The 109,742-nt window shown below is 61.5% G+C and carries 113 protein-coding genes, 2 tRNA genes and 1 other RNA gene (1 of these 116 running past the window's edge); 61 read left to right on the forward strand and 55 right to left on the reverse strand.

What is annotated here, in order from left to right; all coding sequences use genetic code 11:
* Positions 1 to 38: 38 nt before the first annotated feature.
* Positions 39 to 1,174, reverse strand: a protein-coding gene (locus TRM7557_RS15715; RefSeq protein ID WP_413081165.1) for an IS3 family transposase whose coding sequence is annotated in 2 segments (ribosomal slippage) — positions 39 to 910 and positions 910 to 1,174 — 1,137 coding nt in all. Because the reading frame shifts where the segments join, the coding sequence is not laid out codon by codon here.
* Positions 1,175 to 1,379: 205 nt separating this feature from the next.
* On the opposite strand from TRM7557_RS15715, the gene TRM7557_RS15725 reads away from it, so the two are divergent.
* A complete protein-coding gene (locus TRM7557_RS15725; protein WP_058291186.1) occupies positions 1,380 to 1,571 on the forward strand; it encodes a hypothetical protein in 192 nt (63 codons plus the stop codon).
* Complete coding sequence (locus TRM7557_RS15730) at positions 1,568 to 2,599, forward strand: site-specific integrase (RefSeq protein ID WP_058291187.1); 1,032 nt, start codon at positions 1,568 to 1,570, stop codon at positions 2,597 to 2,599. Before TRM7557_RS15725 ends, TRM7557_RS15730 begins: the two co-directional genes overlap by 4 nt.
* Before the next feature lie 68 nt (positions 2,600 to 2,667).
* Here TRM7557_RS15730 and TRM7557_RS15735 read toward each other — a convergent pair.
* Positions 2,668 to 2,741, reverse strand: a tRNA-Cys gene (locus tag TRM7557_RS15735).
* Positions 2,742 to 2,851: 110 nt separating this feature from the next.
* Positions 2,852 to 3,571 (reverse strand): CbiX/SirB N-terminal domain-containing protein, encoded by a 720-nt coding sequence (locus tag TRM7557_RS15740; protein ID WP_058291188.1) that lies wholly within the window; start codon positions 3,569 to 3,571, stop codon positions 2,852 to 2,854.
* A gap of 186 nt (positions 3,572 to 3,757) precedes the next feature.
* On the opposite strand from TRM7557_RS15740, the gene TRM7557_RS15745 reads away from it, so the two are divergent.
* The 4 genes from TRM7557_RS15745 to TRM7557_RS15760 all read left to right on the forward strand — a co-directional run bounded on the left by TRM7557_RS15745 (position 3,758) and on the right by TRM7557_RS15760 (position 9,019).
* Positions 3,758 to 3,831, forward strand: a tRNA-Gly gene (locus TRM7557_RS15745).
* A 207-nt stretch (positions 3,832 to 4,038) separates the two neighbouring features.
* Positions 4,039 to 5,865: an ABC transporter transmembrane domain-containing protein gene (locus TRM7557_RS15750; RefSeq protein ID WP_058291189.1), complete on the forward strand. Its 1,827-nt coding sequence runs from the start codon at positions 4,039 to 4,041 to the stop codon at positions 5,863 to 5,865.
* 200 nt (positions 5,866 to 6,065) lie between these two features.
* Positions 6,066 to 7,949 carry an acyl-CoA synthetase gene (locus tag TRM7557_RS15755; RefSeq protein WP_058291190.1) on the forward strand — a complete coding sequence of 628 codons (1,884 nt, stop codon included), beginning with the start codon at positions 6,066 to 6,068 and terminating at the stop codon, positions 7,947 to 7,949.
* Positions 7,950 to 8,092: 143 nt separating this feature from the next.
* Positions 8,093 to 9,019 (forward strand): alpha/beta hydrolase, encoded by a 927-nt coding sequence (locus tag TRM7557_RS15760; RefSeq protein ID WP_058291191.1) that lies wholly within the window; start codon positions 8,093 to 8,095, stop codon positions 9,017 to 9,019.
* A gap of 163 nt (positions 9,020 to 9,182) precedes the next feature.
* Here the strand turns inward: TRM7557_RS15760 and TRM7557_RS15765 are convergent, their stop codons facing one another.
* The 8 genes from TRM7557_RS15765 to TRM7557_RS15800 all read right to left on the reverse strand — a co-directional run bounded on the left by TRM7557_RS15765 (position 9,183) and on the right by TRM7557_RS15800 (position 17,504).
* The gene (locus TRM7557_RS15765; protein WP_058291192.1) at positions 9,183 to 9,944 is read right to left on the reverse strand and encodes a hypothetical protein; all 762 of its coding nucleotides are present in this window, start codon (positions 9,942 to 9,944) and stop codon (positions 9,183 to 9,185) included.
* 143 nt (positions 9,945 to 10,087) lie between these two features.
* Positions 10,088 to 10,543, reverse strand: a complete 456-nt coding sequence (gene dtd / locus TRM7557_RS15770; RefSeq protein ID WP_058291193.1) for a D-aminoacyl-tRNA deacylase — start codon at positions 10,541 to 10,543, stop codon at positions 10,088 to 10,090.
* Positions 10,540 to 11,688 carry a TFIIB-type zinc finger domain-containing protein gene (locus TRM7557_RS15775; RefSeq protein WP_058291194.1) on the reverse strand — a complete coding sequence of 383 codons (1,149 nt, stop codon included), beginning with the start codon at positions 11,686 to 11,688 and terminating at the stop codon, positions 10,540 to 10,542. Before TRM7557_RS15775 ends, dtd begins: the two co-directional genes overlap by 4 nt.
* Before the next feature lie 74 nt (positions 11,689 to 11,762).
* Positions 11,763 to 12,971, reverse strand: a complete 1,209-nt coding sequence (locus tag TRM7557_RS15780) for an SPFH domain-containing protein (protein ID WP_058291195.1) — start codon at positions 12,969 to 12,971, stop codon at positions 11,763 to 11,765.
* Between the two features lie 36 nt (positions 12,972 to 13,007).
* Complete coding sequence (locus TRM7557_RS15785; protein ID WP_058291605.1) at positions 13,008 to 13,901, reverse strand: DUF2927 domain-containing protein; 894 nt, start codon at positions 13,899 to 13,901, stop codon at positions 13,008 to 13,010.
* A gap of 133 nt (positions 13,902 to 14,034) precedes the next feature.
* A complete protein-coding gene (locus TRM7557_RS15790; protein ID WP_058291196.1) occupies positions 14,035 to 15,228 on the reverse strand; it encodes a toxic anion resistance protein in 1,194 nt (397 codons plus the stop codon).
* Between the two features lie 21 nt (positions 15,229 to 15,249).
* Positions 15,250 to 16,146: a 5-bromo-4-chloroindolyl phosphate hydrolysis family protein gene (locus TRM7557_RS15795; protein ID WP_058291197.1), complete on the reverse strand. Its 897-nt coding sequence runs from the start codon at positions 16,144 to 16,146 to the stop codon at positions 15,250 to 15,252.
* Between the two features lie 164 nt (positions 16,147 to 16,310).
* Entirely contained in the window at positions 16,311 to 17,504 is a 1,194-nt protein-coding gene (locus TRM7557_RS15800; RefSeq protein WP_074941834.1) for a pseudouridine synthase, read from the reverse strand.
* Positions 17,505 to 17,566: 62 nt separating this feature from the next.
* Here TRM7557_RS15800 and TRM7557_RS15805 point away from each other — a divergent pair, with 62 nt between their 5' ends.
* Together TRM7557_RS15805 and TRM7557_RS15810 are read left to right on the forward strand one after the other, a co-directional pair.
* Positions 17,567 to 18,016 carry a nucleoside deaminase gene (locus tag TRM7557_RS15805; protein ID WP_058291198.1) on the forward strand — a complete coding sequence of 150 codons (450 nt, stop codon included), beginning with the start codon at positions 17,567 to 17,569 and terminating at the stop codon, positions 18,014 to 18,016.
* Positions 18,017 to 18,227: 211 nt separating this feature from the next.
* Positions 18,228 to 18,521, forward strand: a complete 294-nt coding sequence (locus tag TRM7557_RS15810; RefSeq protein WP_058291199.1) for a YciI family protein — start codon at positions 18,228 to 18,230, stop codon at positions 18,519 to 18,521.
* Between the two features lie 6 nt (positions 18,522 to 18,527).
* Here the strand turns inward: TRM7557_RS15810 and TRM7557_RS15815 are convergent, their stop codons facing one another.
* Positions 18,528 to 19,220 carry a metal-dependent hydrolase gene (locus tag TRM7557_RS15815; RefSeq protein WP_058291200.1) on the reverse strand — a complete coding sequence of 231 codons (693 nt, stop codon included), beginning with the start codon at positions 19,218 to 19,220 and terminating at the stop codon, positions 18,528 to 18,530.
* Between the two features lie 61 nt (positions 19,221 to 19,281).
* Between TRM7557_RS15815 and TRM7557_RS15820 the strand changes: the two genes are divergently transcribed.
* The 6 genes from TRM7557_RS15820 to rnpB all read left to right on the forward strand — a co-directional run bounded on the left by TRM7557_RS15820 (position 19,282) and on the right by rnpB (position 23,968).
* Positions 19,282 to 19,962, forward strand: a complete 681-nt coding sequence (locus TRM7557_RS15820) for a ceramidase domain-containing protein (protein WP_058291201.1) — start codon at positions 19,282 to 19,284, stop codon at positions 19,960 to 19,962.
* Between the two features lie 94 nt (positions 19,963 to 20,056).
* Entirely contained in the window at positions 20,057 to 20,344 is a 288-nt protein-coding gene (gene gatC, locus TRM7557_RS15825) for an Asp-tRNA(Asn)/Glu-tRNA(Gln) amidotransferase subunit GatC (RefSeq protein ID WP_058291202.1), read from the forward strand.
* A 3-nt stretch (positions 20,345 to 20,347) separates the two neighbouring features.
* Complete coding sequence (gene gatA, locus TRM7557_RS15830) at positions 20,348 to 21,835, forward strand: Asp-tRNA(Asn)/Glu-tRNA(Gln) amidotransferase subunit GatA (RefSeq protein WP_058291203.1); 1,488 nt, start codon at positions 20,348 to 20,350, stop codon at positions 21,833 to 21,835.
* A gap of 38 nt (positions 21,836 to 21,873) precedes the next feature.
* On the forward strand, positions 21,874 to 22,680 hold the full coding sequence (locus TRM7557_RS15835) for a hypothetical protein (RefSeq protein ID WP_058291607.1): 807 nt from the start codon (positions 21,874 to 21,876) through the stop codon (positions 22,678 to 22,680).
* Between the two features lie 4 nt (positions 22,681 to 22,684).
* Positions 22,685 to 23,368, forward strand: coding sequence for an N-acetylmuramoyl-L-alanine amidase (locus TRM7557_RS15840; protein WP_058291204.1), 684 nt, complete (start codon positions 22,685 to 22,687; stop codon positions 23,366 to 23,368).
* Positions 23,369 to 23,536: 168 nt separating this feature from the next.
* Positions 23,537 to 23,968: RNase P RNA component class A (rnpB, locus tag TRM7557_RS18115), an RNA gene on the forward strand.
* 27 nt (positions 23,969 to 23,995) lie between these two features.
* Here the strand turns inward: rnpB and TRM7557_RS15845 are convergent.
* Positions 23,996 to 24,358 (reverse strand): hypothetical protein, encoded by a 363-nt coding sequence (locus TRM7557_RS15845; protein WP_058291205.1) that lies wholly within the window; start codon positions 24,356 to 24,358, stop codon positions 23,996 to 23,998.
* Between the two features lie 226 nt (positions 24,359 to 24,584).
* Here TRM7557_RS15845 and rpmG point away from each other — a divergent pair, with 226 nt between their 5' ends.
* Both rpmG and TRM7557_RS20100 read left to right on the forward strand, forming a co-directional pair.
* The gene (rpmG, locus tag TRM7557_RS15850; RefSeq protein WP_007814563.1) at positions 24,585 to 24,752 is read left to right on the forward strand and encodes a 50S ribosomal protein L33; all 168 of its coding nucleotides are present in this window, start codon (positions 24,585 to 24,587) and stop codon (positions 24,750 to 24,752) included.
* Positions 24,753 to 24,968: 216 nt separating this feature from the next.
* Positions 24,969 to 25,109, forward strand: coding sequence for a hypothetical protein (locus TRM7557_RS20100; protein WP_165592472.1), 141 nt, complete (start codon positions 24,969 to 24,971; stop codon positions 25,107 to 25,109).
* A 50-nt stretch (positions 25,110 to 25,159) separates the two neighbouring features.
* On the opposite strand, the gene TRM7557_RS15855 is transcribed toward TRM7557_RS20100, so the two are convergent.
* From TRM7557_RS15855 to TRM7557_RS15865, 3 genes are all read right to left on the reverse strand, one after another.
* Complete coding sequence (locus tag TRM7557_RS15855; protein WP_058291206.1) at positions 25,160 to 25,648, reverse strand: GNAT family N-acetyltransferase; 489 nt, start codon at positions 25,646 to 25,648, stop codon at positions 25,160 to 25,162.
* Positions 25,649 to 25,738: 90 nt separating this feature from the next.
* The gene (locus TRM7557_RS15860; RefSeq protein ID WP_058291207.1) at positions 25,739 to 26,482 is read right to left on the reverse strand and encodes a Bax inhibitor-1/YccA family protein; all 744 of its coding nucleotides are present in this window, start codon (positions 26,480 to 26,482) and stop codon (positions 25,739 to 25,741) included.
* Positions 26,483 to 26,698: 216 nt separating this feature from the next.
* Positions 26,699 to 26,923: a DUF1127 domain-containing protein gene (locus TRM7557_RS15865; protein ID WP_058291208.1), complete on the reverse strand. Its 225-nt coding sequence runs from the start codon at positions 26,921 to 26,923 to the stop codon at positions 26,699 to 26,701.
* Positions 26,924 to 27,047: 124 nt separating this feature from the next.
* On the opposite strand from TRM7557_RS15865, the gene TRM7557_RS15870 reads away from it, so the two are divergent.
* Entirely contained in the window at positions 27,048 to 27,929 is an 882-nt protein-coding gene (locus TRM7557_RS15870) for a LysR family transcriptional regulator (protein WP_082626634.1), read from the forward strand.
* 27 nt (positions 27,930 to 27,956) lie between these two features.
* On the opposite strand, the gene TRM7557_RS15875 is transcribed toward TRM7557_RS15870, so the two are convergent.
* Positions 27,957 to 28,919 (reverse strand): NADPH:quinone oxidoreductase family protein, encoded by a 963-nt coding sequence (locus TRM7557_RS15875; RefSeq protein ID WP_058291209.1) that lies wholly within the window; start codon positions 28,917 to 28,919, stop codon positions 27,957 to 27,959.
* A 337-nt stretch (positions 28,920 to 29,256) separates the two neighbouring features.
* Between TRM7557_RS15875 and TRM7557_RS15880 the strand changes: the two genes are divergently transcribed.
* Both TRM7557_RS15880 and hisN read left to right on the forward strand, forming a co-directional pair.
* Positions 29,257 to 29,625 carry a helix-turn-helix domain-containing protein gene (locus TRM7557_RS15880; RefSeq protein WP_058291210.1) on the forward strand — a complete coding sequence of 123 codons (369 nt, stop codon included), beginning with the start codon at positions 29,257 to 29,259 and terminating at the stop codon, positions 29,623 to 29,625.
* 190 nt (positions 29,626 to 29,815) lie between these two features.
* Entirely contained in the window at positions 29,816 to 30,598 is a 783-nt protein-coding gene (hisN, locus tag TRM7557_RS15885; protein WP_058291211.1) for a histidinol-phosphatase, read from the forward strand.
* 118 nt (positions 30,599 to 30,716) lie between these two features.
* On the opposite strand, the gene guaD is transcribed toward hisN, so the two are convergent.
* Complete coding sequence (gene guaD / locus TRM7557_RS15890) at positions 30,717 to 32,006, reverse strand: guanine deaminase (RefSeq protein WP_058291212.1); 1,290 nt, start codon at positions 32,004 to 32,006, stop codon at positions 30,717 to 30,719.
* Between the two features lie 146 nt (positions 32,007 to 32,152).
* On the opposite strand from guaD, the gene mgtE reads away from it, so the two are divergent.
* The 4 genes from mgtE to TRM7557_RS15910 all read left to right on the forward strand — a co-directional run bounded on the left by mgtE (position 32,153) and on the right by TRM7557_RS15910 (position 37,248).
* A complete protein-coding gene (mgtE, locus tag TRM7557_RS15895) occupies positions 32,153 to 33,538 on the forward strand; it encodes a magnesium transporter (RefSeq protein ID WP_058291609.1) in 1,386 nt (461 codons plus the stop codon).
* Between the two features lie 23 nt (positions 33,539 to 33,561).
* The gene (locus tag TRM7557_RS15900) at positions 33,562 to 34,146 is read left to right on the forward strand and encodes a 5-formyltetrahydrofolate cyclo-ligase (protein ID WP_058291213.1); all 585 of its coding nucleotides are present in this window, start codon (positions 33,562 to 33,564) and stop codon (positions 34,144 to 34,146) included.
* Between the two features lie 133 nt (positions 34,147 to 34,279).
* Positions 34,280 to 35,098 (forward strand): TIGR00282 family metallophosphoesterase, encoded by an 819-nt coding sequence (locus TRM7557_RS15905; RefSeq protein ID WP_058291214.1) that lies wholly within the window; start codon positions 34,280 to 34,282, stop codon positions 35,096 to 35,098.
* A gap of 356 nt (positions 35,099 to 35,454) precedes the next feature.
* Positions 35,455 to 37,248, forward strand: a complete 1,794-nt coding sequence (locus TRM7557_RS15910) for an SLC13 family permease (protein ID WP_058291215.1) — start codon at positions 35,455 to 35,457, stop codon at positions 37,246 to 37,248.
* A gap of 266 nt (positions 37,249 to 37,514) precedes the next feature.
* Here TRM7557_RS15910 and TRM7557_RS15915 read toward each other — a convergent pair whose 3' ends face one another.
* Together TRM7557_RS15915 and TRM7557_RS15920 are read right to left on the reverse strand one after the other, a co-directional pair.
* The gene (locus tag TRM7557_RS15915; RefSeq protein WP_058291216.1) at positions 37,515 to 39,185 is read right to left on the reverse strand and encodes an FAD-binding dehydrogenase; all 1,671 of its coding nucleotides are present in this window, start codon (positions 39,183 to 39,185) and stop codon (positions 37,515 to 37,517) included.
* Positions 39,186 to 39,315: 130 nt separating this feature from the next.
* Positions 39,316 to 41,091: an SLC13 family permease gene (locus TRM7557_RS15920; protein ID WP_058291217.1), complete on the reverse strand. Its 1,776-nt coding sequence runs from the start codon at positions 41,089 to 41,091 to the stop codon at positions 39,316 to 39,318.
* Positions 41,092 to 41,428: 337 nt separating this feature from the next.
* Between TRM7557_RS15920 and TRM7557_RS15925 the strand changes: the two genes are divergently transcribed.
* Both TRM7557_RS15925 and TRM7557_RS15930 read left to right on the forward strand, forming a co-directional pair.
* A complete protein-coding gene (locus tag TRM7557_RS15925; RefSeq protein WP_058291218.1) occupies positions 41,429 to 42,169 on the forward strand; it encodes a YebC/PmpR family DNA-binding transcriptional regulator in 741 nt (246 codons plus the stop codon).
* 188 nt (positions 42,170 to 42,357) lie between these two features.
* Entirely contained in the window at positions 42,358 to 43,047 is a 690-nt protein-coding gene (locus TRM7557_RS15930; RefSeq protein ID WP_058291219.1) for a methyl-accepting chemotaxis protein, read from the forward strand.
* Between the two features lie 6 nt (positions 43,048 to 43,053).
* On the opposite strand, the gene TRM7557_RS15935 is transcribed toward TRM7557_RS15930, so the two are convergent.
* Together TRM7557_RS15935 and TRM7557_RS15940 are read right to left on the reverse strand one after the other, a co-directional pair.
* Entirely contained in the window at positions 43,054 to 43,746 is a 693-nt protein-coding gene (locus TRM7557_RS15935) for a nitroreductase family protein (protein WP_058291220.1), read from the reverse strand.
* A 12-nt stretch (positions 43,747 to 43,758) separates the two neighbouring features.
* Positions 43,759 to 44,643 carry a LysR family transcriptional regulator ArgP gene (locus TRM7557_RS15940; RefSeq protein ID WP_058291221.1) on the reverse strand — a complete coding sequence of 295 codons (885 nt, stop codon included), beginning with the start codon at positions 44,641 to 44,643 and terminating at the stop codon, positions 43,759 to 43,761.
* A gap of 88 nt (positions 44,644 to 44,731) precedes the next feature.
* On the opposite strand from TRM7557_RS15940, the gene TRM7557_RS15945 reads away from it, so the two are divergent.
* The 4 genes from TRM7557_RS15945 to TRM7557_RS15960 all read left to right on the forward strand — a co-directional run bounded on the left by TRM7557_RS15945 (position 44,732) and on the right by TRM7557_RS15960 (position 47,707).
* On the forward strand, positions 44,732 to 45,346 hold the full coding sequence (locus tag TRM7557_RS15945; protein ID WP_235811497.1) for a LysE/ArgO family amino acid transporter: 615 nt from the start codon (positions 44,732 to 44,734) through the stop codon (positions 45,344 to 45,346).
* 90 nt (positions 45,347 to 45,436) lie between these two features.
* Positions 45,437 to 46,384 carry a pirin family protein gene (locus TRM7557_RS15950; protein ID WP_058291222.1) on the forward strand — a complete coding sequence of 316 codons (948 nt, stop codon included), beginning with the start codon at positions 45,437 to 45,439 and terminating at the stop codon, positions 46,382 to 46,384.
* Between the two features lie 440 nt (positions 46,385 to 46,824).
* On the forward strand, positions 46,825 to 47,256 hold the full coding sequence (locus TRM7557_RS15955) for a hypothetical protein (protein ID WP_165592473.1): 432 nt from the start codon (positions 46,825 to 46,827) through the stop codon (positions 47,254 to 47,256).
* Positions 47,257 to 47,464: 208 nt separating this feature from the next.
* Positions 47,465 to 47,707 (forward strand): YdcH family protein, encoded by a 243-nt coding sequence (locus tag TRM7557_RS15960; protein ID WP_058291224.1) that lies wholly within the window; start codon positions 47,465 to 47,467, stop codon positions 47,705 to 47,707.
* A gap of 145 nt (positions 47,708 to 47,852) precedes the next feature.
* Here TRM7557_RS15960 and TRM7557_RS15965 read toward each other — a convergent pair whose 3' ends face one another.
* On the reverse strand, positions 47,853 to 49,241 hold the full coding sequence (locus TRM7557_RS15965) for a helix-turn-helix domain-containing protein (protein WP_058291225.1): 1,389 nt from the start codon (positions 49,239 to 49,241) through the stop codon (positions 47,853 to 47,855).
* Positions 49,242 to 49,480: 239 nt separating this feature from the next.
* Positions 49,481 to 50,641 carry a multidrug effflux MFS transporter gene (locus TRM7557_RS15970; protein WP_268873726.1) on the reverse strand — a complete coding sequence of 387 codons (1,161 nt, stop codon included), beginning with the start codon at positions 50,639 to 50,641 and terminating at the stop codon, positions 49,481 to 49,483.
* 570 nt (positions 50,642 to 51,211) lie between these two features.
* Between TRM7557_RS15970 and TRM7557_RS15975 the strand changes: the two genes are divergently transcribed.
* From TRM7557_RS15975 to TRM7557_RS16010, 8 genes are all read left to right on the forward strand, one after another.
* Complete coding sequence (locus TRM7557_RS15975) at positions 51,212 to 52,744, forward strand: acyl-CoA carboxylase subunit beta (protein WP_058291226.1); 1,533 nt, start codon at positions 51,212 to 51,214, stop codon at positions 52,742 to 52,744.
* 73 nt (positions 52,745 to 52,817) lie between these two features.
* Positions 52,818 to 53,207, forward strand: a complete 390-nt coding sequence (locus tag TRM7557_RS15980) for a hypothetical protein (RefSeq protein WP_058291227.1) — start codon at positions 52,818 to 52,820, stop codon at positions 53,205 to 53,207.
* A 313-nt stretch (positions 53,208 to 53,520) separates the two neighbouring features.
* Entirely contained in the window at positions 53,521 to 54,027 is a 507-nt protein-coding gene (locus TRM7557_RS15990; protein ID WP_235811498.1) for a DUF6497 family protein, read from the forward strand.
* 247 nt (positions 54,028 to 54,274) lie between these two features.
* The gene (locus tag TRM7557_RS20105; RefSeq protein ID WP_165592474.1) at positions 54,275 to 54,415 is read left to right on the forward strand and encodes a hypothetical protein; all 141 of its coding nucleotides are present in this window, start codon (positions 54,275 to 54,277) and stop codon (positions 54,413 to 54,415) included.
* 69 nt (positions 54,416 to 54,484) lie between these two features.
* Positions 54,485 to 54,871: a hypothetical protein gene (locus TRM7557_RS15995; protein ID WP_058291229.1), complete on the forward strand. Its 387-nt coding sequence runs from the start codon at positions 54,485 to 54,487 to the stop codon at positions 54,869 to 54,871.
* A gap of 461 nt (positions 54,872 to 55,332) precedes the next feature.
* Positions 55,333 to 55,545: a hypothetical protein gene (locus tag TRM7557_RS16000; protein WP_058291230.1), complete on the forward strand. Its 213-nt coding sequence runs from the start codon at positions 55,333 to 55,335 to the stop codon at positions 55,543 to 55,545.
* 161 nt (positions 55,546 to 55,706) lie between these two features.
* The gene (locus tag TRM7557_RS16005) at positions 55,707 to 57,737 is read left to right on the forward strand and encodes an acetyl-CoA carboxylase biotin carboxylase subunit (RefSeq protein ID WP_058291231.1); all 2,031 of its coding nucleotides are present in this window, start codon (positions 55,707 to 55,709) and stop codon (positions 57,735 to 57,737) included.
* Positions 57,738 to 58,039: 302 nt separating this feature from the next.
* Positions 58,040 to 58,579 carry a hypothetical protein gene (locus tag TRM7557_RS16010; RefSeq protein ID WP_235811499.1) on the forward strand — a complete coding sequence of 180 codons (540 nt, stop codon included), beginning with the start codon at positions 58,040 to 58,042 and terminating at the stop codon, positions 58,577 to 58,579.
* 31 nt (positions 58,580 to 58,610) lie between these two features.
* Here TRM7557_RS16010 and TRM7557_RS16015 read toward each other — a convergent pair whose 3' ends face one another.
* Entirely contained in the window at positions 58,611 to 59,057 is a 447-nt protein-coding gene (locus tag TRM7557_RS16015; protein ID WP_082626649.1) for a DUF4174 domain-containing protein, read from the reverse strand.
* A gap of 225 nt (positions 59,058 to 59,282) precedes the next feature.
* Here TRM7557_RS16015 and TRM7557_RS16020 point away from each other — a divergent pair, with 225 nt between their 5' ends.
* The 5 genes from TRM7557_RS16020 to TRM7557_RS16040 all read left to right on the forward strand — a co-directional run bounded on the left by TRM7557_RS16020 (position 59,283) and on the right by TRM7557_RS16040 (position 64,877).
* Positions 59,283 to 60,218 (forward strand): hypothetical protein, encoded by a 936-nt coding sequence (locus tag TRM7557_RS16020; protein ID WP_058291233.1) that lies wholly within the window; start codon positions 59,283 to 59,285, stop codon positions 60,216 to 60,218.
* A complete protein-coding gene (gene scpA, locus TRM7557_RS16025) occupies positions 60,181 to 62,310 on the forward strand; it encodes a methylmalonyl-CoA mutase (protein ID WP_058291234.1) in 2,130 nt (709 codons plus the stop codon). The genes TRM7557_RS16020 and scpA overlap by 38 nt, the downstream gene beginning before the upstream one ends.
* A gap of 130 nt (positions 62,311 to 62,440) precedes the next feature.
* Positions 62,441 to 63,046, forward strand: a complete 606-nt coding sequence (locus TRM7557_RS16030) for a VOC family protein (RefSeq protein WP_058291235.1) — start codon at positions 62,441 to 62,443, stop codon at positions 63,044 to 63,046.
* A 121-nt stretch (positions 63,047 to 63,167) separates the two neighbouring features.
* A complete protein-coding gene (locus TRM7557_RS16035; protein ID WP_058291236.1) occupies positions 63,168 to 63,860 on the forward strand; it encodes a molecular chaperone DjiA in 693 nt (230 codons plus the stop codon).
* 15 nt (positions 63,861 to 63,875) lie between these two features.
* Entirely contained in the window at positions 63,876 to 64,877 is a 1,002-nt protein-coding gene (locus TRM7557_RS16040; RefSeq protein WP_058291237.1) for an endonuclease/exonuclease/phosphatase family protein, read from the forward strand.
* A 36-nt stretch (positions 64,878 to 64,913) separates the two neighbouring features.
* On the opposite strand, the gene TRM7557_RS16045 is transcribed toward TRM7557_RS16040, so the two are convergent.
* Positions 64,914 to 65,852 carry a LysR substrate-binding domain-containing protein gene (locus TRM7557_RS16045; RefSeq protein ID WP_058291238.1) on the reverse strand — a complete coding sequence of 313 codons (939 nt, stop codon included), beginning with the start codon at positions 65,850 to 65,852 and terminating at the stop codon, positions 64,914 to 64,916.
* 103 nt (positions 65,853 to 65,955) lie between these two features.
* Here TRM7557_RS16045 and TRM7557_RS16050 point away from each other — a divergent pair, with 103 nt between their 5' ends.
* Complete coding sequence (locus TRM7557_RS16050) at positions 65,956 to 66,186, forward strand: DUF1127 domain-containing protein (protein WP_058291239.1); 231 nt, start codon at positions 65,956 to 65,958, stop codon at positions 66,184 to 66,186.
* A gap of 42 nt (positions 66,187 to 66,228) precedes the next feature.
* A complete protein-coding gene (locus TRM7557_RS16055) occupies positions 66,229 to 66,636 on the forward strand; it encodes a hypothetical protein (RefSeq protein ID WP_058291240.1) in 408 nt (135 codons plus the stop codon).
* A 20-nt stretch (positions 66,637 to 66,656) separates the two neighbouring features.
* Here TRM7557_RS16055 and TRM7557_RS16060 read toward each other — a convergent pair whose 3' ends face one another.
* From TRM7557_RS16060 to TRM7557_RS16075, 4 genes are all read right to left on the reverse strand, one after another.
* Positions 66,657 to 68,285, reverse strand: a complete 1,629-nt coding sequence (locus tag TRM7557_RS16060; protein WP_082626636.1) for a Ppx/GppA family phosphatase — start codon at positions 68,283 to 68,285, stop codon at positions 66,657 to 66,659.
* Between the two features lie 78 nt (positions 68,286 to 68,363).
* Entirely contained in the window at positions 68,364 to 69,041 is a 678-nt protein-coding gene (locus TRM7557_RS16065; RefSeq protein WP_058291241.1) for a P-loop NTPase family protein, read from the reverse strand.
* Positions 69,042 to 70,190, reverse strand: coding sequence for an AI-2E family transporter (locus TRM7557_RS16070; RefSeq protein WP_058291242.1), 1,149 nt, complete (start codon positions 70,188 to 70,190; stop codon positions 69,042 to 69,044).
* 102 nt (positions 70,191 to 70,292) lie between these two features.
* Complete coding sequence (locus TRM7557_RS16075; protein WP_074941837.1) at positions 70,293 to 71,975, reverse strand: ATP-binding protein; 1,683 nt, start codon at positions 71,973 to 71,975, stop codon at positions 70,293 to 70,295.
* Positions 71,976 to 72,306: 331 nt separating this feature from the next.
* Between TRM7557_RS16075 and proS the strand changes: the two genes are divergently transcribed.
* On the forward strand, positions 72,307 to 73,659 hold the full coding sequence (gene proS, locus TRM7557_RS16080) for a proline--tRNA ligase (protein WP_058291244.1): 1,353 nt from the start codon (positions 72,307 to 72,309) through the stop codon (positions 73,657 to 73,659).
* A gap of 282 nt (positions 73,660 to 73,941) precedes the next feature.
* Here the strand turns inward: proS and TRM7557_RS16085 are convergent, their stop codons facing one another.
* Positions 73,942 to 75,153: a spondin domain-containing protein gene (locus TRM7557_RS16085; RefSeq protein ID WP_058291245.1), complete on the reverse strand. Its 1,212-nt coding sequence runs from the start codon at positions 75,151 to 75,153 to the stop codon at positions 73,942 to 73,944.
* A gap of 373 nt (positions 75,154 to 75,526) precedes the next feature.
* On the opposite strand from TRM7557_RS16085, the gene TRM7557_RS16090 reads away from it, so the two are divergent.
* The 3 genes from TRM7557_RS16090 to TRM7557_RS16100 all read left to right on the forward strand — a co-directional run bounded on the left by TRM7557_RS16090 (position 75,527) and on the right by TRM7557_RS16100 (position 78,914).
* Entirely contained in the window at positions 75,527 to 76,813 is a 1,287-nt protein-coding gene (locus TRM7557_RS16090) for a lipoprotein-releasing ABC transporter permease subunit (protein ID WP_058291246.1), read from the forward strand.
* Between the two features lie 7 nt (positions 76,814 to 76,820).
* Positions 76,821 to 77,504 carry an ABC transporter ATP-binding protein gene (locus TRM7557_RS16095; protein ID WP_058291247.1) on the forward strand — a complete coding sequence of 228 codons (684 nt, stop codon included), beginning with the start codon at positions 76,821 to 76,823 and terminating at the stop codon, positions 77,502 to 77,504.
* Between the two features lie 93 nt (positions 77,505 to 77,597).
* Positions 77,598 to 78,914 (forward strand): serine hydrolase domain-containing protein, encoded by a 1,317-nt coding sequence (locus TRM7557_RS16100; RefSeq protein ID WP_058291248.1) that lies wholly within the window; start codon positions 77,598 to 77,600, stop codon positions 78,912 to 78,914.
* Positions 78,915 to 78,920: 6 nt separating this feature from the next.
* Here the strand turns inward: TRM7557_RS16100 and TRM7557_RS16105 are convergent, their stop codons facing one another.
* The 7 genes from TRM7557_RS16105 to parE all read right to left on the reverse strand — a co-directional run bounded on the left by TRM7557_RS16105 (position 78,921) and on the right by parE (position 86,159).
* Positions 78,921 to 80,033: a glycine cleavage T C-terminal barrel domain-containing protein gene (locus TRM7557_RS16105; protein WP_058291249.1), complete on the reverse strand. Its 1,113-nt coding sequence runs from the start codon at positions 80,031 to 80,033 to the stop codon at positions 78,921 to 78,923.
* A 15-nt stretch (positions 80,034 to 80,048) separates the two neighbouring features.
* Positions 80,049 to 80,483, reverse strand: coding sequence for a DMT family transporter (locus tag TRM7557_RS16110; RefSeq protein ID WP_058291250.1), 435 nt, complete (start codon positions 80,481 to 80,483; stop codon positions 80,049 to 80,051).
* Between the two features lie 56 nt (positions 80,484 to 80,539).
* Complete coding sequence (locus TRM7557_RS16115; RefSeq protein ID WP_058291251.1) at positions 80,540 to 81,223, reverse strand: hypothetical protein; 684 nt, start codon at positions 81,221 to 81,223, stop codon at positions 80,540 to 80,542.
* On the reverse strand, positions 81,216 to 81,872 hold the full coding sequence (locus TRM7557_RS16120; RefSeq protein WP_058291252.1) for a DNA-3-methyladenine glycosylase I: 657 nt from the start codon (positions 81,870 to 81,872) through the stop codon (positions 81,216 to 81,218). The genes TRM7557_RS16115 and TRM7557_RS16120 overlap by 8 nt, the downstream gene beginning before the upstream one ends.
* Positions 81,873 to 81,875: 3 nt before the next feature.
* The gene (locus tag TRM7557_RS16125; protein ID WP_058291253.1) at positions 81,876 to 82,613 is read right to left on the reverse strand and encodes a hypothetical protein; all 738 of its coding nucleotides are present in this window, start codon (positions 82,611 to 82,613) and stop codon (positions 81,876 to 81,878) included.
* A gap of 850 nt (positions 82,614 to 83,463) precedes the next feature.
* Positions 83,464 to 84,177 (reverse strand): hypothetical protein, encoded by a 714-nt coding sequence (locus TRM7557_RS19895; protein WP_074941804.1) that lies wholly within the window; start codon positions 84,175 to 84,177, stop codon positions 83,464 to 83,466.
* Positions 84,178 to 84,200: 23 nt separating this feature from the next.
* Positions 84,201 to 86,159, reverse strand: coding sequence for a DNA topoisomerase IV subunit B (parE, locus tag TRM7557_RS16130; protein WP_058291254.1), 1,959 nt, complete (start codon positions 86,157 to 86,159; stop codon positions 84,201 to 84,203).
* 147 nt (positions 86,160 to 86,306) lie between these two features.
* Between parE and TRM7557_RS16135 the strand changes: the two genes are divergently transcribed.
* From TRM7557_RS16135 to TRM7557_RS16155, 5 genes are all read left to right on the forward strand, one after another.
* Positions 86,307 to 87,761 carry a pyridoxal phosphate-dependent decarboxylase family protein gene (locus tag TRM7557_RS16135; protein ID WP_058291255.1) on the forward strand — a complete coding sequence of 485 codons (1,455 nt, stop codon included), beginning with the start codon at positions 86,307 to 86,309 and terminating at the stop codon, positions 87,759 to 87,761.
* A 74-nt stretch (positions 87,762 to 87,835) separates the two neighbouring features.
* Positions 87,836 to 88,774 (forward strand): polyphosphate kinase 2, encoded by a 939-nt coding sequence (gene ppk2 / locus TRM7557_RS16140; protein ID WP_082626638.1) that lies wholly within the window; start codon positions 87,836 to 87,838, stop codon positions 88,772 to 88,774.
* Positions 88,775 to 88,850: 76 nt separating this feature from the next.
* A complete protein-coding gene (locus tag TRM7557_RS16145) occupies positions 88,851 to 89,504 on the forward strand; it encodes a DUF1007 family protein (RefSeq protein WP_058291256.1) in 654 nt (217 codons plus the stop codon).
* Positions 89,505 to 89,524: 20 nt separating this feature from the next.
* On the forward strand, positions 89,525 to 90,637 hold the full coding sequence (locus TRM7557_RS16150; protein ID WP_235811501.1) for a nickel/cobalt transporter: 1,113 nt from the start codon (positions 89,525 to 89,527) through the stop codon (positions 90,635 to 90,637).
* 78 nt (positions 90,638 to 90,715) lie between these two features.
* The gene (locus TRM7557_RS16155) at positions 90,716 to 92,119 is read left to right on the forward strand and encodes an MATE family efflux transporter (protein WP_058291257.1); all 1,404 of its coding nucleotides are present in this window, start codon (positions 90,716 to 90,718) and stop codon (positions 92,117 to 92,119) included.
* An 84-nt stretch (positions 92,120 to 92,203) separates the two neighbouring features.
* Here the strand turns inward: TRM7557_RS16155 and TRM7557_RS16160 are convergent, their stop codons facing one another.
* Entirely contained in the window at positions 92,204 to 92,602 is a 399-nt protein-coding gene (locus tag TRM7557_RS16160; protein WP_058291258.1) for a hypothetical protein, read from the reverse strand.
* A gap of 374 nt (positions 92,603 to 92,976) precedes the next feature.
* On the opposite strand from TRM7557_RS16160, the gene TRM7557_RS20395 reads away from it, so the two are divergent.
* Positions 92,977 to 93,111 carry a hypothetical protein gene (locus TRM7557_RS20395; RefSeq protein ID WP_268873727.1) on the forward strand — a complete coding sequence of 45 codons (135 nt, stop codon included), beginning with the start codon at positions 92,977 to 92,979 and terminating at the stop codon, positions 93,109 to 93,111.
* Here TRM7557_RS20395 and TRM7557_RS16165 read toward each other — a convergent pair.
* Positions 93,084 to 94,286: a pyridoxal phosphate-dependent aminotransferase gene (locus TRM7557_RS16165; protein WP_058291259.1), complete on the reverse strand. Its 1,203-nt coding sequence runs from the start codon at positions 94,284 to 94,286 to the stop codon at positions 93,084 to 93,086. The genes TRM7557_RS20395 and TRM7557_RS16165 overlap by 28 nt on opposite strands.
* A gap of 145 nt (positions 94,287 to 94,431) precedes the next feature.
* On the opposite strand from TRM7557_RS16165, the gene TRM7557_RS16170 reads away from it, so the two are divergent.
* The 4 genes from TRM7557_RS16170 (at position 94,432) to TRM7557_RS16185 (ending at position 96,660) form a co-directional block, all read left to right on the forward strand.
* Positions 94,432 to 94,827 carry a helix-turn-helix domain-containing protein gene (locus tag TRM7557_RS16170; RefSeq protein WP_058291260.1) on the forward strand — a complete coding sequence of 132 codons (396 nt, stop codon included), beginning with the start codon at positions 94,432 to 94,434 and terminating at the stop codon, positions 94,825 to 94,827.
* 17 nt (positions 94,828 to 94,844) lie between these two features.
* Positions 94,845 to 95,138, forward strand: coding sequence for a succinate dehydrogenase assembly factor 2 (locus TRM7557_RS16175; RefSeq protein WP_058291617.1), 294 nt, complete (start codon positions 94,845 to 94,847; stop codon positions 95,136 to 95,138).
* A 77-nt stretch (positions 95,139 to 95,215) separates the two neighbouring features.
* Complete coding sequence (locus tag TRM7557_RS16180) at positions 95,216 to 95,713, forward strand: MarR family winged helix-turn-helix transcriptional regulator (RefSeq protein ID WP_207382670.1); 498 nt, start codon at positions 95,216 to 95,218, stop codon at positions 95,711 to 95,713.
* Positions 95,714 to 96,252: 539 nt separating this feature from the next.
* Entirely contained in the window at positions 96,253 to 96,660 is a 408-nt protein-coding gene (locus TRM7557_RS16185; protein WP_058291262.1) for a RidA family protein, read from the forward strand.
* A 317-nt stretch (positions 96,661 to 96,977) separates the two neighbouring features.
* Here TRM7557_RS16185 and TRM7557_RS16190 read toward each other — a convergent pair whose 3' ends face one another.
* Both TRM7557_RS16190 and TRM7557_RS16195 read right to left on the reverse strand, forming a co-directional pair.
* Positions 96,978 to 97,295, reverse strand: a complete 318-nt coding sequence (locus TRM7557_RS16190) for a DnaJ family domain-containing protein (RefSeq protein WP_058291263.1) — start codon at positions 97,293 to 97,295, stop codon at positions 96,978 to 96,980.
* Between the two features lie 57 nt (positions 97,296 to 97,352).
* Positions 97,353 to 97,781: a VOC family protein gene (locus tag TRM7557_RS16195; RefSeq protein ID WP_058291264.1), complete on the reverse strand. Its 429-nt coding sequence runs from the start codon at positions 97,779 to 97,781 to the stop codon at positions 97,353 to 97,355.
* 134 nt (positions 97,782 to 97,915) lie between these two features.
* Here TRM7557_RS16195 and TRM7557_RS16200 point away from each other — a divergent pair, with 134 nt between their 5' ends.
* Complete coding sequence (locus TRM7557_RS16200) at positions 97,916 to 98,695, forward strand: thymidylate synthase (RefSeq protein WP_058291265.1); 780 nt, start codon at positions 97,916 to 97,918, stop codon at positions 98,693 to 98,695.
* A 26-nt stretch (positions 98,696 to 98,721) separates the two neighbouring features.
* Here TRM7557_RS16200 and TRM7557_RS16205 read toward each other — a convergent pair whose 3' ends face one another.
* From TRM7557_RS16205 to TRM7557_RS16240, 8 genes are all read right to left on the reverse strand, one after another.
* A complete protein-coding gene (locus tag TRM7557_RS16205; protein WP_058291266.1) occupies positions 98,722 to 99,126 on the reverse strand; it encodes a response regulator in 405 nt (134 codons plus the stop codon).
* A 212-nt stretch (positions 99,127 to 99,338) separates the two neighbouring features.
* On the reverse strand, positions 99,339 to 100,151 hold the full coding sequence (locus tag TRM7557_RS16210) for a carbohydrate ABC transporter permease (RefSeq protein ID WP_058291267.1): 813 nt from the start codon (positions 100,149 to 100,151) through the stop codon (positions 99,339 to 99,341).
* On the reverse strand, positions 100,148 to 101,017 hold the full coding sequence (locus TRM7557_RS16215; RefSeq protein WP_058291268.1) for a carbohydrate ABC transporter permease: 870 nt from the start codon (positions 101,015 to 101,017) through the stop codon (positions 100,148 to 100,150). The genes TRM7557_RS16210 and TRM7557_RS16215 overlap by 4 nt, the downstream gene beginning before the upstream one ends.
* A 71-nt stretch (positions 101,018 to 101,088) precedes the next feature.
* A complete protein-coding gene (locus tag TRM7557_RS16220; RefSeq protein ID WP_058291269.1) occupies positions 101,089 to 102,351 on the reverse strand; it encodes an ABC transporter substrate-binding protein in 1,263 nt (420 codons plus the stop codon).
* Between the two features lie 82 nt (positions 102,352 to 102,433).
* Complete coding sequence (locus tag TRM7557_RS16225; RefSeq protein WP_058291270.1) at positions 102,434 to 103,513, reverse strand: ABC transporter ATP-binding protein; 1,080 nt, start codon at positions 103,511 to 103,513, stop codon at positions 102,434 to 102,436.
* Positions 103,510 to 104,319 (reverse strand): DeoR/GlpR family DNA-binding transcription regulator, encoded by an 810-nt coding sequence (locus TRM7557_RS16230; RefSeq protein WP_058291271.1) that lies wholly within the window; start codon positions 104,317 to 104,319, stop codon positions 103,510 to 103,512. The genes TRM7557_RS16225 and TRM7557_RS16230 overlap by 4 nt, the downstream gene beginning before the upstream one ends.
* 272 nt (positions 104,320 to 104,591) lie before the next feature.
* Complete coding sequence (locus TRM7557_RS16235) at positions 104,592 to 105,095, reverse strand: hypothetical protein (protein WP_058291272.1); 504 nt, start codon at positions 105,093 to 105,095, stop codon at positions 104,592 to 104,594.
* A gap of 16 nt (positions 105,096 to 105,111) precedes the next feature.
* A complete protein-coding gene (locus TRM7557_RS16240) occupies positions 105,112 to 105,666 on the reverse strand; it encodes a hypothetical protein (protein ID WP_058291273.1) in 555 nt (184 codons plus the stop codon).
* A gap of 249 nt (positions 105,667 to 105,915) precedes the next feature.
* On the opposite strand from TRM7557_RS16240, the gene TRM7557_RS16245 reads away from it, so the two are divergent.
* Positions 105,916 to 106,398: a dihydrofolate reductase gene (locus tag TRM7557_RS16245; protein WP_058291274.1), complete on the forward strand. Its 483-nt coding sequence runs from the start codon at positions 105,916 to 105,918 to the stop codon at positions 106,396 to 106,398.
* A gap of 211 nt (positions 106,399 to 106,609) precedes the next feature.
* On the opposite strand, the gene TRM7557_RS16250 is transcribed toward TRM7557_RS16245, so the two are convergent.
* Complete coding sequence (locus TRM7557_RS16250; RefSeq protein WP_058291275.1) at positions 106,610 to 106,816, reverse strand: cold-shock protein; 207 nt, start codon at positions 106,814 to 106,816, stop codon at positions 106,610 to 106,612.
* A gap of 219 nt (positions 106,817 to 107,035) precedes the next feature.
* Between TRM7557_RS16250 and TRM7557_RS16255 the strand changes: the two genes are divergently transcribed.
* Positions 107,036 to 107,347, forward strand: a complete 312-nt coding sequence (locus TRM7557_RS16255; RefSeq protein ID WP_058291276.1) for an ArsC/Spx/MgsR family protein — start codon at positions 107,036 to 107,038, stop codon at positions 107,345 to 107,347.
* Positions 107,348 to 107,430: 83 nt separating this feature from the next.
* Here TRM7557_RS16255 and TRM7557_RS16260 read toward each other — a convergent pair whose 3' ends face one another.
* From TRM7557_RS16260 to TRM7557_RS16275, 4 genes are all read right to left on the reverse strand, one after another.
* Positions 107,431 to 107,967 carry a DoxX family protein gene (locus TRM7557_RS16260; RefSeq protein WP_058291277.1) on the reverse strand — a complete coding sequence of 179 codons (537 nt, stop codon included), beginning with the start codon at positions 107,965 to 107,967 and terminating at the stop codon, positions 107,431 to 107,433.
* Positions 107,964 to 108,755 carry an HvfC/BufC N-terminal domain-containing protein gene (locus TRM7557_RS16265; RefSeq protein WP_235811502.1) on the reverse strand — a complete coding sequence of 264 codons (792 nt, stop codon included), beginning with the start codon at positions 108,753 to 108,755 and terminating at the stop codon, positions 107,964 to 107,966. The genes TRM7557_RS16260 and TRM7557_RS16265 overlap by 4 nt, the downstream gene beginning before the upstream one ends.
* Complete coding sequence (gene bufB, locus TRM7557_RS16270; RefSeq protein WP_058291278.1) at positions 108,752 to 109,615, reverse strand: MNIO family bufferin maturase; 864 nt, start codon at positions 109,613 to 109,615, stop codon at positions 108,752 to 108,754. The genes TRM7557_RS16265 and bufB overlap by 4 nt, the downstream gene beginning before the upstream one ends.
* A 94-nt stretch (positions 109,616 to 109,709) precedes the next feature.
* Positions 109,710 to 109,742 carry the final stretch of a BufA1 family periplasmic bufferin-type metallophore gene (locus TRM7557_RS16275; RefSeq protein WP_058291279.1) on the reverse strand. Its footprint extends 273 nt past the window's final position, so only the last 33 of its 306 coding nucleotides appear in the window; its start codon lies beyond the right edge, outside the window; its stop codon occupies positions 109,710 to 109,712.

Raw genomic sequence — 109,742 nt, forward strand, 5'->3', positions numbered from 1 at the left:
AGTTTGCCGCCGTGCTAAGCTATAGCATTGGTTTCATTTCAGGCGGCAAGCTTCAGGTCCGGAGATCGTCTATCATAGGCCTCGTCCGGCGTCATGATCCCATGTGATGAGTGCGGGCGTCTTTCGTTGTAGTAAGTGATCCAGTTTCCGATCCCGTCGCGGGCTTCGGAGCCGGTTTCGAAAGCGTTCAGGTAGACGCATTCGTATTTGAGGGATCGCCAGAGCCGCTCGATCATTCGGTTGTCGATCCAGCGCCCCCGACCATCCATCGAGATTTTGACCTTCGCATCGCGCAACACGTCTGTGAAATCGGTGCTGGTGAATTGCGAACCTTGGTCGGTATTGAATATCTCGGGGGGGCCGTATCGGGCCAGCGCGTCTTTCAATGCCTCGACGCAGAACCCCGCGTCCATGCTGTTCGAGAGCCGCCAGCTCAGCACCTTCCGGCTGTGCCAGTCCATGATAGCAACGAGATAGAGAAATCCCCGGCGCATGGGGATGTAGCTGATGTCAGCACACCAGACCTGGTTAGACTGGGTGATGGGTAAGTCCTTCAGAAGATATGGATATATCTTGTGCTCCGGGTGCCTTTTGCTGGTCTTCGGCTCCTGGTAGATCGGCACCAAACGCATGATTTTCATCAGCCGCCTGATCCGATGCCGCCCGCACTTGTGTCCCTCGCGAGCCAGCTGACGGGCCATCTGGCGTGAACCATACCATGGTGTCTCGAGAAACTGACGATCGATGATTTCCATGAACTTCAGGTTCTCGGCGCTTTCTCCGCGCGGCTGGTAGTAAAACGTCGAGCGTGCCAACGACAGCAGGCTGCATTGCCGCCGGACGCTGAGATCAGAATGGTCTTTCTTCACCGCTTTTTGCCTCCAGTGCCGAGGATGAGACTGGAGGCTTCCGACAAAAAATCCCGTTCCACCACCAACTGGCCGATTTTGGCATGCAGCTTTTCGACCTCTGCCGCCGATATCATCGGTTCAGCGGTCGCCGGGCCACTGAAGACCTGTGCCATGTTCTCAATCGCGGTCCGTTTCCAGCCGCTGATCATAGTGGGGTGGATGTCATACTTCTTGGCCAGCTCGGCCGTCGTGAGCTCCTCGCGGATGGCCTCCAAAGCAACCTTCGCCTTGAACTCTGTCGAATAGCGTTTTCGTTTGGTCATTTCTGTGCGTTCTTCCTCAGGCGCTACAGCTTAACACTTGGTCCGAAATCCCGCGACCATCTCTGGCAACTCCCAGAATTCTGAGGTGATCCGCGCAATTCGCGCGGCAAAGGACAGGCGCTCCACTCCCGCTTCAATCGGAAATATCAATATAGATCAGGGTGATAATGCGCGTTGTTAACGAGGTGAGAGAGGTGTCGATAAGATGACGAAAGTAAGTGCACAGACGAAAGCGAAACAAGCGGCCTCGGCTTTTATCCGCGAGGCGCGGGAGGCAGGTTGGCAACGCGCGAAGTTCGAGATCAAGCCAGATGGCAGTGTCATCGTCGATGCCAACATGGTCGCGCCAGAGGCAGCTGACGACTTTCTCAACAGTGACCTGAGAATGGGCGAATGACCCGCAAGAGCCTTCCAAAATACGTCTACAATGACAGAGGATACCTTCGGTTCATCCGGCGTTCGCGCGGCATCTCTGTCATGATGCATGAGGAAGCGGGCACTCCGGAATTTTGGGATCATTACAATCGCCTGCTTAAAGGAAAGCCAGCGCCTGCGCCGGTGAAGCGTAACTTTGAGGCCTTAATCCTGAGCTATTACGAGAGCGACGCCTACAAAAAGCTGAAGCCCCGGACGAGATCCGACTATCGGCGGTATATCAGCCACATTCGTGAGATCTGGGCCGAGAAAGACCCGGCCAGGATCGAGACCCATCATATCTACGAATTGCACCGCGCCAATGCGGATCACTGGCGGCAAGCCAATTATCTCGTCCAGGTCATGGTCGTCTTGATGAACCACGCACGATTGATTGGCTTTATTAAGAAGGAGCACGGCAATCCGGCGAAAGGCATTCCGCTCTTAAAGCAGCAGAGCGATGGCTGGGAGCCTTGGCCGGACGATGTCCGCGCAGAGTTCGAAGCGCTGGCTTCTGAGCGTGCGCGACTGGTCTACGAGCTTTGCGTTGGCACAGGCCAGCGAATTGGCGACGTCGTAAAGATGAAGTGGGCACACTTTTCCGACGAAGGATTCGATTTCACTCAGGGTAAAACCGACAAGCCGCTGTGGATCCCGCTCACTGATCGTCTCAAGGCTCACCTGGACGGGCTCGAGCGAACGGACGGCACGGTCGTGACTGACGCTAAGGGCAGGTCGGTCAGCTATCGCATCATCGCCGAGGAAATGCGCTCCATCAAAAAGAAGATGAAGCACGAGAAGGCGAGCTACTACAAAACGCACGGGCTCAGGAAAAATGCGACGATTGAGCTGTATCTGGCTGGGTGTGATGACGAGATGGTCAAAGCCGTCACCGGCCATTCAGGCGTTGAGATGCTCAAAAAGTACGGTGGGCCGATCCGGCAAAGAGAGCTCGCGAAGCGCGCTCAAGAGGCAAGAAATCAAATGGAACGAAGCAAGACCGAAACGTGAAAGTTTCAACGGTTGTTTCAAAAATGGCAGTGAAGGAGAGAAAGGATGAAGCAAGTCATTGATTTTATTGGAGGCGAGTACCGGAATCGAACCGGTGTACACGGATTTGCAATCCGCTGCGTCACCACTCCGCCAACTCGCCATCCGTGGTGTGAGGGCTGATTAATCATATGCGCGCACGGGGTGCAAGAGGTCAAATGCAACAAAGCGCACAGAAATTGCGTTTCTTTTCATGCGGCCGCGAAAACCCGCTCAGGCGTCTTCCCCGAGAAGGGCGCTGTCGGCGGCGGTCTCAATGGCCTCGGCGATCAAGGCCGCAGCGCAGGGGGCGGCCCCCAGCGACGGCAGCAGGGCGCCGGGAAATGCGCCTGCCTCCAGCGCTTCGGGAATGTCTTCGCGCACATGGTCGCCGCTTTGGGCAAAGAAGGGCAGGCACAGGCTGTGTGGCCCCAATGGCTGGGCGGCGGCCTCAATAAAAGGGTCCTGTTCTACATAACCGGTCGAAATCTGCGGGCCGGGCAGGGCCAGGCGCAGGGCACTTGCAAAGGCTTCGGCGGCCTCTGCCGCTTTGGGGCCGCGCGCGGATCCATGGGCGGCCAGAAGGATCTGTGCGGTCGCCGCGTCCCAGTTGCGTGCCACCAGCTCCCGGCGCAGCAGGTCAGCCGTGGCTTCGGGCAGATCCGGCAGCAGGCCAAAGGGCGTGGCCATTCGGTACTGCCAGCCCTTCAGCCGGTCAGGGAGGACGCGCGCTGTGAAATAGCCACGCGCCATAAAGAATGGAAAGATTACCGCACCATCTGCCATGGCAGAATCCAGCGCGCCTTTGGATGACAGCGTGGCAGATCGCACTTCCCAGCCGGACAAGTGGTCGCTGACCTGCGCCGCAATATAGGCCAGATGGATTTCCGCAGGCGGCGGGGCCGAGGGCTGGCCGTGGGAAACCAGAATGGCAATGCGAGAGGAGGTCTTCACAGGGTGTCCTTGGGCTGAGCACCGGTCGGGCGGCGCGGGCGATTGGCTTGAATACCGCAAGCTAGGGCGCTGATGTGGTGGGGAAAAGGGGGGCGCTTTAGAATATGTCAGATTTCAGGGAGTTTCCGCGCGATTAGGTGCTTGACCTCGGAATCCGCTTACCATAAATCACAACAACACCCACGAGCGGGTATGGTGAAATGGTATCATAAGAGCCTTCCAAGCTTAAGGTGCGGGTTCGATTCCCGCTACCCGCTCCAGGGTGTTCCCCCCAAACAAAAAACAACGCTGCCCGTCCTATGCCTTTTCTGGATTGCGTCAGGAATTGTCCTGAAATCCCTGCGGCTATTGCGCCTCTTGGATGGCTTGCTGCGACTGATTGCTTGACCTTTGCAAAGCGCACAGGTCAGAAAGCAGTGAAACGCCCGCTGTGAACGCCGGGCGACACGGCGAATGAAGGAACTCAGATGGCCCGCACCACCGCGCAGCGCCCGACAACGGCCCCTCAGGCCCCTGCGAACTCTGCCAATGAAGAACGCGAAACCTCGCGTAAAATTGGTGTTCTGCGCAGCCTGTGGCCCTTTATGACGCCCTACAAGACCTTGATTTTTGCGGCTTTGGCCGCGCTGACGCTCACGGCGGGCGTGTCCTTGTCGCTGCCTTTGGCCGTGCGCCGGGTGGTGGACAATTTCCGCGTCACAGATGCGGCGCTGCTGAACCAGTATTTTGTGGCCGCCCTTGCCATGGCGGCGCTGCTCGCGCTGGGCACGGGGCTGCGCTATGCGCTGGTCACCCGTCTGGGCGAACGGGTTGTGGCCGATATCCGCAAGGCGGTCTTTGACCGTGTGATCGGGATGAGCCCTGCGTTCTACGAACGCATTATGACCGGCGAAGTGCTGAGCCGGATCACCACGGATACCACGCTGATCCAGTCGGTGCTGGGCTCCAGTGCGTCGATTGCACTGCGCAACCTGTTGATTTTCCTCGGCGGTCTGACCCTGATGCTGCTGACCTCGGCCAAGCTGACAGGGTTGGTGTTGCTGATTGTTCCGGCTGTTGTGGTGCCGATCATGGTGCTGGGGCGCCGCCTGCGCGGGATCAGCCGCGAGAACCAGGACTGGATCGCGGCGTCTTCGGGCAATGCGGGCGAAGCGCTGGGCGCGGTGCAGACCGTGCAGGCCTTTACCCATGAAACCGAAAGCCGCGCAAAATTTTCGGAGCTGACCGAGACTTCTTATGCTGTCTCCAAACGCCGGATCCAGACCCGCGCTTACCTGACGGTCATTGTGATTTTCCTCGTGTTTTCCGGCATTGTCGGCGTGCTGTGGATCGGCGCAAATGACGTCCGCCAAGGCCACATGAGCGAAGGCACTTTGGTGCAGTTCGTGATTTTCTCGGTCATGGTGGCGGGATCGGTCGCGGCGCTCTCGGAAATCTGGAGCGAGCTGCAACGCGCGGCTGGCGCGACCGAACGGCTGATCGAACTTTTGAACGCTGAAGACACCGTCAATGACCCGTCCGCACCGCAACAGCTGGCAACACCGGTGCGCGGCGAGATTACCTTTGACGACGTGTCCTTCCACTATCCAACCCGCAAGGATGTCTCGGCACTGGACGCGGTCACGCTGACCATCAAGCCGGGCGAAACCGTGGCCTTTGTTGGCCCCTCGGGCGCGGGCAAAACCACCGTTATCCAGATGATCCAGCGGTTTTATGATCCGCAGTCGGGCGTCGTGCGCTTGGATGGGCATGCCCTGACCGAAGTTGCGCGCGCCGAATTCCGTAAACATATTGCCCTGGTCCCCCAAGATCCGGTGATCTTTGCCGCCTCTGCCCGCGAAAACATCCGCTTTGGCCGGTTGGACGCAACAGATGCCGAGGTCGAGGCCGCCGCACAGGCCGCCGCCGCACATGAGTTCATTTCCAAACTGCCCGAGGGGTATGACAGTTTTGTCGGAGAACGCGGCGTCATGCTTTCCGGTGGTCAAAAACAGCGTATAGCCATTGCCCGTGCCATCCTGCGCGATGCGCCGGTGCTGCTTCTGGACGAAGCGACCTCGGCGCTGGATGCGGAAAGCGAACGTCTGGTGCAGGCCGCTGTCGATCAGCTGTCGCAGGATCGGACCACCGTTGTGGTAGCGCACCGTCTGGCCACGGTCAAAAAGGCCGACCGTATTGTCGTGATGGATGCCGGGCGGATTGTTGCCACCGGCACCCATGACGAACTGGTCGCAGAAGGTGGGCTTTATGCCCGTCTGGCGCGGCTTCAATTCACCGATGGCGCCGCGCTCTGACCCGATCAGCGCCCCGGCCCACATCAAAAGAGACAAGAACCCCGCCGATTCCGGCAAATCCCCTCGAAATGGCGCAGCGTCAAACCCTGCCTTCCCTAACGTGAAGGTTAAGGCTCGCTTGCGCGATGCAACATTTGCAATCATTTTGGGGCGCGAGGAACAAGAATGTGCCAAAATCGGCCAATAGGGGAGGAGAGGACATGACTTTTGCGACACCGGCGGATGTAGCCGCGATCGAAAATCAGGCAACCTGGGAGAACCGGGTCAAGCCTGACACACTGTACCAGATGCTGTCGGAGACCACGAAGAAGTTCCCGTCTCATAAGGCGGTGAGCTATCAGATCTTTTCGGGTCCGACCGACAAGGCGGAAACCCTGACCTGGTCGCAGCTGAAAGATCAGGTCTCTCAGGCGGCGAATATGTTCCGTGCCCATGGTGTGGGCGAAAAGGACGTGATCGCCTACGTCCTGCCGAACTGTAATGAGGCGCTGGTGACCTTCCTGGGCGGTGCCGTTGCGGGCATTGTGAACCCGATCAATCCGCTGTTGGAGCCCGAACAGATCGCGTCGATCCTGCGCGAAACCGGCGCAAAGGTGGTTGTGACCCTCAAACCCTTCCCGCGCACCGACGTCAGCCAGAAGGTGGCAGAGGCCGTGCGCCATGCGCCGGGTGTCAACACCGTTCTGGAAGTCGATCTGAAGCGGTATCTGACGCCCCCGAAATCCTGGCTGATCCCGCTGGTGCGTCCCAAGGTCGACCGCAGCATTGCCCATGCGGATTACAAATGCTTCCGCAAAGAGGTCGCCAAATTCCCGACCGAGCTGCAGTTCCCCGACGCAACCGAGGACCGTGTGGCCTGCTATTTCCACACCGGCGGCACCACCGGCATGCCCAAGGTCGCGCAGCACACCTATTCCGGCCTTGTCTACAATGGCTGGCTGGGTCACGAGCTGCTGTTCTCTGAGAACGACAATGTCATGTGTCCGCTGCCGCTGTTCCACGTCTTTGCCTGCCATGTGATCATCATGTCGGCGGTCAAATCCGGCGCGCATGTGGTCTTCCCGACGCCACAGGGCTATCGCGGGGAAGGGGTGTTTGACAACTTCTGGAAGCTCTGCGAGCGCTGGAAGATCACCTTTATCATCACCGTGCCAACCGCAATCTCGGCCAAGATGCAGCGCCCTGTCGATGCGGATATCTCCACGGTGAAAACCGCCTTTTCCGGTTCTGCCCCGCTGCCCCTCGAACTGTTCCGCCGCTTTGAAGAGGCAACGGGCATTGGCATCATCGAAGGTTACGGCCTGACCGAGGCCACCTGCCTTGTGTCGGTGAACCCGGTCGATGGCGAAAAGAAAGTCGGCTCTGTCGGCCTGCCATTCCCCTATGCGGATGTGCGCATTGTCAAAGGTACGGCCGATGGCAATGTGGAATGCGGCGCTGACGAGATCGGCGAAATCTGCGTCTATACCCCCGGCGTTTTCCCCGGCAACACCTATACCGAGGCGGACAAGAACAAGGACCTCTACTACAACGAGAAGTTCTTGCGCACCGGGGATCTGGGCCGCATTGATGCTGATGGCTATCTCTGGATCACGGGCCGCGCCAAGGATCTGATCATTCGCGGTGGTCACAATATCGACCCGGCCGAAATCGAAGAGGCGCTCTTGGGGCACGAGGCTGTGGCCTTTGCCGGTGCCATCGGTCAGCCCGATGCCCATGCCGGCGAAATCCCCTGTGTCTATGTGGAACTGGTGGACGGTGCTTCCGTGAGCGAAGCCGAACTGATGGACTACTGCAAGGTCCACATCCACGAACGCGCCGCGATCCCCAAGCATCTGACCATTCTGGACGAGCTGCCGAAAACGGCTGTGGGCAAGGTCTTTAAACCGGACCTGCGCCGCGAGGCCATCACGCGCATCTACAACGAGGCCCTGTCCAAAGCTGGTCATGCCGCGCTGGTGGTGTCGGTCACTGACGACAAAAAACGCGGTCTGGTGGCACAGGTGTCGCTGAATGGCGCGGACAAGGACGCCGTGGATCACACGCTGGCGAATTTTACCCGCCCTTGGGAAGAAGCTGCCTGACACGCCGCCTAATTCGGTCTCTTGTGGCTGATAACACACTAAAAAAGCGCGCCCTCAGTGGCGCGCTTTTGCGATCTGGCGTTGCACAAGCCACGCGCTTGGCTATCGTGAAGTCGAACAGATGACCCACGAAAGCCCGCCGCATGGACAACGACACGCTTCTCGACCCTGAAATTCGCGCCTTTATCCGCCGCTCTGCCGACAGCTACCCGGGCGAGGCCGTGGATCACACGATCGAACAGCAGCGCGCATTCTACAACGACTCTGTCGCCCAGTTTCGCGAACCCCGCCCCGAAGTGGTCGAGGTCTCTGAGGCGACCGTGGGTTACGTGCAGGTGCGCATCTATTCCGCAGGCGACCCGACCCGCACGGTGCTTTACTGCCACGGCGGCGGCTGGGTGGTGGGGGATTTGAACTCCCACGACGACATCTGCGCCGAAATCTGCGCCCAGACCGGCTACCGGGTGGTGGCGGTGGACTACCGCCTCGCCCCCGACCACCAGCACCCGGCACAGTTTGACGACGCCTATGCGGTGGCCGAATGGATCGCGCAAGAATTTCCCGGCGGCATGGTTCTGGCAGGCGACAGCGCCGGTGGCGCGCTGGTGGCCTGTGTCGCCCATAAGGCGCGCGGTCAGATCGAAGGTGTGCTAGGGCAGGTGCTGATCTACCCGGTGCTGGGGCCAGAGGTTGACCGGGGTTCTTACATCGAACACGCCGAAGCGCCAATGCTGACCCGCGCCGACATGTCGATGTACAACAAAATCCGTACCGGCGGTGAGATGCCCGCTGAGGCCGACCCGACTCTTCTGCCGCTGATGGACACGGATTTCGCGGAGCTGCCGCCCACGGTGCTGTTCTCCGCCGATGTGGACCCGCTGCGCGACGATTGCCGCGACTACCGCGACGCGCTGAAAGAGGCGGGGGTGAAGGTCCATTGGACCAATGAGGAAGGTCTGGTGCACAGCTACCTGCGCGCCCGGACAACCTCGTCCAAAGCCCGCGACAGCTTTGAACGGATTTCCGTGGCCATCGAGGCGCTGGGGCAGGAGCTTTGGGGCTGGGATTGAGTGTTTGCCACAATCAATAAAGCCATTTGATGCAGAAACCTTTATCTGCTTTCTGCATCAACAATTCTTGTGTGTGGCTGATCGATTCTGTTCCGAATTGAAGGGAGCTGTCCTCTCCCCATGAATGAAGAAGGCACTGCACCAAGTGCGACACGAGGAGTACTTATTCAGTGCGGTGAACAACTGATCCGATATATGCCATTCGAAGACGGGAAGTGTTTAGGTCACTTGGGTTTTTAATGGCAGGCTTCATATCGCCCCCGGGGTGACGTTCAAATCCGCACATAAAAAACGCATTGGGTTCAGGGTGCCCAGCACTCTTTGCGCGGTCGAGAACATCTTGCCCCCAAAATTGGCTCCAAGAATAGTCTGCTATCCGATCGAACCAAGGTCTATTTTCCCCGATAAATGCGCCTTCCGTTAAATCGTGGTCGATATACAATTCACCCTGTGTTTCAGCGAAAAGGGAAATTGGCGTGTTGTCTTGTGCCAATTCTTCTTCTTCCGTCGTTGGTTCAGGGAACTCTCTTTCGCCGAACATATCCCAAAAAGCATTAGAATCTTCAGCATAGCCCACCCAGAATTGAGCCGTATGCGTTGGCCATGGTCTCGGTTCATCAATGACTATCTCGACACCCGCGGTGAACTCTTCTTCCATTTTTTGCGACGAATTCGACGCCTCAGATAAAGAGACACGCATCGTAACGCGTCCGCGTGGCTCGATTTCCAGCTCCGGCAAGTCAGAATGGGCATCATATGCCTCAAAAATGAGGCGAAACTGATAAGTCCCGGGATCAAGGACGACACTGCAATTCTGCCCCGGAGGCACGACAAGTACTTCTTTCTCACCGTCTCGCAGAATAATTTTTCCAGGAAGATCAGGTGGAGTGCGTTCAACCCGTAGGTTCGCGGCGATATCAGTCATGGGTGGGGTTATCCGTTAAAATAAGTATGAAGGCCTTGGCGTGATTAAAGTTGTTGGAGGGTCAGATGGCCGAACGAGGACCTTCAATAATATGTTGTTTTTGTTATGTTACGCGGCGGTTGAAATGTTGCCGAGCTTGTTTGTCACCCCTGACGCCACTCCTCGGTATCCATCCAGAGCGTCACCGGCCCGTCATTGACCAACCCCACCTGCATGTTGGCGCCAAATTGCCCGGTCTCTACGCTCAGGCCTTGGTCCCGCAGGGCGTCTGCAAATTGCAGATAAAGCGCCTCGCCCACATCAGGCCGTGCGGCGGAGGAAAAGCCGGGGCGGTTGCCGCTGCGGGTGTCGGCGGCCAGCGTGAACTGGCTGACCACAAGGGCAGAACCGCCCATATCCAGAACCGAGCGGTTCATCTTGCCCGCCGCATCGGTGAAGATCCGCAGCTTGGCGATTTTGCGGGCCAAAAGCTGCCCCTCGGCCTCTGTATCACCCGCCATGGCGCAGATCAGGATCAAGAGGCCCGGGCCGGTCTGGCCAACCACTGCGCCATCGACCTTGACCGAGGCCTCCGTGACCCGCTGGATCAGTGCTCTCATTGCTGGCTCGCGACATAGGCCACGCCCCCGGCGATGATCAGACCAACGAGGACCGCGGCGGCGATTTTCCACGCCGACCAGGGCCGTTCGCCCTGCACGCGGCCCGTCTGGCCATTGACCACAAAGCGGTAGGTCTTGCCGCGGTATTTATAGGCCGCCAGCCACACCGGCAGTAGCACATGTTTGAAGGTGATGTCCGACACAGCCGTGTCGATCGAGCTGATCCGCTGCCGGTCGCCGCCAATGTCAAAGCGCACGTCGCGTTCGATCACCCGGTCCATGCGCTCGCGGGCCTCGTCAAAGCCCTCGCGTAGTTCGACCGCATAGGCCTCGGCGCGAAAGCCTGCGAGGTATTTCGGCTGATAGGGCGCAAGGCGGGACATGTCCCAGGGCTCCAGCGCGTCGGTAAACCGTTTGGGCAGCGATTTTGACGCCAGCACCAGCACGTCATCAAAGAAGCGGCTGACGCGGCCACGGGCGGGTGACCAACGCACGCGGACCTCGGTGCGGACCTGCGGTTTGCCATCGACCATAACGGTGCGGTTCACGTGGTATTCGGTGCCGCGCTGGCCGGTGTAGCGGCTGTCGGTCTGGGCGTCATAGGTCCAGAAGGGGACATAGATCCCCTCCATCCGGCGGCCTTTGCGGGCGTATTTCTGCAGGCCATTGGGGGCGAACCACAGGCGGCCCAGCCAGCTCTGCATGGCCTCATGGGCGGTGCGCTCGTCCAGAGCAAAGGGAATCACCCCCTTGGGCTTGATATGCCGGTTGTCGCCGGTGTCGGCGACCACAGGTGTGGCGCAGAAGGGGCATTCGCGGGCGTGGGTGGTCGGGTCGAACTCGACCTGCGCGCCGCAGTTGGAACAGCTGGAGACGCGGGTGATCTCCATCTCGGCCTGAGGCAGCTGGTCACGGATTGCGGCGTTGAAATCCAGTTCCCGCAGGCCGCTGCCGGATTTGGCGGCTTCCCAAGGGCTTTGCAGCGCATCGCTTTCATGGCCGCAGTGGTCGCAGATCAGTTTCGAATCCTTGGGCGAAAACCGGTAATCCGCGCCGCATTGCTCGCAGGGGAAGCGGTGGCTTTCGCGCGTCTCTTTGGGCGCGGCGGGCGGGGCCGCAGTAGGGGCGGGAGGAGGAGTGTCCATCACGTGGGACCTGCTTTGTGTTGGGCGTGCTGTTGGGCGTGGTTCAGAGGTTGGAGGATCCGCCAGCGGCAAAATCAGCCAGCCGGGGGCGGCGGAGGCGGTGGGGGGGGCAGGATTGTGAACAGCTGCGCCAGTTCGGTGACGTCACCCGCGCGCAACCAGCCGTCCTGACCCGGCGTCCAGACATGGGTGTCACGGGTCAGCTGACCTTCCTGCGCCATGCGCCCCATGCGCGCCTTGGAGAAGGGGCCAGAGGTCTGTCCATCGACGGCAATGTGCCAGACATGTTCGACCGGGGGCGGGGGCGGGGCCACAGGCGCCGGGGCGGCGGGCGCCGCCGCTTGCGGGGCAGCGGGTTCGGGCCGCGCGCCCCAGGGACCCGTGGCCTGACCCGCTGCCTGCGACGGCCCGGGTGCGGCACCGAACCCTGGGTTCATCTGATGCGCCATCTGTTGGGCCATCGCCATGCCCATGCCCATGCCGAGCCCTGCGCCCATCTGCGAGCCCGGCGTGCGGGCGGCGGCGTCCATGGCCTCGGCGGCGGCAAACTGGGTATAGCGGCCCAGATCGCCGACAATGCCCATCTTGGTGCGTTTGTCCAATGTCTCTTCGACCGCGGGCGGCAGCGAGATGTTTTCAATGTAAAGCTCTGGGACGGACAGGCCGTATTCGGCGACTTTCGGTGTGATCTCGGCCGCGATCAGCTTGCCCAGATCCGCCGTATTGGCGGCCATATCCAGCACCGGGATGCCCGAGCCCGCAATCGTGCGCGAAAACTCCTGCACGATGATATTGCGGATCTGATAAGAGATCTCGTCCATGGTGAACTGGCCATCGGTGCCGACGATTTCGGTCAGGAAACGGGCCGGATCCGTCACACGCACGCTATAGGTGCCAAAGGCCCGCAGACGCACGGGGCCAAATTCGGGATCGCGGCAGATGATCGGGTTCTTGGTGCCCCATTTCAGGTCATTGAACCGTGTGGTCGCAACAAAATAGATCTCGCTTTTGAAGGGCGACTGAAAGCCGTGATCCCAATGCTGAAGCGAGGTCATCAGCGGCATATTGTTGGTCTCGAGCATATAGAGACCGGGGGTAAAGACATCCGCCAGCTGGCCTTCGTGGACAAAGACCGCCGCCTGGCCTTCGCGCACCGTCAGCTTGGCACCGTATTTGATCTCGTGACCTTCACGGTCAAACCGCATGACCATCGTGTCGCGGGTGTCATCGGTCCAATGAATGACGTCAATGAACTGACCTCTGAGAAAGTCGAAAATCGGCATCTGGCTTATCTCCCGCTGGGCGCGCGCTGGGGCGCGTTAAAAGGCTGGGGACGCAGGCGAAGCCCCGGCGTCCGGATCTGGTGTCAGCCCCATCTGCTCCGCCGCGAGGGTGGGGATCAGGGGCAGGGCTTCCTCAATACTCATGCCTGGGTTCAGGCGCGCATCATACAGCATGGCAAGAAGCTTTTCATCGTGGCTGGTCAGGCGCGCAAATTCATCGTCGTCATTAAAGATCGACGGGCGCGCACGCTGGCTGTCATTGCGCAGGCCCAATCCCTGCGCCAGCTCTTCGTGAATGCAGGCCTCGCGCATCAGGGGCGGCTGTTCGGCGCGGATCAGCGCCACCCCGCGGCTGTAACGCAGCGGGTCCGCGGCAGGGCCGCCTGCGGTCACAAGGCAGTAAAACTGACGCGGCGGGGTGGCAAACAGGGCCAGATCCGCTTCGCTCATATTCGGCAGCAGGCGCTGCACACGGGCGCGGACAAAATCCGCATCATCAAGACCCGCAAATAGCACGGTGAAATTGCCGCGCGCGCCGGTGGTGATCCGATGCCCGGTCAGCCGTGACAGGCGTGTGGCATAGGCGCTGAGCAGGGCTTTGTCCTTGATCCGTTGTTCAGCTGACACCGAAGGCCCAAAGACCGCCTGCATCACCACAGGCCCCGTCCATCGCGCCAAGCGCCCGGTTCCGCTGGCGCTGGCGTCGCCATATTCGTCATAGAAGGCCAGCGCCTGAAAGGCTTCTGACAGGTCTTCGGCGTCATAGGGCGTATCAACTGCGCCGCCATCCACACGCAGCAGTCCCCGGGTCTGCAGATCCTGTTCCAGACGGCCATAAAACAGCGCCAGCGCCTGTGATTCGGGCGAAGGCGTATAGACCTCGACCGGTTTCAGGTTGTCCGGGCGCGGTTGGGGGCGCAGCGAGGTCATCGGGGCTTCACAGCCCGCCAGTCCAAGCGCCCCCACCAAAACAGGGGCAACAAAGCGCCATCTGCCCCGGAAACCGGGGCAGGCGCGGCGGAGCCAGTCCGCCAAAGGGGTGCTTGTCGCGCCCCGCAATGGATCAGGAGGCCGGAACAGCCGTGGCGGCATTGTCCCCAACACCATCCTTGCGCGCCTTGGCCGCAGCCAACGTGTCGCGCAGGTCGGCTTCCATCTTCTTCAGATCCTCTTCGGCGGCGGCGCGTTTGGCCTTGCCTTCGTCGGCGATCTGCAGGGATTCCTGAATGGTGCCGATCAGATCCGCATTGGCCTGTTTCACCGCGTCAATGTCAAAGACGCCGCGCTCCATTTCTTCGCGGATCATCTTATTGCTCTCGCGAAGATTGGCGGCATTGGCGGTCAGAAGCTCATTGGTCAGGTCATTGGCATCGCGCACCGCGCGCGCGGCCTCGGCCGAGCGCTGAATGGTCACCGCCTGCGCCAGCTGGGTTTCCCAGAGCGGCACAGTGTTCACCAGCGTCGAGTTGATCTTGGTCACCAGTGATTTGTCGTTTTCCTGCACCAAACGGATCGAGGGCAGGGATTGCATGGTCACCTGACGGGTGAGCTTCAGGTCATGCACCCGGCGTTCCAGATCGTCTCGGGCGGCGCGCAGATCGCGCAGTTCCTGGGCTTTCATCACTTGATCGGCCTCGGGCGCGGCGGCGACGGCCGCTTCCATCGCGGGGATCTCGGTTGAGTCGAGAACAGCCAGCTTGGCTTCGCCGGCAGCGATATAAAGCGCCAGTTCATCGTAGAAATTCAGCGTCTTGTCATACAGCAGATCAAGCGATTTGATGTCTTTCAGCAGCGTGTGTTCGTGCGACAGCAGATTGTCGGTGATCTTGTCGATCTGTCCCTGCACGGTTTCAAACCGGGCGGTGAACTTGGCAAAAGGCGCAGCGCGGCCCAAGAGGCGTTCCCAGAAGGTCGGCTTGCGGCGCACATCCAGTTCCGACACCGAAAAGCCGCGGATCGTGGTGACAATATCGCGCAGACTATCGCCCGCCGGGCCCACGTCCTTGTTGCGCACGTCTTGCAGCATCGCCTGCGAAATCGTCTGCAATTCGGCCTGCGCGCTCGATCCGAAATTGATGATCGACCCGGTGTTGGCCATGTCCAGCTCATCCATGCGGATCCGGATGGCCTCGGATGTGGGGGCATCGGCAGCCTCCAAAGAGGCAACTTCTTGAGCGGGCTCGGCCAGAACCACGTCCGTGACTTCTTTCACCAGCACTTCGGCCTCGGCGGCCTTTTGTTTAACGATCTCGGACATGGGTGGTCTCTCCTGTCGGGATTATAAATTGCGGTCCAGATGGACCCCTTCGCGTTCCAGCCGCTCGCGCAGCACGTCAATTTCGATGCCCAGATCGCTGCGGTCTTCGATCAGCAGCGTCTCGGTCTTGGTGGCAAAGTTGCTTTGCAGATCATCCAGCAGCGCCAGATAGTCGGCGCGCGCCTGTGCGTCCTGGCTGCGGGCATAAATATCGGCGAATTTCACCGTCGCATCGCGCGCGCCCAGCAGATAAACGGTCAGATATTTGCGCGCCGCCGTCAGGTCACGCGGGTCTTCCTCGACCGTGCGAGCCATGGTGCGGACGGTGGCCTGAAATTGTTCAACGCGGGCCTCAACCTGACGATCGCGGGCGCGTTTCACCGCATCGGCCATCGACGCCAGATGCGCCTCTGCCTCATCGACAATGCGGGCCACGCGCGAAGACTGGAATGCGTCCAGGCCTTCGGTGCCTTTGTTTTTCAGGGGATCCATACCAAACGCAGCCAGATGCAGCCCGCCGACGGCCAGCGCATAAAGCGGCGTCAGCAGGGGCTCGGATCCCGCGCTGAGCGCGGCAAGGGCCGCGCCAACAGCGGCCAGAACTGCAGCCAGAATTTTACGGGGCAAAGCCGGGCGCCGCGCCACTTTGCGGTCATTATAGGCGGCTTCGGCCTTCAGCCCTTCGCGCAGCATCACCGCGCCGCCGGTCCAGACGCCAGCGCCAATCAGGCCCAGCGCCATCGCACCGGCACCGGAAAAGACCGAAGAAAGCAAAAGCACGCCCGCAGGCACAAACATCAGGTTCGCGCGCAGCCCCACAGGGGTCACGCGCGCCGTGTTCATCGGGCCGGCGGAAGGGGTGCCTTTTTCCGGCTTTTGACCAGAGGGGCTGTATTTGCCACCAAAACGCTGCGCCATGACCTAAGCCCCCGCAATCAGCCCGGTGGCCAATCCCAGCATCAGGATCAGCAATGCGACAAAGCTAAGGTTTTTCACCCCGAACGTCTCCCCAAGTGTAACTCCCAAGAGAAATCTAGGGGATCCAAGGGCTTCTCGCTAGGGGGAACTCCGGGATTGCGGGATCAATCCCGCTGTTTTTTGCCCATGGGACGGCCTTTTGGACCAGAACGCGGCCCGGATTTGCCCGTCGGTTTACCGGTTGGCCGACCCGTTGGCTTGCCAGAGGGGCGCTCGGATGATTTTCCAAAGCTCTTGCCCGCCGGTCTGCCACCGCCCGCAGTCCCGCGCGCAGTCCCGCGCGCACCACCCGCGCTGGGCTTACCACCCTTATAAGGCGCTGTTTTTTCACCAAACTTTGTTCCCGGCTTGCCGCCCGGTTTGCTACCAGGTTTCTGCGGACGTCCCGGTCGACCGGGGCGGGTTGGGCGGTGCGGCTTGCCGCCAGCATCACCCTCGGGCTGCTCCAGACCCAGTTGGTCGCGCACCACACGTGACCGCAGCTCTTCGACCTGACCTTCTTTCAGGTCGCCCAGCTGGAACGGGCCATATGAAATCCGCAACAGGCGGTTCACCTGAAACCCAATATCTTCCATCGCGCGGCGAATTTCGCGGTTTTTGCCTTCGCGCAGACCAATGGTGACCCAGGCGTTGGCGCCCTGCTGGCGGTCAAGAGAAACCTGCATGGGCTGGAAGCGCTCGCCCTCGATCACCAGACCCTTGCGCAGGGGTTCGAAATCTTCGTCTTTCGGGCGGCCATTGATGCGCACCCGGTAGCGGCGCAGCCAGCCGGTGGAGGGCAGCTCGAGCTGGCGTTTGATGCCGCCGTCGTTGGTCAACAGCAAAAGACCCTCGGAGTTGAGGTCAAGACGCCCCACGGTCATGACGCGCGGCAGATCCTCTGGCAGCTCATCAAAGATGGTGGTGCGGCCCTTTTCGTCTGAGTTGGTGGTGACCAGACCTGTGGGTTTATAATAAAGCCACAGGCGCGGGGCTTCGGCCTCGGGCAGGGGGGCATTGTCCACCTCGATCCGGTCGCGGTCGGTCACATTCAGCGCTGGGCTGTCGATCACCTTGCCGTTCACAACCACACGGCCCGCCTCGATCATCCGTTCGGCTTCGCGGCGCGAGGCAACCCCTGCGCGCGACAGCACCTTGGCAATGCGCTCGCCCCCCGATTTTTCTGCCGGGGCGTCCGAGGGCCGCGCGCCAGCCGTGGTTTGGCCCGGCACAGGTTTCTGTGCGCGCGGCTTTGCACCCGGCTTGCGGTTGGGCTGCGGTTTGCGGGGATCGCGGGAGGAGGGGTCACGTGTGCTCATGAGGCCTGCCATAGACCAATTCGCCCCATTGCGAAAGCGCCCTTTCGGTGGCAGGAGGGGGTATGGTTTTCAAATCCTACATGTCCGAGGCACTGGAAGAGGCCCGCAACGCAGGGGCCCGGGGCGAGGTTCCGGTGGGCGCTGTGCTTGTGTCCCCCGAAGGCGAGATCGTGGCGCGCGCCGGAAACCGCACGCGAGAGCTGTCGGATCCCTCGGCCCATGCCGAAATGCTGGTGGTGCGGGCCGCCTGCGCTGCCTTAGGCAGTGAACGGCTGCCGGGCCATGACCTCTATGTCACGCTTGAACCCTGCGCCATGTGCGCCGCAGTGATTGCAGCCGCGCGCATCCGGCGCGTGTATTATGGGGCCTCAGACCCGAAATCCGGCGGCGTGGATCACGGCGCCTGCGTGTTTGATCACCCGCAGGCCCATCACAGCCCTGAGGTCTATGAAGGGCTGGCGGCCCAAGAGGCAGAGGCCTTGCTGCGGGATTTCTTTGCTTCGCGTCGGTGAGGTTTGAGGACAGGGGCTTTGCCCCTCTGCGCGCCGCATTGCATGCGCCGCCCATTCACCCCAGAGTATTTGGGGCCAAAAGAAAGCCAGGCGCAGGGACTTCTTTTGGCCGGAAATACTCCGGAGCGCGAGGCAGCGCCTCGCATCTGTGCTTTCGTCTTTCGGGCAGGTAGGATAGGGCACAGCGTCACAAGATTTCAGGAGCTTTGCCATGTTCTTCATTCTGTTGCGGTTTTCCATTCATGCGGACCGCGTCGCCGAGTTTCTGGAGGCCCACACCGCCTGGCTGGCGCAGGGGTTCGAGGAGGGGGTGTTTCTGTCTGCAGGCGCGATGAGTGATGGCGATGGAGAGGCGATCCTGGCCGTCGCCGAGGATCTTGCGGCGGTCGAGGCGCGTGTCGCCAGAGATCCCTTTGTGATTGAAGGGGTTATGGAAGTTGAAATCACCGGCATGGCGCCGACCATGCTGGATGATCGGCTGAGCTTCCTGCTGGGCGAAGGCTGAACGCGGTCAGAGGGTGATTGGCCGCATCACCTGCGGCTCAATGACTTTAACGTCAGGCAGGCCGGTCACCAGCGCATCTGCGGATTGTTCCAGCAAGGGGAACGTCCGGTAGTGGCAGGGGATCACGGTTTTGAAATTGAAATACCGCCGCGCCGCATAGGCTGCGCCTGCCATCCCCATGGTGAAATGCCCGCCCGCCGACAGGATGCCTATGTCGGGTTTGTAGAAATCCCCCATCCAGTCCATATCTGCCATGATGTCCGTGTCGCCTGAAAAATAGATCATGTGGCCTTCGGCTGCGATCATAAAGCCGACCTCGGAACCCGCAGCGCGCAGCCCGTCTTTTGCGGAAAAACTGGAGCTGTGCGAGGCTGCCACCATGGAGACCTTGGTGTCGCCCAGACGCACGGTGCCGCCTTTGTTGAACCCAATGGTTTCCACCCCTTCGGCTTCGCCCCAATAGCCCATCAGGTCGTATTGGCCGACAATCGGGATCTCCAGATGGCGTGCAAGGCCCAGCACGTCTGCCACATGGTCGAAATGGGCGTGGCTGAGCAGGATATGTGTGGCGCCTTCGGTGGCGGCATCATGCTCTGCCTCTGGCAGCATCGGATTGCCCGACAGCCAGGGATCAATCAGCAGCGTTGCCTTGCCGGTTTCCAGACGAAAGGCGCTGTGGCCAAGCCATGTAAGTTTCATAACAATTCTCCTCTTTGCCCAATCCTCGGAGCAGTTTAACCATGGAGTATGGACGGGGAATATGGACTGGACACGACAATTAGATGGATATTGTGAAAGGCTTGCACCGGGGATCTGGGCCGAGCCTTTGAACGCGGTGACCAATCTGGCCTTTCTTGGTGCGGCGCTCCTTATGTGGCGGCGCGGGGTCGGGCTGGGGCCTGCGCGCCTGCTGTGCGGGTGGGTGTTTGCCATTGGGGTCGGCAGTTTTCTGTTTCACACCTTTGCCACGCCCTGGGCGGCGCTGGCGGATGTCGTGCCGATCTTTGCCTTTGTGGTGACCTATATCGTGCTGGTGAACCGCGATCTGTTTGGGATGCCCACGCTCTGGTCTTCGGTTCTGACGGCGGTTGCTCTGCCCGCTGCGGCGTTGATCATTCCTGTAATCCAATGGGTGCCGATCCTGCATGTATCGGCAGGCTATATGCCTGTGCTGTTTCTGATCGTCGTCTATGCAGGCATTTTTGCGCGCCAGGGCAGGGGGGATGTCGCATGGGGCTTTGCCATTGGGGCAGGGATCCTGTTTGTATCGCTCTGGGCGCGCAGTCTGGACATGCCGCTGTGCGAGGTCCTGCCAACGGGCAGCCATCTGCTCTGGCATTGCCTCAATGGGCTGATGCTGGGCTGGATGATCGAGGTCTATATCCGGGCCATGCGCGCAAAAAAGGCGGCTCAGCGAAGCTCGGGCGCGCTTTGGTCCTAAATTTGCCGGGGAATTGCACCTGAATCCCCACCGCCCCGCTTGCGGCTGCGCCCTGCGGGCGGTAAACGCGATGCAAGACGAGATGAGGAATTCCATGTCGATTGACCAAAGCACCGCCGCCAAAGTGGCCAAACTGGCCCGGATCAAGGTCGAGGAGGACGCCCTGCCTGCCCTGGCAGAGGAGTTCAACAATATCCTTGGTTTCATCGAACAGCTGAACGAAGTGGATGTCGACGGCGTAGAGCCGATGACCTCTGTCACCCCGCAGCGCCTGAAGCGCCGCGTCGATGAGGTGACGGATGGCAACCAGCAAGAGAAGGTTCTTGCCAATGCCCCCGACGCCCGCGAAGGGTTTTTCGCTGTTCCCAAAGTGGTGGAGTAAGACATGTCCGACCTGAACAAACTGGGCCTTGCAGAGGCCCGCGATCTGCTGCGCAAGGGCGAGACCACCTCTGTTGAACTGACCGAGAGCTGCCTGAAGGCCATCGACGCCGCAGGCGCGCTGAACGCTTTTGTCACCAAAACGCCCGAGATCGCGCTGGACCGCGCCAAGGCCGCAGATGCGCGCATTGCCGCGGGGGATGCACCTGCCATGTGTGGTCTGCCCATCGGTGTGAAGGATGTGTTCTGTACCAAAGGCGTCACCAGCCAGGCGGCCTCTGGTATTCTGGAAGGCTTCAAGCCGGAATATGAATCCACCGTGACGCAGCAACTGCAGGACGCAGGCGCCGTGATGCTGGGTAAGCTGAACATGGATGAATTTGCCATGGGGTCCTCGAACGAGAACTCCACCTATGGCGCCGCGATCAGCCCGTGGAAACGCGCAGGCGACGACACCAACCTGACACCCGGTGGCTCTTCCGGTGGCTCTGCCGCCGCTGTGGCGGCTGATCTGTGTCTGGCGGCCACCGGCACCGACACCGGCGGCTCCATCCGTCAGCCTGCCGCCTTCACCGGCACCGTTGGCATCAAACCCACCTATGGCCGCTGCTCGCGCTGGGGTGTGGTCTCTTATGCCTCCTCGCTGGATCAGGCCGGTCCCATGACCAAATCCGTGCGCGACGCCGCGATCATGCTCGAGGCCATGTGTGGCCACGACGCCAAGGATTCGACCTCCGCCGATCTGGCCGTGCCGAATTTTGAGGCGATGCTGACCGGCGATATCAAAGGCAAAAAGATCGGTATCCCAAAAGAATACCGTCTGGATGGCATGCCTGAAGACATTGCGAAGCTGTGGGACGACGGCACCGCCATGCTCAAAGCGGCCGGCGCAGAGATCGTCGATATCTCGCTGCCGCATACAAAATACGCATTGCCTGCCTATTATGTGATCGCCCCTGCCGAGGCTTCTTCGAACCTCGCCCGCTATGACGGTGTCCGCTACGGCCAGCGCGCCACGCTGAGCGCAGGCGACGGCATCACCGAGATGTACGAGAAAACCCGCGCCGCCGGTTTCGGGGCCGAGGTGCAGCGCCGCATTATGGTCGGCACCTATGTGCTGTCCGCAGGCTTCTATGACGCCTACTACAACCGCGCGCGCCGCGTCCGCAGCCTGATCAAAAAGGACTTCGAGGACGCTTTTGCCGCCGGTATTGACGCCATCCTTGCCCCGACCACCCCGTCTGCGGCCTTTGGCCTGGGCGAGATGAAGGATGCAGATCCAGTAAAAATGTACCTCAACGACGTCTTTACCGTGACGCTGAACCTTGCCGGTCTGCCCGGCGTGGCCGTGCCGACGGGTGTTGACGCCCAAGGTCTGCCGCTGGGTCTGCAGCTGATTGGTAAGCCCTGGGAAGAGGGTGACCTCCTGAACACCGCCTATGCGCTGGAACAGGCTGCAGGATTTGTAGCCAAGCCGCAAAAGTGGTGGTAACTCTGGTCTCAACCGAGAGCAGATAACAGGTGAAAACCATGCGAGCAGGCGCGTCACTTCTGACAAGACCTCTCTTGCTGGCAGCTGGCGTCCTTGCGCTGGCTGCCTGCCAACCCACCATTCCCGACAGCGCCGCAGGTGTTGGCGATGACACCAGCCCTTTCAACCCGCCGCCGCGTGTTGAAACCGGGCAGACGATCAATGGCGACCCGTTGATCCCGAACGATTCTTTCGCGACCGAGACAACCGGTGCCAATGCCAACTGGCAAAGCACCCAGCCGCTGCGCGCACGCGCAACGCCCAATTCTGCGGTCGCAGGGGCAGAGGCAGGGGCAGGGGATATCGCCGATCAGACCGCCGCAGCGCTGGCCGCTGCCGGCAATTCCGGCGTTACCCCGATCGAGGCAAGCCCTTCAAACCCGGCGCCTGCGCTGGTCGGAAATCCCGGCATTTCGGATGAAAACGACTTTGCCGCCGTGTCGTCGCGCCAGACCATTGAAAGCGATGCAGAGCGGCTGGCCCGCCTGCGCGCCCAACGTCAGGAGGTCGCGCCCACAGCGCTGCCGCAACGCGAAGGCGCTGCTGCTGGCACCAATATTGTGCAATACGCGCTGACCACCTCGAACCCCAAAGGCAACCGCATCTACACCCGCGCAGGTATCAATCTGCGGGCGCGCGCGCAGCGCAACTGCGCGCAGTACCCGTCGTCCGATCTGGCGCAGGTGGCCTTCCTCGAAGCAGGCGGCCCGCGTCGGGACAAGCTGGTTCTGGACCCCGATGGGGACGGGTACGCCTGTGGCTGGGATCCGCGCCCGCTGCGTGCGGCGGTGCGCGCCGGAAACTAAGCCTGTGACCACAGATCTTTCGCCCATCTGGCACCCGAGCCCGAATTTCGGGGCTCGGCGCGACGGGCTGACCCCGTCGCTGGTGGTCCTGCACTATACCGCAATGGACAGTGCCGCGGCCGCGCTTGCGCGACTCTGTGATCCCGCGTTCGAGGTCTCGGCGCATTACCTGATCGGCGCAGATGGCACGCTCTGGCAGATGGTGGCGGAAGATCAGCGCGCCTGGCACGCAGGCGCTGGCGCATGGGCAGGCGCGGGCGATGTAAACTCGCGCTCGATTGGCATCGAGCTTGACAATCGCGGCGACCACCCGTTCTCCAACCCCCAGATGGCTACACTGGAACAGCTGCTGCCGCAGATCCTGCAGCGCTGGGATATTGCACCAGAGGGGGTCATTGGTCACTCCGACATGGCGCCGGGGCGCAAGATCGATCCCGGCCCGCGCTTTGACTGGGCGCGGCTGGCGGCGCAGGGCTTGGCGGCCAGTCCCCGCAAGGGGGTCAACAATCCGCCGCCCGCCGCAGATTGGCCCACGTTTCGCGCTCTGGCCACCCGCGCAGGCTACACGGCTGCGGCGGATGACGCCTCGCTGCTGACTGCGGTCCGTCTGCGCCACCGCCCTTGGGCGCAGGGCCCCCTCAGCCCCGCTGACTTTGCGCCGCTCTGCCCCGACCACCACCTGTCCTAGCCACGCGCGCGCGACGCTGTGCGGCTTTCATCTTTTTCCAAATATCCTGGGGTGAATGTGCGTCAGCACAGAGGGGCAAAGCCCCTTTCTTCACCGCCCCATTCTCCAGTGGCCCTGACAACACATCACCTTGACGCGCCGCTGACTTGCGCATAGGGACATCCCCGCGCAGAGGGCCGGATGGCCGCGTTGGAGGGGCAACCCTCCCGCGAGGAAAGTCCGGACTCCCTAAAGCAACGGTGCCGGGTAACGCCCGGGCAGGGAAACCTGACGGAAAGCGCCACAGAAAACAGACCGCCCTGTCGAACCAGAGGTTCGCCGAAAGTTCATTTGACAGGGTAAGGGTGAAACGGTGGAGTAAGAGCCCACCGCGCCCCTGGCAACAGGGGCGGCACGGCAAGCCCCACCGGGAGCAATGCCAAATAGGACCCCCGCGCGGGCCGGTCGGGCAACCGATACCGCCGCTAGGTATGCTTTAACCGAGAGGGGTCGGGTTGGCAGCTAGAGGCGCCTGGCAACAGGCGCCCCAGATGAATGGTCATCGAACCTTGGCCTTCGGGGCAGGGGGAACAAGATCCGGCTTATAGGCCCTCTGCGCAAATTTCTCAGGGCCGCTCAGACAATCGGCTATTTGAAGCTGTAGATCTGCACCTTGCCCTTGCCCCGTTGCCGGGTGAGGCGCATTTTGCCGCCGCCGACCTCGATCATCTGACAATCGGTATTCTCTTGTGGGGCGGTCAAGGTGCGGCACCAATACCCGTCGCGCCATTGCCAGACCCCTTTGTATTTGGTGCCGCCAAAGACGCCTGAGAACTTGCCGTTCTTGCGGATCGTGACGGTGTTCTCTCCTTGCAAAAGTTGGCGATTGGCGACCTGTTTTTTGAACGCGGCGTCGGTCTCTATTCGGGTGAAACTCTCGGCCAGGGCGGGGGCTGCAGGCGCCAGCACAGCGGTGGCAAAGGCAAGGGGGAAAAGATGTTTGAAAATCATCTCAGGAACTCTCTTACTTAGGACAGAAAACGGTGGGCAAAGCCCGTCTTTCAGCGTATGTGACGGCAGCACCTGCGCCTAGATAGGAAAATTCAGATATTCCGTGGACCCAACTCGTGGATTGTTTGTTGAAACCTATTGACACCCGGCCGCATCCGGTTAAAAGCGCACGCTCATATAGAATTTACCGAGAGGCCCCTGCCTTTTCGGACGCAGGAGAAGCAAAATGGCGAAGCCGACCACCATCAAGATCCGCCTGAACTCGACCGCGGGCACGGGCCACTTCTACGTGACCAAGAAAAACGCTCGCACCATGACCGAAAAAATGGTTGTGCGTAAGTACGACCCGGTTGTGCGCAAGCACGTCGAGTACAAAGAAGGCAAAATCAAATAAGCCTTCTGATCCCCGGATCAACGACAACAAAAGGCCGCTTCCGAACTGGAAGCGGTCTTTTGCTTTTGGGGCTATGCCTTTGAGGTAAACCCTTCAATTTTGCAGATAATCTTAATTTTATGACCTGCTCTGACCTTGCCCTTTGACGCATTTGTGCCACATTTCAGGCCCAGACACATGTCGTGGTGAGGGCTTTAAAAGGTGAAGGTGAATGACATGATGAAGTCTCTGTTTCTGACGTCTTTGATATCCGGCGTGCTGATGTGCCTGCCTGCGGCCTCTGAAATTGATCACGACGCGGACACCAAGCCCCATTTCTGCGCTCCTTCGGTGGTGGAAGTTCGCGCACTGGACTGATCTGCTTGCGCAGCGCTGATGTTGATGCGCTGCACCTGAGCCCCAAGCTCTCAGCCTGCGGGATTGCTCAGATAGCACTCTGCCTGAATGCTGACAGGCGCCAGTCCCATCGACGCCATCAGCGCGGCTGAGGCCGTGTTAAACGGCGCATAGGCCGCACCAATCCGAACAGCCCCCTGTGCATGCGCCTGATCGCGCGCCGCCTTCAAAAGCGCCTTGCCGACCCCCAGACGGCGAAACGGCGCTGCGACCATCACATGATGCACCATCGCTTTCGTGCCCCCGTGACTAAGCGGTGAGGCACCGCGCGCCTGCAACTCCCAAATCACATAGCCCATAATCGCCCCCGCCGGGCTTTTTGCAACCAGGGCCTGAACGCAGTCGTCTGCCAGCCAGTCCGACAGCCATGCCGCCAGCGCGGTGGGGCAGGGGTTGGCCGGGTATCGGCCCGGCTGATGGCTCACATGAAGGGCGTGAAGTTCCTGAAGCAGCGGCAAAAGGACGTCCGCTTCATGCGCGGGGAGGGGGCGGAGGTGCATTGTTGTCTCGCAAATTGTTTTACACGTGGAAAAGAAAAAGGGCGGATCCTTTCAGATCCGCCCCGGCTTTTGGTTTTGGTGGAAGGTCGCTTATTCGCGGTTCCCCAGAAGCTGCAGCAGCATCATGAACAGGTTGATGAAGTCCAGATAAAGGCTCAGCGCGCCCATGATGGCGGCTTTGCCCAGCCACTCCTGGTCGCCAGAGTGTGCCATCTGCAGGTAGGTGTTTTTGATGTTCTGGGTGTCATAAGCGGTCAGACCCGCGAAGATCAGAACGCCGATCACAGAGATGGCAAACGCCATGGCGGAAGAGGCCAGGAAAATGTTGACGATGGAGGCCACTACCAGACCAATCACACCCATGATCAGGAAAGCGCCGATCGGGCCCAGATCACGTTTGGTGGTGTAGCCATAAAGGGACAGGCCCGCAAAGGCGATGGCGGTGATCAGGAAGACCTGCGCGATGCTTTCGCCGGTGAACACCAGGAAGATCGAGGAGATGGACACACCCATCACCAGCGCAAAGAGGTAGAACACGACCTGTGCGGTTGCGGCGGACAGGCGGTTGATGCCTGCGCTAAAGCCAAACACAAAGGCCAGCGGTGCAAACATGACAACCCACTTCAGCGGGGACGCATAAAGCGCATAGCCCAGCGAGGTCAGTTGACCGTCTGCGGTGACGGCGAGGCCGGCAAGCGCCCAAGCAGCGGCAAAAGTGATCAGCAGGCCTACGGACATGGTGCCGTAGACTTTGTTCATGTGCGCGCGCAGGCCCTCATCGATCTCCGCGGCGCGGGCGCCTGCGGCGGAACGGATGGTGTCGAACTGTGCCATTAAACATGGTCTCCGTATGTTGAACTCTTGTTATGCCGGGCTCGCGATGAACCCGGGTCAGGGCAGCCCCCGAAGGTGCCGCCCTTTTCCCGCTAAATATTGGCCTTTGTGCGGCAAGGTTCAAGAGTTTCCGGCCTTTTGGCCGTCGGAAATCCATCAATAATGTATCTGTTTTGCACGTTTGCGGCACATCAAGACGGGGGGATGCCGCTGCACTCAGCGCATCCAGTGGCTCGGCGCATCCCAAGACGGGCGACGGGCCTCGTCCTGAGCCGCTTCACGGGTGACACCAATGTCTTTCAGGGTGCGCGCATCCAGTTGGGACAGATCCTGACGCTGGCGGCGCAGGGCGATCATATCCGCCAACATCCCAAAGACTGAGCGACGGCGCGCAGCGAGGGGGCGAGAACGGCGGGAGAAGGAAGTGCTAAGATCAGACATGGTGGGCTCCTATATGCTACTTGCTGATGCCTTTCGTCCTTTGCATCATTTCTGTTGATGTATATGGGGGAATGTGGTTCATTTGTGAAACGAATGATTTTGAACTGTCCCATCAAGAGGTGTGATGATGCGGAATTTGGACATAACCACGCTGCGGTCTTTTGTGGCGGTGGCCGACACCGGCGGGGTGACCCGCGCGGCGTCTTTCCTGAATCTGACGCAATCAGCGGTCTCCATGCAGCTGAAGCGGTTGGAGGAATTGCTCGACACCAATCTCCTTGACCGGACCGGGCGCGGCATTGCCCTGACCCCCGCAGGCGAACAGCTCCTCAGCTATGCGCGCAAGATGGTCACGCTGAACGATGAACTGGTGGGGCGGCTCACCGATCAGGCGTTCGAGGGCGAGGTGGCGCTGGGCGTGCCCCATGACATTGTGACCCCGGTGATCCCGCAGGTGCTCAAACGCTTCAATGCCATGTATCCGCGTGTGCGGGTCAATCTGGTGTCCTCGAACACGATCGAGCTCAAGGACGCTTTTGATAAGGGCGAGTTTGACCTGATCCTGACGACCGAAACCAAACCCACAGATATGGGAGAGGCGATCCATAGGATGCCGCTGACCTGGGTGGGGGCCGCCGGGGGGACAATCTGGCGTCAACGCCCCCTGCGCACGGCCTTTGGGCGCATCTGTATTTTCCGGGGGCTCGCCACCGAAGCTCTGGAAGGGGCTGAAATCCCGTGGGAAGCTGCCGTCATCACGCAATCGGATCGCGCGATCGAGGCCACCGTCAGCGCGGACCTTGCGGTCTGCGTGATGATGGAAGGCACAGTGCCTTTGGGTCAGGAAGTTGTGCCGCACAACGGAGAGCTGCCACCGCTGCCCGATCAGCACATCAATATGTATGGCGGCGACCGCATTCGGAAGAAATATGTCGAAGATCTGGCCGCGTTGATCCGTCAGTCTTATGCGGCGACGCAGCAGCCAGCCCTTCGGGTGGCGGGGTAATCCCCGCCATCGCTTTTTGCACGGGGCTTAATCCCAGAGGTCGATCACCACTTTGCCGGTGGATTTCCGATCCCGCAGCAGCTCCAGCGCCTCATTGGTCTGCGCCAGAGGCAGCTGGTGGCTGATATGCGGCTTGATCTTGCCCTCGGCACACCAGCCCAGCAGTTTCCTCAGCACCGCTTGCACCTGTTCGGGCGCGAATTTCATGTAGCCGCCAAAGTAAAAGCCAATCACGGTCAGGTTCTTGACCAGCATGTGGTTGGCCGGGATTTGCGGCACGGTGCCCCCGGCAAAGCCAATGGGCAACAGCCGCCCGCCGGGGTTGGTGGCGCGAAACGCTGCCTCCCAGACATCGCCGCCAATGGCGTCATAGACCACATCCGCCCCGCCCAGCGCTTTGACGCGGGCACGCAGGTCTTCGCTGGCGTCGATCAGCACATCCGCCCCTGCGGCTTCTGCCACCGCCAGCTTGTCGGCGCTGCGGGCATGGGCAATCACCCGTGCGCCCAGAAGCTTGCCAATCTCAACGGCCGTCAGCCCAACGCCGCCGGCTGCGCCCGTGACCAGCAGGGTCTCTCCGGGCTGCAGACGGGCGAGGGTATCCAGCGCCATCAGGCTGGTGCCATAGGCAATCTGCACCGCCGCAGCCTGGGCATAGGTGACCCCATCAGGGATCAAAGTGACCTGTTCCGGTTTAAAGGCCGCATATTGGCTGAGGCCATCGCGCCCGCCAAAAACGGCCACCCGGTCTGCAATTTTAATTCCTGAAATATTCCGGCCCACGTCCACAACTTTACCGGCACATTCCAATCCGGGGGTAAAAGGCAGGGCAGGCGTGTCCTGATATGTGCCTTTCATCATCAAAAGATCCGCGAAATTTAATCCGCAGGACTTGACTTCCACAATCAGCTGGTCATCGCCGCAACCGGGGCGGTCAATTTCTTTTACGCTCCCCGGTTGCTCATGGCTTACTATACTAAAGGTTAGCACCGCGCGAATCTCCTCCCAGTTGCTGTTCTTTTTGATTCTGACGACATTGCGCCACCACCATGGCGCGATATTAGATTAAAGTTTTAATCAAATGGTCATTTTTGTTTTGTTCCACCTAGGTCACAAAAGATTTTGGTTTTTGTTTTCATGCGGTTGCACTAACTCGCGCTTTGGGTGAGTTAATGACGGGTTGCCTTCAACCCCGGGGATCGTACTATTTAGGCAATGTTTAATCTCTGATCACTGTGGGGAGAAGCCCCGAAACCGCGCTCGGCGCTGTGACGCCGCGAAAACGACGGGCAGGAAACAGGGAACCAGTCGTGGAGAAAGGTATAATATGGCACATCCTGTCGATGTTCATGTGGGCAAGCGTATACGTCACCGTCGTTGGTTGATTGGTATGACGCAGCAGCAGCTGGCAGAAAAGGTTGGGATCAAGTTCCAACAGATCCAAAAGTATGAGACCGGCGCAAACCGCGTCAGCGCGTCTCGTCTTTGGGACATCTCCGACGCCCTTGGCGTTGACGTCAGCTTCTTCTTTGAAGGTCTGCATGAAGACGGCAAAGCGGTCGAAAAGACCCGTGTGCCGGACGATCTGATGGGCGACAAGGAAGCACTGGATCTGGTGCGTTCTTATTACGCCATCCCGGAAAACCAGCGTCGCCGCCTGTTCGAACTGGCGCGCGTGCTGTCCGACGTGGCCTGATCGCACCTACACCACTCGTTTTTCAAAAGGGCAGCGCTTTGGCGCTGCCTTTTTCCGTCTGAGTTGCAGTTTTTTGGCTTTTGCCGCCGGGCAGGGAGCAAAACCGGGAATGTAACCTTGATTGCTGCGCCCGCACATGGCACGCACATGGCACCCGCAAGGGGACTTTGGCCAGAGGCGAGGAAGACAGATGGAACTCACCGATCTCGAGGTGGCCCGCAGATTGGCGGATGCGGCACGCGAAGTGATCCTGCCGCATTTCCGCAATACCGCGATGGCGGCTGAAAACAAGCTCGACGGTGGTTTTGATCCCGTGACCATTGCCGACCGCGATGCCGAAACCGCCATGCGCATGCTGCTGGAAGAGCTGCGCCCGCAGGATGCGATTTTGGGGGAAGAACACGGCCACAAAAAGGGCACATCGGGGCGCACCTGGGTGCTGGATCCGATTGATGGCACCCGCGGGTTTATTTCCGGCACGCCTACCTGGGGGGTGCTGATTGCGCTGTCGGATGCCAAGGGTCCCATTCTGGGCGTGATCGACCAGCCCTATACCGGCGAACGCTTTGAAGGCACCGGCGCCCATGCGCAGCTGGTCAGCCCACATGGCACCCGCCCGCTGTCGACCCGCAAAGACACGCTGCTTGCGGATGCGATCCTGTTCACCACTTTCCCCGAAGTGGGCACGTCTGGCGACCGGGCCGGGTTTGAAAAAGTGCGCGATCAGGTCAAGCTGACGCGCTATGGTATGGATTGCTATGCCTATGGTCTGGTGGCGGTTGGCACGGTCGATCTGGTGATCGAGGCGGGTTTGAATTCTTATGATATTCAGGCGCCTATCGCGGTTATTGAAGCCGCCGGCGGGATTGTGACCGATTGGGACGGCGGGCCCGCGCATGAGGGGGGGCGCGCTTTGGCGGCGGCCAATCCCGAACTCCACGCTGCTGCGCTGGAATTGCTGCGCGGCGCCTGAACTGCGCGGGGAGCGAGGCGCTGTCTCGCGCGACCCATTTTGGGGAGGCTCTGCCTCGCGCGACCCAGTTTTGCGAGGCTCTGCCTCGCGCTCCGGAGTATTTTGGGCCAAAAGAAACTTAGAGCGCTTTGCGGCCCGCGATCCGGACCTCGGCAATGGCGCGGTCATCCCCCATCATCAGGGTGGGGAAAATCGCCTCCCACAGGTCCCCGGCGCGGCTGCTGCGCTGGGCAATGGCCGGGGTGGAGGCCAGGTCCAGCACGACCAGATCAGCCTCCATGCCCACCGCAATATTGCCAACCTTGTCATCAATATGCAGCGCGCGGGCAGAGCCTTGGGTGGCGAGCCAGAGAAGCTCGGCCGCGTGTAAGGGGGATCCGCGCAACTGCGCGACCTCGTAAGCTGCGGCCATTGTGCGCAGCATGGAGAAACTGGATCCGCCGCCGGTGTCGGTGGCCAGACCAATGCGGTGGCCTGCGTTCATGAGGGCGCGCATTTCAAACAGGCCCGAGCCGATGAAGCTATTGGATGTGGGGCAGTGCACAAGGCTCGCATCTACTTCGCGCAGGCGGGCCTCTTCGCGGGGCTCCAGGTGGATGGCATGACCAAAGACCGCGCCTTTGCCCAGGAGGCCATGTTCCTCGTAGGTATCCAGGTAGTCGCTTGCCTTTGGAAACAGGGCGCGCACCCATTCGATCTCGTCCGTCTGTTCGCTCAGATGGGTTTGCATCAGGCAGCCGGGGTGTTTGGCCCAAAGCGCGCCCAGGGCGTCCAGCTGTTCGGGGGTTGAGGTTGGCGAAAACCGCGGTGTGATCACGTAAGTGAGGCGGTCCACCCCGTGCCAGCGCGCGATCAGATCCGCACTTTGATCATAGGCTGATTGCGGCGTGTCGCGCAGGCCTTCGGGGGCATTGCGGTCCATGCAGGTCTTGCCCGCCAGCACCCGCTGACCGCGCGCCTTTGCTGCCGCAAACAGCGCATCCACGCTTTCGGGGTGGATGGTGCAGTAGCTTGCCACTGTGGTGGTGCCATGGGCCGTGGTCAGATCCAGATAGCGGTTTGCCACCTCATCCGCATAGGCCGGGTCCCCAAAGCGCATCTCTTCGGGGAAGGTGTAGGTGTTGAGCCAGTCAATCAGCCGCTTTCCCCAACTGGCAATAATCCCCGTCTGCGGATAATGCACATGGGCATCGACAAATCCCGGCAGGATGACGCGGTCCCCGTGATCCACCAGATCGGCGGCAGGGTAGATGGCGCGCAGGCGGTCGCGGTCGCCCAGGGCTGCGATCTGGCCGTTGTGCACCGCCACGGCCCCATATTCGCGCACCGCGCCCTCGGGTGTCTCTGTCTCAAAGGGGGTGTGCGCAAAGCTCAGCACCCGGCCGCACAAAACGGTTACCTGATCCATGAAACTCTTGCTCCTGTTGGAAAATTCCGCGTCCAGCATAGCTTCTCTTGAAAACAGGGTAAATCAACGACGGAATTCATGCACGGGCATTGTTTTTGCGCGCCGCTTTCCCCTATGAAGGGGGCAAGAAACGGGAAGGGCAGCGCATGAAAGAAAGCGACATCACGCAAGCGGAAGAGCGTCAGGACGACGCCTATGATCTGGACCGCAAACGTGTTGCTGCTATTCTTTTTGCCGTAGAGCGCCGCGACCGGGCAACGCTGCTCGACCTGATGGAGCCGCTGCATGCGGCCGACATTGCCGACCTTCTGGAACAGATCAACGCCTATGACCGCGGGCGGCTGATCCGTCTGTATGACCGCGAATTTGACGGTGAAATCCTCTCGGAGCTGGATGAATCGATCCGCGAAGAGGTGATGCAGATCCTGAACCCAGCGGTTCTGGCCGAAGCGGTGCGCGACCTCGACAGCGACGACGTGGTTGATCTGGTCGAGGATCTCACGGCCTCTGATCAGGCCGCCATTCTGGAGGTGCTGGAAGACGCCGACCGGGTCGCGGTGGAACAATCGCTGAGCTACCCTGAAAACTCGGCTGGCCGATTGATGCAGCGCGAAGTGGTCATGGCCCCCGAACACTGGACGGTGGGGGCGGCCATTGACCATATGCGATCCGCGGATGAGCTGCCGGAACAGTTCTATCACGTCGTGCTGGTGGATCCGCGAATGAAACCCGTGGGCAATGTCACGCTGGGGCGGATCATGGCGGCAAAACGCGATGTGGCGCTGGCCGATATTACCGAAGAAACCTTTCAGGCCATTCCTGCCGATCAGGACGAAGAAGACGTGGCCTATGCCTTCAATCAGTATCACTTGATTTCCGCGCCCGTGGTGGATGAGGACGGCCGTCTGGTCGGGGTCATTACGATTGATGACGCCATGGTGGTTCTGGACGAAGAACACGAAGAAGACATTCTGCGGCTGGCGGGCGTGGGCGAAGGCAGCCTGTCGGACCGTGTGACGGAAACCACCAAACAGCGGTTTCCCTGGCTGGCGGTGAACCTTGTCACCGCGATCCTGGCTGCGCTGGTGATCTCCCTGTTCGAGGACACCATTGCCGCCTTTGTGGCGCTTGCGGCCCTGATGCCAATTGTCGCCTCCATGGGCGGCAATGCGGGCACCCAGTCGCTGACCGTGGCGGTGCGCGCGCTGGCCACCCGCGACCTCACCGGCGCCAACCTCTGGCGGGTGATCCGGCGCGAGGTTCTTGTGGGGCTGGTCAACGGTCTGATCTTTGCCGTCATTATGGGCGCGGTGGGCGTGTTCTGGTTTGGCAGCCTGTCGCTTGGGCTGGTGATCGCTGCCGCAATGGTGATCAACCTGGTCGTTGCCGGGCTCGCCGGAATTGCCATTCCGGTTATTCTCGATCGCACCGGCGTCGACCCGGCGCTGGCCTCTGGCGCTTTTGTGACCACCGTGACCGATGTGGTTGGTTTCTTTGCCTTCCTCGGCCTTGCCGCCGCATTCCTGATCTAACGCCTGCGCAAAGGAGACCTGCCATGGCAACCGTTGAAACCCAATTGGGCCATGACGCATTGACCGAACTCAAAGCCGCCGCGCGCAAGGCCGCCTTTGCCCGCCGCAAACAGGCCTTCGACAGCCAGCGCCCCGGTGCCTCGGGCCATCTGGCCGAGGTGCTCGCAGGCTACCGCGGCGTGCCGCTGGCGGGCTATATGCCGATCCGCACCGAAATCGACCCGCTGCCCGTAATGTCTGAAGCCGCCGCTCATGGCCCCGTTGGTGTGCCGGTGATCCAGGGCGCAGGCCAGCCGCTGAAGTTCAGCCGCTGGACCCCGGATGGCCTGCTGCGCGATGGCCCTTTTGGGGCCAAAGTGCCCGAGGTGGACGATTATTTCGAACCCGAAATCCTGATCGTGCCGCTGGTAAGCTTTGATCGGCAGGGCAATCGTCTCGGCTATGGCGGTGGATTTTATGACCGCACGCTCGAACTTCTGCGCAGCAAACGCTCCACCATGGCCATTGGCTTTGCCTTTGGCGCGCAAGAGGCCGGGGTCCTGCCGCTCGAACCCACTGACCAGCCGCTTGATATGATAGTCACAGAAACAGCTATCCTCGAATTCTGAGGCCGCGCTTTCTTTTGGCCAAAAATACTCTGGGGGTGAGGGGCCTTGCGCCCCGAGGGGGCAAAGCCCCCTAATCCACATCCCCGCAACGTCCCACCTTGCTTTTCAGGCTTCACCCCCCTAGGACAGCGCCATGCGAATTCTATTCTTGGGCGATGTGATGGGGCGCGCGGGGCGTGCGGCTGTCACCGAACATCTGCCGCGTCTGCGTGACGAATGGCGGCTCGATTTTGTTGTGATCAATGGCGAAAATGCCTCCAATGGCATGGGGCTGTCGGGCGATCACGCAAAAGTTCTGTTTGACGCGGGCGCGGATTGCGTCACGCTGGGCGACCATGCTTTCGATCAGAAAGACATGCTGCAGCATATCGAAAGCGACAGCCGCATTATCCGCCCGCTGAACTTTGCCAAAAACGCCCCGGGCAAAGGCTACCGCCTGTTCAACACACGCGGCGGCAAAAAGGTTCTGGTGGTGCAGGCGCTGGGGCAGGTGTTCATGAAACGCGCGTTTGACGACCCCTTTGGCGCGGTCGAAGCCGTGCTGCAGAAACATCCCCGTGGCGGTCTGGCACAGGCCATCATCGTGGACATGCACTGCGAAGCCACCTCCGAGAAGATGGCCATGGGCCATTTCTGCAATGGCAAGGCGTCCTTGGTGGTGGGCACCCACACCCATATTCCCACAGGCGATGCGCAGATCCTCGAAGGCGGCACAGCCTATCTGACCGATGCAGGCATGTGTGGCGACTATGATTCCGTCATTGGCATGGACAAGGCCGAACCCATGCGCCGCTTCCTGACCGGCATGCCCAAAGGGCGCTTCACGCCTGCCAATGGTCCCGCAACCCTCTCGGGCGTCTATGTGGAAACCGACGACCGCACGGGTGCTGCAACCCGTGTGGAAATGGTGCGCCAAGGCGGCCGCCTGCAGCAGGCAGGTCCTGCAGACTAATCCACGGTCCAATCCAGGGGTCAAATCTACGGCCCAATCTGCGGCGGCGCCCAGCAAGAGCGGGGCGCTCCCGCCTGTCCCGTTGGCCGGGCGCCGAACCTGCGGTTCGGCGCGGCTTCGGGCAATCCCTCCAGTAAGCCTGCACTGCAGCCTAGACTGAAGCCCGCGCTCCATCCGCAATACAATCCGCATCGGCGGGAAACTATGCTGCCGCAAACGCCAAGAGGCGAACAAGCTTGCCTTTTCCGTAGTTGCAAAGACCTCAGCGCTTGCCCCGCCTGCAGGGATCAGCGAAACTGTGCGGCGGGCCGGGCTGTACTTGGTCCGTCATTCCTAGCGGGCAAAGACCACTTCTGATGCAAATCTTTGATTTTGGCGCACAAGCCTACGGCTCGACCGGCAGTGCCTTTGTGGCGATTGCCATTGTGCTGGCCATGTTCCTTGCGTTTCTGCGCGAAGCCTACCCAACCGAGGTGGTGGCGCTCTGTGGGGTCTGTGCCATGTTGGTGACGGGCGTTCTGCCTTATGAGGCCGCGCTTGCGGTGCTCTCGAACCCCGCGCCCTGGACCATTGCGGCCATGTTCCTGATCATGGGGGCCTTGGTGCGCACCGGCGCGCTCGAGGCCTTTACCGCCACGGCCAAAACCCAGGCCGAAGTGCGCCCGAAATTGGCCGTGGCCCTGCTGATGGGCTTTGTGGTGCTGGCCTCGGCTGTGGTGTCGAACACGCCTGTTGTGGTGGTGATGATCCCGGTCTTTGTCCAAATCGCGCGGACGCTTGGGGTGTCGGCCTCCAAGCTGTTGATCCCGCTGTCTTATGCCGCAATCCTTGGCGGTACGCTGACGTTGATTGGGACCTCAACCAACCTGCTTGTGGATGGTGTGGCCCGCGCCGAAGGTCTGGCGCCGTTTTCGATTTTCGAGGTCACGCCGCTGGGTCTGATCCTTGTGGCCTGGGGCATGGTCTACCTGAGGTTCATTGCGCCGCGCCTGCTGCCGGATCGCGATAGCATGGCATCGCTGCTGTCGGATCGCTCCAGCATGAAATTTTTCACCGAAGCGGTGATCCCGCCGGACAGCAACCTGATTGGCCGCGAAGTCACCGGCGTGCAGTTGTTCAAGCGCCCCGGCGTGCGGCTGATCGACGTGATCCGCGGGGATGTCTCCCTGCGCCGCAATCTGAAAGGGGTCGAGCTGCAGGTGGGTGACCGCGTGGTTCTGCGCACCAAAATGACAGAGCTTCTGGGCCTGCAGCGCAATAAGGAACTGAAGCGCGTAGATCAGGTCTCGGCGGTGGAGACCAAAACCGTTGAGGTGCTGATCACCCCCGGCTGCCGTCTGGTGGGCCGGGCGCTGGGCGGTATGCGCCTGCGGCGGCGCTATGGTGTCTATGTGCTGGCGGTGCATCGCCGCAATCAGAACATTGGCGTACAGCTCGAGGATCTGGTGGTGCGCGTCGGCGATACGCTGCTCTTGGAAGGGGCGCCGGGTGATATTCAGCGGTTGGCAGCGGATATGGATATGGCCGAGGTGTCGCAGACCACCCAGCGCGCGTTCCGTCGCAGCCATGCGCCGTTGGCAATTATTGCGCTGATCGGGCTGGTGATTGGGGCGGCTTTTGGGCTGGCCCCGATCCTGATGCTGTCGGTTCTGGCGGTGGGTTTTGTGCTGGCGACCCGCTGCATTGATGCGGATGAGGCGTTTTCCTTTGTGGATGGGCGCTTGCTGGCGCTGATCTTTTCGATGCTGGCCATTGGGGCTGCGCTGGACAGTGCCGGCGCGGTAGAGCTGATCGTGGACGCCGTGGCGCCGGGTCTGTCAATGTTGCCGCCGTTCCTTTTGGTCTGGGCGGTCTATCTGCTGACCTCGGTCCTGACCGAGCTGGTTTCCAACAATGCGGTGGCGGTGGTGGTCACCCCCATTGCGGTGGGGCTGGCGCAGGCGATGGGCGTGGATCCGCGGCCCCTGGTGGTGGCGGTGATGGTGGCGGCTTCGGCGTCTTTTGCAACGCCTATTGGCTATCAGACCAATATGTTGGTCTATGGTCCGGGCGGGTATAAGTTCTCGGATTTCCTGCGCGTTGGCATCCCGCTCAACCTGTCGGTTGGCCTGCTTGCATCCATACTGATCCCGTTTTTCTGGCCGCTGTGATTGACCGCGCTGTCGCGCAGAGCATATGGCTCAGATCCTGCCGGATCTGAGCCTGCCACGCAGCAAAAGCTGCGCGGCCGCAGGGCGCAGCCGGTCAAACGTCGGAACTGCTCTGAGAGGGCGCAACCGCACGGGCCCGCAGGGGCCGTGCCTGGCCCAACAGGTGGACATCATCTTTGATGAGGGATCACTTGGCGGGAGCCTCCCCGCCCGCCGCAGGCGCAGGCGTGATCCGCCGCGGGCGCAAGGCAACGGCCTGTTTCGGGTCAGGCGAGCAATGCGGACCGGCCCGCCATCAGCCCCGTAAACAGGCAACCGCCAAGGAAGGTGCCCTCCAGCGCCGCTTTGCCGTGGTGACCGCCGCCGCCAAATCCTGCGGCTTCTCCGATGGCAAAGAGCCCCGGCACTGGCGCGCCATCAGCGCCCAGCATCTGCCCTTCGGGACCTGCCACCAGCCCGCCCAGAGATTTGCGGGTCATTGCGCTGAGGCGCACCGCCACCAGCGGGCCGTTCTGCCGGTCAAACATGCGATGCGGTTTGGCCACGCGCAGCAGCCGGTCGCCAAGATATCCGCGCGCAGCCCAGATCGCCTGGATCTGCGCATCCTTGCCAAAGCCATTGTCACATTGGGCGTCGCGGGCTTCGATCTGGCGGCGCATGCGGGCTTCGTCCACGGGCACAGCGCCCACACGGTTCATCCCCTCCACCAGCGCGGCGAGGGTCTCTGCCTCAATGAAATCGGGGCTTTTCTTGCGCAGCGCGGCCAGCCGCGTGGCGCCGCTGTCGCCGCCCGCAAAGCGCCCCTTCAGTACCGCGCCCCATGTGCCTGTTGTCAGGTCGGGGTTCTGCACGGCGCCTGAAAGGGCGATTTCCTTGTCAAAGATCTTTCGGCTCATCACCAGCCAGCTGTAAGCTTGACCGCTGGCCAGCACCGCCTCGAGCGCGGCAGAGGTGTCAAAGCCCGGCCAGCAGGGCGCGGGCAGGCGGTCCCCATAGGCGTCAAACCACATGGGTGACGGCCCGGAAATCAGCTTCAGCCCTTCGTTTGGCCAGACGCCGTCGGGGTTTTTGATGCCATCCGGGTAGTGCCACATCCGGTCTGCCCCGACGAGCTGCCCCCCCGCCGCCTGCGCCACCTTCAGCATCCGCCCGTCCACATGGAAGGGCACGCCGGTCAGCAGCGCGTCGGGGCAGGGGCCAAGTCGGCCTTCGGGCCAATGCTGGCGCACCATGTCGGGGCTGCTGCCAAACCCGCCCGAGGCCACAACGACCGAAGGCGCATAAAGCTCAAATTCACCGACCTCGTGACGGCTGGTCTTGGCACCGCGCGGGGCGGGGTCTTCGGCCAGCACTTCGCCCGAGACACCTTTGACCGCGCCGCCCTGAACAATAATATGGCTGACCTGATGGCGGCAGTGCAGCTGGATCTGGCCTACCGCGCGGGCGGCCTGAAGACGGGTCAGGAACGGGGCCAGAACGCCGGGGCCGGTGCCCCAGGTCAGATGCATGCGCGGCACCGAATTGCCATGGCCCGCAGCCCGGCCATCGCCGCGTTCAGCCCAGCCCACAGCCGGGAACCAGCGCAGCCCCAGCCCGTGCAGCCAGGGGCGCATCTCTCCGGCGGCAAAGTCAAGATAGGCGCGGGCGGCGGCGCGTTGCGGTTCGTCCCGAGGGCCGTCAAACTGGGCGGTGTCCATCCAGTCATGGGTTGCCAGATCCAGACTGTCACGAATGCCAAGGCGGCGCTGTTCGGGGGTGTCGACCATGAACAGCCCACCCAGGGACCAATGGGCCTGACCGCCCAGGAAGGCCTCGCTTTCCTGATCCAGCAGAAGCACACGTTTGCCGCGCGCGGCCAGTTCGGTGGCGCAGACAAGGCCCGCAAGGCCTGCCCCCACCACAATCACGTCGCCGCTGTTGTCCTGAGCCGCTGTCATGTCCCGATGTCCCTTGTCGTCGCTCTCTGACCCTAGGGACGGGGCATCAGCCTTGCAATCTAAACGCGGGGTCGCTGCGGCAAAACTGCAGAAATCACCACCCGAATGACGGGCCAAGTCACAGGCATACTCAAAGGGGCCAGAAGGTCAGGATCGCAGGGATCGACACGGCCACCACAAGGATCTCCAGCGGCAGCCCCATGCGCCAGTAATCGCCAAACCGGTACCCGCCGGGGCCCAGCACAAGCGTATTGTTCTTATGGCCAATGGGCGTCAGGAACGCAGCCGAAGCTGCAACCGCCACCGCCATCAGAAACGGGTCTGCCGACACGCCCAGGGCTTCGGCCATGGCAATGCCCACAGGCGCGGCAACAATGGCTGTGGCGGTGTTGTTCAGCACATCCGACAGCGTCATGGTCACCACCATCAGCACGGTCAGGATCGCCCAGGCTGGCATGCCATCTGTCAATGTGATCAACCCACTTGCCAGAATTTCGGTCCCGCCCGAGGTCTCCAGCGCCGCGCCCAGCGGGATCATCGACCCCAAAAGCACCACCACCGGCCATTCCACATGGTCATAGATTTCCGCCACCGGCAGGATCTTCAACAGCACATATCCCACGGCCACCAGACCCAGCGCCACGGGTAGGTAGACAACCCCAAGCGAGGCCGCCAGGACGGCCGCCGCAAACAGGCCAATGGCCCACCAGGTTTTATCATTGGCCGTGACGCTCAACCCGCGTTCCGCCAGCGGCAGACAGCCCAGCCATTCGGACACCTCCGCGCCACGCTCACGCGGGGCCAGCAGCAGCAGAATATCACCGGGGCGGACCTCGGTCTGGCGGATATGTTTGGTGATCCGCTCGCCTTGGCGGGCAACGCCCAGCAGGACAGTGGACTGCCGCCAGGCAAGGCCCACGCTTTGCGCCGTGCGACCTGCGATCCGGGCGTGATCGGTGACCACAACCTCCACGAGCTCCAGCCCGTCGCCAGCCGCGGTCAGCTTCTCCTGCCGCGCCGCATCCGAAAAATCCAGAGACAGCGCAGTGCGAAACTCGTCCAGCGCTTCGGGGCGGGCCTCAATCACCAGCGTATCCCCCGCCTGCAGGATCGCCCCGCGCGCACGGCCCCAGCGCCGCTGACCGTTGCGGATCAGGCCCAGGATCGCCACATCGGCCTTTTCGGCCTCAGGTTCCAGCGTGCCAAGACGTTTGTCGATCAGCGCGCTGCCTTCGGGCACGGTCAGCTCTGCGATATAGGGGGACAGCTGCCCCTCGCTATTGCCCGCCGCGCCGGACCGGTCCGGGATCAGCCGCCAGCCAAAGAAGGCGACAAACAAAAGCCCCGCCGCCGCCGCCGTCAGCCCCACCGGGGCAAAGTCAAACATCTGAAAGCTCTCGCCAAAGCTGTCTTCGCGAATGGCGGCAATAATGATGTTTGGCGGCGTCCCAATCAGCGTCACCATGCCGCCCAGAATGGTCGCAAAGGACAAGGGCATCAGCGACAGCCCCGGCGCACGCCCCGCTTTGCGCGCGGTCTGAATATCCACCGGCATCAGCAACGCCAGGGCCGCGACATTGTTCATAAAGGCCGACAGCACCGCGCCCACACCGCCCATCAGGGCAATATGGCCACCAAGGGGGCGACCGGCATTGACCAGCGTGCGCGTGATCAGAAACACCGCGCCCGACCGCACCAGCCCTGCCGACACAATCAGCACCAGGGCCACCACCAGCGTCGCCGGGTGACCAAAACCCGCAAAGGCCTCTTTTGTCGGCACCACGCCCAGCACCACGCCCCCCATCAACGCGCCAAAGGCCACAAGATCATAGCGCCACCGCCCCCACAGCAGCAGGACAAAGACAACGGCGAAAAGCGCAAACAGCAGGATCTGATCATAGGTCATCCCCCCATGTTTAGGGGGCAATCGCACGATCACAAGAGGCAGTTAGGGGGAGTTTCGGGATTGCTTCCCCTCAGCCCCCACATAACCCAATCTATACGGCCCGCCCCGCAGCCCCCCGCAGCCCCCCCGGGGCGGCCCCGCAGCCTCCCCGGGCCCGTTTCATCTTTTTCCAAATATCCCCGCCGGAGGCTCCCAAGCCCCGAGAAAAGCGCTGTCGCTGCGGTTCAGGCGGGGCCGTTGATGCAGGCCGCTTGAAAGGGCGGCTTGAAAGCCCGCCCCGCCACAGGCTATATGAGCGCCAGAATTAGACGCAAACACCCAAACCCAAGGATGAACCATGGCAGGCCATTCCAAATGGGCCAACATCCAGCACCGCAAAGGTCGCCAGGATGCTGCTCGCTCCAAACTTTTCTCTAAACTGGCCAAGGAAATCACCGTGGCCGCCAAAATGGGCGACCCAGACCCCGAGAAAAACCCGCGCCTGCGTCTGGCAGTCAAAGAAGCCAAATCCCAGTCCTGCCCGAAGGACGTGATTGAACGCGCGATCAAAAAGGCTATCGGTGGCGACGCCGAAAGCTATGACGAGATCCGCTACGAAGGCTACGGCCCAAATGGCGTCGCGGTCATCGTGGAAACCATGACTGACAACAAAAACCGCACCGCCTCCACCGTGCGCTCCACCTTCTCCAAGAACGGCGGCAACCTCGGTGAAACCGGCTCGGTTGGCTTCATGTTCGAACGCAAGGGCGAGGTCACTTACCCCGCGTCCGTGGGCGATGCCGACACCGTGATGATGGCGGCAATCGAGGCCGGCGCTGAAGATGTGGAAAGCTCTGAAGAGGGTCACATCATCTACTGCGCAGACACCGATCTGAACGATGTCTCCACCGCGCTCGAAGCCGAATTGGGCGAGACAGAGTCCACCAAGCTGATCTGGAAGCCGACCACCACCACCGAGCTGGGTCTTGAGGACATGCAGAAGCTGATGAAGCTGGTGGATGCGCTGGAAGACGACGACGACGTACAGCGTGTGACCACCAACTTTGAAGCCTCTGACGAGGTCATGGCGCAGCTCTAAGCGCGCTGTGCTTTTGGGAAATTGATTTGGGCTGCCCCACGGGGTGGCCCATTTTTTATGCGGGATTTCAACCCGGTTGCCTGAATTTTGACAGGCACGGGTTTTGCGGATGTGGGGTTTTGAAATTTAAACGCTTTGTTGACGCCCCCTTGCCGCAATGAGGGCGGCAAACAATCAGAGGCACCCTCATGCAACGCGCGGATACATTGACTCCCAAATGCACCGCCAGCGATCACCCCTCCGAAGCAGAGCTAAGCCTCCTGATCAATCAATGCGGCAAGATGCGGATGCTGTCGCACCGCGCGGTGATGGTGGCGCTCTTGAACAGCACCCAAGGCGCGGCGGCAACCGCGCTGGACTGGTCGGCTTTCCACGCCGCCCTGCAGGAATTTGAAACCGTCGCCCAAAGCCTGCATCGCTTTGGCCGGTCCGGTAAAATGCCGGAACTGGGGCGTCTGATTGACGCGCAGGGCCCGCAATTGGACAAATTTCTCGCCGCTGCCCGCACGGTGGAGGGCCAAGCGGCAGAGGTGCGCTACACCCAGCTGGGCAGCCTTGCAGATTTTGTGGCCGGCCCTTTGCTAGCCACCCTCAACCAGATGGTTGACGGCATCTCCAAGGATCTGGAGCAGCTCTTGGAAGACGACCGTGCCCGCATGGGGCAGTCCCGGCAGGTCATTCAGGAAACCGTGGCCGAGATTGCGCAGATTTCGCAGGCGGTCTTCATGATTTCGGTCAATGCCTCGATCGAGGCCAGCCGGGCCGGGGATCAGGGCCGTGGCTTTGCCATCCTTGCCAATGAAATCCGCTCGCTGAGCCAGACGTCTGCCAAATCGGTGCAGGCGCTTCAGGAAGAGCTCAAGGGCTTTGTCGCCTAGGGCGCCTTAGTCAAAAAACGCCGAAATCCCCTCCAGCGGCTTTTTCATCTTGGCCACTGCAGGCACCGTTGCGTCCTTTGCCGGATGGCCCACCGCAATAATCATTGACGGTTTTTCACTGTCCGGGCGGCCCAGTGCTGCATTCAGGAACTTCATCGGGTTTGGCGTATGGGTCAGCGTCGACAGCCCCGCCATATGCAGGCTGGCCAGCAGGAAACCCGTGGCGATATTGACGCTTTCCGGCACATAGTAGTTCTTGTACCGCGTGCCATCCTCGAACGTGCCCCAGCGCTGGGCAAAGACCACGATCAGCCAGGGCGCAACGGTCAGATGCGGCTTGTCGGCATCTGTGCCAATGGGTTCCAGCGCTTTGATCCACGCATCCGGCGCGCCGCCGCTGTAGAATTTCTTTTCCTCTTCCTCGGCCTCCGTGCGGATCTGTGCCTTGAGGGCTGGATTGGAAATCGCGGCAAAGAACCACGGCTGGTGATTGGCCCCCGACGGCGCGCTGCCTGCGGTGCGAATGGCGGCCTCAATCACCGCTTTGGGCACAGGCCGGTCGGAAAACGCACGGATCGAGTGGCGCTTTTGCATATGCGCCAGAAACGCCTCTGCGCGGGCGCACATCTCTGGGTCGTCATAGTCAAACCGGTCGGGCAGGGGCAGCGCATCATAGGTCATTTTATCCCGCGAAAACATATGTCTTTCCCCTTAGGTCTGAATGAGGTTCCGTCGACCAGACTTGACCACAGCGCGCGTCACCGGCGCAAGGGCCGCGCCAAGAAGCCGGCTCACCTGCCAGCTCAGCGGTGTCCGAAACCCCGCATCGGGCAGCAGTTCAACCAGCCGCCCCTCTGCCACCGCTTGCGCGACCAAATGCGCCGGGTTCAACCCCCAGCCAACCCCCAGTTCCGCCGCCTCCACAAAGGCGGTGGTCGACGGCAGGAAATGCTGGGGTGGTTCGGGGCAGGGCCCCAGTTGGCTGCGGATCCAGCGCCGTTGCAGCTGGTCCTTGGCGTTATAGGTCAGGCAAGGTGCGCGCGCGATCGCCTCTGCGGTGACCCCATCCGGAAACCACTGCGCCACAAAGGCCGGGCTGGCGGTGGCACGGTACTCCAGTGCGCCCAGCACATGCATATCGCAGCCGCGGACAGGGGCGGTAAGTGCCGTCACCGCAGCCGACACCTCGCCCCGTTTCAACCAGTCGGCGCTGTGGTCCTGATCGTCGACCACCAGATCAAACAGCACGCCGTCCGCGCGGGCCATGGCCGACACAAACCAAGTGGCCAGACTGTCGGCATTGACCGCGACCCGCAAGCGAGGCGGCGGGTCGGCGCGGGCCATGCCAATGTCTTGCAGCAGGGCAGCTTCCAACAGGCCCAGATCTTCGGCATGTTTGGCCATGCGCAGCCCCATATCCGTGCCGGTACAGGGCTGGCCGCGCTGCACCAGCGCCGCGCCAACTTGTTCCTCTAACGCTTTGATCCGCTGCGATATTGCCGAAGGCGTCACAAACAGCGCCTGCGCCGCCGCATCAAAGGATCCAAGCCGCAGGACGGCAGATAGCGCGGCCAGATGATTGGGGTCCAGTTGCATTAGCTGCCCTTAATCGAGGTTAGGTTTCTTAATTTGAGTAATCCGCGCGGGCACTTTAGTCAAAAGGCAACCACAAAGGACGCCCCTCATGACCTCGCTGATATCGCCAAGCCTGTTTGCCGGTTTTACCCTTGGCTTCACCCTGATCCTCGCCATTGGGGCGCAAAACGCTTTTGTCCTGCGGCAGGGGATCAAGGGCGAACATGTTCTGGCGGTGGTGCTGACCTGCGCGGTGTCAGAGGCGCTTCTGGTCACGGGGGGTGTCCTTGGCATGGGCACCATTGCGGCGGCCTTGCCGTGGTTCGAACCGGCCATGCGGATTGGCGGATCGCTGTTTCTGATCTGGTACGGGCTGCGGTCGCTGCGAGCGGCGTGGACGGGCGGCGCCGCGATGGAAGCGGCCCCCGATACCGGTCCATCCCGCCTGTTGCCGGTTCTGTTGACCTGTCTGGCCTTCACCTGGCTCAACCCGCATGTCTACCTCGACACAGTGGTGCTGTTGGGGACGCTGTCGTCGCAATACCCCAACCCTCATGCCTTTGGGGTCGGCGCAGTCAGTGCGGCCTTTGTGTTTTTCTTCAGCCTTGGCTTTGGCGCACGGCTCTTGGCGCCGGTCTTTGCCCGCCCGCGCGCGTGGCAGGTGCTGGACGCGCTGATTGGCGTGGTGATGCTGGCCCTGGCGGTAAAGCTGCTCTTGTGGTGATGCGCAGGGGCAATGTGCACAAACACAGAGCTGTCACCCGGCGGGTCGCCCCCTAGTTTGAAGGGCAACAGCACGCAAAGGAGGCCGAAGATGAGCTGGAACCCAACGCTTGACCCACAATGCCCCGCCGCCGGGGATCTGGACGCTATTGAAACCGTGATCATCCCGCGCGCCCGCGACCTCGGCGGGTTCGAGGTCCGCCGCGCCCTGCCAGCGCCCCGTCGTCAGATGGTGGGGCCTTTCATCTTCTTTGATCAGATGGGCCCGGCAGAATTCATCACCGGCGGCGGCATTGACGTGCGCCCGCATCCGCATATTGGTCTTGGCACCGTGACCTATCTGTACAAGGGCGAATTCGAGCACCGCGACAGTTTGGGCACCCATCAGATGATCTACCCCGGTGAGGTCAACTGGATGGTCGCAGGCAAGGGCGTCACCCATTCCGAGCGCACCAGCGAAGACACCCGCAACTCCGGCAAAAACAGCCTCTTTGGTATTCAGACCTGGATTGCCCTGCCGGAGAACAAAGAAGACATGGATCCCATCTTTGAACATCACGGCCGCGAGGCCCTGCCGTTTCTGGAAGGCGAAGGCAAAGAGGTCCGCCTGATCCTTGGCAACGCCTGGGGCGAACGCGCGCCCGTGTCGATGCTGTCTGAAACCTTTTATGCGGATGTCATTCTGAAGGCGGGGGCGAAACTGCCGATGCCGGACAACCACGAGGACCGGGGGCTTTATGTGACTCAGGGCGCCATTGAAATTGCAGGTCAGACCTTCGAGGCAGGCCAGATGATGGTGTTCCGCCCCGGCGATGCGATCACGGTGACGGCAGGCCCGCAGGGCGCGCGGCTGATGGCGCTGGGCGGGGAAACCATGGGCGGACCACGCCACATCTGGTGGAACTTTGTTGCCTCCTCAAAAGAGAAAATCGAAGAGGCAAAACAGGCCTGGGCCGCGGGCGATTTCGCCACCAATCCCCGCTTTCACCTGCCGCCCGGTGATGACGAAGAGTTCATTCCCCTGCCAGATCAAAAATGACCATAAATTCCGTAGGGATACGCTTGAGTTCGCCCTTTGCCTCTTTCTTCCGCAAAGAGGCAAAGGGCCGGAAGCTGGCGCGTATTTTCTATGGCCGTAGTCTGTCTGTTACAATTAAACTCTAGAGTTCCAGCTGATTAACCCATTGAAAGGGCGAAGTTATGACGTGCGAGACCGGAGATCTTCCACGGCCTCCGTGCCGGGAAGCGGCCCCGCGCGCCTGCGCTGCCGTGGCTTTGGTCTTGTGCAGCGTCCTGAGCCTCTTTCTTGGGCTCTTGCCCGTATCAGCGCGTGCGGCAGAGGCGTCTGCCTTGCTGGGGCATCCGGCTGTGTTTCAAGGCTGCCGCACCACACGTCCGGGGCGGCCCGGCTTTTGCAGTTTTGTCGACCGCGGCAGCCGTCTGTTTGTTTATGGCACAGGGTCCACGCCGCAATGGCTGATGGCAGAGCTTACCCATCTGGAAATCGGGCGCCGGGTTGGGCTGACCGGCACGCGCCGCGATCTCTACGAAGGCACCGCCGAAGTGGAACTGGCCGGGATCAGTCTGTTGCCGGTGAACCGCTATGACCGCATCTTGAAGCGCCTGCAGGGGCAGTGGCGATCTGACAGCGATCCGCTGGATGCGTTTCAGGTCACCGGCGCAGAGCGGGTGAACGCCTATGCGGGGGCAAAGACCTCGGTGGACTATATTTCGGTGCAGCCCGAATGTGGCGTGCTGACCACCCACGGGCCCTATCTTTATGCTTGGGATGAATCCGGCACCGGGGGGCTGTGTTACGAGATTTCAAAGGTGTCGGACAATACGCTGGTGCTGATCTACCAGCCGCGCGGCAGGGTGCTGAAATACAGTCGCGAAGGCACCGCGCAATAGCTTGCCCCTTGTCCGGAGCTGTGCCGCACCTGTGCCGCACTTGTGTCTGCGTGGCGCTGACCTCTGGCACATTCCTCGCCCTGCGCGGTCCGGGGTGAAAAATATCCGCCGTGCTCAAAAAAAAAAATCGGGTTTGATCCCTGTCAAAGTTGCGTCTTCGCGCCTGCTCTAGGGTGATGTCACGCAGAGCAAACAGGAGCGCGAAACCATGTCCCACACCCCGCATGAGCTGGCCGAAGAATTCCCCGCACAGGCCGAGCTGATCAGCCGGTTGAAGCAAGAGGACGCCCATTTTGCCAAACTGGCCGAGGAGTACCACGATCTGAACCGCGCCGTGCACCGGGCGGAAACCAATGTGGAGCCTGTCTCGGATCAGGTGGAAACCGACCTGCGCAAAGCCCGCGCCGGTCTGAAAGATCAGATCTGGGGGGTCCTGAGCAAAGCAGCCTAACCGCTGCCCTGACGGGAACCCCGAGACACCGGGAGGGAGGGCCCCGGTGTTTGAGAGGACCGCACGTGTGATGCCGTGCGGTCCTTTTTTGTCTTCAACCCGCAGTTTTGTCTTCACCCCGATTTGTCTTCAATCCACAGGCGCGTTAGCTCACATCATACGGCAGGACGCTGCGGCGGCTGCTGTCCACGCTCAGGCGGCGTTCCAGCGGCGGCACGGACCGCTGATGGCAGCTCTGGCGTTCACAAATGCGGCAGCTGATGCCAATGGGCTCGTAGGCCTCGGTTTTGCCCAACTCCAGCCCATCGGCATAGACCAGCGCATCCGCATGGCGGGTTTCGCACCCCAGCGCAATGGCATAGCGGCGCACGGGCGATCCAAACGCGCCCCCGGATTTCGACACATCCCGCGCGATCGATATATAGCGCACCCCATCGGGGGTTTCCGCCAGCTGGCGCAGAAACTGCCCCGGTGTCTCAAAGGCGCGGTGCACATTCCACAAGGGGCAGGCACCGCCAAAGCGGGCAAATTGCAGCCGCGTGGCCGAATGGCGCTTGGTGATCGTGCCCGCCTGATCGACGCGGACAAAGAAGAAGGGCACGCCCTTGGCGCCGGGGCGTTGCAGCGTGGACAGGCGGTGGGCCACCTGTTCGATCGAGGCGCCAAAATGGGTCGACAGCAGCTCCAGATCGTGGCGCATGTCCTGCGCGGTGGCCAGAAACCGGCCATAGGGCATCAGGGCGGCGCCCGCGAAATAATTGGCAAGACCCATCTTTGCGATGGCGCGGGCTTCCTCGGTCTGGAACTTTGCAAAATCCAGCGTCGCTTCCAAAAGATCGTTCTGTTCCAACAGTGCCACCTGCAACAGCATTTGAAACAGCTGGGTCTGCGGCGGCATGCGGCTGGAAATCCACAGCTCTCCGCTCTCGGCGTCAAAGCGGCGCAGCTCTGCCATGTCTTTCATATGCAGGCTGACGCCTGCTTTTGACAGCGCGCGGGTCACCGTCAGGCGCATGTCATCCTTGCCGGCAAAGCGTTCGGCGGCGCGGTCCACCGCATCAATATAGTTGTCGCAATAGTGGAAGAAATCGCGCACCTCTTCCCAGGGGCTGGCCTGCGCCCGGGAATCCTCGCGCCCCAGAGCTTCGTCCAGACTGGCAAGCCGTTCATGGGTCTGCCGATAGGCCTGATGCAGCGCCAGAAAGGCCCGCGCCAGGGCAGGGGCATTGGAGGCCGTCAGGCGCAAATCGGCCAGTGGCGGCACATCATCGGCAAAGACCGGATCAGCCATGGCTTCGCGCATGTCCGAGATCAGCCGTTCACTATCGCCCGAGGACAGTTCGGTGACATCCATGCCAAATTCCTGCGCCAGGGCCAGCACCACGGTGGTGGAGACGGGGCGGTTGTTGTTCTCCATCTGGTTCAGATAGGGCAGCGACACGCCCAGCTTGCCGGCAAATTCCTTCTGGGTGAGGCTCAGGCGATTGCGCATCTCGCGCAGTTTGGCACCGGCATAGAGTTTTTGTGGGGCCATGGAATGCGCCTTCTTTGCAAAATATCTCTCCGTGATTGTAGAATTGCAAACTGCGGCGCGCAATGACCGCGATTGGCCCGATTGTCGCAGGCCGGGGGGGGGCGGCTCCCGCCCGTCGGGCATGCATTTAAAATGCACGCCCTCCCGTTGGGGGTAGCGCCGCGCGCGCCCCGCAGGGGCGCGCGCGGCGCCGGTCGCTTCGGGCGCAGCCCGAAGCGAAACCGCATGTTGGCCCCGGTTCAGATTTGACGCGCCAGCTGTGCTTCGCGGCGCATGACCGTGGCTATGGCCAAAAGGCCGCCCAGGCCGCTGGCGGCCATAATCCCCAACAGGGGCGCCGCAGTAGAGCCTTCGCCCAGCAGGGCCGCTGCCATCGCCGACAGTGCCGCGCCAGAGCCGATCATAATGGCCGAGCTGAGCCCCGCCGCCGTGCCTGCCAGATGCGGGCGCACCCCAATCGCGCCAGTGGTGCCATTGGGAATAGCAAGCCCATTGCCGAGCCCAACAAAACACATCAGCCCAAAGAAGCTCCAGACCGTGCCCAGCCCGGCCAGAGAAATGCCAAGCGACAGCGCCACCCCAAAGAGGTTGATGCAGGTCCCCCACAGAACCATCGAATTGATCCCGACCTGTTCTGAGAACCGGCCCGACAGGTAGTTGCCTAGGAAATACCCCACCGCAGGCGCTGAAAAGAACAGCCCCAATTCGCCGGAACTCAGCCCATAGATATGAGTGCCAACAAAGGGCGCGCCGCCAAGGTAGGCAAAGAAACTGCCCGCACTCCAGCCCGAGGCCAGCGAATAGCCCCAGAACCGCGGGCTGCGCAGCAGCTCGGGGTATTCGCCAAATTGCTCGCCCAGCGTCTTGCCACTGGCATGGGCGGTTTCACCAAAATCCACCCAGAACAGCCACAGTGTCACCAGCGCGCAGGCAAACAGCAGCCAGAAGTTCGCCTGCCAGCCATAGGCCTGATCCAATATCCCGCCAAGCGCCGGGCCCAGCATTGGCACCAAGGTCATCCCCATGGTGACATATCCGATCATGCTCGCCGCTTTGGGCCCTTCATACATGTCCCGCACGGCCGCACGGCTCAGCACCATGCAGGTGGTGCCAATCGCCTGTCCCATGCGACACATCAGGAACAGCCCTGCGGTGGGGGCAAAAATGCAGCCGACGGTAAAGAGCAGGAAAATCAGCAGCGACCAGAACAGCACCGGCCGCCGTCCCAGCTTGTCTGAGATCGGCCCGCACAGGATCTGCACCACCGCGCTGGTGGCCAGATAGGCCGGCACCGACAGGGCCATCAGGTGGTAGTCGACGTCAAAATACTTCGCCATGCCCGGCAGGGAGGGCTGGAAAATATTCATCCCCAGCGCCGAAATGCCCGACAGCAGGATCAAGGTCAGCAGCCCCGGCGGGGTGCGCGGGGCGGGCTTTGGGGCGGAGGTGTCAGAAACTTGGGTCAGCGGAATTCTCGATCTGGATGGGCCAAGATGGCGCGGTCGCAAGGACAGGTAGGGTCCGGGACAGGAAAAGCCCGGGCGACCTTGGGGCCGGGCAGGCGGGGCCTGCTTTGGATCCAAAGTTTTAACGGCAACCTTTGCGTGTCTTATGTATCTGTCAAGCTCTTGTCGCCTGTATGGTACAATCTGGACAGCAGATGGCCTGCGCGCCGTTGGCATTGATTTCGCCGCAAAAGCTGGAAAAAGACGGAAAAAGACGGCGGCTGTCGCGCTGCCGAATTAGCTGTTTTGCAACTATTCAGTTACCGTATGCAAAAAATTTGCAAATATGCGAAAATTGCCTTCCGAATGCTGCATGCGCAAGATAGTGTCGCGACAACCGGATCCGCTACCCAACGGTGGCCCCGCTCCGGGGCGCTTATCCTGCGCCTCAGGTGATCACGGCTCTGCCCGTCTGGCGGGGCGCGCACATCAGGCGGGCTGAACGACAACGAAAGGGCACAGGCCATGAAGGACATTCTTTCCGAACTTCAGGACCGCCGCGAAAATGCGCGGCTTGGGGGCGGGCAACGCCGCATTGATGCGCAGCACGCCCGTGGCAAACTGACCGCACGCGAGCGGATCGAGCTGTTGATGGATGAAGACAGCTTTGAAGAGTTCGACATGTTTGTGTCCCATCGCTGCACCGACTTTGGCATGGAAGACAACAAGCCCGCAGGCGACGGTGTGATCACCGGCTGGGGCACCATCAATGGCCGCCAGGTCTATGTGTTCTCTCAGGATTTCACCGTTCTGGGCGGCTCTGTGTCGGCAACTCATGCGATGAAGATCTGTAAGATCATGGATATGGCAATCCAGAATGGTGCGCCGGTCATTGGTCTGAACGATTCAGGCGGCGCACGTATTCAGGAAGGCGTCGATGCGCTTGCGGGCTACGCGGAGATCTTCCAGCGTAACATTATGGCCTCGGGTGTGATCCCGCAGATCTCTGTCATTATGGGGCCCTGTGCCGGTGGTGCGGTCTATTCGCCTGCGATGACCGACTTCATCTTTATGGTCAAAGACAGCTCTTACATGTTTGTGACCGGCCCCGATGTGGTGAAAACCGTCACCAACGAGGTGGTGACGGCCGAAGAACTGGGTGGGGCGAGCACCCACACCAAGAAATCTTCGGTCGCCGATGGCGCGTTTGAAAACGATGTTGAGGCCCTGGCCGAGGTCCGCCGTCTGGTTGACTTCCTGCCCTTGAACAACCGCGAAAAGCCGCCCGTGCGCCCCTTCTTTGATGCGCCTGACCGGGTCGAGACCAGCCTTGATACGCTGATCCCCGACAACCCGAACACGCCGTATGACATGAAGGAACTGATCCTGAAGACGGCGGATGAGGGCGATTTCTACGAAATCCAGGAAGATTTCGCCAAGAATATGATCACCGGCTTTATCCGGCTCGAGGGGCAGACCGTCGGTGTTGTCGCCAACCAGCCGATGGTGCTGGCGGGCTGTCTGGACATCGACAGCTCCCGCAAGGCGGCGCGGTTTGTGCGTTTCTGCGACTGTTTTGAAATCCCGATCCTGACCTTTGTGGATGTGCCGGGCTTCCTGCCGGGCACGGCGCAGGAATATGGCGGCGTCATCAAACACGGCGCAAAGCTGCTTTTCGCCTACGGTGAAGCCACCGTGCCCAAGGTCACGGTCATCACCCGCAAGGCCTATGGTGGGGCTTATGATGTGATGGCCTCCAAACACCTGCGTGGTGATTTCAACTATGCCTGGCCCACGGCGGAAATCGCGGTGATGGGCGCCAAAGGCGCGACCGAGATCATCCACCGCGCCGATCTGGGCGATGCCGACAAGATCGCGGCGCACACGGCGGACTATGAGGACCGCTTTGCCAACCCCTTCGTGGCAGCCGAGCGCGGCTTTATCGACGAGGTGATCCAGCCCCGCTCCACCCGCCGCCGCGTCGCCCGGGCTTTTGCGTCCCTGCGCAATAAGAAGCTCGAGAACCCGTGGAAAAAGCACGACAATATCCCGCTTTAATAGCGGGGCGAGGGCATGGGCCCTCGCGCCTCTAACGGCTTGAGCCCGGCAAAAGAACACGCACGAGACAAAAATGGCGAACTCCAATTGGCATATCCAACGGACGCCGGGGCAGGTGATCTTGTCGCGGCAGTTGCCCGCGCGCTTTGATGTGCAGGCGGCGACCACGCTGCGCCTTCAGGCGGGGCAGGGGCTCAGCCTGTCGCGTCTGGCGCATCAGGTGCGGCAGGATATGTGGCGTGCAGTGCAGCGGGTGCGGGGGTTCTCTCCGGTGGTGCAGGTCACCCTGTCCGAAGCGGGCGCAGAGATCATTGCAGGGGGCCGCGCGCCTTCTCCGATCGCGCCGGGGCTGGCTGGACGCATTCAATCGGTCCTGGAGGATCCCCAGAAACAGATGCGCTGGATGCGACATTCTTTCCGTAAGGACAGCCTGGAAGCGCCCGCGCATGGGGTGGAAAAATGAAGATTTTTTCGCAAGCACAAGGTGAAACACCCATGGGTTGTGCCGATTTTTGGCCGTTTGCTCAATTTGGGATCGACTGGCGCGAGCTCGCGGGGGCGCTTCTCTCTAAGGTGGTGAATCCTAACAATTTCACAACAAGGTTTGACAGGGAGGCCGAATCGGGGTTTTGTTCGGTTTACGCCAGATGAGTTTAGCGCGCGCACACCATAGCGCTGCGCCCGCAGCCCCGGCAGGAGGAGCTCGTTTCTGGATCCCCAGTGCTTTCCCGGAAGGGAATGTTCTGGAATCCGAACGAGGCTGGGGCTGCGGCACTTTGGCCGCCCAATCCATTTCCGAACCATCCCCCGAACCTTCCCCCGAACCTTCCGACGTCGATTTTGCCGCATTGCGTATGATGCGTCGGGTCAATCTGGCCGTTGGGGCGGTGGCATTGATCTGGTGTGCAGCGGGCGTGGCCCGGGCCGAGGCGCCGCTGATCGCTTTGCCCTCGGGCAACGCGGTCACCCTGCACGAGGTGCTGCTAGATCCAACCCCGACTTTGGGCACGGAAACGGCCCCCTGGGCGCGCTTCCGCTTTGTTGCGCCAGACCTGCGCCGCGATGGTCACGGCCAGACCCACGCCGAGGCGGCGGCGGATATGGACCACCTGTGCCGCGCGCTGGTGCGCCCCTATCTGGACCTCCACCAGCTGAGCCCCAGCCGCGTGGTGATCTCGCTTGCGGACCAGCCCGTGCCCTTTGGGCAGGCGGCGCCGGAGGTCAGCCAGTTCTTTGAAAGTTACCGCCTGGTCGATGGCGCCTGCGTCTGGGAGGGCTACTGATGGGCTTTTCCTGGCTCTGGAGCCGTAAATCCTCCGCCAAGAGCGCAGAATTCTGCCAACCACCCATGTGCTTGGGCGGTTTTGAATATTCACCGGCGCCAAAGGGCGTTATGGTTGCTGCGGGTCCCCTCGATGGGGCTCCGTGGGTCCGGTCCGGTTCCGCCTGCAAAACTCAGCCTCGGCTGGGTGCGCAGCCGTGTCTGAATCAGCCCTGCGCAGGTTTCATTAATGGATACAGGAGACAGTCATGTCCAAGAGCCTCAAGCTCCTCACCCTCGCCGGTCTCGTTGCCGCGGCCGCTGCATGTGCGCCCAAGCAAGAAGAAGTCATCATCGTCGAGCCCGAGCCGATTTCGACCGAGCCGACCTACACCGGCAAATACAAGTAAGAACACAAGGGGTTCGGCCCTGCGGCCGGCCCCCGCCGTCCTGCGGGGTTCCGAACCGAGGATCCCCCCATGCTGAAACACCGTGGTTTCCCCGGCCGTCTTTCCGGCACCGATTTCCAATTCGTCATCCGTCGCGCCAATCCCAAAGGTGCAACCCCGCTGACCCGCCGCGAACGCTACCGCGATCGCCGCGCGCCTGATAAGCGCGCCGATGCCGCCTTTATGAAGGCGCTGTGGGATCATTTCGGCGAAGACCCCTTTGAGCGCGGCAATCTTGATGCCGGTCGCCTCAGCTGGCTCTTTGGTCGCGAGGTCGTGGCCGTTGACGATCCCTTTGACCCCAAAAGCTACGACTCCCTCCTGCGCATTGACGCAGAGGTCGCCGAACGCTCCTTCCCCGAGGTCTTCAATGGCCCCGAGGCAGAGGCCGACGATGACTGGGATGATTGGGACTGAATGAACAGGGCGCCGGCATATCACGTCCCCCGTTTCGGCGCGGTTGGTCCTTGTTCCGCCGTTGCTAAAGCCGGGATTGAGCCAGATTTGGCCGGTTTTCGCTTTCGTAAAACAACCGTGTTTTGCACGAAAGCAGCTTTTGCTACCCTGAGTAGGCCAGCACGGTGTGGGGGTTTCCCCCCACTGTTGTTCCGGCCCCTTCGCCTGAATGGGCAGGTTTGCGGTGTCCTTTGTGACGCAACTTGCAACCTGCCCCTTTTTTCACGTGCTCCTTCAATCCATTGTGAAGGGCAGGGGCCTTTGCGCCGGTCCTCGAAATGCGCGGCTTCCCGCTTGGGTCGACGCGCATTCCGGCGACCTGTCGCTCAGCCGCAGCCTTCCGTGCAGTGGCAATTGCAGACGTGCCAAAAGGATGCTGTCCATGGCGCGAGTTTTGCAATCGCTTCAGAAGGAACGCAAAAATGGGCACATTCCCAATCAAATCCGCAGCTCTCATCCTTGCAGCCTGTGCGGGCCTTTCGGCCTGCGGCGACAATCCGGGTGAACAGGCGCTTTATGGCGCCGGTGCGGGTGCAGCAGGGGCAGCCGTTCTGGACGGCAACCTCATCACAGGTGCCGCCGTCGGCGCCGCTGCAAACCTCCTTTACTGTCAGGAAAACCCACGCCAGTGCTAAGGCACGGCTGACCGCCCATCGCGGCGGGTCTGTTTCCTGTCAGTCCGGTTCCGCCGCGCGCGCGCAGCGGGCCACCCGAGATCATGAAAACACCGCCGTGGGGACGCCCCCCGCGCGCGGTGTTTTTGTTGCCAGAACGACTTACAGACAAGGGACGAGACATGTTTGACAAGATCCTGATCGCCAACCGCGGAGAGATCGCCTGCCGGGTTATGAAAACGGCAAAGAAGATGGGCATCCAGACGGTTGCCATCTATTCCGACGCCGACCGTCAGGCGCTGCATGTGCAGATGGCAGACGAGGCCGTCCACATTGGCCCGCCGCCGGCCAACCAGTCCTATATTGTCATCGACAAGGTGATGGAGGCGATCAAGTCGTCCGGCGCACAGGCGGTGCATCCGGGCTATGGGTTCCTGTCGGAAAACGCCAAATTCGCCGAGGCGCTCGAGGCCGAGGGCGTTGCTTTTGTTGGCCCCCCGAAAGGCGCGATCGAGGCGATGGGGGATAAAATCACCTCCAAGAAAATCGCGCAGGAAGCAGGTGTCAGCACCGTTCCCGGCTATATGGGCCTGATTGAGGACGCCGAAGAGGCGGTGAAGATCTCCAATAAGGTCGGCTACCCGGTGATGATCAAAGCCTCCGCCGGTGGCGGCGGCAAGGGCATGCGGATCGCCTGGAACGATGACGAAGCCCGCGAAGGCTTCCAGTCGTCGAAAAACGAGGCTGCGAATTCGTTCGGTGATGACCGGATCTTTATTGAAAAGTTCGTCACCCAACCGCGCCACATCGAAATTCAGGTGCTGTGTGATGCCCATGGCAATGGCGTCTACTTGGGCGAACGCGAATGTTCGATCCAGCGCCGCAACCAGAAGGTCGTGGAAGAAGCGCCGTCGCCGTTCTTGGATGAAGAAACCCGCAAGGCCATGGGCGAACAATCCGTCGCACTCGCCAAGGCGGTGGGCTATGCCTCCGCGGGTACGGTGGAATTCATCGTGGACGGCGACAAGAATTTCTACTTCCTTGAAATGAACACCCGCCTGCAGGTGGAGCACCCGGTGACGGAACTCATCACCGGCGTCGACCTTGTGGAGCAGATGATCCGCGTCGCCGCTGGCAAGGAACTGTCGATCACCCAAGACGATGTGACCCTCACCGGCTGGGCGATTGAAAACCGCCTCTATGCCGAAGACCCCTACCGCAACTTCCTGCCGTCGATTGGCCGTCTGACCCGCTACCGTCCGCCCGCAGAGACCGCTGCCTACACCCCCGGCACCGCCGCAGGGGACGCGGGCGATGTGGTCGTGCGCAATGACACCGGCGTCTATGAAGGCGGTGAGATTTCAATGTATTACGACCCGATGATCGCCAAGCTCTGCACCTGGGCGCCGACCCGCGAGAAGGCGATCGAGGCGATGCGCGTGGCGCTTGATAGTTTTGAGGTCGAAGGCATTGGTCACAACCTGCCGTTCCTGTCGGCGGTGATGGATCACCCGAAATTTGTCTCGGGCGACATGACCACCGCCTTTATTGCCGAAGAATACCCCGAAGGGTTTGAGGGCGTCTCCCTGCCGGAACCAGAGCTGCGCCGGATCGCCGCCTCCTGTGCCGCGATGCACCGCGTTGCGGAAATCCGCCGCACGCAGGTCTCGGGCCGGATGGACAACCACGAACGCCGCGTCGGCAACAACTGGGTGGTGACATTGGGCGGCGAAACCTATGCCCTGCGCATTGCCGCCGACCCCGAAGGCGCCACCGTGCGCTTTGAAGACGGGGCCGAGATCCGCGTGGCCTCGGGCTGGACGCCGGGCGATATGCTGGCCGAGATCGACACCGATGGCGCGCCCTTGGTGCTGAAAGTCGACAAAATCACCCAAGGCTTCCGCATCCGTAACCGCGGTGCAGATCTGAAAGTGAACGTCCGTCGCCCGCGTCAGGCCGAGCTTGCGCAGCTGATGCCGGAAAAACTGCCGCCGGATACCTCCAAAATGCTGCTCTGCCCGATGCCGGGTCTGGTGGTGAAGATCGATGTGGAGGTCGGCCAGGAGGTCCAGGAGGGCCAGGCGCTCTGCACGATCGAGGCGATGAAAATGGAAAACATCCTGCGCGCCGAGAAGAAGGCCGTGGTCTCCAAAGTCAATGCGGGCGCAGGCGACAGCCTTGCCGTTGATGATGTGATCATCGAGTTCGAGTGATCCGAGAGGTCGAGTGATCTGACATGCGCGTCGCGTCCCATATCGCACCCCACCCAGGGTGCCCCCCGCACCGCCCTCTCGGCCGCGCCGCGTGCGCTGTCGGGACTGGGCGCGCGGGCGGTGGACGCGGCGCATTGCAACCCTCTGCTCCGGCCGCAGGCCGGGGCAGGGCGCCAAGCCGCCCGCCTGCGGTGTTAAACCTTTCTGAAACCTCCCCGTCTAACGTGATGCAAACCCGCATTTTGACCCGGTCGCCGCGCCCGCAGACTTGTGTCTGGCGACCCCGGACGGAGAGATTGAACGTGCCGTTTTCCTTCCCCCTGCCGCGCCTGCGCCGCTCTTTGCGCGCAAGCGCTCTTCTGCTGCTTGCAACATCCCTGCTGGCCGCATGCCAATTGGACAAGGAAGAAGACGTCCGCGCCACCCTTGGCGACTGGATGAAGCTGGGGGAAACCTACTACTTCTACGCCGAACTCCACTGTGCTGCGGCGCTGTTTGACGTCAAAGCCAGCCGCATTTCTTCCTCTGTCAGCAAGGTTCGCACCCTCGACAAAGCGCTGCGCGCGCTGGAACGGGAAGATCCCATTGCCTTCCAGATCGCAGGCCTGTCGCCGACCCAGATCACCGAAGGCGTGATGAACGCCGATCTGCCCAAAGGTCTGCGGGTTCTGACCTCGGGCGTCTCGGGCCGCAACTGCATGGCCGAGGAGATGGAGATCGCCTATTACAATGCGCTTCTCGATCCGACCTCGGTGCTGATGATGCATCCGGTCGACAAATTTGTCGCCGTCTATGATCGTCGCAATACGCGCCTGTTTTATCTGCGGGGGCGGGACGGATGATGACCGACCAGCGCCCGCGTCCGTTCGGCCGTTACCCCTCGCGCCGCTCTTCCACTTCGCGCAGCCGCATGGGCATTTTGTCGATGGTGCGGGAAATTTCGCGCACGGACCACGGCAGCGGCTTGCGCAGCTTGACGCCGCCGTCCTTGCCAATCAGCACCATCATAAACCCGCGCGGGCGCAGTTTCTTGCGCAAAGGTGATGTGCGGGCCGGGTCGCTGTCAATCAGCACCACCACATCGCGATCCAGTAGCGCGGCCGGGTCTTCGCGCAGCTTGTCGATCTGTTCCTGGAAGCGCGGATCATTGGGGCTGTCGGCAAAGACAACCACCGGTCGGTGGGTCCATTGGAAGCTTTCCAGCTGCACATCATACCCCGGCAGCACCTCCAGCCGTGGCGCGGCCGGCTCTGCTGCCGTATCTGCGGTCTCTGGCGGCGTGCTGTCCTGTGCCACGGCGGGCAACACCGGTGCCAGCATCAGGCCAAAGGCTACTGCCGCAAAAGGCGCGGCCTGTCTGATTAAAAATCGGGTCATGAACACTCCTCTGCCTGCAAATATATGCGCCAGCCGCGGAAATGCGACACCCGAAGTGACCGGGATGCGGAAAAGACCGGCGAAAATATACGGGAAAGTTAACAGCTTCCTCATGGCTCCTGCGGCAGAATGCGGCTTTCAGATCGTATCCTGCGGGGGGTATCCGCAATGAAAGTCATTCTGCATATTGGCGCACATCGCTGCGCCACAACGTCGTTTCAGGGCTACCTTGGCCGCAAGGAAAGGGAACTGTCGGCCCGTGGCATTGTCTGTGTCGGCCCCAAGCGGATTCGCTCGGGCCTGTTTCATGGCATCCAGCCGGGGCCGATGCCGGTGATTGGCCGCGACCCGCAGAAACGCGCGCGCGGGCGCCTGGCGCTGCATATGCGGTCGCTCAGCGATGTGGGCATGCAGTCGGTGCTGTTCACGGATGCCAGCATGATGGGGCGGCTCGAGGAGAACATCGCCGCAGGCAGCCTCTATGCGGGTATTGGCGAACGTCTGGCGCGCTATGACTGGGCTTTTGACGGGGCGATTTCGGATGTGGTGCTGAACATCCGCAGCCTGGACACCTGGTGGGCCTCTGCGCTGAGCCACAGCCTCACCGTGACCGAACGCTGGCCGGGACACGACCAGCTGGCCAAGATCGCCGAGGCACGCCGCACCTGGCGCGATGTGATCACCGATATCTATTGCGCCATGCCCGGTGCACGGCTGCTGGTCTGCCCGCATGAAGATTTTGCAACCCGCCCCGCCGCACAGCTGAGCGCGGTCACCGGCCAGCCCAGCCCCGCGACCTCGGGCATGTTCCGCCTCAACCCCTCGCTGCGCCTGCCGCATCTGCGCGCCAGCCTGCCTGCGCGCATTGCCTGCCGTCTGCCCGCAGGCAATGGCCGCTGGGGTCCCTTTACTGAAATGCAGGCGGCCAGCCTCCGCGAGGCCTATGCCGACGACATGATGTGGCTGATCGGCGGCGCCGATGGCTATGCCGAACTGCTTGAATCTCCGAATAAAAATAAGGGCCGCGAAACTGCGCCCACACGACATCTGACAAGAGGAACGACCCATGACCCAACCGAAGGACACATGGCGGGCGCTGGCTGAGAAAGAGCTGCGCGGACGCCCGCTTGAGGATCTGACCTGGAAGACGCTGGAAGGCATCGACGTCAAACCTCTGTACACCGCAGAGGACACCGAGGGCCTGCCGCATGTGAACACAACCCCCGGCGTGGCCCCCTTTACCCGTGGTGTGAAAGCGACCATGTACGCAGGCCGCCCCTGGACCATCCGCCAATATGCGGGGTTTTCCACGGCCGAAGAATCCAACGCCTTTTACCGCCGCAATCTGGCCGCGGGTCAGCAGGGGGTCTCGGTCGCCTTCGATCTGGCCACCCACCGCGGCTATGACAGCGACCACGAACGCGTGGTTGGCGATGTCGGCAAGGCGGGCGTGGCCATCGACAGTGTCGAGGATATGAAAATCCTCTTTGACGGCATTCCGCTGGATAAAGTGTCCGTCTCCATGACCATGAACGGCGCGGTGATCCCGATCCTTGCGAATTTCATCGTCGCAGGTGAAGAACAGGGCCATGACCGTGCGCTGCTGTCGGGCACCATTCAGAACGATGTTCTGAAGGAATTTATGGTGCGCAACACCTATATCTACCCGCCCGAACCCTCGATGCGGATCATCTCGGATATTATTGAGTTCACCTCGAACGAGATGCCAAAATTCAACTCCATCTCGATCTCCGGCTACCACATGCAGGAAGCGGGCGCGAACTTGGTGCAGGAGCTTGCCTATACCATCGCGGATGGGCGCGAATACGTGCAGGCCGCAATCGATGCGGGCATGGACGTCGATAAATTCGCAGGCCGGCTGTCTTTCTTCTTTGCCATTGGCATGAATTTCTTCATGGAAATCGCCAAACTGCGCGCCGCACGGACCCTGTGGTTCCGGGTGATGACCGAATTTGGCGCCAAGAACGACCGCTCCAAAATGCTGCGCACCCATTGCCAGACCTCGGGCGTGAGCTTGCAGGAACAGGACCCCTATAACAACGTCATCCGCACCGCTTACGAGGCGATGTCGGCGGTGCTGGGCGGCACCCAGTCCCTGCACACCAATGCGCTGGATGAAGCCATTGCGCTGCCCACCGATTTCTCCGCCCGGATTGCCCGCAACACCCAGCTGGTCTTGCAGGAAGAAACCGGCGTGACCAAGGTCGTCGACCCGCTGGCGGGCTCCTACTATGTCGAAAGCCTCACTGAGGAGCTGATCGAGAAAGCCTGGGCCATCATCCAGGAGGTCGAGCAGATGGGCGGCATGACCAAGGCCGTGGCCTCTGGCATGCCGAAACTGCGGATCGAGGAAACCGCCGCCCGTCGGCAGGCGATGATCGACCGCGGTGAAGAGGTGATTGTTGGCGTCAACAAATACCGCAAGGAAAAAGAAGACCCGATCGACATTCTGGACGTGGACAATGTGGCCGTGCGCGAAAGCCAGATTGCCCGTCTGAAACAGATCCGCGAGACCCGCGATGAGGCCGCCTGTCAGGCTGCACTGGACGAGGTCACCCGCCGCGCCAAAGAAGGCGGCAATCTGCTCGAAGCCGCCGTCGAAGCCGCCCGTGCCCGGGCCTCTGTAGGGGAAATCAGCATGGCAATGGAAAAAGAATTTGGACGTCACCGCGCCGAAGTAAAAACCCTCGCCGGGGTTTATGGCGCTGCCTATGAAGGCGACGAAGGCTTTGCCGCCATTCAGAAATCCATCGAGGACTTCGCCGAAGAAGAGGGGCGCCGCCCGCGTCTTCTGGTGGTGAAAATGGGTCAGGACGGCCATGACCGCGGGGCCAAGGTGATCGCCACGGCCTTTGCTGACATCGGCTTTGATGTCGATGTGGGCCCGCTGTTCCAGACGCCCGCCGAGGCCGCACAGGACGCCATCGACAATGACGTGCATGTGGTGGGGATCTCCTCTCAGGCGGCGGGCCACAAGACCCTCGCGCCGCAGCTGGTGCAGGAGCTGAAAGCCCAAGGGGCCGAGGATATTATTGTCATCTGTGGCGGGGTGATCCCGCAGCAGGATTATGACTTCCTGTATGAAAACGGTGTGAAGGCGATCTTTGGCCCCGGCACCAATATTCCCGAGGCGGCACAGGATATCCTCAAAATCATCCGCGACGCCCGCAGCTAAGGGCGGCAGGATATCGCGGGTTCGGGCGTCGCACTGGCGGCGCCCGTTGCTCTGCCCGCGGCCACGGGCCTTGGCGCTTGCGGCGACGGGGCCTGTGCCGCACGGTTTGAGCCCAAAGGAGAGGGGAAATATGCTTGCACTCGATCACATCGCCGTGGCGGGCACCACGCTGGCGGCGGCGGTCGACCACGTCGAAGCCGCGCTTGGGGTGCCCTTGCAGCCGGGCGGGAAACACGCCCACTTTGCCACCCATAACAGCCTCTTGGGGCTGGCGGAGGGGCTGTACCTGGAGGCGATTGCCACCAACCCGGCGGCCCAGCCGCAACAGCGCCCGCGCTGGTTTGATCTGGACCGTTTCTCCGGGCCTGCGCGGCTGGCCTGCTGGATCTGCCGATCCGAGGATCTGGACACAACACTGGCGCAGATCTCCGCGGATGCGGGCCAGCCGGTGGCGCTGGCACGGGGTGATCTGCGCTGGCAAATGGCGGTGCCTTTGAGCGGCGTTCTGCCGTTTGACAACCGCTTTCCGGCGCTGATGCAGTGGCACGGCGCCCATCCCGCGGCGCGTCTGACCAACCGGGGCTGCGCGTTGCGGCGGCTGATCGTCAGCCACCCAGAGGCCCGCGCCCTGCGGGATCTTCTGCCGCTTCGCGATCCGCGCGTGGCGTTCGAGACCGGTGAAAGCGGTCTGCTGGCCGAAATCGACACGCCGCACGGGCTGCGCATCCTGCGCTGATTTCTGCCGACAGCCGGTCAGACTGCACATGTTTGCCGCAGCCTGCGGGGGGCGGAATTTTATTGTCTCGAAACAAGTTTCTGGCCCTGACACTTGGGGGCAGGGCGGTTAGTCTGAGCCCATGTCACTCTGGACCCGTATTTCCGAGGCGCTTGCCGCCCTGGCCAATGGCCAATCTCTGGCCGAGGTTTTCGACCGCCTGCGCGCGCCGCCGCAGCGCACGGTGGGTTTTGCCATTGCTGTGATTGCGCTGGGGGCCAAAATGGCCAAAGCCGACGGGCAGGTGACCCGCGATGAGGTCACAGCCTTCCGCGAGGTGTTTCAGATCGCCGCTGAGGACGAGGCCGGGGCCGCACGGGTCTTTAACCTCGCCCGCCAAGACGTTGCAGGCTATCAGGACTATGCCCGCCGCATCCAGGCCATGTTCTCGGATGACCCTTCGACCCTTTGCGATCTGATGGAGGGGCTCTTTCACATTGCGCTGGCGGATGGGTTTTATCACCCGGATGAGAACGCCTTTCTTGAGAATGTCGCCCGGATCTTTGGTCAGACCGACCAGCAATTCCGCGCCCTGCGCGCCCGCTTTGTGGCCGATGCGCCCAAGGATCCATACGATATTCTGGGCGTGGACCCCGCCATGCCCATGGACGACATCCGCGCCGCCTTCCGCCAATTGGTGCGCAACAACCACCCCGACGCCATGATCGCCCGTGGTGTGCCGTCTGAGGCGGTGCAGCTGGCCGAAAAACGCATGGCCGACATCAACCGCGCCTGGGAGGAAATCTCCACGGCGCGCACGGTTGAAACAGCTTAAGGGCCGCGAACGTCCATGCGAATTGCCACTTATAATGTGGAGTGGTTTGTCCATCTCTTTGATGACCATGACCGGTTGCTGGACGATGATCAGCCCTCGGGCCGGTACGGGATCAGCCGCGCCGCCCAGCTTGCGGCGGTGACCGACGTGTTCCGCCGTCTGGATGCGGATGCCGTGGTGGTGGTCGAGGCGCCGAATTCCGGTCGCCGCCGTCGCACCGTGCGGGCGCTGGAACATTTTGCCGCCCATGCGGGGATCCGGGCGCGCAATGCCATCATGGGCTTTGCCAATGACACCCAGCAGGAAATTGCCCTGCTCTATGATCCGGCTGTGCTAGGGGCCCGCCATGTCGCCCACAGCAGCTATGACGCGCCACAGTTCGACCAGAGCTTTGCCATTGATCTGGACATTGATGGGCAAACCGATGAGGTGCGGTTTTCCAAACCTCCGATGGAGCTGGCGCTGAAGATCCTCAGGGGGCCGAAGGCAGGTCAGCAGATTGATCTGATCGGCGTGCATCTGAAATCCAAAGCGCCCCATGGGGCCCGCACCCCCGAAGAGGTACAGGTGCGCGCCTTGGCCAATCGCCGCAAGCAGCTGGCACAGGCGATCTGGCTGCGGCGCCGGATCTCCAACCGGCTGGCCGAGGACACATCGCTGATTGTGGCGGGCGACCTCAATGACGGGCCCGGGCTTGATGCCTATGAGGCGCTGTTTGGGCGCTCTTCGGTGGAAATTGTCATGGGCGAGGACCTGTTTGATCCGCATGCACGGGGACGCAGGCGCGCCGGTGGTGCGGATCACGTCACGGCGCGTTTTTACAATTCAGAGACGGATGATTTCTTTGGTGCCTTGCTGGACTACATCCTTGTGTCGCCCGCACTGCGCGGCGCGGCGCAGGGGTGGCAGATCTGGCATCCCTTTGACAACGCAGCCATTTCCACAGAGCCACGCCTGCAGGCCGCACTCCTTGCGGCGTCTGATCATTTCCCAGTGACCCTCGATCTGGATCTTTAGGCACAAAGGGTCATGCAGGCCTGCCCCAAGAGGGGATCAGGCAGGGTCGGGCAGGCTGTTCAAACCGGTCAAACTGGGCACGGGCGGGCGGGGCAGGTTGGCCTGATCCCTGAGCCAGTTCAACAGCGCCTGAACGGGTGGTTTGCTGAGTGAATCTGGCATCACCCCGGCCTGAAACCCGTCTTTCATCGGGAAAAAACCTAAGGGGGCGATCAGCCGGCCCTGAATCAGATCGGTTTCTGCGACCCGGAATTCCGAAATGCTGACGCCCATGCCGGCAGCGGCGGCCTCCAGCGCCAGAATATGGTGCGGATGTTCCTGCTGGTGGTCGGCCGAAACAGGCTGCCCGGTGAGCTTCTCCCAAGCCTGCCACAGGTTCGGCGCGCCTGCATGGGTCAGGCGCAGCGCCACCTTCAGCCCATTGTCCATCCGTTCAAACGGGTAATCGGGCGCGCAGACCGGGGCATAGGTTGCTTCTGCAAGCGCGATCCGCTCCATCATCACGCCGGGGCCCGCGCCAATAAAGGGGCCGCGCAGCCGGTCATAGCTGAGCATCATATCAAAGGGCTCGTTCATGTCCCGATGTGGGCCGCTCATCATCAGGTCGACCTGAATTTCGGGATGACGCGCATAGAAATCGGCCAGTCGGGGCGTCAGCCAACGCGTGGCCAGGGTGGCGCTGATGGCCAGTTTGACCCTGGGGCGGCTCACGTCCAGCCGCAGCGCCTGCCGCAGATTGGCAAGATCCTGCAACATCGGCTCCAGCAGGGTCTGCAGACGGATCCCCCGCGCGGTCAGCTGCAATCCGGTGCCCTTGCGTTGGAACAGATCGCCGCCCAGATCCGCGCTCAGGGACTTCAGCTGCTTGCTGATCGCACTATGGGTGCGCCCCAGCTCCTCCGCCGCAGCGGACACGGACCCAAGCCGGGCGGTGGCTTCAAATGCTGGCAGCGCAGAGAGAGGGGGCAGACGCATCACTTTGTTCCTTTTGCTCACATATAAGCAGAGAAGTTCTCAATTTTTGTGACGCTCTGGCGGCTCTATACACAGGGTGTTCCAGCCCGATAAGGAGCTTATTATGCCCCGTTCCAACAGCCTGCGTGCCCATGCGCGCAGGGGTCGACCCTCTTTGTCTTTTTCGCGTGCATACCGTTCGGTAATTTCCCTATGGGACCAATGCCGCAACCGACGCCACCTGCGCCGCGCCCTGCGCCAGCTGCGATTTGCCCCGGATGAAGCCCTGCGCGATGCCGGCTGGAGCCGCGAGGATCTTCTGCAAGAAATCGCCAAACCCTGCTGGCGCGCCTGAGCAAAGGGTTCCCCCCAAAAGATCCCTTGTTATAGTGGCGCCATGTTGATCCTCAGCCCCCAGCGCGCCCGCCGCGCCCTCTGCCTTAGCGCGGCGTGCCTTGCCCTTGCGACCCCTGTGCAGGCGCAGGACACGCCCCCCGCAGAAGAGGGGCCATCGCTGATGCAGCGCGGGCTGGAGCTGTTCTTTGAAGGCATCGAAGAAGAGCTGTCCCCCGGTTTGCAGCAACTACAAGAGATGGCCGAGACCTTCGGCCCGGCGCTCCAGGAGTTTCTGCTTCAGATGGGGCCGGCGCTTGCCGATATTGCCAGCGAGGTGCAGGACTGGAGCCGCTACGAGCTGCCCGAGATCCTGCCCAATGGCGATATTATCATCCGCCGCAAACCGGATGTGCCCACCCCCGAGGAAGACGAAAAAGAAGACGGGGGCGAGGGCACAATTGACATCTGACCAACCGGTCAGATGTGCTGTCAGTCCTTAACCAGTTTGCCGTCGATTTTCAGCCGCACCTCTGCGGCCTCCAGCGCCCCAGCCAGCGACTTCAGCCGCGCGGCGGCCACTTCGCTGTAGAGGATCGCGCCGGGGCCGGTCAGCTCCACATGCAGAACCCGCTTGCGCGGCTGCCATTGCAACGCCCCAATGCCCTTTTCGGTCGACCCCATCAGCATGGCGCCAAAGCGCATGGCCTTGCCGAGAATTTCCGCCTCCTGCTGCTGCGGTTCGGACAGCAGGTCATAGACATCCTGATACCGTGTGCCTTTGCGTTTGTTACGATAGCGGTGCATCAGCGCCAGACCCAGATAGACCCGCTCCGAATGTTTCAGCCCGCCCAGATTCGCCCGCGTCGCGGTGTCAAAACACAGATCCGCACGGTAATCAGGATGGGCGCGCCAGTTCACATCATGCAGCAGACAGGCGGCTTTGATCAGGCGCGATTTGGCCAGGGGCGGCTTGCCAAACAACGGCTTCACAAAGTCATAGAGCACCTTGCCAAAGCCCGGCACGCGCGCGTCTTTGGCCTCTGCAAAACGGCTGGCCTCGACCAGCGGGTCGCGCTCGCGCAGGCGGTCTGGCATCTGTTCGTAGAGCAGACCTTCGCGGATGCCATAAGACGAAATGGCAATGTCGCGCGGCTGGAATTCCTTGACCACACGGGCCAGCACATCCATCGCATAAGGGACCAGCGCCATGCGTCCCGACGACACGCCACAGTCGCTGCGAAGCTTGTCCAGATTGTTGGTTTCAATGTATTTTACTGTTGCGCGCACATCCGAAGACGTCATCCGGTATTCGTGCATCACATGCATGGGATAGCCCCGGCGGTGCATATCGATGCGCGCAATGGCGCGCCAGCTGCCCCCCACCAGAAACAGCCGTTCGCCTTTGTTGCCCATCTGCGCGCAAAGGGTCTCTACGGTGTCGGCAATGGCCTTTTTCCGGCCCCGGCGCCCGCCTTTGATGTCGCGCAGCTTCAGCGGCCCAAGGTCCGAGGTCACGCAGCGGCCAATGGTGCCATCGCGCAGCTCGGCAAGCTCCATCGACGAACCACCAATATCGCAGATCAACCCCTGCGCGCCGGGCCAGCCCAACAGCACCCCTTGGGCGGACAGGCGGGCCTCTTCATGGCCGTCGATCACATTGACCTTCTGGCCCGTCTCGCGCAGCACCTCATCGCAGAAATCCTGCCCGTCGGTGGCATCGCGCACAGCGGCGGTTGCAACAATGGTCAGGGGTTCGGGCAGCAGCCCATCGGCCAGCACCTTGAACCGCTTCAGCGCCGCCAGCGCCCGCACGCGCCCCTCGGGGTTCAGCTTGCCGGTCTCCGACAGGCCTGCGCCCAGACCACACATGATCTTCTCATTGTAGAAATAGGCGGGGCTGCGCGCCGCGCCGTCAAAGATCACCAAGCGGACAGAGTTCGACCCCACATCCACCACGCCAACCCGTTCCAGCGCGCGCGCATCGGGACTGTCAAACAGCGGGTGGCCAAAGGGGCCCCAGTCGTCGGTCTCTCCATGGGGGATATGTTGAACAGGCGCGGATTTTTCGCCGGTCACGGCAACAATCGGGCGGGAGTCGGTTTGCGTCTCAGCAGACATGGAAGCTCCGAGGGTCGTGAGTGTAAAAATAATGTGACATTGGAAGGGGGGCGGGTCAACTTATGCTGGCATGACGGATCACATTTCGCGATCCGCGCTCATCAGTTTAATGGCCAGCGCGCGGTTGAGCATGCGCTGCTCTGCCATTGCCATCTTGTCGAGCCGTTCGACAATCGCTTGGGCGGCGGCAAAAGACCGGTCCATCCGGCTGACCAGATAGGGAATCACATCCGCTTTTGGGGTGATTTGCCGGTCCGCAAAGAGTTTGGCCAGAACCACCGACAGCAGCGCATCATCGGGTGGCGCAAGAGCCGCATGGGTGGCGGCCTGCACGCGGCTTTGCAGATCGGCCAGCCCCAGATCCCATTGCGCAGGTGCGGGGCGGCCGGTCAGCATCAGCTGGTGGCCTTCGGTCAGCACCATATTATGGAGGTGAAACAGGGCGTTCTGCGCGGGGCCGTCCTCGGCAATGTCGGGCACATCTTCGACCGCAACCGGCCCACGCGCCAGCATGGGCACATCGCGTTCATGCAGGTCACGCGCCCGCAGAATACGCGCGCCACTTTCGGCCGCCCACACATGCACCAGATGGGTTTTGCCTGCGCCCTTGGGGCCGCTCAGCACCAGTTTGCCCGAAGGCCAGGTGAAGTTCCGGTCCAGCAAAGCCACCGCCATCGCATTGGAGGGGGCGACAAAGAAATCCTCCCGCTCCAGCGCCGGTTTGGCAGGCAGGTCAAAGCTCAGCTGTTTTGACATTTAGGCGTCGCTGTCCTCAAGACTATCCTCACGCACATGTCGCGTGACGGTCGGGTGGGTTAGCCCCTGATAGAGGCGGCTGTCCAGATACTGGGTGGTGGCAAAACGTGCAAGCACCCCCAGCGCTGCCGCGACAGGAACCGCAACCAGCATACCGACAAAGCCAAACAGCGCGCCAAAGACAGACAGGGCCAGCAGCAGCCACACCGGGTGCAGACCAACAGAGCTGCCGACCAGTTTCGGCGTCAGGAAATTGCCTTCAACGATCTGACCCAGAAAGAAGATCGCCGCCACCAGACCAATGCGGACCCAATCGGTGGCGATGGTTACGGTCTGGCCGTCCACGACCTCGGTGCCGCCCCAGTATTGAAACAGCGCCAGACCAATCGCCAGCACGCCGCCAATGATCGACCCGAGGTAGGGGATGAACGTCACCAGCCCGGCGACAAAGCCAACCGCCAGACCAAAGTTCAGCCCAACCGCCATCAGCGCAATGGCGTAATAGGTGCCAAGGATCAGGCAGACGGTGCCCATGCCGCGGATGAAACTGGCCAGAACCGCGTCAATCTCGCCCGCCAGACGGCGGATCACCGGCGCGTGGTCGCGCGGCAGCAGGGCGTCAATGCGGGCAATCATCCGGTCCCAATCGAGCAGCAGATAGACCGCAACCACCGGCACGATCACCACCAGCACGATCACATTGATCAGCGACATGGCCGATCCGATGAAGGCCTCGACAAACTGGCCGCTGCGCCCCTGCAGCGCCGACCAGATCTGGGTCAGCAGCGCGCGCAGGCGGCTGCCTTCGTCAAAGATCTGCGGAAATTGTTTGTGGGCAAAGGCGCGCAGGTCAGACAGCGCCTGCGGCAACGTATGGATCAGATCGACCATCTGCCCGATCAGCATCTGCACCACCACCAGAACCAGCGGGAAAATGATCACCACGGCGCTGACGGTGATAATCGCGGTTGCCGCTTCGCGCGAAAACCCCGACCGCTCCAGCCGGTCGGCCACCGGATCCATCAGATAGGCAATCGCCGCGCCAAGGATAAAGGGCAGAAGAACATGCCCCAAGGCCCAGAGAACAAGGGAAAAAACAACAGCAGCAATGCCCCAATAGGTCAGCTGTTTGCGGGCGGGCAGGGCCATGGGCGACATCCTTTAACGGTTAAACCGCTGCGAAGGTCACCCAAGTTCTGTCCTCTTGCAAGGCGAAACATGCACGGGAAAAATCGCATTGGCCAAACCGCCTTATGCGTTGGCAAACTGCCGTCTCTCCAGCGGTGCGCCAAGCGCTTTGAGATCGTCCAGACGCAGGGGTTTGGCAAGGCAGGCATCAAAGCCCTCGGCCAGATATCCTTCGACCTGTTCGGCAAAGACATTGGCCGTCACCGCCACCGCATAACCCAAGGTCAGACCTTCGGCAGCCAGATCGGCAGCGCGCAGGGTCTGGATCACCTCCACGCCGGTCAGGCCGGGCATCTGAATGTCCAGAAGCAGCATGTCAAACCCCCCGTCCGAGGCCAGAATAACCGCTTCTTCGCCGTCGGCGGCCAGCACCACAGTTGCGCCCAGCTGTTCCAGCATGCGCGAAATCAGCATCCGGTTGGCGCTGCTGTCATCCGCCACCAGAACCCGCGCGCCGCGAAAGCCCGTGGCCCCAGAGCGCACCTTGCGCGGCGGCGCAACCGGGGCCAGACGGGGCAGGGGCAGATCAAAGCTGAACTCTGCACCTTTGCCAAGGGTGCTGCGCGCCGAAATCTCGCCGCCCATCAGGGCGACAATGCTTTTGACAATCGCCAGCCCCAGACCCGTGCCACCTTTTTTGCGGGCAACTGACGCCTCGGCCTGGCTGTAGGGTTCAAACAGTTTGGGCAGCTGCTCGGGCGGGATGCCACAGCCCGAATCGCGCACCCGGACGCCAATGCCCGCCTCATCCGCGTTCAGGGTCAGAACCACCCGGCCGTGATCGGTGAATTTCACCGCATTGCTGACCAGATTGGCCAGCACCTGCTGCAGCCGGAAAGCATCGCCGCGGCGCATTTCGCGGGCTTCAAACCCGTTCAGGCGCATCTCCAACACAATGCCTTTGGCCTCAGCATTGGGTTTAAACAGCTGATGCACCTCGCGGGCGACAGCGCAGGGATCAAAGGGCGCCTCTTCCAGCTCCATCCGTCCGGCATCGACCTTCGACAGATCCAGCGCATCGTTCAGCAGCCGCAAGAGGTTCTGCGCCGAACGATCAATGGTTTCGACCAGCGTGTCGCGTTCCGCCGGATCGGTGCTCAGCCGCAGCAGATCCACCCCGCCAATGATCCCATTCAGCGGCGTGCGGATCTCGTGGCTCATATGGGCCAGAAAACTTTCGCGCGCGGCGGCGGCTTCACGGGCGGCTTCTTCTGCCACTTCGGTTTCCTTCAGCGCCTGCTTTAGGGAAATCTGCTCGTCCACACATTGGGAAATCTGCGTCAGCAGGCGAATGTCCTCGTCGCTCCAGACGCGGGGGTCGGGTGCGGTGACACATAAGACCCCGACACAGCTGCCATCCGGCAGGCTCAGCGGCACGCCCAGAAAGGCACAGCATTCCTGACAGTTGTCGACCTTGCGCCGCAAAACCCGCGGGTCGGTGGCCCCGTCGACCACCGCAACCGGCGCTTTTGCCAGGATCACCTCGCGGCTGAAACTGCGGCTTAGCCGGTAACGCGCGCCAATGCAGTCCTGGTCGGAATAGGCCCCTATGCAGGCGGCACTTTTGACATAGAGCGTGTCCTGACTGGTCAGGCTGAACAGGATCATGGCGCGCTCAACCCCCAAAAGTCGCGCCGCAAGATCGGTCAGATTGTCAAAGGCGCGTTCCGGCGGCGCGTCCACAAGCTCCAGATCATAGAGGGCAAATTCCTCCTGAATGGCGAAGGGCTCTTGCGGAAAGATCATATCGTTCACAGACAGTCCTGTGAGCCCCTTTGGCACAGCCGGGCCCATTGGGTTCGTTAAAGTCAAAATCCGCCGCATCTTGTCGCGCGGTAGGGGTGTAACAGCGCAACGCTATCGAAAAATTATTACCAGAATCTTCTTGTGACGCGGTTCTGCGACAGGTTTCGCAAGGTCAAGCAGCGGGCAGGGAAAACCGACCGCTGGCGACACCCGCCGCCGCCGCGGTGAGGGGCCGCCCCAAAAGGCGTTGTGCAAAGCATGATTGCTTGCGGCGCGGCGATGGCTTAGACGCTTTTGGGACAAAGATTTCACAGATAAGACGAGAGCGACCATGCGCCTGTCCCGCTATTTCCTGCCGGTTCTGAAAGAGAACCCCTCCGAGGCCCAGATCGTCAGCCACCGCTACATGCTGCGGGCCGGCATGATCAAACAATCCGCCGCTGGCATCTACTCCTGGCTGCCCTTGGGCTTTAAGGTGCTGAAAAAGATCGAAGGCATTGTTCACGAAGAACAAATCCGCGCCGGTCACGTGCCGATGCTGATGTCGACCATGCAGCCTGCGGATCTGTGGAAGGAATCCGGGCGCTATGATGACTATGGTCAGGAAATGCTGCGCATCAAGGACCGCCACGACCGCGACATGCTGTTTGGCCCCACCAATGAGGAGATGATCACCGACATCTTCCGTGCGCATGTGTCCTCCTACAAAGACCTGCCGCTGACACTGTACCAAGTGCAGTGGAAGTTCCGCGACGAAATCCGCCCCCGGTTCGGCGTCATGCGCGGCCGCGAATTCTACATGAAAGACGGCTATAACTTCGACCTCACCAAAGAGGACGCGCTGCACGCCTATAACCGTCACCTCGTCAGCTACCTGCGCACCTACGAACGTATGGGCCTGCAGGCGATCCCGATGCGCGCCGATGGTGGCCCGATTGGCGGCGACTACACCCATGAATTCCTGGTGCTGGCCGAAACCGGCGAGTCCGAGGTCTTCTATGACAGCGCCGTGACCGATCTGACCTTTGGCGACCGCGAGATCGACTATGACAGCGTCGAACAGTGCCAGGGCGTGCTGGAAGAGTTCACCACCAAATATGCGCGCACCGATGAGACCCACGACGAGGCGCTGTTCAACGAGATCCCCGAAGACCGCCGCCGCACCGCGCGCGGCATTGAGGTCGGCCAGATCTTCTACTTCGGCACCAAATACTCCGAGAGCATGGGCGCCAAGGTCCAGACCGCCGATGGCGAGGTTCCGGTGCATATGGGCTCGCACGGGATCGGTGTGTCCCGTCTTCTGGGCGCGATCATTGAGGCCAACCACGACGACAACGGCATCATCTGGCCCGAAGGCGTGACCCCGTTCCACTGTGGTATTGTCAACCTGAAGCAGGGTGATGAGGCAGCAGATGCCGCCTGCGAAAGCCTTGAGAAAGCGCTGGCCGCTGTGGGTCTTGAGGCGCTTTATGACGACCGCAAAGAACGCGCAGGCGGCAAGTTCGCCACCATGGATCTGATCGGTCTGCCCTGGCGCATCACCGTCGGCCCGCGTGGGCTGAAGAACGGCGTTGTGGAACTGACCTCGCGCCGCAGCGGCGAAAGTGAAGAGCTGACGCCCGAAGCCGCCGTGGCGAAACTGGTCGAGATCTACGCCGACCACCGCACCCCGCAAGGGTTCTAAGCACGGTCCTCGCTGATTACGACAAGACCCCGCCAGACCGCTCTGGCGGGGTTTCGTTTTGGCGGGGTCTCCCGCCCGTTGTGCGGGCATGAAACATGCCCTTCAACGGTTGGGCCGGGTAGGTTGGGGGTGGCGCCGGGCCAAAGGCCCGGCGCCACCCCCAACGCTTTTTCGGTTTTTTGCCGCAGGCAAAACACCAAAAAGCGGCGGGAGCCCATCGGGCGTTGGCGGCTCAAAGCCGATGCAGGCACGCGTCGCGCCTTCGGCCCATCTGGGTCCGGATCAGATAAAGTCGATATTCTCGGCTTCCAGCGCGTCCAGACTGGTGTGTTTCAACACCAGCACATCGCCGTCGCCGAAGTTGAACCGCACCTCGTTGCCTCGCTCGCGGCCGAACTCCAGCAGGGTGTCAAAATCATCGACCCCGTCGATGGACAGCGCCAAATAGTCTTCGCCGGCCTGAAACCCCAGCACCGTGTCGCGGCCGTATCCCTCTTGGAACACAAACACATCCGCGTCGCGCCCGCCTTTCAGAATATCCCGCCCGGTGCCACCATCCAGCACGTCCTGGCCCTGACCACCCTTCAGAGTGTCATTGCCCGCACCGCCCAAGAGCAGGTCATTGTCCCGCCCGCCTTTCAGCAGATCGCGCCCATCGCCGCCGTCGAGCCGGTCATTGCCGCGCCCGCCCAGCAGATAGTCGCGCCCGTCGCCGCCATAAAGGTCGTCATAGCCCGACCGCCCGATCAGCACATCGCGGCCGGCTTCGCCGTGGATAATGTCATCGGCGCTGCTGCCGCGCAGGAAATCGCTGCGGTTGCTGCCGGTGGTGGTCTCGACCCGGTTGATATGGATGTCGGCGATGCCTGCGCCGGGCTGGGTAAAGTCGGCCACCTCTGGGTCAATGACCGCGCCAAAGGCATTGGTGCCGCCCAGAATATTGCCTTCGCCTTCCGGCAGGAAACCGGGGTGCAGGGTGACCACGCCGTTTTCATCGACACCGGTGTTGGGCGCGGTCTGGTTGAGGAAGGCTGCGTCTTCTTCGGTGTTGACCTCGGTGCCCGCATCCAGCACATCCGTGCCTTCGAAATTCACCGTCTGCGCGCCAAGAAACCGGCCCTGATCGTCAAACAGGCGCAGCGCCTCTCCGGTGCCGACAAAGGCATCGTTCGAGGGCAGGATCATCGCCGCCAGCGACAGATAGGCGGCGCTGCTGCCATCGACGCTGAGGGTGGCGGTGGTGGTTTCCTCGGTGGCAATTGGCCCGGCCGCGCCAAAGACGGCGCCGGTCACCGCATCGGCATCCGTGGCCGTGACCTCGGCGTTAATGGGGGCAAAATTGCCATCTTCGGCCAAGGCCTCCAGCCCGGCCGAAGCCGCGTCGCCCCGGTCATAGAGATCAAAGCTGCCGTCATGGGCGGCAAACCAGAAAGGTGTCAGAAAGGTGCCGCCCGTGGCGGATGTATTGGTGACGGTGATACGAATGTCGGTCATTTGTTACTCTCCCATTGGACCGCGTCAGGGCGATGTGCGCCCCGGATCTAAAGCGGACCTGTCAGTCAACGCCGCGACCATGGCGCGGCAGCACAGCCTGCGGCCAGAGGGGCAGGGCTCACGGCGGCTCACGCTTCTGCGCCTCACCTGTGAAGCACGCGGACGTGATGGCAGCCCGGGTGGTCAGACAGAAAAGTGATTGGACCTTGAGGCGGCTTTGTGGGTGCGGACCTGTCTGACGCGGGGGCAGAAGTTTTACTGCCCCTGACCCGAGGAAGACCGCCGACGGGCACCTCTGCCCTTGACCCCGGCGCGCGCACGGCTCAGGTTGCAGGCAAAATTCTAAGGCACTTTTCGGGCAGGACTTTATTGCATGGCCAAAACACCTCCGCCGTTTTCACGGTTTGAATGGATGATCGCCTGGCGGTACTTGCGGGCCAAACGCTCGGAAGGGGGCGTGAGCGTGATGACGTGGATCTCGCTGATCGGGATCACGCTGGCCGTCTTTGCGCTGATTGCCACATTGGCGGTGCGGTCGGGGTTCCGGTCGGAATTTGTTGGCACCATCTTGGGCGCCAATGCGCATGCCTCGCTCTATTCTCACGGAGAGGTCAATCTGGCCGGTCGTCTGGACCGGCGGATCGAAGATTTTGATGCGCTGGCCGCAGCCGCACGCGAGGTCGAGGGCGTGATCACCGCCGCGCCTCTGGTCAAGGGGCAGGTCATGGCCAGCCGCGGCGATCGCAATGCCGGTGCGCAGGTCTATGGCATGCGGGCCGAGGATCTGATGCAGGTGCCGGGCGTTGCAGGCAGCAGCGAAGCGCAGGGCGATCTGAGCCGTTACGGCGACGGCATTGCCATGGGCTCTGGCATGGCGCGGACGCTGGGCGTGCGGGTCGGGGACCGGATCAAGCTGATTTCCCCAAACGGGGTGCGCACGGCCATGGGCACCAGCCCACGGGTGAATGTCTATGAGGTGGTCTATATCTTTAGCGTCGGCCGCTATGACATTGATAGCACACGGGTTTACATGCCCTTTGCCGAGGCGCAGAGCTATTTCAACCGCGAAGGCTATGCCGATGAGGTCGAGGTCATGGTGCAGGATCCCGAACATGTGGAACGGCTGGTTTTGCCGCTGTTGCAGGCGGCGGGCGGCGACTATGGTGTCTGGACCTGGCGCGATGCCTCGGGCAGTTTCCTGCGCGCGCTGGAGGTCGAGGACAATGTGATGTTCATTATCCTGTCGATCCTTGTGCTGGTGGCGACGATGAACATTGTCTCGGGGCTTGTGATGCTGGTCAAAAACAAGGGCCGCGACATTGGCATCCTGCGCACGCTGGGCCTGAGCGAGGGATCGGTGATGCGGGTGTTTTTCCTCTGCGGGTCGCTGACCGGCGTGGTGGGCACGATCTGCGGTGTGATCCTGGGCTGCCTGTTTGCGATCTATATCGACCCGATTTTTTCCTTCGTGAACTTTGCCATGGGGGGCGGGGTTTGGGATCCGTCGATCCGTGGCATCTATGCCCTGCCGGCCGAGTTGCGGGCGGGCGATGTGATCACGGCTGTGGGCCTGTCGCTGGGGCTGTCGTTTCTTGTCACCATTATCCCGGCCCGCCGTGCGGCGCGGATGAACCCGGTTGAGGCGCTGCGTTATGAATAATCCCGCTATGACAGAGTTCGCACTGGAGCTTTCGGGCATTGAGAAAGCCTACCTCAAAGGGGAGCCGGGCGAGGTCGCGGTTCTGCGGGGGGCAGAGCTTGCGTTGAAACCGGGCGAGGTTGTGGCGCTGGTCGCGCCTTCGGGTGCAGGCAAGTCGACGCTTCTGCATATTGCGGGTCTTCTGGATGGCGCGGATGCGGGCGAAATCCGGCTGTCTGGGCAGGATCTGACCCGGGCAAATGATGCCAAACGCACCGAGATGCGGCGTCGTGAGATTGGCTTTGTCTATCAGTTCCACCATCTCCTGCCAGAGTTCACGGCGCTGGAAAACATTGTGCTGCCGCAGCTTGCCAATGGCACGTCCGAGCGCCACGCTCGCAAGCGCGGCACCGATCTGCTGGCGCGCGTGGGCCTGTCGCACCGCGCCGCGCATCGACCTGCGGCGCTCTCTGGCGGCGAACAACAGCGTGTGGCGTTCTGTCGGGCGATGGCGAACCAGCCCTCGGTCCTGCTGGCGGATGAGCCTACGGGCAACCTTGATCCTGCGACCTCTGATACGGTGTTTGCAGCGTTGATGGAGCTGGTGGCGGAAACCGGTCTGTCGGCGCTGATTGCCACCCATAACCCGGATCTGGCCGCGCGGATGGACCGTGTGCTGCGGCTGGAAGAGGGCAAGCTGATCGCAGGCTGAGCTTTGCCCTGACCAAACGGTCTTTTTTACTGGAAAAGCCGCAATTCTACCCTAGGCTGTGACGCGACATGCAGATCAGTCGAGGGTGAGATTATGCGTAAAATCCTGAGCTTGGCAGCGGTATTGACCAGCGCACTGGCGCTGAGCGCCGGCGCAGAGGGGACGTTGACGGCGGCCCAGTCCGACCCCAAAGCCTTGGGCTGGATGCAGGGGTTTCCGCCCCCCGCCGACAAGATCATCACCCAGCCGGACAGCGTCTATTTTTCCTTTCCGAAACTGCGCTGGTCGGTCTGCCACTTGCGCGAATTCCTTCCGACCGAAGACATCAGCCGGGGCCTTGGCGCGCCGGTGCCGCTGCCGCGTCTGAGCGCAGAGGATCTGGCGGTCGAACGGCGGATCATCGACATCCTGTCCTTCCGTCCCCTCGGCGGTGGGCGGGTGATGACCGTGGGCGAGGCCTTTGATCTGAATTACACCGACGGGCTGCTGATCCTGCACCGCGGCGAGGTGGTCTATGAACGCTATGCGGGCTGTCTGGACGAAGGCGGCAAACACGCAGCCATGTCGATGACCAAATCGCTGACCGGGCTGCTGGCCGAAATTCTGGTGGTCGAAGGCGCGCTGGATGATCGCGCGCTTGTGTCGTCGATCATCCCCGAGGTCGCAGACAGCGCCTTTGGATCGGCCACCGTGCGCGAGGTCATGGATATGACCACCGGCATTCAATATTCCGAGGACTACAGCGACCCGAATGCCGATATCTGGATCTATTCGCAGGCCGCAAGCCCCTTGCCGAAACCGGCGGGCTATGTGGGGCCAGAGGGCTATTGGGAGTACCTCACACAGGTCCAGCCTGAGGGCGACCATGGGGCGCAGTTTCACTATAAAACCGTGAACTCTGACATGCTGGGCTGGATCATCTCGCGGGTTTCGGGGCAGCCGGTGACCGATCTGGCCGCAGACCGGATCTGGTCCAAAATGGGCGCGGAGCAGGCGGCCTATATGACCGTGGATGGCACTGGCGTGCCCTTTGCGGGCGGCGGGCTGACGGCGGGCTTGCGCGACCTTGGGCGGCTGGGGCTGTTGATGCTGAACAATGGCGAAATCAATGGCGCACAGCTGTTTCCCGCCGAGGTCGTCCAGAACATCCGCGCCGGGGGCGACCCTGAAAAATTCGCGGGATTTCCGACCCTTCCGGGCGCAAGCTACAAAAGCCAGTGGTGGGTGATGCACAATGAAAACGGCGCTTATGCGGCGCGGGGCGTGCATGGGCAGACGATCTATGTGGATCCTGCCGCCGAAATGGTCTTGGTGCGGTTTGCGTCCCATCCGCAGGCAAAGAACGGGGTGATCGACCCGACCTCTTTGCCTGCGTATCAGGCGATCGCGGATTACCTGATCGACCGGTAAGGGGCGTCAGAGAAACGGCACCGGGTGCAGGGATGCCGGGTAGGCGGTGTCGTTAATAAGCAGGGAGAGCTCCTCTGCGCTGTCGGCCAGATCGCTTTGGATCATGCCCACCGCAATCGTGGCGCCAACCCGGCTGGAGTAGGCCATGCCGGTCACAACGCCGACCTTTTGGCCGTCGCGCCAGATCGGCAGCGGATGACCGGGCAGGGTGGGGGTGCCTTTGACCAGAATACCAACGCGGGTGCGCTCGGGCGGCTGGGCGGCGGCGGCCAGCAGCGCGTTGCGGCCAATAAAATCATGGCCTGCGTCTAGATCCACCAGCATGCCCAGACCCAGTTCAAACGGGGTGGCAGGCAGGGTCTGGCGGCGCATGTCAGAGCCATAGGACACCAGCCCGCTTTCCAGCCGCTCGACCCCATTGGGCGCGCCGGGACCGATGTCAAAAGGCGCTCCAGCGGCTTTCACGCGGTCCCAAAGTTCACCGCCGAGGCTGCTATCGGTCAGGTAAAGCTCGAACCCGCCCTGTTTCGACCAGCCAGAGCGCGCAACCAGCATGGGGATGCCGTCCAGCGTGAATTCCTGAAAGCCGAAATACCGCAGGCCGCGCACCCAGTCGCCCAGTAGGGATGCGGTGACGTCTTCGGCCTTGGGGCCCTGGATCGCCAGGGGCGAGACATCGGGTTCACAGACCTGAACCTCCCAACCTCTTTCGCGGCCAACCGCCTGTGCCCAAAGGTGAATGTCGCTGTCGGCTACCGACAGCCAGTATTTTTCATCCGAGAGTTTCAGCAGCACCGGGTCATTGATCAGAAAGCCGTCGTGATCGCAGATCGGCACATAGCGGCCCTGACCAATGGCGGTGTTTTCAAGGTTGCGGGGCGTCAGATACTGCACCAGCAGGGCTGCGTCGGGGCCGGTGATCTCAACCTGCCGTTCGGCGGCCACATCCCACATGGCAACCCCATTCAACAGCCGGTCATATTCGGCCTCCGGGTCACCAAAGCCGGTGGGCAAATACATGTGGTTGTAGACCTGAAAACTGCGCACCCCGTCGCGGACAGTCTGGTCGAAGTAGCAGGATTTGCGGGTGTCACCGCTGATTGTGATTTCGAATGTCATCGTTTGCCTTTCAATTTAGGCCATTTGAGTAATCCAGACGCCGACCGCCATGACTGAAATGCCCGCAGCCCGCATCAGCGTCAGTGGCGAGACCTGCGCCCCAAAGAGGCCAAAGTGGTCAATGGCCGCGGCGGCAATCAGTTGCCCAATCAGCACAAAGAACACGGAATTTCCGACGCCAAAGTGCGGCGCAATATGGGTCACGGTCAGCACGTAAAAGGCGATGAAGCAGCCCGCCAGAAACAGATGTTTTGGCGCTTTGGCCAGCGCGCTCAGGTCGCGCGGACCAACTGTCAGGTAAAACACCAGCGCGATGCTCAGCGCCACCAGAAACAGCACAATCGATGCCAGCGCCGGGCTGCCGGTGACCGATCCCAGCCGCGCGTTCAGGGCGGCGAGAATGGGAATGCCAATGCCAGCGGCCAGCATTGTCAGCGCGTAATGGGTCATGGGCTCCTCCTGCCTCTCGGAGATCTGAGCCTGCTGCTCAGATTCGGGCAAGGCGGTTAATTGCAAATTCCCGCAAGCTCTGCGCCTTTCCACGGCAACAGAACCGTATGTTCGCGCGCCTGTGGCAGGGGCGCGACAGGCATGGCGTCTGCCAGCATGGCATGCAGCCGTTTGGTGCGCGCGCCTTTTGGGTCCAAGGCGCGGCAGCAGACATATTCCTCCATGATCGCGCCCTGCTGTTCAAACCCATAGTCGAGGAAGTCGGAATGTGTTTCCAGATCGAACAGATAGGGGTCAGCGGTGCTCACATGTTCGCGCGCAGCACGCAGCGGGCTGTAGCCAGTTGTGCGCCGGTTCTGCCATTGCCAGACATGGGTGGCCTCATGCGCGTAGAGCATCGCCGCCATCAGGTGCAGCCGGTCGGGAAAGCCTTTCAGGTAATCCTCGGCGTACCAATCCTGGGTCATGAACACATGGTTGCCAAGCGCCACGGCAATGGGGGTTGTTTTCACCGTCTCGGTGGACTTGACGGGCGGTAAGATCCGTTCGCGACAGGCGGTGCGCGGGCGTGGTTTGCGGGTGAAGGTCACCGGCAGCACCGGCGCACCATCGTGAATGCGCAGCCGCGTGGTGTCGAGGCTGTCTCCGTGAAGGCTGTGCAGAAAGGCGCGCTCTGCCTCGGAGGGGGCGCGGCCGCAGGCGGCCAGCAAAAGCAGCAGAAAGAGGAGCGGCCTAAACACTGCGCGCCAGCACCTGAGAGATTTCGGTGAGCGAGCGACCCGACTGATCCGCCCAAGTGTTGAACGCGGCCTGCACCGCCGTCATGGCGGTTTTGGATGTGGCGGGCTTGTCGATGACGCCTTCGGCGATCAGCCGCGCGGTGACGTCCTGAGACAGGATAAAGGCATCGCACCCGGCGGCGCGCAGGGAGTATTGCGCCGTCATACCGCCCAGCCGGCTGCCGCGTTTTTTGATCATCTCCAGCAGGCCAATGAAATCCTCGGAGGGCCAGCCGCCCAGTACTTTGTCCGCGCCGCCTTCTTCGCGCAGCTCCATCAGAAACACCGCATTGTCGCGGATGCTGCGGATCTTGGTGGCGTTGCGGACAATATCGGTGTTGCGCATATGGGCGTCGAAATCATCGTCGTTCATGAAGGCGTTGCGCCCAACGTCAAAGCCATGAAAGGCGGCCTCAAACCCGTCCCATTTGGTTTCAATCACTTTCCAGTTGAACCCCGCCTGAAACACGCCTTTGGACAGGATCGACAGCCAGCGGTCCTCGGGCAGGGGGCTGGCCGTGGGATCCGGGCGCGAAAGCTGCGCTTCCAACGCCTCGGACCCGCCTTTGCGGGCGGCGGCGATGTCATAAATTTCATCAAAGGACCGCATGGTTTATCCTCTTAAATCGACAATGGATTTGCCCAGCCGGAACGGCGCGGCAAAGCTGACCAGGCAGAGCGCCAGCACCTGTAGAACCAGTATATAGGCATTGGACTGGAGATAGCGCCATTCGTCGCGCAGGCGGCGGGTCTGTTCGATCAGATCGTCATAGGCGCGCGCCAGGATCAGGAAATCACCCGCGATGGTGGGCACCTTGCGGCGCATATTGTCCACGGCGGCGCGGGTCGGATCATCGAGCGAGGCGAACACCAGAAAGGCGTCGGGGTCGAAGGCGGCGACCTCTTCCATGCCCTCCATATCCGTGCTGCGAAAGAAATCGAGCTTGCGCAGGGGCGACACCCGGTCGGTGACGGCAATGAACAGGGGCAGGTCGGCGTTTTCGGCGGTGGAGGCCGAAAGAAATTCGATCTTCTCGCACAGGGTCGCGGTGTCGCTGTCATAGGCGGGGTCGCAGAAGCGCAGGCGGAAGCGGGCGGCGTCGGTGTCGAACGCGCGGGTGGCGGCATAGGCGATGTCGATCTGCCGTTCCAGCCGCGAGGTGTCGGCGCTGTAGATGCCCGCGACCACGGCGACAATGGCGCCAATGCCGCCCAGCACCACCCAGACCAGATCGGCGATTTTCCACGCCCGATGCCCTGCGGGTTTGGCAAACAGCCGCCAAGTGCCGGTGCAGCCCGCGAGGAAGAAGGCGATCAGCAAGATCAACTGGTTGTCGGCAATAAAGGTCATGCGAATGCGGCCCGGCCCCGGTGTGTCGGGGTCGAGTGTAGGGGCTGGGGCCCGGGGTTATCAATATCAGAGCGTGGGCGCTCACGGCTTTGTTGGTCAGTCTTGTGGTTCAGATTTGTTGTTCAGGCAAAGATCGGCGGCCGCCGATAAGGGCGGAGGGTCGGGCGGGGATAAATACCCCGCGTCCGGTGAAGCGTCTCCTTACGGACCCATCCTGCACCCTGCCTCTGCGCGAGTTGCGCGCTGGGGGTGGTCTCGGGGCGTCCGGTGTCTCCTGATCGTCATGTCGCGACGATTGGGAGGATAGGGGATGGGGGTTAAGGCGCGGCGAGGAGGGCGTACGGTGAGTGTGCAACAGTTCACGCCGGCTCCCGCAGGGACAAACAGTCCGGGGGACTGTTTGAGGCGTGGACGGGCGGAGCCCAGAACCGGCTATCCCCACGCGCCAACGCTGGCCGTATCGCGCGCGGATTCTGGGGGAGCCTCCGGCGGGGAGTTTGAACCGGTTCGCGTAGCGATAAACTGTCCGGGGGACAGTTTAAGGTGAAAACGGGCGGAGCCCAGAACCGGTTCGCTTCGCGGGAGCCGGTGTCGTCATCGTGGGTTGCTAGGGGGGAGCCTCCGGCGGGGATATTTATAAAAAGATGAACACGCCGGGCCCTGCGCTGGGGGCTTTGAACCAATGCGAAACGTTTGCGAGTGTGCCCCTTTGGGACGTGGCGCGCAGTGGCACGGCCCGCGCCTTGGGCTCCGCCCGTTTCGACCTGAAACTGTTCCAGGGACAGTTTCCAAGACGGTCTCAACTCCCCCCGATAAGGCGCTTCGCACCGCCCCAAGGTCAGGCGCGGGCCTAGTGTTGGAGCTTGCTAGCTTCTTCTTGGAGAGGGATAGTTTGTTCCTTTAGCCGACTAGCTGTTGCATGGAGTTTGTAAACTCGGGGTACTATTGAGTAGGGAATTGGTCTGGTAGGTGAGTGCTCGGGAAGAGAAACTTCCCCAATGTCGCTCAGGGCTTTCTCAGATTCTTCAAGAATTTTGGAAACTCTTTCTGAAAAAGATCTTAAGGTTACGAGCTTGCTTCGAAGGTGATCTTTGCCTCGATGGTTGTTCACTTGAAAAGTGTAACCAGAAATAGTTGGCATTACCATGGATTTGGCGGTGTTACACGATTTACGTATGTTTTCTAAATCGGCACGTGTGACTTCTAAGGTGTGAACAAGTTCCTGCCAGAGCTTATAATTTTCAATGGCCTTTTGGGTCTCAATCAATTTTTGGTTGGAGCTTACCAGTTTGCTCTGCTCGCTTGCGGATTGTTTCAGCTGTATTGCTTTTTGGTTTAGCGCATCGACGCTATTCTGTAATTCCTTTCCTTGCTGAAAGAATCCCAGAACAAGCCAATAGAAGGCTAAAGGGGCAAATGCCCCCGCGAGATAATCTCCAAGCTCATTTAGTGAAAGCGATGCGCCAGCAGATGTGTATTTGAAAAACACACCTGCCAGCAGCCCTAAATATCCAGACGTCACCCAAATGGGGTGTTGCTTGATCACAAATTCAATAACTTTCAATCCGACCTCAATTTAGTTCGGTTTTAAACATCCAACTCCTCCACGAACTTCGCGTTTTCCTGAATGTATTGGAAACGAAGCTCGGGTTTCTTGCCCATCAGACGCTCGACCAGATCACCGGTTTCGCCGGGTTCGTCCTCGTCGATGGTGACCCGGATCAATTTCCGGGTGGTGGGGTCCATTGTGGTCTCTTTCAGGTCTTTGGCGTCCATTTCGCCGAGACCCTTAAAGCGGCTCACGTCGATTTTGCCTTTGCCGCCGAGGCCCTTTTCCAGCCAGGCGTCACGCTCGGCCTCGTCCAGGCAATAGACGCGTTTTGCGCCCTGGGTCAGGCGGAACAGGGGCGGGCAGGCCAGATAGAGGTGGCCGCCGTCGATCAGCGGGCGCATCTGGGTGAAGAAGAAGGTCATCAGGAGCGACGCGATATGGGCGCCGTCGACGTCCGCATCGGTCATGATGATGATCTTGTCATAGCGCAGGTCATCGAGGTTGAATTTGGTGCCCAGACCAACCCCCAGCGCCTCGCAGAGGTCGCGGATTTCGGCGTTGGAGCCGAGCTTGGAGGAGGCCGCGCCCAGAACGTTCAGGATTTTCCCCTTCAACGGCAAAAGCGCCTGATTGGTCCGGTTGCGCGCGCCTTTGCCGGAGCCGCCGGCCGAGTCGCCCTCCACGATGAACAGCTCGGTGCCTTCGCGGTTTTTGGCGGTGCAGTCCGTCAGCTTGCCCGGCAGGCGCAGTTTCTTGGTGGCGGATTTGCGCTGGGTTTCTTTTTCCTGTTTGCGGCGCAGGCGTTCTTCGGCGCGCAGGATCAGGAAGTCGAGGATGGCGCCGGCGGATTTATTGTCGGCAGCCAGCCAGTTGTCAAAGTGGTCGCGGACCGAGTTTTCCACCATCTTGGCGGCGGCTTCGGTGGACAGGCGGTCTTTGGTCTGGCCGACAAAGGCGGGGTCGGCGATGAAGCAGGACACCAGCGCACAGCCGCCGGCCATCAGATCGTCGCGGGTGATCTGCCCGGCTTTTTTGTTGCCGACCAATTCGCCGTAGGCCTTGATCCCCTTGAGGATCGCGGCCCAGAAGCCTGCGACATGGGTGCCGCCTTCGGGGGTGGGGACGGTGTTACAGTAGGACTGGGTGAACCCATCGCGGGAGGGGGTCCAGTTGATCGCCCATTCCACATAGCCCGGTTCGCCGAATTTTTCGCGGAACTCCACTTTGCCGGCAAAGGGCACGTCGGCGTAGACGGAGGATTTTCCCAGCACCTCGGTCAGGTAGTCTTTGAGGCCGCCGGGGAAGTGGAAGGTGGCTTCCGTGGGGGTTTCCTTGTCGTCGATGGCGGATTTCCAGCGGATTTCCACGCCCGAGAACAGGTAAGCCTTTGACCGCACCAGTTTGAACAGGCGCGCAGGCTTGAACCGGTGCGAGCCAAAGATCTGCTCGTCCGCGTGGAAGGTCACAGAGGTGCCGCGCCGGTTGGGGGCGGCGCCGACTTTTTCAACCCCGCCCTGGGGGATCCCGCGCGAGAAGCTTTGTTCGAACAGTTCTTTGTTCTTGGCAACCTGCACGACCATAAGATCCGACAGCGCGTTCACCACGGAGGAGCCCACCCCGTGCAGACCGCCCGAGGTCTGATAGGCCTTGCCCGAAAACTTGCCGCCCGCGTGGAGCGTGCAGAGGATCACCTCGAGCGCGGATTTGTCCGGGAACTTGGGGTGCGGGTCGATCGGGATGCCGCGGCCATTGTCGCGGATGGTGACGGAATAATCCTCGTGCAGTTCGACCTCGATCCGGTTGGCGTGGCCAGCGACGGCCTCGTCCATGGAGTTGTCGAGGATCTCGGCCACCATATGGTGCAGCGCGCGTTCGTCCGTGCCGCCGATGTACATGCCCGGGCGTTGTCGGACCGGTTCCAGTCCTTCAAGCACCTCGATCGAGGAGGCGTCATAAGTTTCACCGGCTGCGGAGTTCAGGAGATCATCTGCCATGGGCGTCGGGCTGCTCTTTTGGTTGGATCGTTTGGTTGAAGGCCATTATGGCAGGTGTTGTGACCGAGCGGAAGAGGGCGCATGGGCTGTGGAAAACCCCAGCATCTTGTGGCAGGACAGCGCAGCATCTCAAGGGGAGGGGGCGTTATGAGCAAGTTCGAGGCAAAATCTGGTGCAAAAACAGGTGTAAATCCCGAAGGTTTGGACCCGCAGGACTGGGACGCCTTCCGCGCAGAGGCGCATAAGATGCTGGATCTGGCCATCGATCAGATGATTGAGGCCCGCGACCGCCCCTGGCAGGTGGTGCCGGATGACCTTGCGGAACGCTTTGAAATTGGGCAGGGCGGCGATGTGGTTGCGCGGATCAACGCCGATGTGCTGCCCAACCATGGCGGCAATATTCATCCGCGGTACTGGGGCTGGGTGCAGGGCACCGGGCTGGCCTCGGATCTGATTGCCTCGATGGCGGCGGTGGCGGTGAACGCCAACTGCGGTGGTCGGCATCACGGTGCCAATGAGATGGAGCGCGTGGTCATTGACTGGACGCGCCAGAAGATGGGGATGCCTGCGGGCGCCTCGGGCGTGTTTACCACCGGCACCTCGCAGGCAACCGTGATTGCCTTTCAGGCCGCGCGGGTGCGGGCCGATACGACCGTGCGCGCCAAAGGGCAGCAGGCGCGGCTGACGGCCTATGCCGGTGCGGGCGTCCATAATGCCACCAAGAAGGGGCTCGAGGTTCTGGGCGTTGGGCACGAGAACTTGCGTCTGGTGCCGCTGGTCGAGGGGCAGATGGATGCGGCCGCGCTGCGGGCGATGATTGCCGAGGACCGTGCGGCCGGGGCCACGCCATTCCTTGTAGTGGGCACGGCGGGGTCGGTGGATCTGGGTCTGTTTGACGATCTGGAGGCGCTGGCCGATGTGGCAGCGGAAGAAGACCTTTGGCTGCATGTGGACGGGGCGTTTGGGGCCTGGACCCGCATTGCCGAGGCCCCCTGGCGGGGGCTGACGGATGGCATTGGTCGGGCTGACAGTATCGCGCTGGATTTCCACAAATGGATGTATGTGTCCTACGACTGTGGTCTGTGTCTGATTGCCGATGAGGGCGCGCACCGCGCCGCCTTTGCGGCGCGCCCGGCCTATCTGGAGGGCGCAGCGCGGGGTCTTGCGGGGGGCGAGCCGTGGTTCTGCGACTATGGCATTGACCTGAGCCGGGGCAATCGCGCGATCAAGGTCTGGACGGCGCTGGAGATGTTTGGCGAAGCGGCGTTTTCGCAGGCGATCAGCGACAATTGCCGTCTGGCCGCGCAGATGGGGGCGCTGGTGACGGCCACGCCCAAGATGGCGCTGGCCCGTCCCGTGGTCAGCAATGTCTGTGTCTTTACCGCGCGCGCCGATCTTGCGCCCGCAGCACAGTCGGACCTGAACGCGCAGATCGCGCAGGACATGCAGGAAGACGGCACAGCGGTGTTCTCCACCACCCGTGTTGACGGGATATTGATGTTGCGCGCCGCCATTGCCAATCACCGCACGCGGGCAGGCGATGTCGAGGCCGCGATTGCCGCAGTGGCGGTGCGGGCAGAGGCGTTTGGTGCTGGTTCTTGATCTAGGTCAGGGCAGCGCGGGGCGCTGAGGTCTAGGCTCCTGTCGGATTTTTAAGGAACCGATAGGAGAGGCAGATGGACCAGATTGTTGCAGCACCCCCGACAGAAGCAGAGGCGGTGAAACCGGCCCCCAAACCCACAGCCCTGCGCCGTCCCCATGTGCCCACGCCCGAGGAAATCCGCCGGGCCTTTGAAAGCGGGCGTTACCCCTATCGCGGCAAGCTGCGCCGCCCGGCCTATGAGCGCGAAAAGGCCCAGTTGCAGGCGGAGCTTTTGAAGGTGCAGCTTTGGGCGCAGGAGACGGGGCAGAAGTTTGTGCTGCTGTTTGAGGGCCGCGATGCAGCTGGCAAGGGTGGCACCATCAAGCGGTTTACCGAACATCTGAACCCGCGTCTGGCGCGGGTGGTGGCGCTGAACAAACCTTCGGACGAAGAACGCGGTCAGTGGTATTTCCAGCGCTATATCAATCATTTGCCGACCGAAGGTGAAATGGTTCTCTATGACCGGTCCTGGTACAACCGCGCGGGTGTGGAACGGGTTATGGGGTTTTGCCAGCCCAATGAGTATCTGGAGTTCATGCGCCAGACCCCCGAGCTGGAGCGGATGCTGGTGCGCTCGGGCATTCGGCTTTACAAATACTGGTTCTCGGTCACGCAGAATGAACAGAAGCTGCGCTTTAGCGCCCGCGAAACCGACCCGCTGAAACAGTGGAAACTGTCGCCGATCGACAAGGCGAGCCTTGGCAAATGGGATGATTACACCGAGGCCAAGGAAGCGATGTTCTTTTACACCGACACGGCTGATGCGCCCTGGACGGTGATCAAATCGGACGACAAGAAACGCGCCCGGCTGAACTGCATGCGCCACTTTCTGTCGACGCTGGACTATCCCGGCAAAGACCCGGAGATCGCCAAGGCCCCCGATCCGCTGATCGTCGGCCAGGCGCATCATGTGATCCATCGCTCAGACCATATTCTGGGCAAAGCGTTGCATCCGGACACCCGCGCGGGCTAGGGCGTCTTCAGCAACGCATCGCTTGGGCGGGGCGGGGGCACTTGTCCTGCCGGGGCGGGGTGGGTACAGCTTGGGTATGCATAGGATCTATCCCCTCCTGATCGCCGCTTTGGGGTGTCTGTCGGCCGCCCCGCTGGCGGCGCATCCGCATGTGTTTGTGGACACGCGCCTTGCGCTGGAGGTCGACGCGGCCGGTCTGGTGCAGGCGGTTGAGGTCAGTTGGACCTATGACGAATTCGAAACCCTGCTGGTGCTGGACGAATGGCAGTTGGACCCGGATTATGACGGGATTCTGACCGCGGAAGAACGGGCCACGCTGACCGGGTTTGACCTGAACTGGGGCGACTTGCCTGGGGGGGATCTGTTTCTGAGCCTTGGCCCGCAGGACGGCAGCCCCACTGTGGCCCTTGGCGCGCCGGAGGCGGTGGCGGTCACACTGGCGGAGGGGCGCATTACATCGGTTCACCGCCGGGCCCTGACCGTGCCAGTTGCGGCGGATGGTCTGGTGCTGCGCGCCTATGATCCGACCTTTTTCAAAGCCTACACCCTGATCGGGTTTGCCGAGGTGCCGGGCTGTGCCGGCGCGGTGACCCCGCCGGATCTGAACGCTGCCTATTCGCTGGTCGAAGAGCTGCTGTTTGCCATGCCTGAAAGCGAGGCCGAGGCGCGCTATCCGAAAGTGGGCCGGGCCTTTGCCGATACAGTGCAGCTGCGCTGCGGGGGCAGCTGATGCGGCAGGAGCGCGGGATTTTGTCAGATCACGCTGTGCAGTTTGACCCTGCGCACAGGCGACGCGGGGTGGTGCTGGCGCTTGTGGGCGCGGCGGGCGTGGTGCTGGCGGCCTGTGGGCTGTGGCTCTGGGCGTTTGGCGGTCTGGCGGATCTGCGGATCTGGGCCGCCGACGGGCAACGCGCGGCACAAAACGCCATGGCGGGCGCGCTGCGGGGGCTGCGGGCCGGGCATCCGGGGGCGATCTGGTCGCTCTGCGCGGTGACCTTTGCCTATGGGCTGTTTCATGCGGTGGGGCCGGGCCATGGCAAAGTGGTTCTGGGCGGCTATGGGTTGTCGCGGCGGGTGGCGCTGCGGCGGCTGGCGCTGTTGTCGCTGCTGGCGTCTTTGGCGCAGGCGACCACGGCAGTGGTTCTGGTGCTGGCGGGCGCATGGGTGCTTGGCTGGGGGCGGGCGGATATGACCGATACGGCCGAAGGCCTGCTGGCGCCGGTGTCTTATGGAGCCATGGCGCTGTTGGGGATCTACCTTGCCCTGCGGGGGCTGCGTCGGGGCTGGCGATTGCTGACGCCGGGCCGCGCTGTGTCTGCTGCGCCCGTGCCGGATAGGCCGCGCCCTCAGGCCGGTATGGCGGGGCTGGCGCGGCAGCAGATGCAGGCGGCGACTGGCGCTGACATGTCCAGCGCCGACACCTCCAGCCCCGGTTTTCTGGCCGTCGGACGCGGCGCGGGCTGCGTGGACCACAGCAGCGAGATCTGCCCCGATTGCGGCCACCGCCATGCCCCAAGCCTCGAGGAAGTTGCGCGTCTGACCTCATGGCGCGAGGCGCTGGTGCTGATTGCGGCCATTGCGGTGCGCCCCTGCACGGGGGCGGTGTTTGTGTTGCTGCTGACCTGGCGCATGGGGGTGCTGTATGCCGGGGTGCTGGGGGCGTTTTCCATGGGGCTGGGCACGGCCCTGGTGACCATGGCGGTGGCCATGGGGGCAGCGGGGGTGCAGCGCGGCGTTGCGGGCCTGCCGGGGGCGATGCAACAAGGGCGTTGGATCGCGGCGGGGCTTGAACTCTTTGCTGGTGCGCTGGTGGCGGTGATCTGCCTGGGTCTTCTGTGGTCGCAACTTGCGGTTTTGTTCTGATCTGCTTTGTCTCCTTACATTTTTGACGCTTGCCGTGTCTTCCTCACAGGCATAAGGCTGGCGCAGGGAGGCCGATACATGTCCGAAGTTTCAGCACGCAAACCACCCAACCCACCGACCATGGGTGTCGGCGGCCATCTGCGCGCGCTGACCCTGCTGGGCCTGCCGCTGATGGGCGGCCATCTGGCGCAATATGCCATTGGGCTGACCGACACTGCCATGCTGGGCTGGTACAGCGTCGAAGCCCTTGCGGCGGTCACATTGGCGAGTTCCTATTTCATTGTGCTGTTGCTGTTTGGGGCGGGCTTTGCCTTTGCGGTGATGCCTATGGTGGCAGAGGCTGCGGCCCGCGAGGATGAGCGCCGCATTCGCCGCGCCACCCGGATGAGCCTGTGGCTCTCCGCGCTTTATGGTGTTTTGGTCATGCCGCTGCTGTGGTTTTCCGAGCCGATCTTTGTGGCGCTGGGCCAGGAGGCGGGCGTGGCGGCGGATGCCGGCGTGTATCTGCGGGTTGCGGGCTGGGGGATTTTTCCGGGCCTGCTGGTGATGGTGCTGAAAAGCTATCTTGGCGGTCTGGAGCGGGCGCAGGCGGTGCTGTGGATCACGGTGCTGGCGGCGGGGGCCAATGCCTTTGTGAACTATCTGCTGATCTTTGGGAATTTTGGCTTTCCGGAACTGGGTCTGATGGGGGCGGCGATTGCCTCGTTGCTGACACAGGCACTGTCGGCGGCTGTGGCGCTGGCGGTCTGTTTGAGGCGCCTGCCGGAGCACGCGCTGATGCAGAACCTGCATCTTCCCGATTGGGAGATGATGGGCGAGGTGTTCCGTCTGGGCGTGCCGATCGGCTTTACCACCCTGACCGAGGTGTCGCTATTTACGGCCTCCGCCCTGATGATGGGCTGGTTGGGCGCGGAGGCGCTGGCCGCCCATGGCATTGCGATTTCGTTGTCGGGGCTGTGTTTTATGCTGCATCTGGGGCTGTCGAATGCGGCCACCATTCGGGTGGGCAATGCGGTCGGGCGCAAGGACATGGACCACCTGCGCCGGGGCAGCGTGGTGGTCACCTGGCTGTCGCTGGGGCTGGCCTGTTCGACTGCGGCGCTGTTTGTGCTGATGCCTGAAACGCTGGTCGGGCTGTTCCTGTCCGAGGATGAACCCCAACGCGAGGCGATCCTGACGATGGGGGTTCAGCTACTGGCGATTGCGGCGCTGTTCCAGCTGGCCGATGGCATGCAGGTGATTGCGCTGGGTCTGCTGCGCGGGCTTTTGGACACCGGCATTCCGATGCTGATTGCCGGCTTTGGCTACTGGGTTGTCGGCATTCCTGTCGCTTATGGGCTGGGCCTGATGGCGGGTTTTGGCGGGCAGGGGATCTGGATGGGGCTTGTCTTTGGCCTGACCACTGCCGGGGCGCTATTGATGTGGCGGTTCTGGAAACTGGTGCTGCCGCGCGAAGCGGCCAAGGCGGCAGAGGCAGGCTGAGAGGTCAAATCCTGACGGGTCAAATCCAGTCAGGCAAAATCCTGGCTGGTTAAATCCGGACGGGCCAAAGCACGGGGGGCCGGCTTATTTGCTCAGACGCTCGGCCTTTTTGCGCACCAGAATATTGCGCAGGTCATGCATCGACAGCAGCAGCGCATCGGACACCGCATCCAGCTGGTCGTCGGTGGCGCGGCTCTGCACCCATTGGGTGGTCAGGTTCAGGTGATCCACGGTGCGCAGGATATCGTCCACTTCGCGCGCGGCCAGAAGGGAGCTGCGTTCCTCCATCCAGGTGTGAATGGCGGCAAGATCCGCGTCTGACAGAACCCGGTCCCCATGGGGTTTGATGTCGCCGCGCTTCAGGTTGACCACTGCAATCTGGTCCATTTCCAGCCGTCGGGTGCGGCTTTCGTGATCCATGCGAAAGACCAGCGCGCCATTTTCGCGGATGCGGAAGTAATAGTCGGGCAGGCTTGTGGTCATGGGGGCGGGTCTTCTTTCAATGCGGGCTTTGTCTGCACAAACCTTATTGTCTGCGCGGGGTTAGGCTGAGGCTAACAGGCTTTGCCCGGCGTGCAAGGGCTGCGCGTGGGGCAAAGGGGGGAATTTGGGGGCTGCATTCTACCCGATGAACGCCCGGAGCCTCCTGAGCAGGGTTGTGCATCTCCCGCTTTCCGAAGGGCCAGAGCTGACGCTGACTGGCCTTCGGTCACCGTCAAGTGAGCGCCAAACCGGACGCCGCAGGGACATCGGAGGGTCCGGACAGGACAGGGCAGGGACGGGGCAGGGACGGGGCAGGCCGCGCCGAAGGCGCGGCCTGCCCCCGGCGCCTTGCAGTGCAAGGCGCAATCCCTGAAATGAGCCTCGCGTCCCGCGAGGCGCTTGCGGTGGCATGGCGCCTGCTGCGCAGGCGCCATGCGGTCGCCCTGCGGAGGCAGGGCGAACCCTCTCTGGGCCGCAAAGGTCAGGTCAAAGAGGCGCAGAAGGTCTGAATGCGGCGACAGGCCTCTTCCAGCAGCGCATCCGAGGTTGCGTAGCTCACCCGGAAGTTCGGCGACAGGCCAAAAGCCGCGCCAAAGACAACCGCCACTTCGGCCTCTTCCAGCAGTGCGGTGGCAAAGGCCTCGTCATTTTCAATCCGGGTCCCTTTGGGTGTGCTTTTGCCAATCAGCCCGGCAATCGACGGATAGACATAAAACGCCCCCTCCGGCACCGGGCAGGTGACGCCGTCGATCTCGGACAGCATTTTGACCACCAGATTGCGGCGGCGGACAAAGACCTCGTTATGCGCCGCCAGATAATCCTGCGGGCCGTTCAGCGCCTCAAGCGCGGCATATTGGCTGACGGAACAGGGGTTTGACGTGGACTGCGACTGCACCTTGCGCATGGCGGCAATCAGCGCCTTGGGACCTGCGGCATAGCCAATGCGCCAACCGGTCATCGCATAGGCTTTGGACACGCCATTACAGGTCAGCGTGCGGTCATAGAGCGCGGGCTCTACTTCGGCGGGCGTGGCGAATTTGAAATCATCATAGGCGAGGTGCTCGTACATATCATCGGTCATCACCCAGACATGGGGGTGGCGCATCAGCACATCGGTCAGCGCTTTCAGCTCTGCCGCCGAATAGCCCGCACCGGTGGGGTTGGAGGGCGAATTGAAGATGAACCATTTGGTTTTCTCGGTGATCGCCGCCTCCAGCGCTTCGGGCGTCAGTTTGAAGGCATCCTCCAGACGGGTTTCCACCAGAACCGGTTCGCCACCTGCAAGGCGCACCATATCGGGGTAGGACACCCAATAGGGGGCCGGGATGACCACCTCATCGCCGGGGTTCAGCGTCGCCATAAAGGCATTATAGAGCGTGTGCTTGCCGCCTGCATTCACGGTGACCTGTGCGGGCTCATACTCCAACCCATTGTCGCGCTTGAATTTTTTGCAGATCGCCGCTTTCAGTTCCGGAATGCCATCCACCGCCGTGTAGCGGGTCTTGCCGCTGTCGATCGCGGCGGCCGCCGCCTTGCGGATGTTCTCTGGCGTGTCGAAATCGGGCTCGCCTGCGCTGAGGCCAATGACGTCGCGGCCGGCTGCGCGCAGTTCCTGCGCCTTGGCGGTCATGGCCATTGTCGGCGAAGGTTTTACACGGGCAAGGGTCTGGGAAAGGAAGGTCATCGCACGGCCTCGGTTTGAATAATGCTGGCAAACGTCATAGGGTGGCCACGAATGGCGATCAAGGGCAGCATTGTACCCTTATATTGTCCCGCAAAGGGGGCGTGGATCGCGCGCAAGTCGAGCACCAGAAGGAGGCCTTTGAGGCATGAGCGAAACGGAAATGGATTGGTATGGCCCGGACGCGGCAACTTTTGGCGACCGTGTGGCGGCCGCGCGGGAAGCGGCGGATATGACCCAGGCCCAGCTGGCGCGCCGTCTGGGGATCAAGAAAACCACCGTTATGGCCTGGGAGCAGGATCTGTCAGAGCCGCGCGCCAACAAGCTGTCGATGATGTCGGGCGTTCTGAACGTGTCGATGTCCTGGCTGCTGACGGGGGAAGGCGATGATTTGACCGAACCGGCAACGGCGGACCAACAGAGCGCGGATTTTCAGGCGCTGCTGCGCGAGCTGCGCGGTCTGCGCGAAGACCTGCGTCGCCAGACCGAACGGGCAGGTCGCATTGAAAAGACGCTGCGCCGCCTGACGGAGTCCCAGGCATGAGTGAGCCCGCCGAAATTATGCTCACCGAGATCGTACCCAACGAAATCGTACCCGAAGCGGAGACCCGTGAAAACCGCATCAAGCGTCTGCAGATGCGGTCCATGCGCCGGGGCATCAAGGAAATGGACATTTTGCTGATGGCCTATGCCAAGGCAAATCTGGAGGCGATGTCAAACGCGCAGCTTGATCTATTTGACGGGCTTTTGATGAACAATGATCAGGATTTGTACCAGTGGGTGACCGGTCAGGTGGCCCCTCCGCCTGTGTTTGCTGAGCTTGTTGCCGAGATATCGCAAACCTTCCAAAAATAAAGGCAAATTCAGTTTAACTCATTCTTGGGGATTCTCGTTCAAATTGGCCTTGAGCAATTTCGATTCGGAGATGCTGAATGAGTATGGAACGACCCTTCAGCCAGACAGAAGCCAAAGGCTTTATGACTGGGTATCTTGACGCACTGGCGCTGGTGGAGCGACTGCACCGCCTGTTGCTGGACGTAGTCAAGGATGAGTTTGAGCGCGTTGGTGTTCTCGACATCAATGCCGTGCAGGCTCTTTTGCTGTTCAACATTGGAGACAATGAGGTGACAGCAGGCGAACTAAAGACCCGCGGGTACTATCAGGGTAGCAATGTCAGCTACAACCTGAAGAAGCTGGTGGAAATGGGCTATATGCACCATCAGCGCTGTGAGATTGACCGCCGCTCTGTGCGTGTCCGTCTGACCCCACGTGGTCGCGAGATCCGCGATATTGTGGCCTCGCTGTTCGCCCGCCACGCAGAGGGACTTGAAGCCAAAAGCGTCATTACCGCTGAAGGCATCGAGGACATTACGAACTCCCTCAAACGGATGGAGCGTTACTGGTCTGACCAGATTCGCTACATCTACTAAGTCAACGCAGATAGGCCGCACCTTTAGGGAGAAAACGCTCCCTCATCCAAGACAGGCTGACCGAGAGAGGCATGCAGACCCAAGGTGGACACTCACTTCCCCCAAGGCGCATTGCCGGACAGACTGTTAACCCGAAGGCCCTGCCGCAGTTTGCGGTCTGGGGCATCCATCGGGGAGGTTGCAGAATGCAACCGCGGCGCTGCAGCTCTTTTTGACAAGAGCCTTTAGAGAGTTTCTTGCCCAGCTGTCAGGGCAAACGAAGGCGCGGTCTGGTTTCCAGGCCGCGCTTCGTTTTTTGCAGGATGTGGATTTCAAAACCTGAAAGACTGTGACGCAGCGTCATCTTTATCTGCGCGAAAACGCGCAACCCATGCGGGAAAAGGGCCAGCTGCGCCTTTCAAAAGGATAATTTTCCAAACCGGTGCCAATCGCCCAAGACCGTGGCACGATATGTTTGTGTTTTGGCCTTTGTAGCCAGAGAGACTTTGTGGTTCAGGAAGGCCTTCACGTAACTTGTGATTCTTTTACTGGAGTACCCCATGCCCGTCGGCATCCAACGTCTGAACCCTGCCAGCCTGTTTAACACCGAAGACTACGGCTATTCGCAAATCTCGATTGTCGATCCCGGACGCATTGCGCATGTGTCGGGGCAGGCCGGGATCTGCCCGGATGGGTCCATTCCGTCTGATGATCTGGCCGAGCAGACCGTGATTGCGCTGGAAAACGTTCAGGTTGTTCTGCGAGAACTGGGCGCGCGGCGCTGTGATATTGTGACGCTGACCTGCTATGGCACCGATCTGGACGTGGATGCGGCAGCGGTTGTCCTGCCGCTGGTGCAGGAATTTCTGGGCCATGATAAACCCTGTCTGGCGATGATTGGGGTCGAAAGCCTTGCGCTTCCAGAGCTGAAAGTGGCCTTTACCCTGACGGTACGGGTGCCGGACTGACAGTGGAGGCGCACCAACGACGCCCCTTTTTTCAGATGGCGATAAGAGGGGAGCGCAAGTCGCTCTACTCGGTGACAGGGCGACCGAGAAGGGCCGCGATGTCACCAAGATTTCACTGACCAGAAGATTTCACTGTCCAGAAATCGCAGGGCGGTCGTGGTACGCGGGCTCATGTTCTTTCGGCAAACTTGACATCTGTTCGCAGCACAAATTTCGCGCCTCTGACAATTGGGTCGCCGCGATGCGACATTGGATGAAGAAAAAAGCTTCGTCGCAAGAAAAATGCACAGGCCGTCCCAGCGCATCCGCGCAGGATCTTAGCCGCCAAAGAACTTGCGGCGGGCCTCGACTTCGATGTTGAGGCGCAATTGCAGATCGGCAAGTTTCTGCATTTCCTGTTTGCGCGCGACGTCATCGGTGATGCCGGACAGATGTTTGATCTGCGCCTCGACCGCTTTGCGCAGTTCGACCTCGCGGGGGAGGGCACCCGCATCCGCCATAATGCGCAGCCCCACTGCGTCGCTGTCGGTCCGGGCGTTGCGGTCGAGCGGTTTGCCTTCGCCGACGAGCCCCTCGAGCTGGCCTTCGGACTTCGCTTTGAGGATCTGACGTTCGGCAAGGGAGGCGGGTTTCATTGTCGGTGCCTTTCTAGAAAAAGCCTCCCCACCGGTGTTGGTGGAGAGGCGACTGCTTTACCAGTGGCCGGTGTTTTCCATGCTGGCCCAGGGTTCAGCCGGGTCTTTGGAGGGGCCTGCCTGCAGCAGTTCGACCGAGATATTGTCGGGCGAGCGCACAAAGGCCATGTGGCCGTCGCGCGGTGGGCGGTTGATCACAACGCCATTGTCCATCAGGTGCTGGCAGGTGGCATAGATGTCATCGACCTCATAGGCCAGATGGCCAAAGTGGCGGCTGTCGGAGGGCAGCGCGTCATCGCCGTCCCAGTTGTAGGTCAGTTCCACCGGGGCCTCTTCCTGACCGGGAGGGGCCATGAAGATCAGGCTGAAGCGGCCTGCTTCGCTGTCGTAACGCTTGGTCTCTTGCAGGCCCAGAAGTTCGAAGAAGGCCATGGATTTCTCCAGATCCTTCACGCGGACCATGGTGTGCAGATATTTGAGCGGCATGTGTGGCATTCCCTGTGAAAATGGATTTTTGTAAGCGCTGCTTCCTACCTAATATCGCTGCGCAAAATGTCGAGGGTCGACGCGCAGATCGTGGCGGGCTATCACCGCAGGAACGAGGTTCAGGAGGCCAGCACATGCAGCAGTATCACGACGCCCTGCAACATATTCTTGACCATGGGGTCCGGTCCAGTGACCGCACCGGCACGGGCACGATGTCCTGCTTTGGGATGCAGCAGCGTTATGATCTGGCCGAGGGCTTTCCGCTGGTGACCACCAAAAAGCTGTACCTGCGCGGGATCATCCACGAGCTTTTGTGGTTCCTCGCAGGCGACACCAATATCAAATACCTGCAGGACAACCGTGTCAGCATCTGGGACGAATGGGCCGATGAGACCGGCGATCTGGGCCCGGTCTATGGCAAACAGTGGCGTGATTTTGGCGGTGTGGATCAGATCGAGACGCTGGTCGAGATGATCAAAACCAGCCCCGACAGCCGCCGTCTGATTGTGTCGGCCTGGAACCCGGTGGATGTGCCTGAAATGGCGCTGCCGCCGTGCCATACCATGTGGCAGGTGCGCATTCTGGGCGGCAAGCTGCATCTGCAGCTGTATCAACGCTCGGCGGATATGTTCCTTGGGGTGCCGTTCAATATCGCCTCTTATGCGCTGTTGGCCCATATGCTGGCGCATGTGACGGGCTATGAGGTGGGGTCTTTTGTGCACACGCTGGGCGATGCGCATATCTATTCCAACCACATGGATCAGGTGCAGCTGCAGCTGTCCCGCGACCCGCGGGCGCTGCCGCAGCTGAAGATCACCCGCGATGTCGCGTCGATCTTTGATTTCAAATTCGAGGATTTCGAGATCACCGGCTATGATCCCCATCCGCATATCAAGGGTGAGGTGGCCGTCTGACCGGCCAGATCCTGATCGGTCCTGCGTCAGCGCGGCTGTGACGGGTCGGGTTGGCAAAACCTGTCGACCATATGCAGCAACAGGCCGGGGGTGAGGGGTTTGGGCGTAAACCCGTTCATCCCCAGTTTCGAGATCACCACATCATTGTGATAGGCCACATCTGCGGTCACCGCGATGATTGGCACGTCGGATGGGGGCGCAGGCCGCGTGGCGCGAATGATCCGGGTTGCATCAATGCCAGACATCACCGGCATATGCAGGGCCATTAACACAAGGCCAAAGTCGGCCGGATCGGCCATCAGCCGGTCCACACCTTCCTGACCGTTTGCAGCAATTTCCGCCTGAATATCGAGCGTGGCAATAATTTCGCGCATCATATAGCGGGTAAAGTCGTCGTCTTCCACCAATAGGATTTTTCGAAGTGCGCGCATCGCGTCCTCCTTTCATCCGGCCTATTGAACTGTGAGATTCAAATAAAACAACTTATACGTGTTAAATAATATTGCGCTTATGATGGCCTATTGGTCAAGCCATTGCGTCGAGTTCTTCGCAGAACCGGGGTGTTTTTGTGGGGGCTGCGCACGAATTTACGCAAGCGACTGAAATCGTGGCAGGTTTGCTGTTGCCAGCGGGCGCGGTCCCCTTATTTAATTCCGGCGCGCATAAAGCTTTGGACGAATTGGCGCTGAAACAGCAAAAAGGCAATCAGCAGCGGGCCCGAGGTCATTAGGGTTGCGGCGTTAATCACGCTCCATTCCACACCACTGTCGATTGAGGCAAAAATCGACAGGCCTACGGTGACCGGGCGTGTTTCCACGGAATTGGTGACAATCAACGGCCAGAGGAAATTGTTCCAGTGGTGGCTGACCGACACCAGCCCATAGGCCAGATAGGTGGGCACGGCGAGGGGGACATAGACCTTGAGCAGGATACCAAGGGTGGACATGCCTTCGATCTGCGCGGCCTCGACCAGTTCTTTGGGGACAGACATAAAGGTCTGGCGCAGCAGGAAAATGCCGAACCCGCTGGCAATATAGGGAATGGCAATGGCGCCAATGGTGTCGATCAGCCCAAGGGCGCGGATGGTGCGGTAATTTTCCACGATCAGAATGTCGGGCATCACCAGCAGCTGCACCAGCACCAGCGCAAAGAGGATATTGCGGCCGGGGAATTCAAACCGGGCAAAGGCATAGGCCGCCAGCGTGCCGAGGATGAACTGCCCGATCAGGATCGCGGTGACCAGCACAAAGGTATTGAGGAAATACCGCGCAAAAGGCGCGGCCTCCCAAGCTTTGGCAAAGTTTTCCAGCGTCAGCGGCGCAAAGAGGTCAAAGCGCGCCTCGTATGCGGCGGGGTGAAAGGCGGTCCAGACGGCATAGGCCAGCGGCAGGATCCACAAGAGCGCCAGCGCCCATGCGCCGATCAGGTTCAGAGCCCGTGTCAAACTAAGGGTCATCGGTAGTGTACCTTGCGATCAAAGAGGAAGAACTGGCCAATGGCGAGCAGGCCAAGGATCGCCAGCAGGATCACGGTGAGCGTCGCCGCATAGGCCGTGTCCCAGAACCGGAAGGCGACCTCGTAAATGTAGAACAACAGCAGCGAAGAGGCATTGTCCGGCCCGCCGCCGGTGAGGATGAAGATATGGTCCACCATGCGGAAGGAATTCACCACCGCATTGATCGACACAAACAGCGTTGTGGGCATCAACAGCGGGAAGGTCACGCGGCGAAAGATGGTCCAGGGGCCTGCGCCTTCAATCCGGGCGGCCTCGATCAGGCTTGGGGGGATGGTCTGCAGCGCGGCGAGGTAGAAGATCATGAAGAACCCGGCCTCTTTCCAGATGGTCACGGCCATCACCCCCCAAAGCGCGGTGTCGGGCTGGCCAAGGATATTGGACTGCGGCAGGCCAAACCGCCCGGTGATCTGGTCAATCAGGCCAAAGCCCGGCGTGTAGAAGAACATCCAGATATTGGCGACCGCGATCATCGGCAGCACGGTCGGAGTGAAATAGGCCATGCGCAGAAAACCACGCCCGGCGAGCTTTTCGTTCACCCAAAGGGCCATCGCCAGCGCAATGGCGATCGAGGTCGGAATGGTGCCAAGGGCAAACCAGATATTGTTGCTCAGGACTTTCCAGAAAATCGGATCTGCGATCAGGGTCTCGTAGTTTTCAAGACCCGCCCAACGGCTGGGCCTGCGCCCGCGCGGGGTGGTGAACAGGCTGTTCCACAGGGTTGTCACCGCCGGGATATGGGTGAAGGCCAGCAGAAAGACAAAAGCCGGGCTCAGAAGCAGCCAGGCGTGGATCCAGTTCCGTTGCATTGACGTGGTCCTTTAAGGCGCGAGGGGTGCGCACGGCCCCGAGGGGCCGCACGCGTCTCGTCTTGGGGGTCTTAACGGTAGGCTTTGAGCACCGCGTCAGCTTTGGCCTGTGCCTCGGCCAGCGCGTCAGCTGCGGATTTGTCACCGGTGATGGCGGCGTGCAGGGCATCGTTGAAGATGCGGGTCACGCGCTGGTTTTCATAGGTCGACAGCTCTGCCACGGCGTGCTCCAGCTGGTCGCGGGCCACAAGCGCGGGCGGGAAGTCCGCCGCATAGTCCTGCATTTCCTTGCTGTCCCAGGTGGCGGGCGACGGTGCGACATAGCCGGTTGCGATGGACCATTTGGCGGCCTGTGTCGGCTGCGAGATCCACTTGATAAAGTCAAACGCCGCTTTGGTTTCTTCGTCAGAACCCCCTTTGAACAGGTAGAAGTTGCCGCCACCGGTGGGCGCGCCGCGGCGTTTGTTGGCAGGCAGCATGGCCACACCAAAGTCAAAGGGCGCGTTCTTGCGCACGTTGGTCAGGTTGCCGGTCGAGGTCCACATCATTGCGGTCTGGCCTTCGAAGAAGGCTTTGGGCGTTGCGCCCCATTCGATGATGCCCGGTGCCATCACGCCGTCTTTGGACAGCGACACAAGGTATTCCAGTGCTTCGACCACTTTGGGATCGTCAAAGTTGGTCTTGGTGCCATTGTCGGTCACAAGGGTCGCACCGTTCGAGGTGGTCAAACCCTGAAACAGCCAGTAGGGGAAGCCAGAGGACGGGATACGCACGCCCCATTGGGTGACATTGCCGGCATCGTCTTTTTTGGTCAGCTTGCCAGCGTAATCTTTCATTTCTTCCCAGGTGGCAGGCGCGTCGGTCAGGCCCGCCTCAGCGAAGGCTTCTTTGTTGTAATACAGAACCGGCGTGGAGCGCTGGAACGGGATGCCATAGGTTTTGCCGTCGATCATGGAGTTCTCCATGAACGAAGGGTAGAAGGACTTGAGCCAGGCTTTGTCTTCGTCGGTGGTGGCAAAGTCGTCAAAGGCGTGGATCAGGTCTTCGTCGAACAGGGTGTACATGTCGACCGACAGGATCACCGACAGCTGCGGCGCATTGCCACCGCGTGCCGCCGTCAGGGCCTTGGCGACGGTATCCTGATAAGAGCCCGCATAGATCGCGTCGATGTTCACGCCGGGGTTGGCGGCAATGTATTCGTTTGTCAGCTCTTCAATGGTGTTTGCTGCAGCACCACCAACCGCGACCGGGAAGTAAAATTCGAGGTCGACGGCCAGCGCAGGCGAGGCCATGAGGGCCAGACCGGCAACAGCGGCTTTGAGTTTCGAGATCATTGTTCTTCTCCCATGGGACAGGCGCCGGTTTGGTCCGGCGAGGCAGCACCCGAGGCGTTCGGGGCATCTGTGTGGCGGGCGCTCATGTGGCGCTCTGCGCGAAAAGGCTGGCCAGCGCGGGGTCTTCGACCCGGGCGGCAGTATTGGTGTCAAACAGGTGGATGTCTTCGGGCCGGGCGCTGAGGCGCAGCGCATCCCCGGGGGCAAAGCGGCGCGCGCCGGGCAGTTTGGCAAGAAACGCATGGGCGCCGGTGCTGAGTTCCAGCAGCGTATCGGCGCCCAGGAATTCAACGGCTTTGACCACGGCCGCCAGCGGGCCGGTGTCGCAGAGGCTCAGGACCTCGGGGCGGATGCCGATCAGAAGGCTGTCGGGGATCCCGTCTGGGCGACCCACAAAAGCACGTGCGGGCAACAGGTTCATCGGCGGCGTGCCAATAAAACGCGCGGCAAAGGGGGTGGCGGGCCGACGGTAGATGTCCTGCGGGGCGGCGACCTGTTCAATGCGGCCTTCGTTCATCAGCACCACCTGATCGGCCATGGTGATGGCCTCGGTCTGATCATGCGTGACATAGACCATGGTGAACCCCAAGGCCTGCTGCAGACGGCGGATTTCGCGGCGCATCTCGTCCCGCAGGCGGGCATCGAGGTTCGACAGCGGTTCGTCCATCAGGCAGACCGGGCGTCGCGAAATCACCGCGCGGCCCAGGGCCACCCGCTGCTGCTGGCCACCGGAGAGGGCGGCAGGCTTGCGGTCGAGGTAGGGCGTCAGCTCCAAGAGTTCCGCCACTTCGCCAAGGCGTTTTTTGCGTTCCGCGCTGGGCAGGCGTTCCACCTTGAGGCCAAAGATGATGTTTTCCGCCACGCTCAGATGGGGAAACAGCGCATAGTTCTGAAACACCATCGACAGGTTGCGTTTGGCGGGGGGCAGGGCGGTGACCTCGCGGTCGCCAATCCAGACCGCGCCGTCAGTCACGGTCTCGAGCCCGGCAATCGCGCGCAGCGTGGTGGATTTGCCGCAGCCCGAGGGGCCGAGGATGGCGGTGAATTTGCCTGCCGGTATGGACAGATCAATGCCACGCAGCGACTGGGTGTCGCCCCAGAATTTGGTGACGCCGGTCAGGGTGACGGATTGGCCGGTGGCCTGCGCAAGGTCGTGTTTCATTGCGGGGCCTCGTTACAGATCACCAGATTGACGCCAGCCGCGTCCAGCATCGCACAGAGCGCTTCGGGCGGGCGGCTGTTGCAGACCACATGTTCGACGTCGGTAATATGGCCACTGCAGGCGTGGGCCTTGCGGGTGAATTTGGAGCTGTCGAGCACAAGAATGCGGGTTTCGGCATTGCGCGAGATGGCCTCGCGCGAGTGCACGTCTTCTTCGGACAGATCCAGCAACGCGCCATCCGGGCTGACGGCGGCCACGCCAAAAAGGCCAATGTCAAACCGGTAGCTGTCAAAGAAAGCCACCGCCGAGGGGCCGACAATATCGGCTTCGGCCTGCCGCAGGCGCCCGCCGGGGATGGTGATTTCCGCACCTTCAAAGCGATGCGCGGTCATGGCGACCTGCAGGTTGTTGGTGAACAGATGCAGCCCGTGATGCTGCCCAAGGCTGGCCACAACCAGTTCCGGCGTGGTGCCGATCGACACCGCTACGGTGGCCTCATTGGGAATAAGCGCCGCGGCGGCCTGCCCAATTTCGCGTTTGACCGAGAAATTCAGCACCCGGCGCAGGTCATAGTGATCCGCTGTGGTCGGCGACAGCTCTACCCCGCCGTGGACGCGGCGCAGCAGACCTTTTTCGCACATCGCATTGATATCTTTGCGAATGGTCTGGGTCGAGACGCTGAACTGGGTGGCCAGATCGTCCACTTTGGCATGGCCCTGATCGCGGACGATTTCCGCGATCTGAGCCTGGCGCGCGGTGGCGGGGGCCTGAGAAATGGGTTTGGGCTGAGTCGATGTCTGCTTCATGCGCCTAGAGGTAGGGCGCTCATATGAAGCCTATATGACGTTCACTTGAAACTAATACTGCAACCTAGCTGTTGGAGACAGGCGGTTTTGGCTGAGAGGCCGACGGTCGTGGACGTTCTGCCCAGTCTATGAGCCATTCCAGTTCAAATGCGCCGGTGCTGCCGAAATCCAGTTCTGTCAGCGCATCCGACTGCCTGCGTCGGGGGCGTGGGGTGGGGGCGGGTTTTGTCCAGTCAACGGGCATATATGGTCCCTTCGAAATGAATTGGCGTCTATCCAACCAGTTGCAGGCGGGGGACGGCGGTGTTTTTGCGCGCAGGTCCGCTGCCTGCAGGGAAGCGGGCTGCAAAGGTGAGCCCGGCGCGGATCACATGCGGGTCCATGGTGCCGCCCGACAGGTGCAACACGGTTTCGCGTGCGTTCGGGGTCTGGTCGCGGCGCATCTGGTGGATCAGGGTCAACAGCAGCGCCTCGTCTGCGGTGACACGTGCACGGGCGTCCAGCGCAAAGGGATCCTGGACCAGAAAACCTGCGCCGCGGCAGTCGAGCACGGCAGCCAGAAGGTTTGTCATATAATGTGCCGCTGGCAGGCCAATTGGCTCTCCCCAGCGTTCGGCCGCGATTTTCTGCGCCCGATATGGGGCGCGGGAACAGCCGCCGCGCAGCCCTGCCATCAGATGGCGGACAACGGGCAGCAGCCCTTCTTCGAACGGATCACATCCCAGTGTGCTGACCGGTTGGTCGGTGGGCGCGGGCCTTGGCTCTGTGCGGGTCATTTGCTGTCCTTCCGGGTCAATGCAGTCGGGCCGCGACCGGCGCGGTCAGGGGCGGCAGGGCCAGCGCCAGTTCGCGCATCCAAAGGGTGACCTCGCCGGTGTCGCCGCCATCGCACAGCTGGATCAGCGCGGCTTCGGCCAGACCGATCTGGCGCTGACGCAGGGCGCGCAAAGCGCCGAGGGTCAGGGCCTCTTCTTCGGTCAGATGTTTGGCGCAGCTGGCGCAGCAGGGGGTGTTAAAGCGAAACCCACCGCGGCGGTTGCGGCGGATGGCGCGGACGGTTTTCCCAGCCAGCGTGGCCACTTGCGGGCCATTGCGCGCGTCGAACAGGTCTTCGGCCACGTCAAATGCAGCGATCCAGCCGTGGGGGTCGCCTTCGGTGATGCCGGCGAAGATAATGCGGATGACGTTCAACGCGGCGGCGTCTGCCCAATCCGCGCCTGCCTCATGCAAGGTGCGGGGGCGCAGAGCTGAGGTCGCCAGATCGCCATCACATCCGTTAAAGACGGGGCGACGCGGCGCCACCGGGGAGGCGCTATCGAGCGATTTCTTTTTCAGTGCACGTGTCATTGTGATCTGCCCTTTTTGCCTGCACAGCGCCCCGAGGTTGGGCGCGGATAAAACGCGGGGCCGGGCTGATCCTGTGGATGTGACTGGGCCTGATTTTTGCAATAACTGACAAAAAGAATCGGAAATAGCAAGGCGGAAGTTTCGCACCTGCGTAAATTCGGTGTGATCCCGTTTTGCGGCGCGATGCTTGCCCCGCATTGCGCCTGCCGTTAGGTACGGCGCAGCAGGCAGCACAGAAGGGCAGAGGCCATGATTTCACTGGTGGTGGCGCGGGCGCGCAATGGGGCGATTGGCAAAGACAATGACATTCCCTGGCATGCGCCCGAAGATCTGAAGGCGTTCCAGCGCGAAACGCTGGGCGGTGCCATTATTATGGGCCGCAACACTTGGGACAGCTTGCCGTTTAAGCCGTTGAAAAATCGCTTGAATATCGTGGTGTCTTCCAATTCGGATGCGGCCGAGACGGTTGTGGCGTCGGTGGAAGAGGCCATCGCGCTGGCGCGTGCAGAGGGCTATGCGCGGATCTATGGCATTGGTGGCGCCGGGATCTATCGGGCGATGTTGCCCTTGGCGGACCGTCTGGTGATCACCGAAGTGGATCTGGACATCGCAGAGGCGGATGCGTTCTTCCCGGAGTTCGACCCGGACAACTGGGAGGTGCTTGCAAAACAGCACCTGCGCAGCCAGGACCCGGCCTGTCTGATGGTCGAATACCTGCGCCGACACGCCTAAACGGGGCCTAAACCTGTCCTGAACCCGGCTGAAACGGGGGGGGCTTGGGGCGAGGCGGAAAAAACTCCTCTCCGCGCAGCGCTGAGGCTTTGCGCGGGCTGACCGCTGGTCCGGTCATAAGAGGAGCAGCTGCGTCTGCGCCCACGGCCTGAAAACGGTCGGATGGGGCGCAGCGAAATTTCTAATCAACTGATGAAATCAGCGATGTAAATCAGAGCGGGCGAATATCCCCGGCCATTTGGCGACCATCGCGACCTTCGGTCAGCTCGTAGCCGACTTTCATATTGTCGCTCAGGCCGGTCAGACCGGAACGTTCAACCTGGCTGATGTGGACAAACACATCTTTGCCGCCTTCGTCCGGTTCAATGAAACCATACCCCTTGGTGGTGTTGAACCATTTCACGGTGCCGCTTGGCATGTCCCGTGTCTCCTTCTTACTTGCACTTCACTTCATGGATGCTCAATGTATCCCAGCCCAAGGTTCGCCAATGCCGCGATGCAGCGAGAAATTGTTGCACCTGCTGCGGCGTTGCCCTTGGACCATTAATACTGTGGCACGGGGTCTGAAAAAATCAAAGATTTTCCGCAGAGTTCCACCGTAAATTGTGTGAAACTTCTCTTAAGGACAGGGAAAGACATGAAGCTTTATGGGTTGAAAACTTGTGATACCTGCCGCAAGGCGCTGAAAGTATTGAGTAATGCAGAGTTCGTGGATGTGCGCGCAGAGGGGGTGCCGGGGCCTGTTTTGGAGGCAGCGCATACCGCTTTTGGCGAGCGAATTTTGAACACGCGTTCAACCACATGGCGAAACCTTGACGAGGAAGACCGCGCCAAGGCACCGCTGGAGTTGCTGCAGCTGCATCCGACATTAATGAAGCGCCCGCTGATTGATGTGGATGGCACGCTCTATCTGGGATGGGGCAAGGATGTTCAGGCGGCGCTCGGCTAAGGGGCGGGGCGCAGAAGACAAGAAAACGGCCGCGTCCCGAAAAGGGCGCGGCCGTTTTGTGTGCGGGGGAAAGCCCGGGGGGCTTAGGCCGTTGCGCGCGGCGCCACACGGGCCGCAAGTGCATCCAGCGACAGCGCGCCTGCGCCTTTGAAGACCAGCACCAGCAGCAGGAAGCTCCACATCACGCGCTGGTCGATCAAGGCAATGCTGTTGTCAAACAGCCCGCCCAGTTTGACGCCGTGGCCGGTGACGTCGACCAGAGTCTGGACCCAGATAAAGCCAATGGTGCCAAGCGCGGCAAGGCGGGTGAACAGGCCAATCAGGATCAGGAAGGGCAGCACATATTCGGCAACTGTGCCGCCAAAGATCACCAGACGCTGGAAGATGTTCAGCTGGGTGACATCATACAGTACGGCCTCAGCCGCAGCGGGGAAGATCTGGGCAAAGGCACCGGAAGAGGGCGAGAAGATCGAGCCATCGATTTTGGTGCCCGCCGAGTTCCAGTAATAGACCAGAAGCACCGCGGCAAAAACCAGCCGGGCCAGGGTGGGGACAGCAAGATCCGCGTGTTTGTTCAGCGTGTTAATCAGATCGGTGTAGCGGGACAGCAGGGCGTTCATGTCAGGTCCTGTTCGTTTGGGGCGTGGGTCAGGTGGCAAAGGGCGTGGCCGCCAAGCAGCAGCGCAAGGGTTTGGCCAAGGTCGAAATCGGGCACTTCGGTTGCGGCCTGTTCTGCAGCCGCGCCCAGCGGGGCGTGGTGCAGGCTGTCGACAAAGGTGGCCGCGCCGGGATCCAGCGGGGCGGGCTGCGGGTCAAACTCCGGGCGCAGAACAACCACGTCCTGCCCCTGTGCCTGCGGCTGCGGCGCGTCGTCATCTGTGTTGAAGCGCCAGATGTCAAAGATCGGCCAGGGGGAGCGGACCACCTGTACGGCCGGAGCTGGGATCAGCCGCGCCATCATCAGGGTTTCCGGCGCCTGCGCACCCAGCCAGTCGGGATCGATCGCTGTGGCATCCGCAGCATGGTAGCTGCGGCGAATGGCAAGCTCCAGACGCGCCACATCGGCCAGATACCCAAGGTGGGCCAGTTGCTCCATCCCGGCCAGAAAGTCGGGGAAGTCTTCGCCATAGTGCATCATCAGCGGCGATTTCGGCGGGTGGGCGCGCAGGTAGATGCCCGCGAGCCCGTCCATATTGGCCTTGCCCAGAAGCTTGGCGATGACCGGGAATCCTTCGTGCAGGGCCTCGGTCAGCGATACGGCGACATTGTTGCGATAGACGCTGAAACGGCGCCCGGCGGGGTGGCCCTGACCGTCCAACAGCCCCTCGGGGACCGGTTGGCGGGCGTCCAGCATGGCCTGCGTAAACGCGGCCTGAGTGATCGGCGCGGCTGTCATCTGTTCGCTCATTGCGCGGCCATGGGCAGACGTGCAAGCGCGGTGGCGGCGCGGGCGGCCTCGGATTCCAGCACGGGCCAGTCGGGCACATCGGTGTCCCATTCGACCAGCACGGGCTTGGGGCCAGCGCGGTCCAACGTATAGTCGAGAAGCGCCCAGACCGGGTCCACGACCTCGGCCCCGTGGCTGTCGATCAGCAGGGGCTTGCCGTGGTCATCGGTGTCCTCATCATGGCCGCCGAGGTGGATTTCGCCCACCTGTTCGAGCGCGAAGGCGTCGATATAGCCCTGCGGCGAAAAGCCAAGATTGGTGGCAGAGACAAAGACATTATTGACGTCCAGCAGCAGGCCGCAGCCGGTGCGGCGGGCAACCTCGGCCAGGAAATCGGGTTCGGCCCAGGTGCTTTCCGCAAAGGCGAGGTAGCTGGAGGGGTTTTCCAAGAGCATCTGCGTCCCCGTCACCGCTTGCAGCTGGTCGATGTGATCGCAGATGCGCTGCAGCGTTGCGCCTGTGTAGGGCAGGGGCAGAAGGTCGTTGAAGAAATGGCTGTCGTGGGTGGACCAGGCGAGGTGTTCCGAAAACGACGCCGGTTTCAACCAGCCCAGCAAATGTTTCAGCCGGGCGAGGTGATCTGGGTCCAGGGGCGCTTCGCCGCCAATAGAGAGGCCAACACCATGGACCGAGATCGGGAATTTTTCAGACAGATGGCGCAGCTGTGCCAAGGGGCGGCCGCCGTCGCCCATGTAGTTTTCGGCATGGATTTCCAGCCAGTCTACAGACCCTGCGTCTTCCATGATCGCCGCATAATGCTGCGGCTTGTAGCCGACACCCGGTCTGGCGGGCAAATGCGAAGCTGCCTGCTGCGTGGTCATTGTGACCTCCTTCAAATCAGATCCGGGGGGAGACGGAAGGGGTGGGGCGCGCCGGATGTGGCGCGGCCCCGAATTCATGTCCTTGGGCCGGGGCTTATGCCGGCAGGTCGCGCTCCAGCGGGGCGAG

Origin of the sequence: Tritonibacter multivorans (assembly GCF_001458415.1) — a bacterium.
GTDB lineage: Bacteria > Pseudomonadota > Alphaproteobacteria > Rhodobacterales > Rhodobacteraceae > Epibacterium > Epibacterium multivorans.

Excerpts from the sequence above, each read along its gene's own strand:
- TRM7557_RS16050 (WP_058291239.1), top strand. The coding sequence starts at position 65,956 with ATGCCCCGTTCCAACAGCCTGCGTGCCCATGCGCGCAGGGGTCGACCC.
- TRM7557_RS16065 (WP_058291241.1), bottom strand. The coding sequence starts at position 69,041 with ATGTCAAAACAGCTGAGCTTTGACCTGCCTGCCAAACCGGCGCTGGAG.
- TRM7557_RS15805 (WP_058291198.1), top strand. The coding sequence starts at position 17,567 with ATGGTTTTCAAATCCTACATGTCCGAGGCACTGGAAGAGGCCCGCAAC.
- TRM7557_RS15965 (WP_058291225.1), bottom strand. The coding sequence starts at position 49,241 with ATGGCCCCACAAAAACTCTATGCCGGTGCCAAACTGCGCGAGATGCGC.
- TRM7557_RS16015 (WP_082626649.1), bottom strand. The coding sequence starts at position 59,057 with ATGCTGGCACCGGTGTTGCCCGCCGTGGCACAGGACAGCACGCCGCCA.
- TRM7557_RS15945 (WP_235811497.1), top strand. The coding sequence starts at position 44,732 with ATGACCTCGCTGATATCGCCAAGCCTGTTTGCCGGTTTTACCCTTGGC.
- TRM7557_RS16105 (WP_058291249.1), bottom strand. The coding sequence starts at position 80,033 with ATGACATTCGAAATCACAATCAGCGGTGACACCCGCAAATCCTGCTAC.
- TRM7557_RS15855 (WP_058291206.1), bottom strand. The coding sequence starts at position 25,648 with ATGCACCTCCGCCCCCTCCCCGCGCATGAAGCGGACGTCCTTTTGCCG.
- TRM7557_RS16090 (WP_058291246.1), top strand. The coding sequence starts at position 75,527 with ATGGCCAAAACACCTCCGCCGTTTTCACGGTTTGAATGGATGATCGCC.
- TRM7557_RS16100 (WP_058291248.1), top strand. The coding sequence starts at position 77,598 with ATGCGTAAAATCCTGAGCTTGGCAGCGGTATTGACCAGCGCACTGGCG.
- TRM7557_RS16230 (WP_058291271.1), bottom strand. The coding sequence starts at position 104,319 with ATGAAGCAGACATCGACTCAGCCCAAACCCATTTCTCAGGCCCCCGCC.
- TRM7557_RS16125 (WP_058291253.1), bottom strand. The coding sequence starts at position 82,613 with ATGACCTTTATTGCCGACAACCAGTTGATCTTGCTGATCGCCTTCTTC.
- TRM7557_RS15765 (WP_058291192.1), bottom strand. The coding sequence starts at position 9,944 with ATGACTGATATCGCCGCGAACCTACGGGTTGAACGCACTCCACCTGAT.
- proS (WP_058291244.1), top strand. The coding sequence starts at position 72,307 with ATGCGCCTGTCCCGCTATTTCCTGCCGGTTCTGAAAGAGAACCCCTCC.
- TRM7557_RS16245 (WP_058291274.1), top strand. The coding sequence starts at position 105,916 with ATGATTTCACTGGTGGTGGCGCGGGCGCGCAATGGGGCGATTGGCAAA.
- TRM7557_RS15775 (WP_058291194.1), bottom strand. The coding sequence starts at position 11,688 with ATGGACACTCCTCCTCCCGCCCCTACTGCGGCCCCGCCCGCCGCGCCC.
- TRM7557_RS16160 (WP_058291258.1), bottom strand. The coding sequence starts at position 92,602 with ATGACCACAAGCCTGCCCGACTATTACTTCCGCATCCGCGAAAATGGC.
- TRM7557_RS16075 (WP_074941837.1), bottom strand. The coding sequence starts at position 71,975 with ATGATCTTTCCGCAAGAGCCCTTCGCCATTCAGGAGGAATTTGCCCTC.
- TRM7557_RS20105 (WP_165592474.1), top strand. The coding sequence starts at position 54,275 with ATGTCCAAGAGCCTCAAGCTCCTCACCCTCGCCGGTCTCGTTGCCGCG.
- TRM7557_RS15930 (WP_058291219.1), top strand. The coding sequence starts at position 42,358 with ATGCAACGCGCGGATACATTGACTCCCAAATGCACCGCCAGCGATCAC.
- TRM7557_RS16250 (WP_058291275.1), bottom strand. The coding sequence starts at position 106,816 with ATGCCAAGCGGCACCGTGAAATGGTTCAACACCACCAAGGGGTATGGT.
- TRM7557_RS16240 (WP_058291273.1), bottom strand. The coding sequence starts at position 105,666 with ATGACACGTGCACTGAAAAAGAAATCGCTCGATAGCGCCTCCCCGGTG.
- TRM7557_RS16020 (WP_058291233.1), top strand. The coding sequence starts at position 59,283 with ATGAAAGTCATTCTGCATATTGGCGCACATCGCTGCGCCACAACGTCG.
- TRM7557_RS16235 (WP_058291272.1), bottom strand. The coding sequence starts at position 105,095 with ATGACCCGCACAGAGCCAAGGCCCGCGCCCACCGACCAACCGGTCAGC.
- TRM7557_RS15845 (WP_058291205.1), bottom strand. The coding sequence starts at position 24,358 with ATGATTTTCAAACATCTTTTCCCCCTTGCCTTTGCCACCGCTGTGCTG.
- TRM7557_RS15860 (WP_058291207.1), bottom strand. The coding sequence starts at position 26,482 with ATGGCACAGTTCGACACCATCCGTTCCGCCGCAGGCGCCCGCGCCGCG.
- TRM7557_RS15795 (WP_058291197.1), bottom strand. The coding sequence starts at position 16,146 with ATGGCGCAGCGTTTTGGTGGCAAATACAGCCCCTCTGGTCAAAAGCCG.
- gatA (WP_058291203.1), top strand. The coding sequence starts at position 20,348 with ATGTCCGACCTGAACAAACTGGGCCTTGCAGAGGCCCGCGATCTGCTG.
- TRM7557_RS15960 (WP_058291224.1), top strand. The coding sequence starts at position 47,465 with ATGTCCCACACCCCGCATGAGCTGGCCGAAGAATTCCCCGCACAGGCC.
- TRM7557_RS16200 (WP_058291265.1), top strand. The coding sequence starts at position 97,916 with ATGCAGCAGTATCACGACGCCCTGCAACATATTCTTGACCATGGGGTC.
- TRM7557_RS16000 (WP_058291230.1), top strand. The coding sequence starts at position 55,333 with ATGGGCACATTCCCAATCAAATCCGCAGCTCTCATCCTTGCAGCCTGT.
- TRM7557_RS16210 (WP_058291267.1), bottom strand. The coding sequence starts at position 100,151 with ATGACCCTTAGTTTGACACGGGCTCTGAACCTGATCGGCGCATGGGCG.
- TRM7557_RS16195 (WP_058291264.1), bottom strand. The coding sequence starts at position 97,781 with ATGCCGCTCAAATATCTGCACACCATGGTCCGCGTGAAGGATCTGGAG.
- TRM7557_RS16220 (WP_058291269.1), bottom strand. The coding sequence starts at position 102,351 with ATGATCTCGAAACTCAAAGCCGCTGTTGCCGGTCTGGCCCTCATGGCC.
- TRM7557_RS16225 (WP_058291270.1), bottom strand. The coding sequence starts at position 103,513 with ATGAAACACGACCTTGCGCAGGCCACCGGCCAATCCGTCACCCTGACC.
- TRM7557_RS15865 (WP_058291208.1), bottom strand. The coding sequence starts at position 26,923 with ATGTCTGATCTTAGCACTTCCTTCTCCCGCCGTTCTCGCCCCCTCGCT.
- TRM7557_RS15975 (WP_058291226.1), top strand. The coding sequence starts at position 51,212 with ATGAAGGACATTCTTTCCGAACTTCAGGACCGCCGCGAAAATGCGCGG.
- TRM7557_RS16215 (WP_058291268.1), bottom strand. The coding sequence starts at position 101,017 with ATGCAACGGAACTGGATCCACGCCTGGCTGCTTCTGAGCCCGGCTTTT.
- TRM7557_RS15780 (WP_058291195.1), bottom strand. The coding sequence starts at position 12,971 with ATGCCGATTTTCGACTTTCTCAGAGGTCAGTTCATTGACGTCATTCAT.
- parE (WP_058291254.1), bottom strand. The coding sequence starts at position 86,159 with ATGGCAGATGATCTCCTGAACTCCGCAGCCGGTGAAACTTATGACGCC.
- TRM7557_RS15730 (WP_058291187.1), top strand. The coding sequence starts at position 1,568 with ATGACCCGCAAGAGCCTTCCAAAATACGTCTACAATGACAGAGGATAC.
- TRM7557_RS20395 (WP_268873727.1), top strand. The coding sequence starts at position 92,977 with ATGAGCCTCGCGTCCCGCGAGGCGCTTGCGGTGGCATGGCGCCTGCTG.
- TRM7557_RS15980 (WP_058291227.1), top strand. The coding sequence starts at position 52,818 with ATGGCGAACTCCAATTGGCATATCCAACGGACGCCGGGGCAGGTGATC.
- TRM7557_RS16165 (WP_058291259.1), bottom strand. The coding sequence starts at position 94,286 with ATGACCTTCCTTTCCCAGACCCTTGCCCGTGTAAAACCTTCGCCGACA.
- TRM7557_RS15955 (WP_165592473.1), top strand. The coding sequence starts at position 46,825 with ATGGCAGAGCTTACCCATCTGGAAATCGGGCGCCGGGTTGGGCTGACC.
- TRM7557_RS15835 (WP_058291607.1), top strand. The coding sequence starts at position 21,874 with ATGCGAGCAGGCGCGTCACTTCTGACAAGACCTCTCTTGCTGGCAGCT.
- TRM7557_RS15815 (WP_058291200.1), bottom strand. The coding sequence starts at position 19,220 with ATGAAACTTACATGGCTTGGCCACAGCGCCTTTCGTCTGGAAACCGGC.
- TRM7557_RS15760 (WP_058291191.1), top strand. The coding sequence starts at position 8,093 with ATGGACAACGACACGCTTCTCGACCCTGAAATTCGCGCCTTTATCCGC.
- TRM7557_RS15870 (WP_082626634.1), top strand. The coding sequence starts at position 27,048 with ATGATGCGGAATTTGGACATAACCACGCTGCGGTCTTTTGTGGCGGTG.
- TRM7557_RS20100 (WP_165592472.1), top strand. The coding sequence starts at position 24,969 with ATGATGAAGTCTCTGTTTCTGACGTCTTTGATATCCGGCGTGCTGATG.
- TRM7557_RS16085 (WP_058291245.1), bottom strand. The coding sequence starts at position 75,153 with ATGACCGACATTCGTATCACCGTCACCAATACATCCGCCACGGGCGGC.
- TRM7557_RS15880 (WP_058291210.1), top strand. The coding sequence starts at position 29,257 with ATGGCACATCCTGTCGATGTTCATGTGGGCAAGCGTATACGTCACCGT.
- TRM7557_RS15920 (WP_058291217.1), bottom strand. The coding sequence starts at position 41,091 with ATGACCTATGATCAGATCCTGCTGTTTGCGCTTTTCGCCGTTGTCTTT.
- TRM7557_RS15940 (WP_058291221.1), bottom strand. The coding sequence starts at position 44,643 with ATGCAACTGGACCCCAATCATCTGGCCGCGCTATCTGCCGTCCTGCGG.
- TRM7557_RS16040 (WP_058291237.1), top strand. The coding sequence starts at position 63,876 with ATGCGAATTGCCACTTATAATGTGGAGTGGTTTGTCCATCTCTTTGAT.
- hisN (WP_058291211.1), top strand. The coding sequence starts at position 29,816 with ATGGAACTCACCGATCTCGAGGTGGCCCGCAGATTGGCGGATGCGGCA.
- TRM7557_RS15820 (WP_058291201.1), top strand. The coding sequence starts at position 19,282 with ATGGACTGGACACGACAATTAGATGGATATTGTGAAAGGCTTGCACCG.
- TRM7557_RS16265 (WP_235811502.1), bottom strand. The coding sequence starts at position 108,755 with ATGAGCGAACAGATGACAGCCGCGCCGATCACTCAGGCCGCGTTTACG.
- rpmG (WP_007814563.1), top strand. The coding sequence starts at position 24,585 with ATGGCGAAGCCGACCACCATCAAGATCCGCCTGAACTCGACCGCGGGC.
- TRM7557_RS15800 (WP_074941834.1), bottom strand. The coding sequence starts at position 17,504 with ATGAGCACACGTGACCCCTCCTCCCGCGATCCCCGCAAACCGCAGCCC.
- TRM7557_RS16120 (WP_058291252.1), bottom strand. The coding sequence starts at position 81,872 with ATGCGGTCCTTTGATGAAATTTATGACATCGCCGCCGCCCGCAAAGGC.
- TRM7557_RS15925 (WP_058291218.1), top strand. The coding sequence starts at position 41,429 with ATGGCAGGCCATTCCAAATGGGCCAACATCCAGCACCGCAAAGGTCGC.
- TRM7557_RS16190 (WP_058291263.1), bottom strand. The coding sequence starts at position 97,295 with ATGAAACCCGCCTCCCTTGCCGAACGTCAGATCCTCAAAGCGAAGTCC.
- guaD (WP_058291212.1), bottom strand. The coding sequence starts at position 32,006 with ATGGATCAGGTAACCGTTTTGTGCGGCCGGGTGCTGAGCTTTGCGCAC.
- bufB (WP_058291278.1), bottom strand. The coding sequence starts at position 109,615 with ATGACCACGCAGCAGGCAGCTTCGCATTTGCCCGCCAGACCGGGTGTC.
- TRM7557_RS15910 (WP_058291215.1), top strand. The coding sequence starts at position 35,455 with ATGCAAATCTTTGATTTTGGCGCACAAGCCTACGGCTCGACCGGCAGT.
- TRM7557_RS16205 (WP_058291266.1), bottom strand. The coding sequence starts at position 99,126 with ATGCGCGCACTTCGAAAAATCCTATTGGTGGAAGACGACGACTTTACC.
- TRM7557_RS15790 (WP_058291196.1), bottom strand. The coding sequence starts at position 15,228 with ATGTCCGAGATCGTTAAACAAAAGGCCGCCGAGGCCGAAGTGCTGGTG.
- TRM7557_RS15785 (WP_058291605.1), bottom strand. The coding sequence starts at position 13,901 with ATGACCTCGCTGCGCCCCCAACCGCGCCCGGACAACCTGAAACCGGTC.
- scpA (WP_058291234.1), top strand. The coding sequence starts at position 60,181 with ATGACCCAACCGAAGGACACATGGCGGGCGCTGGCTGAGAAAGAGCTG.
- TRM7557_RS15755 (WP_058291190.1), top strand. The coding sequence starts at position 6,066 with ATGACTTTTGCGACACCGGCGGATGTAGCCGCGATCGAAAATCAGGCA.
- TRM7557_RS16035 (WP_058291236.1), top strand. The coding sequence starts at position 63,168 with ATGTCACTCTGGACCCGTATTTCCGAGGCGCTTGCCGCCCTGGCCAAT.
- TRM7557_RS16175 (WP_058291617.1), top strand. The coding sequence starts at position 94,845 with ATGCTCACCGAGATCGTACCCAACGAAATCGTACCCGAAGCGGAGACC.
- TRM7557_RS15810 (WP_058291199.1), top strand. The coding sequence starts at position 18,228 with ATGTTCTTCATTCTGTTGCGGTTTTCCATTCATGCGGACCGCGTCGCC.
- ppk2 (WP_082626638.1), top strand. The coding sequence starts at position 87,836 with ATGGACCAGATTGTTGCAGCACCCCCGACAGAAGCAGAGGCGGTGAAA.
- TRM7557_RS16185 (WP_058291262.1), top strand. The coding sequence starts at position 96,253 with ATGCCCGTCGGCATCCAACGTCTGAACCCTGCCAGCCTGTTTAACACC.
- TRM7557_RS16180 (WP_207382670.1), top strand. The coding sequence starts at position 95,216 with ATGAGTATGGAACGACCCTTCAGCCAGACAGAAGCCAAAGGCTTTATG.
- TRM7557_RS15950 (WP_058291222.1), top strand. The coding sequence starts at position 45,437 with ATGAGCTGGAACCCAACGCTTGACCCACAATGCCCCGCCGCCGGGGAT.
- TRM7557_RS15905 (WP_058291214.1), top strand. The coding sequence starts at position 34,280 with ATGCGAATTCTATTCTTGGGCGATGTGATGGGGCGCGCGGGGCGTGCG.
- TRM7557_RS16045 (WP_058291238.1), bottom strand. The coding sequence starts at position 65,852 with ATGCGTCTGCCCCCTCTCTCTGCGCTGCCAGCATTTGAAGCCACCGCC.
- mgtE (WP_058291609.1), top strand. The coding sequence starts at position 32,153 with ATGAAAGAAAGCGACATCACGCAAGCGGAAGAGCGTCAGGACGACGCC.
- TRM7557_RS16260 (WP_058291277.1), bottom strand. The coding sequence starts at position 107,967 with ATGAACGCCCTGCTGTCCCGCTACACCGATCTGATTAACACGCTGAAC.
- TRM7557_RS16110 (WP_058291250.1), bottom strand. The coding sequence starts at position 80,483 with ATGACCCATTACGCGCTGACAATGCTGGCCGCTGGCATTGGCATTCCC.
- TRM7557_RS16070 (WP_058291242.1), bottom strand. The coding sequence starts at position 70,190 with ATGGCCCTGCCCGCCCGCAAACAGCTGACCTATTGGGGCATTGCTGCT.
- TRM7557_RS16170 (WP_058291260.1), top strand. The coding sequence starts at position 94,432 with ATGAGCGAAACGGAAATGGATTGGTATGGCCCGGACGCGGCAACTTTT.
- TRM7557_RS16135 (WP_058291255.1), top strand. The coding sequence starts at position 86,307 with ATGAGCAAGTTCGAGGCAAAATCTGGTGCAAAAACAGGTGTAAATCCC.
- TRM7557_RS16145 (WP_058291256.1), top strand. The coding sequence starts at position 88,851 with ATGCATAGGATCTATCCCCTCCTGATCGCCGCTTTGGGGTGTCTGTCG.
- dtd (WP_058291193.1), bottom strand. The coding sequence starts at position 10,543 with ATGAGAGCACTGATCCAGCGGGTCACGGAGGCCTCGGTCAAGGTCGAT.
- TRM7557_RS16155 (WP_058291257.1), top strand. The coding sequence starts at position 90,716 with ATGTCCGAAGTTTCAGCACGCAAACCACCCAACCCACCGACCATGGGT.
- TRM7557_RS15750 (WP_058291189.1), top strand. The coding sequence starts at position 4,039 with ATGGCCCGCACCACCGCGCAGCGCCCGACAACGGCCCCTCAGGCCCCT.
- TRM7557_RS15725 (WP_058291186.1), top strand. The coding sequence starts at position 1,380 with ATGACGAAAGTAAGTGCACAGACGAAAGCGAAACAAGCGGCCTCGGCT.
- TRM7557_RS15995 (WP_058291229.1), top strand. The coding sequence starts at position 54,485 with ATGCTGAAACACCGTGGTTTCCCCGGCCGTCTTTCCGGCACCGATTTC.
- gatC (WP_058291202.1), top strand. The coding sequence starts at position 20,057 with ATGTCGATTGACCAAAGCACCGCCGCCAAAGTGGCCAAACTGGCCCGG.
- TRM7557_RS16255 (WP_058291276.1), top strand. The coding sequence starts at position 107,036 with ATGAAGCTTTATGGGTTGAAAACTTGTGATACCTGCCGCAAGGCGCTG.
- TRM7557_RS15915 (WP_058291216.1), bottom strand. The coding sequence starts at position 39,185 with ATGACAGCGGCTCAGGACAACAGCGGCGACGTGATTGTGGTGGGGGCA.
- TRM7557_RS16060 (WP_082626636.1), bottom strand. The coding sequence starts at position 68,285 with ATGTCTGCTGAGACGCAAACCGACTCCCGCCCGATTGTTGCCGTGACC.
- TRM7557_RS16055 (WP_058291240.1), top strand. The coding sequence starts at position 66,229 with ATGTTGATCCTCAGCCCCCAGCGCGCCCGCCGCGCCCTCTGCCTTAGC.
- TRM7557_RS15935 (WP_058291220.1), bottom strand. The coding sequence starts at position 43,746 with ATGTTTTCGCGGGATAAAATGACCTATGATGCGCTGCCCCTGCCCGAC.
- TRM7557_RS16030 (WP_058291235.1), top strand. The coding sequence starts at position 62,441 with ATGCTTGCACTCGATCACATCGCCGTGGCGGGCACCACGCTGGCGGCG.
- TRM7557_RS15900 (WP_058291213.1), top strand. The coding sequence starts at position 33,562 with ATGGCAACCGTTGAAACCCAATTGGGCCATGACGCATTGACCGAACTC.
- TRM7557_RS16095 (WP_058291247.1), top strand. The coding sequence starts at position 76,821 with ATGACAGAGTTCGCACTGGAGCTTTCGGGCATTGAGAAAGCCTACCTC.
- TRM7557_RS16005 (WP_058291231.1), top strand. The coding sequence starts at position 55,707 with ATGTTTGACAAGATCCTGATCGCCAACCGCGGAGAGATCGCCTGCCGG.